Origin of the sequence: Flavobacterium sp. MAHUQ-57, from assembly GCF_051908335.1 — a bacterium.
GTDB lineage: Bacteria > Bacteroidota > Bacteroidia > Flavobacteriales > Flavobacteriaceae > Flavobacterium.
Genome location: NZ_JBPZTE010000007.1, coordinates 1,615,344 through 1,730,686, shown reverse-complemented (window position 1 = coordinate 1,730,686; position 115,343 = coordinate 1,615,344). Strand labels below are relative to the sequence as shown.

Annotated in this window: 88 protein-coding genes, 1 tRNA gene and 2 pseudogenes (2 of these 91 cut by a window edge); 38 read left to right on the top strand and 53 right to left on the bottom strand. The window is 36.0% G+C overall.

Going from position 1 to position 115,343, the window contains the following annotated elements:
- The 12 genes from ACS8MM_RS15700 to ACS8MM_RS15645 all read right to left on the bottom strand — a co-directional run.
- On the bottom strand, positions 1–429 hold the 5' end (the start) of the coding sequence (locus tag ACS8MM_RS15700) for a TSUP family transporter (protein ID WP_379718805.1). Its footprint begins 1,026 nt before the window's first position; only the first 429 of its 1,455 coding nucleotides appear in the window; it begins with the start codon at positions 427–429; the stop codon falls past the left edge of the window.
- Positions 430–496: 67 nt separating this feature from the next.
- Positions 497–3,070 (bottom strand): TonB-dependent receptor, encoded by a 2,574-nt coding sequence (locus ACS8MM_RS15695; protein WP_379718802.1) that lies wholly within the window; start codon positions 3,068–3,070, stop codon positions 497–499.
- A gap of 132 nt (positions 3,071–3,202) precedes the next feature.
- Positions 3,203–4,846 (bottom strand): NADPH-dependent assimilatory sulfite reductase hemoprotein subunit, encoded by a 1,644-nt coding sequence (locus ACS8MM_RS15690; RefSeq protein WP_379718799.1) that lies wholly within the window; start codon positions 4,844–4,846, stop codon positions 3,203–3,205.
- An 18-nt stretch (positions 4,847–4,864) separates the two neighbouring features.
- Positions 4,865–6,559, bottom strand: coding sequence for a diflavin oxidoreductase (locus ACS8MM_RS15685; protein ID WP_379718796.1), 1,695 nt, complete (start codon positions 6,557–6,559; stop codon positions 4,865–4,867).
- Entirely contained in the window at positions 6,549–7,370 is an 822-nt protein-coding gene (gene cobA, locus ACS8MM_RS15680; RefSeq protein WP_379718793.1) for a uroporphyrinogen-III C-methyltransferase, read from the bottom strand. The genes ACS8MM_RS15685 and cobA overlap by 11 nt, the downstream gene beginning before the upstream one ends.
- 111 nt (positions 7,371–7,481) lie before the next feature.
- Complete coding sequence (gene cysK, locus ACS8MM_RS15675) at positions 7,482–8,393, bottom strand: cysteine synthase A (protein WP_379718790.1); 912 nt, start codon at positions 8,391–8,393, stop codon at positions 7,482–7,484.
- An 82-nt stretch (positions 8,394–8,475) separates the two neighbouring features.
- The gene (gene epsC / locus ACS8MM_RS15670) at positions 8,476–9,291 is read right to left on the bottom strand and encodes a serine O-acetyltransferase EpsC (RefSeq protein ID WP_379718787.1); all 816 of its coding nucleotides are present in this window, start codon (positions 9,289–9,291) and stop codon (positions 8,476–8,478) included.
- Between the two features lies 1 nt (position 9,292).
- Positions 9,293–10,525, bottom strand: a complete 1,233-nt coding sequence (locus tag ACS8MM_RS15665) for a sulfate adenylyltransferase subunit 1 (protein WP_379718784.1) — start codon at positions 10,523–10,525, stop codon at positions 9,293–9,295.
- A gap of 87 nt (positions 10,526–10,612) precedes the next feature.
- Entirely contained in the window at positions 10,613–11,518 is a 906-nt protein-coding gene (cysD, locus tag ACS8MM_RS15660; RefSeq protein WP_379718781.1) for a sulfate adenylyltransferase subunit CysD, read from the bottom strand.
- 33 nt (positions 11,519–11,551) lie between these two features.
- Positions 11,552–12,244, bottom strand: a complete 693-nt coding sequence (locus ACS8MM_RS15655; RefSeq protein WP_379718778.1) for a phosphoadenylyl-sulfate reductase — start codon at positions 12,242–12,244, stop codon at positions 11,552–11,554.
- A gap of 496 nt (positions 12,245–12,740) precedes the next feature.
- Positions 12,741–14,228: a PLP-dependent transferase gene (locus ACS8MM_RS15650; RefSeq protein ID WP_379718775.1), complete on the bottom strand. Its 1,488-nt coding sequence runs from the start codon at positions 14,226–14,228 to the stop codon at positions 12,741–12,743.
- Positions 14,228–15,400, bottom strand: a complete 1,173-nt coding sequence (locus ACS8MM_RS15645; protein WP_379718771.1) for a trans-sulfuration enzyme family protein — start codon at positions 15,398–15,400, stop codon at positions 14,228–14,230. Before ACS8MM_RS15645 ends, ACS8MM_RS15650 begins: the two co-directional genes overlap by 1 nt.
- A gap of 508 nt (positions 15,401–15,908) precedes the next feature.
- Between ACS8MM_RS15645 and metK the strand changes: the two genes are divergently transcribed.
- The 3 genes from metK to ACS8MM_RS15630 all read left to right on the top strand — a co-directional run bounded on the left by metK (position 15,909) and on the right by ACS8MM_RS15630 (position 18,669).
- Positions 15,909–17,183, top strand: a complete 1,275-nt coding sequence (metK, locus tag ACS8MM_RS15640) for a methionine adenosyltransferase (RefSeq protein ID WP_379718768.1) — start codon at positions 15,909–15,911, stop codon at positions 17,181–17,183.
- Between the two features lie 80 nt (positions 17,184–17,263).
- Positions 17,264–18,055, top strand: a complete 792-nt coding sequence (locus ACS8MM_RS15635) for a hypothetical protein (RefSeq protein WP_379718765.1) — start codon at positions 17,264–17,266, stop codon at positions 18,053–18,055.
- A complete protein-coding gene (locus tag ACS8MM_RS15630; RefSeq protein WP_379718762.1) occupies positions 18,055–18,669 on the top strand; it encodes a deoxynucleoside kinase in 615 nt (204 codons plus the stop codon). The genes ACS8MM_RS15635 and ACS8MM_RS15630 overlap by 1 nt, the downstream gene beginning before the upstream one ends.
- A 59-nt stretch (positions 18,670–18,728) precedes the next feature.
- Here ACS8MM_RS15630 and ACS8MM_RS15625 read toward each other — a convergent pair whose 3' ends face one another.
- The 5 genes from ACS8MM_RS15625 to ACS8MM_RS15605 all read right to left on the bottom strand — a co-directional run bounded on the left by ACS8MM_RS15625 (position 18,729) and on the right by ACS8MM_RS15605 (position 26,242).
- Entirely contained in the window at positions 18,729–21,299 is a 2,571-nt protein-coding gene (locus ACS8MM_RS15625) for a sodium-translocating pyrophosphatase (RefSeq protein ID WP_379718759.1), read from the bottom strand.
- A 113-nt stretch (positions 21,300–21,412) separates the two neighbouring features.
- On the bottom strand, positions 21,413–21,943 hold the full coding sequence (locus ACS8MM_RS15620) for an inorganic diphosphatase (protein ID WP_379718756.1): 531 nt from the start codon (positions 21,941–21,943) through the stop codon (positions 21,413–21,415).
- A gap of 97 nt (positions 21,944–22,040) precedes the next feature.
- On the bottom strand, positions 22,041–22,706 hold the full coding sequence (locus ACS8MM_RS15615; RefSeq protein WP_379718753.1) for a DNA-3-methyladenine glycosylase family protein: 666 nt from the start codon (positions 22,704–22,706) through the stop codon (positions 22,041–22,043).
- A complete protein-coding gene (locus ACS8MM_RS15610; RefSeq protein WP_379718750.1) occupies positions 22,660–25,128 on the bottom strand; it encodes a DUF5686 family protein in 2,469 nt (822 codons plus the stop codon). The genes ACS8MM_RS15615 and ACS8MM_RS15610 overlap by 47 nt, the downstream gene beginning before the upstream one ends.
- A gap of 136 nt (positions 25,129–25,264) precedes the next feature.
- Positions 25,265–26,242, bottom strand: a complete 978-nt coding sequence (locus ACS8MM_RS15605) for a pyruvate dehydrogenase complex E1 component subunit beta (protein WP_379718747.1) — start codon at positions 26,240–26,242, stop codon at positions 25,265–25,267.
- 1,163 nt (positions 26,243–27,405) lie between these two features.
- Between ACS8MM_RS15605 and ACS8MM_RS15600 the strand changes: the two genes are divergently transcribed.
- The 11 genes from ACS8MM_RS15600 to ACS8MM_RS15550 all read left to right on the top strand — a co-directional run bounded on the left by ACS8MM_RS15600 (position 27,406) and on the right by ACS8MM_RS15550 (position 36,499).
- On the top strand, positions 27,406–28,152 hold the full coding sequence (locus ACS8MM_RS15600; RefSeq protein ID WP_379718744.1) for an electron transfer flavoprotein subunit beta/FixA family protein: 747 nt from the start codon (positions 27,406–27,408) through the stop codon (positions 28,150–28,152).
- 71 nt (positions 28,153–28,223) lie between these two features.
- Entirely contained in the window at positions 28,224–29,192 is a 969-nt protein-coding gene (locus ACS8MM_RS15595) for an electron transfer flavoprotein subunit alpha/FixB family protein (protein ID WP_379718741.1), read from the top strand.
- Positions 29,193–29,296: 104 nt separating this feature from the next.
- Positions 29,297–29,920, top strand: a complete 624-nt coding sequence (locus tag ACS8MM_RS15590) for a bifunctional nuclease family protein (protein ID WP_379718738.1) — start codon at positions 29,297–29,299, stop codon at positions 29,918–29,920.
- 46 nt (positions 29,921–29,966) lie between these two features.
- The gene (locus ACS8MM_RS15585) at positions 29,967–30,791 is read left to right on the top strand and encodes a thymidylate synthase (protein ID WP_379718735.1); all 825 of its coding nucleotides are present in this window, start codon (positions 29,967–29,969) and stop codon (positions 30,789–30,791) included.
- Between the two features lie 27 nt (positions 30,792–30,818).
- Positions 30,819–31,841 (top strand): energy transducer TonB, encoded by a 1,023-nt coding sequence (locus ACS8MM_RS15580; protein ID WP_379718732.1) that lies wholly within the window; start codon positions 30,819–30,821, stop codon positions 31,839–31,841.
- A gap of 7 nt (positions 31,842–31,848) precedes the next feature.
- A complete protein-coding gene (locus ACS8MM_RS15575; RefSeq protein ID WP_379718729.1) occupies positions 31,849–32,874 on the top strand; it encodes an energy transducer TonB in 1,026 nt (341 codons plus the stop codon).
- Between the two features lie 3 nt (positions 32,875–32,877).
- Entirely contained in the window at positions 32,878–33,294 is a 417-nt protein-coding gene (locus ACS8MM_RS15570) for an energy transducer TonB (RefSeq protein WP_379718726.1), read from the top strand.
- 436 nt (positions 33,295–33,730) lie between these two features.
- Positions 33,731–34,060: a 2TM domain-containing protein gene (locus ACS8MM_RS15565; protein WP_379718723.1), complete on the top strand. Its 330-nt coding sequence runs from the start codon at positions 33,731–33,733 to the stop codon at positions 34,058–34,060.
- The gene (locus ACS8MM_RS15560) at positions 34,057–34,542 is read left to right on the top strand and encodes a dihydrofolate reductase (protein ID WP_379718720.1); all 486 of its coding nucleotides are present in this window, start codon (positions 34,057–34,059) and stop codon (positions 34,540–34,542) included. Before ACS8MM_RS15565 ends, ACS8MM_RS15560 begins: the two co-directional genes overlap by 4 nt.
- A gap of 509 nt (positions 34,543–35,051) precedes the next feature.
- Positions 35,052–35,783 (top strand): bifunctional demethylmenaquinone methyltransferase/2-methoxy-6-polyprenyl-1,4-benzoquinol methylase UbiE, encoded by a 732-nt coding sequence (ubiE, locus tag ACS8MM_RS15555; protein ID WP_379718717.1) that lies wholly within the window; start codon positions 35,052–35,054, stop codon positions 35,781–35,783.
- A gap of 5 nt (positions 35,784–35,788) precedes the next feature.
- On the top strand, positions 35,789–36,499 hold the full coding sequence (locus ACS8MM_RS15550) for a porin family protein (RefSeq protein ID WP_379718715.1): 711 nt from the start codon (positions 35,789–35,791) through the stop codon (positions 36,497–36,499).
- A 23-nt stretch (positions 36,500–36,522) separates the two neighbouring features.
- Here ACS8MM_RS15550 and ACS8MM_RS15545 read toward each other — a convergent pair whose 3' ends face one another.
- Positions 36,523–37,257, bottom strand: a complete 735-nt coding sequence (locus ACS8MM_RS15545) for a TrmH family RNA methyltransferase (RefSeq protein WP_379718711.1) — start codon at positions 37,255–37,257, stop codon at positions 36,523–36,525.
- 36 nt (positions 37,258–37,293) lie between these two features.
- Between ACS8MM_RS15545 and tamL the strand changes: the two genes are divergently transcribed.
- The 5 genes from tamL (at position 37,294) to ACS8MM_RS15520 (ending at position 43,277) form a co-directional block, all read left to right on the top strand.
- Positions 37,294–39,837 carry a translocation and assembly module lipoprotein TamL gene (gene tamL, locus ACS8MM_RS15540; protein ID WP_379718708.1) on the top strand — a complete coding sequence of 848 codons (2,544 nt, stop codon included), beginning with the start codon at positions 37,294–37,296 and terminating at the stop codon, positions 39,835–39,837.
- Between the two features lie 43 nt (positions 39,838–39,880).
- Complete coding sequence (gene fbaA / locus ACS8MM_RS15535) at positions 39,881–40,948, top strand: class II fructose-bisphosphate aldolase (RefSeq protein WP_379718704.1); 1,068 nt, start codon at positions 39,881–39,883, stop codon at positions 40,946–40,948.
- Positions 40,949–41,021: 73 nt separating this feature from the next.
- On the top strand, positions 41,022–41,876 hold the full coding sequence (gene accD, locus ACS8MM_RS15530; protein WP_379718701.1) for an acetyl-CoA carboxylase, carboxyltransferase subunit beta: 855 nt from the start codon (positions 41,022–41,024) through the stop codon (positions 41,874–41,876).
- Between the two features lie 53 nt (positions 41,877–41,929).
- Entirely contained in the window at positions 41,930–42,526 is a 597-nt protein-coding gene (locus ACS8MM_RS15525; protein ID WP_379718698.1) for a hypothetical protein, read from the top strand.
- A 10-nt stretch (positions 42,527–42,536) separates the two neighbouring features.
- A complete protein-coding gene (locus ACS8MM_RS15520; protein ID WP_379718695.1) occupies positions 42,537–43,277 on the top strand; it encodes a hypothetical protein in 741 nt (246 codons plus the stop codon).
- Between the two features lie 27 nt (positions 43,278–43,304).
- On the opposite strand, the gene ACS8MM_RS15515 is transcribed toward ACS8MM_RS15520, so the two are convergent.
- Positions 43,305–44,555: an ABC transporter permease gene (locus ACS8MM_RS15515; RefSeq protein ID WP_379718692.1), complete on the bottom strand. Its 1,251-nt coding sequence runs from the start codon at positions 44,553–44,555 to the stop codon at positions 43,305–43,307.
- A gap of 122 nt (positions 44,556–44,677) precedes the next feature.
- On the opposite strand from ACS8MM_RS15515, the gene purH reads away from it, so the two are divergent.
- The 6 genes from purH (at position 44,678) to rodA (ending at position 51,995) form a co-directional block, all read left to right on the top strand.
- Positions 44,678–46,210 carry a bifunctional phosphoribosylaminoimidazolecarboxamide formyltransferase/IMP cyclohydrolase gene (purH, locus tag ACS8MM_RS15510; RefSeq protein WP_379718689.1) on the top strand — a complete coding sequence of 511 codons (1,533 nt, stop codon included), beginning with the start codon at positions 44,678–44,680 and terminating at the stop codon, positions 46,208–46,210.
- Positions 46,211–46,350: 140 nt separating this feature from the next.
- Positions 46,351–47,379, top strand: a complete 1,029-nt coding sequence (locus ACS8MM_RS15505; RefSeq protein WP_073308847.1) for a rod shape-determining protein — start codon at positions 46,351–46,353, stop codon at positions 47,377–47,379.
- 84 nt (positions 47,380–47,463) lie between these two features.
- On the top strand, positions 47,464–48,294 hold the full coding sequence (gene mreC / locus ACS8MM_RS15500; protein WP_379718686.1) for a rod shape-determining protein MreC: 831 nt from the start codon (positions 47,464–47,466) through the stop codon (positions 48,292–48,294).
- Complete coding sequence (locus ACS8MM_RS15495) at positions 48,287–48,793, top strand: rod shape-determining protein MreD (protein ID WP_379718683.1); 507 nt, start codon at positions 48,287–48,289, stop codon at positions 48,791–48,793. Before mreC ends, ACS8MM_RS15495 begins: the two co-directional genes overlap by 8 nt.
- Positions 48,790–50,739 (top strand): penicillin-binding protein 2, encoded by a 1,950-nt coding sequence (gene mrdA, locus ACS8MM_RS15490; protein ID WP_379718680.1) that lies wholly within the window; start codon positions 48,790–48,792, stop codon positions 50,737–50,739. The genes ACS8MM_RS15495 and mrdA overlap by 4 nt, the downstream gene beginning before the upstream one ends.
- Positions 50,739–51,995, top strand: a complete 1,257-nt coding sequence (gene rodA / locus ACS8MM_RS15485) for a rod shape-determining protein RodA (protein WP_379718677.1) — start codon at positions 50,739–50,741, stop codon at positions 51,993–51,995. The genes mrdA and rodA overlap by 1 nt, the downstream gene beginning before the upstream one ends.
- 7 nt (positions 51,996–52,002) lie before the next feature.
- Here rodA and ACS8MM_RS15480 read toward each other — a convergent pair whose 3' ends face one another.
- Positions 52,003–52,803 (bottom strand): DNA/RNA non-specific endonuclease, encoded by an 801-nt coding sequence (locus tag ACS8MM_RS15480; protein WP_379718674.1) that lies wholly within the window; start codon positions 52,801–52,803, stop codon positions 52,003–52,005.
- Positions 52,804–52,875: 72 nt separating this feature from the next.
- On the opposite strand from ACS8MM_RS15480, the gene ACS8MM_RS15475 reads away from it, so the two are divergent.
- The gene (locus ACS8MM_RS15475) at positions 52,876–53,568 is read left to right on the top strand and encodes a hypothetical protein (protein WP_379718671.1); all 693 of its coding nucleotides are present in this window, start codon (positions 52,876–52,878) and stop codon (positions 53,566–53,568) included.
- A gap of 58 nt (positions 53,569–53,626) precedes the next feature.
- On the opposite strand, the gene ACS8MM_RS15470 is transcribed toward ACS8MM_RS15475, so the two are convergent.
- The 4 genes from ACS8MM_RS15470 to ACS8MM_RS15455 all read right to left on the bottom strand — a co-directional run bounded on the left by ACS8MM_RS15470 (position 53,627) and on the right by ACS8MM_RS15455 (position 61,737).
- Positions 53,627–55,708, bottom strand: coding sequence for an OmpA family protein (locus ACS8MM_RS15470; RefSeq protein ID WP_379718668.1), 2,082 nt, complete (start codon positions 55,706–55,708; stop codon positions 53,627–53,629).
- A 10-nt stretch (positions 55,709–55,718) separates the two neighbouring features.
- Positions 55,719–56,654: a PorP/SprF family type IX secretion system membrane protein gene (locus tag ACS8MM_RS15465; protein ID WP_379718665.1), complete on the bottom strand. Its 936-nt coding sequence runs from the start codon at positions 56,652–56,654 to the stop codon at positions 55,719–55,721.
- 27 nt (positions 56,655–56,681) lie between these two features.
- On the bottom strand, positions 56,682–59,342 hold the full coding sequence (locus ACS8MM_RS15460) for a gliding motility-associated C-terminal domain-containing protein (RefSeq protein WP_379718662.1): 2,661 nt from the start codon (positions 59,340–59,342) through the stop codon (positions 56,682–56,684).
- A gap of 223 nt (positions 59,343–59,565) precedes the next feature.
- Complete coding sequence (locus ACS8MM_RS15455) at positions 59,566–61,737, bottom strand: carboxy terminal-processing peptidase (protein WP_379718659.1); 2,172 nt, start codon at positions 61,735–61,737, stop codon at positions 59,566–59,568.
- Positions 61,738–61,877: 140 nt separating this feature from the next.
- Between ACS8MM_RS15455 and surE the strand changes: the two genes are divergently transcribed.
- The 4 genes from surE to ACS8MM_RS15435 all read left to right on the top strand — a co-directional run bounded on the left by surE (position 61,878) and on the right by ACS8MM_RS15435 (position 66,185).
- Positions 61,878–62,645 carry a 5'/3'-nucleotidase SurE gene (gene surE, locus ACS8MM_RS15450; RefSeq protein WP_379718656.1) on the top strand — a complete coding sequence of 256 codons (768 nt, stop codon included), beginning with the start codon at positions 61,878–61,880 and terminating at the stop codon, positions 62,643–62,645.
- Entirely contained in the window at positions 62,642–62,914 is a 273-nt protein-coding gene (locus ACS8MM_RS15445) for a hypothetical protein (protein ID WP_379718653.1), read from the top strand. Before surE ends, ACS8MM_RS15445 begins: the two co-directional genes overlap by 4 nt.
- Positions 62,915–64,042 (top strand): lipid-A-disaccharide synthase, encoded by a 1,128-nt coding sequence (gene lpxB, locus ACS8MM_RS15440; RefSeq protein ID WP_379718650.1) that lies wholly within the window; start codon positions 62,915–62,917, stop codon positions 64,040–64,042. It abuts the gene before it with no gap.
- Positions 64,043–64,148: 106 nt separating this feature from the next.
- Positions 64,149–66,185, top strand: coding sequence for a ComEC/Rec2 family competence protein (locus ACS8MM_RS15435; RefSeq protein ID WP_379718647.1), 2,037 nt, complete (start codon positions 64,149–64,151; stop codon positions 66,183–66,185).
- 8 nt (positions 66,186–66,193) lie between these two features.
- Here the strand turns inward: ACS8MM_RS15435 and ACS8MM_RS15430 are convergent, their stop codons facing one another.
- From ACS8MM_RS15430 to ACS8MM_RS15405, 6 genes are all read right to left on the bottom strand, one after another.
- Positions 66,194–66,721 carry a thioredoxin family protein gene (locus tag ACS8MM_RS15430; RefSeq protein ID WP_379718644.1) on the bottom strand — a complete coding sequence of 176 codons (528 nt, stop codon included), beginning with the start codon at positions 66,719–66,721 and terminating at the stop codon, positions 66,194–66,196.
- A gap of 5 nt (positions 66,722–66,726) precedes the next feature.
- A complete protein-coding gene (locus ACS8MM_RS15425) occupies positions 66,727–67,182 on the bottom strand; it encodes a thioredoxin family protein (protein ID WP_379718641.1) in 456 nt (151 codons plus the stop codon).
- Between the two features lie 49 nt (positions 67,183–67,231).
- Entirely contained in the window at positions 67,232–68,734 is a 1,503-nt protein-coding gene (locus ACS8MM_RS15420; protein WP_379718638.1) for a peptide MFS transporter, read from the bottom strand.
- A gap of 1 nt (position 68,735) precedes the next feature.
- Positions 68,736–70,394 carry a peptide MFS transporter gene (locus ACS8MM_RS15415; RefSeq protein WP_379718636.1) on the bottom strand — a complete coding sequence of 553 codons (1,659 nt, stop codon included), beginning with the start codon at positions 70,392–70,394 and terminating at the stop codon, positions 68,736–68,738.
- A gap of 76 nt (positions 70,395–70,470) precedes the next feature.
- A complete protein-coding gene (locus ACS8MM_RS15410; protein ID WP_379718633.1) occupies positions 70,471–72,174 on the bottom strand; it encodes a peptide MFS transporter in 1,704 nt (567 codons plus the stop codon).
- Positions 72,175–72,209: 35 nt separating this feature from the next.
- The gene (locus tag ACS8MM_RS15405; protein ID WP_379718630.1) at positions 72,210–74,381 is read right to left on the bottom strand and encodes a S9 family peptidase; all 2,172 of its coding nucleotides are present in this window, start codon (positions 74,379–74,381) and stop codon (positions 72,210–72,212) included.
- A gap of 148 nt (positions 74,382–74,529) precedes the next feature.
- Here ACS8MM_RS15405 and ACS8MM_RS15400 point away from each other — a divergent pair.
- Positions 74,530–75,867: pseudogene (locus tag ACS8MM_RS15400) on the top strand (hydroxymethylglutaryl-CoA reductase, degradative); the annotation flags it as partial.
- 24 nt (positions 75,868–75,891) lie between these two features.
- Positions 75,892–76,803 carry a GYDIA family GHMP kinase gene (locus tag ACS8MM_RS15395; protein ID WP_379718627.1) on the top strand — a complete coding sequence of 304 codons (912 nt, stop codon included), beginning with the start codon at positions 75,892–75,894 and terminating at the stop codon, positions 76,801–76,803.
- 49 nt (positions 76,804–76,852) lie between these two features.
- Here the strand turns inward: ACS8MM_RS15395 and ACS8MM_RS15390 are convergent, their stop codons facing one another.
- The 5 genes from ACS8MM_RS15390 to ACS8MM_RS15370 form a co-directional block, all read right to left on the bottom strand.
- Positions 76,853–78,940: a peptidylprolyl isomerase gene (locus ACS8MM_RS15390; protein WP_379718624.1), complete on the bottom strand. Its 2,088-nt coding sequence runs from the start codon at positions 78,938–78,940 to the stop codon at positions 76,853–76,855.
- A 96-nt stretch (positions 78,941–79,036) separates the two neighbouring features.
- On the bottom strand, positions 79,037–79,231 hold the full coding sequence (locus ACS8MM_RS15385; RefSeq protein ID WP_379718621.1) for a hypothetical protein: 195 nt from the start codon (positions 79,229–79,231) through the stop codon (positions 79,037–79,039).
- Between the two features lie 11 nt (positions 79,232–79,242).
- Positions 79,243–79,770, bottom strand: a complete 528-nt coding sequence (gene lptC, locus ACS8MM_RS15380; RefSeq protein ID WP_379718618.1) for an LPS export ABC transporter periplasmic protein LptC — start codon at positions 79,768–79,770, stop codon at positions 79,243–79,245.
- A gap of 30 nt (positions 79,771–79,800) precedes the next feature.
- Entirely contained in the window at positions 79,801–81,033 is a 1,233-nt protein-coding gene (locus ACS8MM_RS15375) for a hypothetical protein (RefSeq protein WP_379718615.1), read from the bottom strand.
- A complete protein-coding gene (locus ACS8MM_RS15370) occupies positions 81,026–81,760 on the bottom strand; it encodes a type III pantothenate kinase (protein WP_379718612.1) in 735 nt (244 codons plus the stop codon). Before ACS8MM_RS15370 ends, ACS8MM_RS15375 begins: the two co-directional genes overlap by 8 nt.
- A gap of 131 nt (positions 81,761–81,891) precedes the next feature.
- On the opposite strand from ACS8MM_RS15370, the gene ACS8MM_RS15365 reads away from it, so the two are divergent.
- A tRNA-Phe gene (locus tag ACS8MM_RS15365) sits at positions 81,892–81,964 on the top strand.
- Positions 81,965–82,020: 56 nt separating this feature from the next.
- On the opposite strand, the gene ACS8MM_RS15360 is transcribed toward ACS8MM_RS15365, so the two are convergent.
- The 7 genes and pseudogenes from ACS8MM_RS15360 to mvaD all read right to left on the bottom strand — a co-directional run bounded on the left by ACS8MM_RS15360 (position 82,021) and on the right by mvaD (position 91,211).
- Positions 82,021–84,786: an AsmA family protein gene (locus ACS8MM_RS15360; protein WP_379718608.1), complete on the bottom strand. Its 2,766-nt coding sequence runs from the start codon at positions 84,784–84,786 to the stop codon at positions 82,021–82,023.
- A 92-nt stretch (positions 84,787–84,878) separates the two neighbouring features.
- Complete coding sequence (locus ACS8MM_RS15355) at positions 84,879–86,642, bottom strand: DUF885 domain-containing protein (RefSeq protein WP_379718605.1); 1,764 nt, start codon at positions 86,640–86,642, stop codon at positions 84,879–84,881.
- 99 nt (positions 86,643–86,741) lie between these two features.
- Positions 86,742–87,626 (bottom strand): pseudouridine synthase, encoded by an 885-nt coding sequence (locus tag ACS8MM_RS15350; protein WP_379718602.1) that lies wholly within the window; start codon positions 87,624–87,626, stop codon positions 86,742–86,744.
- Between the two features lie 196 nt (positions 87,627–87,822).
- Positions 87,823–88,740 (bottom strand): geranylgeranylglycerol-phosphate geranylgeranyltransferase, encoded by a 918-nt coding sequence (locus tag ACS8MM_RS15345; RefSeq protein WP_379718599.1) that lies wholly within the window; start codon positions 88,738–88,740, stop codon positions 87,823–87,825.
- A gap of 44 nt (positions 88,741–88,784) precedes the next feature.
- Positions 88,785–89,723: a mevalonate kinase family protein gene (locus tag ACS8MM_RS15340; protein WP_379718596.1), complete on the bottom strand. Its 939-nt coding sequence runs from the start codon at positions 89,721–89,723 to the stop codon at positions 88,785–88,787.
- A 34-nt stretch (positions 89,724–89,757) separates the two neighbouring features.
- Positions 89,758–90,104 (bottom strand): annotated as a pseudogene (locus ACS8MM_RS15335) (four helix bundle protein).
- A gap of 15 nt (positions 90,105–90,119) precedes the next feature.
- Positions 90,120–91,211, bottom strand: coding sequence for a diphosphomevalonate decarboxylase (mvaD, locus tag ACS8MM_RS15330; RefSeq protein WP_379718593.1), 1,092 nt, complete (start codon positions 91,209–91,211; stop codon positions 90,120–90,122).
- Positions 91,212–91,290: 79 nt separating this feature from the next.
- Between mvaD and ACS8MM_RS15325 the strand changes: the two genes are divergently transcribed.
- Positions 91,291–91,773 (top strand): TspO/MBR family protein, encoded by a 483-nt coding sequence (locus tag ACS8MM_RS15325; RefSeq protein WP_379718590.1) that lies wholly within the window; start codon positions 91,291–91,293, stop codon positions 91,771–91,773.
- A gap of 465 nt (positions 91,774–92,238) precedes the next feature.
- On the opposite strand, the gene ACS8MM_RS15320 is transcribed toward ACS8MM_RS15325, so the two are convergent.
- The 9 genes from ACS8MM_RS15320 to ACS8MM_RS15280 form a co-directional block, all read right to left on the bottom strand.
- Positions 92,239–93,465 (bottom strand): NAD(P)/FAD-dependent oxidoreductase, encoded by a 1,227-nt coding sequence (locus ACS8MM_RS15320; RefSeq protein ID WP_379718586.1) that lies wholly within the window; start codon positions 93,463–93,465, stop codon positions 92,239–92,241.
- Positions 93,462–94,124, bottom strand: coding sequence for a glycerophosphodiester phosphodiesterase (locus ACS8MM_RS15315; protein WP_379718583.1), 663 nt, complete (start codon positions 94,122–94,124; stop codon positions 93,462–93,464). The genes ACS8MM_RS15320 and ACS8MM_RS15315 overlap by 4 nt, the downstream gene beginning before the upstream one ends.
- 44 nt (positions 94,125–94,168) lie before the next feature.
- Positions 94,169–95,548: an alpha-amylase family glycosyl hydrolase gene (locus ACS8MM_RS15310; protein ID WP_379718580.1), complete on the bottom strand. Its 1,380-nt coding sequence runs from the start codon at positions 95,546–95,548 to the stop codon at positions 94,169–94,171.
- Positions 95,548–97,962, bottom strand: a complete 2,415-nt coding sequence (locus tag ACS8MM_RS15305) for a TIM-barrel domain-containing protein (RefSeq protein ID WP_379718577.1) — start codon at positions 97,960–97,962, stop codon at positions 95,548–95,550. The genes ACS8MM_RS15310 and ACS8MM_RS15305 overlap by 1 nt, the downstream gene beginning before the upstream one ends.
- Position 97,963: 1 nt before the next feature.
- On the bottom strand, positions 97,964–99,793 hold the full coding sequence (locus tag ACS8MM_RS15300) for a glycoside hydrolase family 13 protein (protein ID WP_379718574.1): 1,830 nt from the start codon (positions 99,791–99,793) through the stop codon (positions 97,964–97,966).
- Positions 99,794–99,845: 52 nt separating this feature from the next.
- Positions 99,846–102,155 (bottom strand): glycoside hydrolase family 65 protein, encoded by a 2,310-nt coding sequence (locus ACS8MM_RS15295; protein ID WP_379718571.1) that lies wholly within the window; start codon positions 102,153–102,155, stop codon positions 99,846–99,848.
- A 69-nt stretch (positions 102,156–102,224) separates the two neighbouring features.
- Positions 102,225–102,881 (bottom strand): beta-phosphoglucomutase, encoded by a 657-nt coding sequence (gene pgmB, locus ACS8MM_RS15290; protein WP_379718568.1) that lies wholly within the window; start codon positions 102,879–102,881, stop codon positions 102,225–102,227.
- Between the two features lie 4 nt (positions 102,882–102,885).
- On the bottom strand, positions 102,886–104,244 hold the full coding sequence (locus ACS8MM_RS15285; RefSeq protein ID WP_379718565.1) for an MFS transporter: 1,359 nt from the start codon (positions 104,242–104,244) through the stop codon (positions 102,886–102,888).
- 175 nt (positions 104,245–104,419) lie between these two features.
- Complete coding sequence (locus ACS8MM_RS15280; RefSeq protein WP_379718562.1) at positions 104,420–105,436, bottom strand: LacI family DNA-binding transcriptional regulator; 1,017 nt, start codon at positions 105,434–105,436, stop codon at positions 104,420–104,422.
- A gap of 225 nt (positions 105,437–105,661) precedes the next feature.
- On the opposite strand from ACS8MM_RS15280, the gene ACS8MM_RS15275 reads away from it, so the two are divergent.
- Genes ACS8MM_RS15275 through ACS8MM_RS15260 form a run of 4 tightly spaced genes read left to right on the top strand, consistent with a single transcriptional unit; the run spans position 105,662 to position 114,330 of the window.
- Positions 105,662–108,658 carry a SusC/RagA family TonB-linked outer membrane protein gene (locus ACS8MM_RS15275; RefSeq protein WP_379718558.1) on the top strand — a complete coding sequence of 999 codons (2,997 nt, stop codon included), beginning with the start codon at positions 105,662–105,664 and terminating at the stop codon, positions 108,656–108,658.
- A 10-nt stretch (positions 108,659–108,668) separates the two neighbouring features.
- Positions 108,669–110,267 carry a RagB/SusD family nutrient uptake outer membrane protein gene (locus tag ACS8MM_RS15270; RefSeq protein ID WP_379718555.1) on the top strand — a complete coding sequence of 533 codons (1,599 nt, stop codon included), beginning with the start codon at positions 108,669–108,671 and terminating at the stop codon, positions 110,265–110,267.
- 14 nt (positions 110,268–110,281) lie between these two features.
- Positions 110,282–111,406 (top strand): SusE domain-containing protein, encoded by a 1,125-nt coding sequence (locus ACS8MM_RS15265; protein WP_379718552.1) that lies wholly within the window; start codon positions 110,282–110,284, stop codon positions 111,404–111,406.
- Between the two features lie 50 nt (positions 111,407–111,456).
- Positions 111,457–114,330 carry an alpha-amylase family glycosyl hydrolase gene (locus ACS8MM_RS15260; RefSeq protein ID WP_379718549.1) on the top strand — a complete coding sequence of 958 codons (2,874 nt, stop codon included), beginning with the start codon at positions 111,457–111,459 and terminating at the stop codon, positions 114,328–114,330.
- Positions 114,331–114,407: 77 nt separating this feature from the next.
- Here ACS8MM_RS15260 and ACS8MM_RS15255 read toward each other — a convergent pair whose 3' ends face one another.
- A complete protein-coding gene (locus tag ACS8MM_RS15255; protein WP_379718546.1) occupies positions 114,408–115,070 on the bottom strand; it encodes a hypothetical protein in 663 nt (220 codons plus the stop codon).
- A 66-nt stretch (positions 115,071–115,136) separates the two neighbouring features.
- Positions 115,137–115,343: the 3' portion of a hypothetical protein gene (locus ACS8MM_RS15250; protein WP_379718544.1), read on the bottom strand. Its footprint extends 3,201 nt past the window's final position; the window shows 207 of its 3,408 coding nt (coding positions 3,202–3,408); its start codon lies off the right edge, out of view; it ends in the stop codon at positions 115,137–115,139.

The following is a 115,343-nucleotide window of genomic DNA, read 5'->3' as shown; positions in this document are numbered from 1 at the left end:
TCTTTTGGCCAAAACCGGTGATTTGCCATTCGTAGAGATAGCAATTTTTAGCGCACCTTTATTCACGATCGACCCCAAATAAAAATCGCACAAATCCGGTTGATCTGCAGCATTCACTTTAATGCCTTTGCCTTTTGCTAGATCTCGAATCCTAACATTCAACTCAGGCACATCGGTAGCGATGATCACAAAGTCTTTCTCCTCGATATCCGTTTTTTCAAAAGGTCGTTGCAATAGTTCTACATTATCATTTTGGCTTCCAATTTCAAGCACTTCCGGATGAAAATAAGTGGCTACAATTGTGATTCTGACATTAGGATTTTGTCGCAACAAGGTTTCTGTCTTTTCAAGACCTACGTTTCCACCACCCACAATCAAAAAGTGAGCAGTTTCGGTTTTCAAGAATACAGGAAAAAGAGTGTTCGTCATTTTTAAAATCTATTATTGTTTGACAAATAATTGTCGAATTATTATTACTTCTACGCTTATTTAAATCTTATTCCAAAACATACTTCAACGTAATTCCATAAGTTCTAGGATCTCCCAAAACTCCGGCATAATGACCGGCATTACCAGCACCTGGCAACAACTGTTCATAGTAATCCTTGTTCAAAAGGTTTCGTGCCCAAACCGATACAGACAAACCATCTTGTGCTCTGAAACCGAATCTCCCATTGAAGAGTGAATACCCTTCAACATTCAAATACTTCGAAGGTGAAGGACTTGAAGAAAATCCGGATCTGAAATAAGAATCCAACGCTACAAAAAAACGGCCCTCCTTTTTAAGGAATTTCGCTTCTGTAGCATATTCAGAACCCAATGCACCCGACCATTTTGAAATTCCAGGAAGTTTTCCTCCTGAAACATCTTTAAAAGCTTGAGCCGAACCAGTTTCTTCCAAAGGAACTGGAGCATTTGTAAAAGAAACATACTTCCCATCAGTGTAAGATAAACTTCCCGTAAGGTTGATATTCTGCAACACTCTGACATTCCCTTCTAATTCTACACCTCTTACTCTAACCTTTTCCGCATTTGAGAGATACCCTCTATTTACTCCTAATTCTGCAGTCTGCACCTGTGTTTGATAATCCTTAATATTGGTATTATAAATTGTAACATTGAATCTTGAATTAACCGTCGGATTTGTTTTTACACCTATTTCAAAGTGCCCCACTTCTTCTGGCTTGATAATAGCCAAATCGGTCAGCACCTCACCATTAGCTGTTGGCAATCCTCCTAAATTAACACCCACCGGTTTGAAACTCCTAGCGTAAGTAGCGAATGAATTCACATTCTCCTGAAACTTATAAACAACCGTTAATTGACCCGAATAATTACTATCGGAAACATTCGCATTAAATGCCTGATCAGAATACACCAACTTTTTTAAAGCTATCAAGTTAGGATCGCTCGTTTCAAGTCCGCCATACGTTTTCCTATTAAAATCAACTTCCTTTTCATCATAATTATAACGCAATCCTGGTAACACATGCAAATTTGACGTCAAAGCCCAATCCAATTGCCCGAAAATAGCCCCACTAAACGTTTTTAATTTTGATTTTGTTCTGATTCCGTAACCTTCAAACAATCCGGGTGTTTCCCAATCCGAACTTGTGGTACTTTGTGAGAATCGCCATTGCGCATCTCCGGATTCTTCAATATGAAACGGATCTGATTTCAAATCCTGTCCGATGGCATACACTCCAAAAACTGTAGAAATCTTTTCAGACAAATTACCCGCATAGCGCAATTCTTGCGACAACTGTTGATGAACCGATGTTGCCTGAGATTTTCTCAATACGGACAATCCTGTAAAATCTCTATCATTGGAAGGATCCCAGTTCCAGTAACGCCAAGCGGTTGTCGAAGTTAATTTCCCTTCACCAATTTCACGTTCCACATTTAAGGAAACACCGCCTAAATCGTTATTGGATCTCCACGGCGTGTCATGATCAATTTTTCTATCAAAGGCATTTAACGAAGGTAATTCGTACCCTAAATCCGCAATAATCTGATTGAACTGTCTGTAGGCGGCACGTTGTGTAGTTACCACTCCAGCAATAACCTGAGCATACCCATCCGGTCTTTGACGAGAAAAATCGGCTGATAACAAAAATTCTGTTTTTTCATTCGGAGCATACAATAATTGACCTTTAACCCCAAGGTTATTGATATCATTTACATACTTTCCGGTTCTGACATTTTCGATTACACCATCGCGTTGTGTTCCAGAAAAAGACAATCTCCCTGCCAATTTATCAAACAAGGTACCATTAATTGAACTCTTCGCTTGAATGTAACCATAATTACCGTAGCTAACTTCTGCAGTGGTTGAAGCATTGAAATTAGGCTTTTTCGTGGTTATATTAAAAGCACCCGCGGTTGTGTTTTTACCAAAAAGGGTTCCTTGAGGACCGCGCAATACTTCAATTCTCTCAATATCAATAAAGTCTAAGGTAGTTGCTGCCGGGCGCGCAAAATAAACTCCATCCACATAAAAACCTACTCCGGGATCAATACCATCATTCGTCAATCCGAAAGTAGAACCCAATCCACGGATATTCAAAGTCGTATTTCTTGGGTTAGAAGAATACAACTGTACCGATGGCACTAATTCTTTCACTCTGTTAACATTGAACGACCCCGATTCCTCCACTTGTTTGGCACTTACAACAGCAATCGGAATTGGTACTTTCTGCACTACTTCCTTTCTTCTTCTGGAAGTCACCATCACTTCCACCAATTGATTGGCTTCCGATTCCAATTCGATTATTAAATTAGCCTGATACGATGGCACTTCAACTTCTTTTGGTTCATATCCAACATTTGATACGATTAAAATTAGTGGAAACCGCAACTCTGAATTGATTACAAATTTTCCTTCAGCATCTGCAATAACAGAAACATTGGTTCCTTTAACTGCAATAGTTGTATTCGAAATAACGGTTTGCCCTAACTTATCCAAAACAACACCTGAAACTTGGGATAAATTATCCTGCGCATAAGACAACTGACTGAAAACAATCAGAAAAAAAACAATTGATTTTATATACTTTTTACTATTTTTCATTTTAATTATTATAGGTGATTTATATGTTTTAATTGCATCAGCTGAATCAGCAACAGCAACCACATAAAACCATCATCACATAATTTTGATTCAAAAAATAAGTCCTTCGTTTTTCGTTACTATTTGGTATCATTATTTTAAAATTGTACGGTAAGCATAGTCTCCGAAAGTTTCTGATTCCAGTTTTTCTTGAACATATCTTCCCAATAAAACATCTACTTCTTCTAGAATTTGAGCTTCTGTTTGTTTCTCTTTATAAATTTTGTTTAATCGTTCTCCGAATCGGTCGCCGCCCAACATAAAATTATATTGCTCCGGTCCGGTTCCCACGAAACCTAATTCGGCTACATACGGACGACCACAACCGTTAGGACATCCCGTCATACGAATAGTGATTTCATCATTGGTTAAATTGTGTTTTTCCAATAACGGTTCAATTTTGGTAACCAATTCCGGCAGATAACGCTGTGCTTCGGCCAAGGCCAGCGGACATGTAGGTAACGCCACACACGCCATCGAATTTTTACGCAAAGCACTTACTTGTTTTTCGATATCATGCTGCTGCAATAAGGCTTCAATGGTTGCTTTATCACTATTTTCAATCTCGCCTAAAATCAGATTTTGATTGCCTGAAAAGATGAAATTATTGATTTTCAATTGTGCTAAATCATACAAAAACTGTTTCTGATACGGCTTCACCACTCCATGTTCTACAAAAAGTGTATAAAACCATTTTCCTTGATGATTCTGTTCCCAACCAAAACGGTCACTTCTTTCCGTAAACTGATAAGCTCTTTCCGGCTCCAATTCAAATCCGATTCGGCTTTCCAATTCCTTTTTAAAACCTTCCACAGTCAGTTTATCAACGGTATATTTCAAACGGGATAATTTTCTATCGACTCTATTTCCGAAATCACGTTGCACCGTTAAGATTTCATACACTGCCTTTAATGTTTTTTCTTCTGTATCTGTAAATCCGATGATACTTCCCAAGCGTGAATAGGTATTCGGATTACCGTGCGTAGTTGCCAATCCGCCTCCCACAGCGATATTAAATCCTTTCAAAACATCATTTTCGATAATAGCGATCAATCCGATATCGTTGGTAAAGACATCCACATCATTACTTGGCGGGATAGCGATACCGATTTTGAATTTTCTTGGCAAATAGCGATCTTCATATAATGGATCGGCCTCAGAGGAACGCTCATATATCTTCTCACCATCAATAAACACTTCATAATACGATTGTGTTTTAGGCAAAAGCAAAGTCGAAATCTTGTCGGCGTATTCATAAATCTGTTGATGAATGGGCGAAATTTGCGGGTGCGAACTCACAATCACATTTCGATTCACATCACCACACGCAGCAATCGAATCCAGTTTTGCTGTATTAAAAGCTTGGATAGTTGGACGCAACTGATGCTTCAACAAACCATGCAACTGAACTGTTTGTCGCGTTGTGATTTTCAAAGTTCCGGTTCCGTATTGTTCTGAAATTTCATGTGTTGCCAACCATTGATCGGCAGAAATCACTCCTCCAGGAATACGCAAACGAATCATAAAGGAATACAATTTATCCAATTTCTTTGCGGCTCTTTCGGCACGACGATCACGGTCATCCTGTACATACATCCCATGGAATTTTACCAGGGTTTCATCATCCGGACGTACATTACCCGTATGATTATCCAAATCGATACTTTCCTTCAAAGTACCTCGAAGACCGTCACTTTTGGTCTTTATATATTCTACTGCTGATAATTTCTCGCTCATTTTTCTAGTAATGACTTATTAATACACGTCTTTTTGATATTTTCCGTTATTTTCCAATGTTTCCAAAACTTGTTTGGCTTCTTCTGCCGAGATATTACGCTCGTTTGCAATCACTTCCAGAATAGCTTGCTCAACATCCTGACTCATAGGACTTTTTTGGCCGCAGATGTAAATACTCGCACCGTTTTCCAACCAATCATTGAATTCTTTTGATTTCTCACGGATACGATCCTGCACATAAATTTTACGCTCCTGATCTCTTGAAAAAGCGGTATCCAACTTGGTCAACACACCGGTAGTCAGCCATTCCTGAATTTCGGTTTGGTAATAGAAATCCAATACGAAATGCTGCTCTCCGAAAAACAACCAATTTTTACCTTCGGCTCCGGTTACATCACGATGCGCCAGAAAACTTCTGAACGGTGCGATACCTGTTCCCGGACCGATAAGAATAATATCGGTTTCTTCATTCGGTAATCTGAAATTCTGGTTTTTATGGATATAGAATTCCAACTCTTGGTTTAATGGAAAATCGGCCAGAAACTGCGAAGCCAATCCTGTTTTAGTGTCTTCACCCACTTGAAACGTATTCAAATTCACCGTTAAATGCACCTGACCGTCATGTGCTTCGGCTGAAGATGAAATCGAATACAAACGCGGAGCGATAGGCAATAAAATATCGATTAATGTTTCAATTTTCAATGCCTCCGGTTTTGGATTTTGTTTTAAAATATCAATCAAATCTGCTTTTTCCAAAGTGATTGCTACTCCGAACAAATTTCCGATTTGCTCCAATGAACGTTTACTCAATCCTTTGATATTTCGTTCCAACAACCATTTTTCGGCTGTTGCTATTTGTTCTTTTATACTAATTTCTTTTCCTGCTTCGGTTCCGAAATAATCCAAAATGAATTGAACATCTTCAGAAGAATTCTTTGGCACTACTCCCAACGCATCCCCCGGCTCATAAGCTACCTCATCTTCTGATGTGATTTCAATATGATAGGTTTGCTTGTTGGAACCGGTATCGTTCAAAATCACTTTGTGACTAATCACTCCGGTATAATTTTTTTTATGAGAAACTGACGGCTCAGATTTAACTACGACCGGCTCAGCGGTTTGATTTTGAAAAACTTTCTTTAGATCGGATTCCCAATTAATAACAGCATCAGCATAATCTACATCGGCCTTGACTAACGGCAATAAACGTTTTGCTCCTTTTTCGGCTAATACTTCATCCAATAAAAGTCCGGCATTACAGAATAACGGATACGAAGAATCACCCAAACCTAGCACGGCAAATGAAACTTTACTTAAATTAGCTTCCGAAGCTTTTAGTTTTTCATAGAACGCCACAGCATTTTGCGGAAACTCCCCTTCACCTTGTGTACTCATAATAAACAAAACCAAGCTTTCTTTTTCCAGTTTTGTAGTATCGAATTGAAAAACATCCACTGCTTTGGCCTGAATCTTATCCTTTTTAAAAGAAGCTAGTAAAGTAGACGCTACTTTTTTAGAATTTCCGGTTTCGGTTCCATAAATAATTAGCGGTTTCAAAGCCACCGGCACGGTTGTCGGCACAACAGGCAAGCTACCGCCCAAACGGCTGTGATCCAGAAATCCAGCCAGGTAACCCTTGGTCCAGATAATTTCTTCGTTAGATGCATTTTGCACCAACTGTTGCAATAAACTTAATTTAGTATCAGATAGCATTTTGATAAATTATTTTGTGGTTATCGAAATAAGATTCTGTGGTATTTTTCTCTGCAAACCACTGAAATTGATCATGCAGATTGACCACTTTGCCAATAATCAATAAAGTCGGTACATATTCGAATTCAGGTAAAGGCTGTTGTTGGATTTCCTCAAAAGAAAACACTCTGGTCTTCTGGTCAGGAGTAGTGGCTTGTTGTACCACAGCAATTCCTTTTGTTGTATCAATTTTATGAGTTAAAAGCTGTTGAGTCAAAGCATCCAATCGCTGACCGCTCATATAAAACACCAAGGTATCTTCGGTTGTTGCCCAATCATTCCATTGATGAGGAGCGACTGTATTCAAATCATACAAAGTCAGAAAACGAACACCGCGTGAATAATCTCTCGCTGTTAATGGAATTCCGGTATAAGCTGCTGCTCCAAATGCCGCAGAGATTCCTGGTATGATTTCATACTCAATTTCATTGGCTACTAAAACCTTTAGTTCATCTAAAACATTTGAAAACAAAGTAGAATCTCCTCCTTTTAATCGGAGCACCAATTTCCCTTGTTTTGCAAAAAGAACGATTAATTCATTGATATCCTGTTGAGGCGTCCAAACTCCTTTTGAACACTGTTTGCCCACATACACAATTTCGGCATCTTTACGAGCATATTCCTCTATTAATACTGGTGAAACCAATCGATCTGTTAAAACCACATCAGCTTTTTGAAGATATTTCAGCGCTTTGAGACTAATCAAATCCGGATCTCCCGGACCAGCACCAGCCAGTATCACTTTTCCTGTATTTTTAAGTATCTTTTTCATTCGTTTTTATTCTTTTTAATTGGGGCATTTCATTTCGAAACAGCATAGATTCTCCCGCCCCGTTCAAAAAAACAAGGTAAAATCTTACTTAGTAAACAATCTGATTATTCTTTAAAAGAGTCCTTCTATAGAAAGATAACGTTCACCGGTATCATAATTAAAGGTCAATACTTTGGCATCATCCGGAAGCGTAGCCACTTTCTTAGCAACCGCAGCCAAAGAAGCACCTGTAGAAATACCTACTAAAATCCCTTCCTGTTTTGCAATAGCACGTGTATATTCAAAAGCTTCTTCTTTACTAACCTGAATGACCTCATCAATTAAATTTCCTTGGTAAATTTCAGGGATGAATCCAGCACCAATACCTTGAATTGGGTGAGGTGACGGAGCACCGCCACTCAAAACCGGAGACAATTCCGGTTCAACAGCAATCACTTTCACATTAGGGAACTTCTCTTTTACTACAGAGGCAACTCCAGTAATATGACCTCCTGTACCTACACCGGTAATGATGTAATCCAATCCTTCAGGGAAATCGACTAAAATTTCCTGAGCCGTTGTTCTTTGGTGTACTTCTACATTCGCCTGATTGGCAAACTGGGATGGCGACCAAGCATTTGGAGTTTGGCTAACCAATTCGTTGGCACGCTCAATAGCACCTTTCATCCCTTTTTCGCGGGGTGTCAGGTCAAATTCAGCACCATAAATTTCCATCAGTTTTCTTCGTTCTACACTCATCGATTCAGGCATTACCAAAACCACTTTGTATCCTTTTACTGCTGCAACTAAAGCCAATCCAATTCCAGTATTTCCAGAAGTTGGTTCAATAATGACACTTTCAGGTTTTAAAATCCCCTTTGCTTCAGCATCTTCGATCATTGCCAAAGCAATACGATCTTTAATACTGTTTCCAGGATTCGTTCGTTCCAACTTAATCCAAATATTTCTATTGGCACCATACAAACTGTTGATTTTTACAACAGGGGTATTCCCTATAGTTTCTAAAATATTATTTGCTTTCATTTCGTTATGTGTTTATTAATTAGTTGTGCTCTATGCTGTCGCCATTCAGGCTCGAGTCATGTGTTGTATTTTTTAATTTTTATTAGATTACGTAATTCAAAGCTTCCGGGAATTCACTTTTCTGTTTGATTTCGATTTCGCTTTTATGGTAAACAAGTGAACCTTGAGGAACCGAATGCGTTAACCAAACATTACCTCCTATTACTGAATTCTCACCAATTACCGTATTTCCTCCCAAAATGGTAGCATTGGCATAAATGGTTACATTACTTTCAATCGTAGGATGCCTTTTAACGGAAACATTATTTTTTGAAACCGATAAAGCACCCAAGGTTACACCTTGATAAATTTTAACATTCTTGCCAATTCTTGCTGTTTCGCCAATTACGATTCCGGTGCCGTGATCGATAAAGAAATTCTCACCGATTTCAGCACCGGGATGAATATCGATTCCAGTGCGACCGTGAACGTATTCTGAAATTACTCTTGGTATGATTGGGATATTCAATTTCCAAAAAACATTGGCAACTCGATACGCTGTGATTGCAAAAAATCCAGGATAGGCAATCAAAACTTCTTCTTTCGATTTCGCCGCCGGATCAAAATTGACAATCGTTTCCAAATCATTGGACAAAACATAATGCAAAGATTCAATCTGGTCGAAAAAATAATTGGAAAACACTACGATCTGATTGGTATCGTCCGTTACTTTGGCTAAAATATCCTGAAGCTTCAATTGAATCAGCTTTTCCCTATTCTGAAAAAATCGATAGCTGTTGTATTCCTGGTCAATATCAAATAACCAGTTGAAAAGTTCGTCAACCCAGTTTTCAATCTGGATTTTATTGATTGGACTTTTTGTCCGCTCTTGATTTCTAGAATATATAGTGTATGACATCTTATAAAAACATTAAGGCTCCAACTGTTGTATAACTAGTTTCATCGATCAGGATTGCATTTCCTGATTTAGGGTTCGTATCAAAAGCATCGTAAAACAATGGCTGGTTGGTTTTCAGGCTGATTTGTGCGATGTCATTCAATCGTATTTCCGTCTCTTCCGTAAATTCCCAATCGTTGATATTCCATTTTTGGTCAACCGACTGAATTTTTACTCTTACATTTTTAAATCGGTGTTGTAACAAATAGGTTTTCCCTAATTGAAAAGGCTGGGTATCCAACCATGAAACCCATGATTTGATTTCATTCGATTCAGTAGGCAATTTATCCGACAACACAATCGTATCTCCACGACTGATATCCACGTCTTTTTCGAAATGCAATACCACATTATCTCCTGCAGATGCTTCCGAAACTTCCTCAAGATTGCGTTCTATTTTTACAATTTTGGTTTCAATTCTTGCAGGAAGAATGGTAACTATATCGCCTACTTTATAAGTTCCGCTCAAGACCAAACCGGCATAGCCTCTGTAATCATGATTTTTCTCATCCTTCGGGCGGATTACCCATTGCACCTGAAATCGGGAAGCCAAATTTTCGGTCGTTGTTAATTCAACCGATTCTAAAGTTTCCAATAACGCCTTTCCGTTGTACCACGGCGTATTGTCTGATTTCTTCACAATGTTATCGCCTACCAAAGCGCTTACAGGGATATACGTCACTTCATCGTACTTCAATTCTTTTTTAATGGTGTCAAAATCGGATTGAATTTGGTTGAAGGTACTTTCCGAATAGTTCAGTAAATCTATTTTATTGACTGCAATAATGGCTTTTTTGATACCCATCAGCGAACCAATACTAGCGTGACGTTTCGTTTGTTCGGTAATTCCTTTTCGTGCATCTACTAAAATGATAATCAAATCCGAATTAGAGGCTCCCGTAATCATGTTTCGGGTATATTGTTCATGTCCTGGCGCATCAGCAATGATGAATTTTCTTTTCTTCGTTGAAAAGTACTTGTAGGCAACATCAATAGTAATTCCTTGCTCACGCTCGGCTCTTAATCCATCGGTAATCAAAGACAAATCGATGTCTACTCCTTCCTGTTTCGTTTGCTTTTGCAAAACACCTAATTGGTCTGTATGTATACTGTCGGAATCGTAAAGCAATCGTCCAATCAAAGTACTTTTGCCGTCATCTACGTTTCCTGCTGTTATAAATCGTAATGTATTCATTTTGAGTTATGAATTATATGTTATGAATGATGAGTTATGGTTTCTAATTCACACAACTCTTTTCTCCCGCTTCTTTTTTCTTGTTTCTTAAAAATACCCTTGTTTTTTTCGGTCTTCCATGGCTGCTTCCGATAATTGATCATCCAATCGGGTTTGACCTCTTTCACTGATTCGAGTTTGGATGATGTCGTCAATGATATCCTGAATCGTTGCTGCATCAGAAGGAACAGCTGCGGTGCACGTCATATCTCCAACAGTTCGGTAACGTACTTTTTCTACCACCACCGTATCGCCTTCCAATGGTTGGATAAACTGTGACGTTGCTACTAATTTATCCTGATGCACAATACACTCTCTTTCGTGAGCGAAATACAGACTCGGCAATTCGATATTGTATTTTTGAATATAGTTCCATACGTCCAATTCGGTCCAGTTACTAATCGGAAACACTCGAACATTATGGCCTTTATGAACTTTCCCATTTAGAATATCCCATAATTCTGGGCGTTGTAATTTGGGATCCCACTGTCCGAAATCATCACGAACCGAAAAGATACGCTCCTTGGCTCTTGCTTTTTCCTCATCTCGACGTGCGCCACCGATGCAGGCATCAAATTCATTTTCCTGAATAGTATCCAGTAAAGAATACGTCTGTAAAGCATTGCGAGATGGGAATCGACCTGCAGTTTCTTTTAAATTGTATTTTTTTATACTGTCTTCCACATTACCTACAATCAGTTTTTCACCTATTTCGTTAACCAATTTGTCTCGGAACGCAATGGCTTCAGGGAAGTTATGTCCGGTATCGATGTGTACCAACGGAAAAGGAAATTTCCCTGGACGAAATGCTTTCAATGCCAAATGCACTAAAACAATCGAATCTTTTCCGCCCGAAAACAATAAAGCGGGTTTCTCAAACTGTGCTGCCGTTTCACGAAGTATATAAATCGCTTCGTTTTCTAATTGTTCTAAATAATCGTTAGTATGACTCATGTGCTATTTCTTATTGCCAAAGGCGTTCTATCTTTATTTGTGTAATCCGCATTCTTTTTTTGATTGATCTTCCCACCACCAGCGTCCTGCTCTGAAATCTTCTCCAGGTTGTACTGCTCGGGTACACGGAGCACAACCAATACTGATAAAATTCTGATCGTGTAATGTATTGTAGGGCACCCCTTTTTGCTGTAAATAATGAACAACATCTTCAGTACTCCAGTGCAACAACGGATGGTATTTGTACAATTGATTTTGCTCGTCCCATTCTATCATTTCCAAACTATTGCGGTTGTCCGATTGTTGTGCACGCAAACCTGTAATCCAAATTTTAGCGTCTTTCAATGCTTTTTTTAATGGCACCACTTTTCGAATGCTACAGCACTCCTTGCGAAGTGCAACAGAATTATAAAAACCATTAATTCCGTTTTTGTTCACATAGGTTTCCAACTCATCAGTATCGGGATAATAAACACGGATAGGCTGATTATACTGTAAGAGGGTTTTGTCCCAAACGGCATACGTCTCTGGAAATAATCGTCCGGTATCCAATGTAAATGCTTCCACATTTTTCAAATTCTGTCCGAATATAGCATGACTAATCACCTGATCCTCGATACCGAAACTGGTCGAAAACACAATTCTTCCCTCAAAATTTTCGGAAAGAAACCGCAATCCCTCTTCCAGATTTTCTTTTTGCGCTAATTGTTCTAAAAAAATATTCATTTGTTTTTGTTTGTTGTTGTAAAAAAAAAGTCCTTTTGGAACTATTACCAAAAGGACTTTGCAGTTGAACTATAACTAAATTAAGTCTTTTCTATAGGGTAATAGCGAATCTGAGCGCTTTTACAGCACTTCTTGCAACAGCAAGCACACATTCTATAAGTTACACCATTTCCCATTTCCTTTATTTTTATAATCGTATTGAAACAAAAAAACCTCTGCTGTCGGCAGAGGTTTTAAATATGTATTGTTTGACAAGTTTATGCAATACAGTCCTCTGCGGAAGTCTTCCACATATAACAACATGTAATGCAAATTGTTTGTCTCATCTTTACTTGAATTATCTCTGCAAATGTAGATTATTTTTCTTTAATCACAAATTTAAAAGAATATTTTTCTGTATTTTATTTGAAATTAAGCATTGTTTAGATTTAAATTCTAAACACTTTTACTATTGCCGAATGATTTTTTACAAAAACAACACTATACAATGCTTTTATCAATCCGGAAACACTTCATTAAAAACCTTAACAATTGACGCAATAGATTCATTCCCTACAGAAATCCTCAAAATATCAGGACTCATTCCTTTTTCTTGAAGTAACGCTACTCCTTCTTCCGACTGAGTCAAATCATAATGCGCCAAATACACATAAGGCATCACCAAGGTAAATTCTGTACCCAAACTAGGACCTTTCGCCACTTGTAGCATATTATAGTAACCCGCTATACTCTCTTCCAACTCAATAGTAACTAAACCCGGGATCATTTCCGAAGTAGCAATACGAGTGTAATACTCCAATGAATTTTCTTCCAGAACACTCCATACTTTTTTTATTGCTTTCTTTTGCTGCAACAAAGCAATCAGTTGTTTGGTATTTTCTGAAGACTGCTTTACTCTTTTTTTATAGCCCGTAATTTCAAATCCCAAACGTTCTATTTCTCCTTGAAACGGCTTAATTAAAAATTTCTCGAAAAAGTCAATACCTATTCCAGATTGTTCCGAAACCACAATCGCACCCATTAAAACATCTGCATGACCACAAGCGAACTTTGACAAACTTTCCACAGCCACATCACAATACTTTAAAATCGAGGCATTGAAAGGCGTAATCAATGTCGCATCCAAAACTAGTTTGACCTGGTATTTTTGGCAAAGAGCATACAACCCAACAATATCAACACATTGAATTTTTGGATTGGAAACCACTTCCGTAATCACTACCGAAACGCTACCATGATTTTCTTTAAGCCAACCTTCCAACTGGTTCAAATCATGTACATTTACCTGCAAATAAGTTGATCCACTTCGCTTTTCAATTACTTCCATCGTGTCTACATACAACCAACCCAATTGAACAATAGTATCTTTCCCTAAAGTTCTTCCAGCAACACTCAAAGCCTCACATACGGCAAAAAAAGCATTGGCTCCGGAATTGGTTAGCACTACATTCTCAGTTTTGCATGCATAAGCATCAGATAAAACCGAATGGATAGTAGTATATGCAGTATCAAAATTCAAAGTTTCCTCAAAAAAAGACTGTTGTAAAACACCCAATGTTACTAAAGTAGATTCTGCCTGACGCGAGCTGATAATCAATCCGGCATTTCGGATATAATCTTTAATTGATTGAATTCGACTATCCCCTTGATGCAACAACACGAAGACATTCCCTTCTAGTTCAATATAATCCAAGCTATCTTCTATAAGATACGACAGTATGGAATAGGCTTTCATAGAAGTAATCGGAAGCACAACCAAATCGCTAGACACTTCGTAACGTTGCACTACATAATCCAACAGCAGCTGTACTTGTTGATTCCTGAAAAAACGTGGATATCCAGACTTCATTTTAGATACTACGCGTAACTCGCCTTCTTCATAGCCAATCACATCATCAAGTGCTGGCAAACTCACAGAAACTGCATGCGGATTATCAAAAGGCACCGACTCTCCACAAGGAATATGACATAAATACTCGCTCATTATTCCACACATTTTAAAACCACTGACGCGATAGCTTGTTGCAAATCCTGAATTAAATCTTCAGTATCTTCCAAACCAACAGATATTCGCACAGTTGCTTTCGTTAATCCAATTTTTTTCAAATCTTCTTCCGAATAAGTAGCATGACTCATTCTTGCCGGAATCTCCAATCGAGAATCGGCTGTACCGAAAGACACTTTTTCACCAAACAACTTGGTGTTTTTAATCACAGCTTCCGCTAACTCTTCGCTTTCCAATTGTACTGTCAAAACGGAAGGCACAATTTTCATCTGCTTTTTTACCAACGCATACTGTGGATGCGAGGGTAATCCGGGAAATTTCACATCAATTACTTCTGGAATTTTCAATAAGTAGTCGGCCAAACGCAAAGCACTTTGTTCCTGTGTTTTCATTCTGTACACCAATGTTGGCAGACCCAACGATACCAGGAAAACATCAAACGGACTTTGTGCTCTTCCCTGTGCATTGGAGAAATACTGTAATTTTTCAGCCCAATGAGGAGATTTAGCAATGATAGCTCCCGCCACAACACTGCCGTGACCGGATATAAACTTGGTTGCCGAAAACAAAGAAAAATCTGCCCCCAAATCCAACGGACGTTGTGAAGCAAAGGTTGCCATACTATTATCAACAGCAAACAAGGATTCATATTTTTTTGCCAATGCAGCAATACACTGTAGATCAACAATCTTCAATCCAGGATTGGTTGGCGATTCACACAACACCAATCGTATTGCATATTGAGCTAAGATTTCCTCTACTTCATTTTCATCCGTGAAATCGGCATAAAACGTTTTGATATTATTCTTTTCAAAAAGCACATTTAATAAACGATACGTCCCACCATAGCAATCTTTCTCCACTAAAACCGAATCACCTGATTTCAAAACTGTCTCAAACAATAAAGAAATAGCCGCAATACCGGTATTCGTACACACCCCACCTGCACCATTCTCGGCTTGGGTAAATATCTCTTCCAGCGCATTTCTAGTAGGATTATCAGTTCTTGAATAATCGTACATTTTGTCACCACCCAATTGACGCTTCAAATCAAAAGTAGCCGTATTGTAAATTGGGAGATGTGTTGCTCCATAAGCGTCTATGGTACCACAGTGTTGTGTAATGTTAGCCAATAATGTTTCCAGTTGCATTGTTGTGTTGTTTAGATTTAGTAAAAAAAAACCTCTGCTTATGCAGAGGTGAGTATAGTTTGTAATCGAATTTATACCATAGCATCCTCTGCGGAATTCCTCCACATCATCATGAATGCCATCATCGTTCTAAATTCTTTCATTGGTGTTTTATTTCAACAAGGCAAAATTAGAAATATTTTCTTTTTAAAAAACATTTGTAGATTATTTTTCTGTTTTTTGTTATTTAAATTCATTTAAATAGATTTTCATTCCAAACAATTCTGTTTAAACAAAATTAAAATCCTAAGAAACAGTAATTCACGCGGTTAAATTTCAGTGAGTTATAAAAAATTACGTTAATATTAATTTACAATTCAAAATCCTTTCTTACATTTGCACTCGAAAATCGAGAGGAAAAATTTGAACTGATTGCGACCTCATTAAAAAAATGCTAAAGCAGTAACTACTACTCTTTAGGCAATCCCTGCAATTATTTCCTCACTTAATAAATTTAAAATTAAATTTTATGGCTTATTTATTTACGTCAGAATCAGTGAGCGAAGGGCATCCAGACAAAGTGGCTGACCAAATTAGCGACGCTCTAATCGATAACTTCCTAGCTTTTGACCCAGAGTCAAAAGTGGCTTGCGAAACTTTAGTAACTACAGGACAAGTGATTCTTGCCGGAGAGGTAAAATCAAAAACGTATTTGGACGTACAAAGCATTGCACGTGAAGTAATCAAAAAAATTGGTTATACCAAAAGCGAATATATGTTCGAAGCCAATTCTTGTGGCGTATTGTCTGCCATTCATGAGCAATCAGACGATATCAACCGTGGTGTTGACCGTATCACTGCTGTAACTGATTTTGAAACCAAAGCAAACGCTCAAGGTGCTGGTGACCAAGGTATCATGTTCGGATACGCTACAAATGAAACACAAGACTATATGCCATTGGCTTTAGACTTGTCTCACAAACTATTACAAGAGTTAGCCGACTTAAGAAGAGAAAATTCTGCTATCACGTATTTACGCCCAGACGCTAAATCTCAAGTAACTTTAGAATACGACGACAACAACAAACCGGTTAGAATTGACGCAATCGTAATCTCTACTCAACACGATGATTTCGCTGAAGAAACTGAAATGTTGGCTAAAATCAAAAAAGACATCATCGATATTTTAATTCCAAGAATCATTGCCAAATACCCTCAGTACGCGCATTTATTCAATGATAAAATCGAATACCACATCAATCCAACTGGTAAATTCGTAATCGGAGGACCTCACGGAGATACTGGCTTAACTGGAAGAAAAATCATCGTAGATACGTATGGCGGAAAAGGTGCTCACGGTGGTGGTGCTTTTTCTGGAAAAGACCCTTCTAAAGTTGACCGTTCTGCCGCATACGCTACACGTCACATCGCTAAAAACTTAGTTGCCGCAGGTGTAGCTGACGAAGTATTAGTACAAGTATCTTATGCAATTGGAGTAGCTAAACCTTGTAACGTTTATGTAAACACTTACGGAACAGCGAAAAACGGCTTAACCGATGTTCAAATCTCTGAAAAAGTAAATGAATTATTCGATTTAAGACCTTACGCTATCGAACAACGTTTGAAATTAAGAACACCTATCTATAGCGAAACTGCCGCTTACGGACACATGGGTCGTAAAAATGAAGTCGTAACTAAAAACTTTGTTTCTCCTTCTGGTGAGAAAAAAGAAGTACAAGTAGAATTGTTTACTTGGGAAAAATTAGACTTTGTTGACAAAATTAAAGCAGCTTTCGGAATCTAATTCTGAATCCAAATACCTATAAAAATCCCGATTCGTCGGGATTTTTTATTTTAGATAAATTAAATCGTAAATTAGCAGATATGAAAAAGATGCTGCTTTTACTATTTACATTGTACACTGTATTTGGTTTTTCTCAATACACTAATCCTGTCGCTTCTAAAATGGGAACGCAATTCATTCAAGCTGACAACTATTGGGGTGAAGACTCTTATGGCGCGCAATACTTCACAAAAGACAATGTGCTTTTTAAAAAAAACAAGGACAGCTTCTTACAATACAAAAATGTATCTCTTGGAAAAATCACACGGGTAGATTTTCAAAATCCATTGCGCATAGTGCTTTTCTACCAAGATTTCAATACTATAGTTGCACTAGACAATCAGCTAAATGAAGTCCAAAAAAACAATCTGTCCGAACTTCCTTCAGGACTAACAGCTACCGCCGCCGGAATAGCTTCTCAAAACAATTATTGGGTTTTTGACATGAACACCCTTCAACTCAACTTATACAACTATATCAAAAACACAACTCAGCTAATTGGCAACAACTTCTCCAAAAACATCCTGAGCTATTCCACAGATTTTAATTATTTCTATTGGATTGATGAAGAAAAAAAATTCTTTAGATCCGACATCTTCGGAAAGAAAGAATTCATAAGTAACCTACCTCAATACGACCAAGTCTTCATTTGCAACGACACCTTGATTCTCTATAAATTGCAGGAAAAATTGTACTTTTTCGACGTAAAGCAAAGCAAATCAATTCCTGTGAAAGAAGTTGAAAATTCCTTTAAAAGTTTCTACTATAAAAACCAAAATTTAGCTATTTTTACCTCCGAAGGAATCACCAATTATAAAATCAATTTACCATAATGCATATAGCAGTTGCAGGAAATATCGGCGCAGGAAAAACTACGTTAACACGACTTTTAGCGAAACATTTTAAATGGGAACCACATTTCGAAGATGTAGTAGACAATCCATACCTTGACGATTTTTACCACTCCATGGAACGTTGGAGTTTCAATCTTCAAATCTATTTCCTCAACAGTCGATTCCGTCAGATTTTACAAATCCGTCAAAGCGGAAAAAAAATCATCCAAGACAGAACCATCTATGAAGATTCTCACATCTTTGCTCCGAATCTTCACGCTATGGGATTGATGACCAACAGAGATTTTGAAAACTACAAATCATTGTTCGAACTAATGGAAACTATGGTAGAAGCTCCTGATTTATTAATTTACTTGAGAAGTTCTATACCGAATTTGGTAAAACAAATCCATATGCGTGGCCGCGATTACGAGAACACCATCTCTATTGACTATTTAAGCCGCTTAAACGAACGTTATGAAGCATGGATACAAAGTTACACCAAAGGAAAGCTTTTAATCATTGACGTAGACAATATTGACTTTGTAAACAACCCCGAAGATTTAGGAATGATCATCAACAAAATTGACGCCGAAATCAACGGATTGTTCTAAATACAAACAAAAAAAGCCCGCCTAACTAATAGACGGGCTTTTTTATTTTCCTTATTTCTTTACTCCTTCTGAGAATCAATCTTTGCTTTTACTTCTGCTTCAGTACCGGTTACTTTCGTAACTTCTTCTTTACCATTCATTGTGGTGGTAATAGTAGCAGTAACTGTCCCGTCGTCATTTTTTTCCATAATGACTTTTTTAGACACTTCTTTTTTCATCATACCATCTGCACAACAAGCCATTGCACATCCTTCCACCGCTTTGAATTTGCCGTCTGCTCCAAAATGCGCCATACAAACTGCTTTTTCTTCAGCACTACAACCCATTTCATCACACATCTTAGCACATTCCTCCTTAGTCATCATGGCCAATTTAGAAGGGTCACATTTCATTGTTTTTGCCTCACATTTTTCTGTTGCTGCACAACAAGACCCTTTCGCCGTAGATTCATGAGCACCATTTCCTAAAATTGGCGCAATCACCAAGCCGATCAAACACGTCAATTTGATTAAAATATTCATTGATGGACCAGAAGTATCTTTAAATGGATCTCCAACAGTATCTCCAGTCACCGCCGCCTTATGCGCATCAGAACCTTTATACGTCATTTCGCCATTAATCATCACACCAGCCTCAAACGATTTCTTCGCGTTATCCCAAGCACCTCCTGCATTATTTTGGAATACAGCCCAAAGTACACCCGAAACGGTAACACCAGCCATATAACCGCCAAGCATTTCCGCAATCAACTGATGGTTATCGCTATACACCAACAAGCCCAACAAAACAATAGCAATCGGAAATCCAATCGTTAAAATTCCAGGCAACATCATTTCACGCAATGCCGCTTTAGTGGAAATTTCCACACATTTACCATACTCAGGCTTGCCCGTTCCTTCCATAATACCAGGAATCTCTTTAAACTGACGACGTACCTCATACACCATATCCATAGCTGCTTTACCCACCGAATTCATAGCCAAAGCTGAGAAAACCACAGGAATCATTCCTCCCACAAACAACATCGCCAATACCGGCGCTTTGAAGATGTTAATTCCATCAATTCCGGTAAAGGTAACATAAGCCGCAAACAACGCCAACGATGTCAATGCCGCCGAAGCAATCGCAAATCCTTTTCCTGTAGCCGCTGTCGTATTTCCAACAGAATCCAAAATATCAGTACGAGTACGTACTTCTTTTGGCAATTCACTCATTTCAGCAATTCCTCCAGCGTTATCAGAAATAGGCCCGAAAGCATCAATCGCTAATTGCATCGCTGTAGTAGCCATCATTGCCGAAGCCGCTAAAGCTACCCCATAGAATCCTGCCAAAGCATACGATATCCAAATCGCAGCTGCAAACAATAAAACAGTAGGGAATGTAGAAATCATACCAGTTGCCAAACCAGCAATCACGTTGGTCCCTGCACCTGTACTCGACTTTTGAACAATCGCCATAACCGGTTTTGTTCCCAATCCTGTATAATATTCAGTTACGGAAGAAATCACACCTCCAACAATCAATCCAACAATAGTAGCGTAAAACACACGCATTGATGAAATTTGTTGTGAGCCTTCACCGAAGAACTCCATAGTCATTACTTCCGGAAGCATATAACGCACCAAAAAGAAACAAGACACTGCTGTCAAACCAATGGAAACCCAGTTGCCAATATTCAACGCTCCCTGCACTTGCTTTTCTTTCGCATCATTACTGTTGATTTTCACCAACATCGTTCCGATGATAGAAAACAAAATACCGAAACCTGCAATCGCCATTGGTAATAAAATAGGTCCGATACCATTGAACGCATCATCAATTTTACCACCCATATCGGTAATAACGTAATTCCCCAATACCATAGCTGCAAGTACTGTCGCCACATACGAACCGAACAGGTCGGCACCCATACCGGCAACATCTCCCACATTATCCCCTACGTTATCCGCAATAGTTGCCGGATTACGAGGATCATCCTCTGGGATTCCCGCTTCTACCTTACCAACCAAGTCAGCACCCACATCGGCAGCTTTAGTATAAATACCTCCACCCACACGAGCAAATAAAGCAATGGATTCTGCACCAAGAGAAAAACCGGCCAATGTTTCCAAAACCACAGTCATGTCTTCCGATGAAGTCCAAACACCACCCATAAAGAAATGAAAGAAAAAGATAAAAAACGAAGTCAGCCCCAAAACAGCCAAACCAGCTACACCCAATCCCATTACCGTTCCACCACCAAAAGAAACCTTCAATGCTTGTGGCAAACTAGTACGAGCCGCTTGTGTTGTTCTTACATTCGTCTTGGTAGCAATCTTCATCCCCATATTTCCCGCCAGGGCAGAAAAAATGGCACCAAAAATAAATGCCACTACTATTAATAAATGTGTTTTCACACCCGGTACAAAAGTTATTCCTGCTAAAACCAAACTCGCCCCAATAACGAAGAAAGTCAATAATCGGTATTCTGCTTTCAGAAATGCCAGGGCGCCTTCGTAAATATAATCTGAAATCTCTTTCATCTTACCGTCGCCGGCATCCTGTTTGAGCACCCAAGCCCTTTTGGCAGCCATAAAAGCTAGCCCAATTAATGCCATAATTATTGGCACATAAATCATCATTGAATTCATAAAATTGTTTTTGGTTAGTTATTTATATTCGTAAATATATGGAAATCAATACAAATAAAAAAGGCAACATTCCATAAAAAAATGTTGCCTTTTCACTAACCAAAAACAAAAAACTATCTTATACTGAATAAACCTTCTGGTTTATTTTCGATGGCATTAAAACGATCAATACACTCTTTTAAGATTTGTTGCGCTTCTTTCACATCACCCCATCCTTGTACATCAACTTGTTTGTTCTCCAAATCTTTGTAAACTTCAAAGAAGTGCTCAATCTCTTTCAATAAGTGTGGATTCATGTCTGACAAATCATTCAATTTGTTCCAAATAGGATCAGAAACCGGTACACAGATTACTTTTTCATCCGGTCCTTTATCATCTGCCATGTGGAACACTCCAATTGGCTTCACCTCAATTACACAACCTGGAAAAGTTGGCTTAGTTACCAATACCAAAACATCCAATGGATCACCATCCAATGCTAAAGTTTCTGGAATAAAACCATAATCAGCCGGATACATCATTGAAGAAAACAACATACGGTCGAAACGCATTCTTTTCATTTCGAAATCGTACTCATACTTGTTACGGCTTCCACGTGGAATTTCAACTAAAACGTCGAAAGTTTGTATTTTATCTGCAGTCATTTTACTCTCCTTTTTTATTTTGAGGGTGCAAAAGTACGCAAAAAGTTAGAAGTAAAAAGACTGTAAAGGAAAGTTTTTTTTAAAAAATAATCATTTCTTAATACTGATAGGTAATTTTCCTACCTCTTTTCTGTAAATAGTGATGCCAAAGCAAAAAAGAAGCATACGTTTTATAAGGCGACCAACGTTGTGCGTAATCATCCATTGCTGTTTTATCATGAATATCCAACAGCTCTTTCATAGTATTTACCAAAGCAACATCACCTAACGGCAATATATCTTCTTTCTTAAGACAGAACATCAGGTACACATCAATGGTCCAGTTCCCTATTCCTTTTAATTGAATCAATTCAGCACGCACCTCATCAGAGGTTTTAGAAGATAACGTACTCAAATCAATGGTTTTCTCCAAAACCGCTTCCGATAAACATTTGATGTATTTTGCTTTCTGACGACTTACGCCAAAAGATCGAAATTCCTCTTCTGTTAAATCCACCAATACCAACGGCTCTATAGTCAAAACTTTTTCCCGCATTCGCAAAAAGGTCGCTTTGGCCGAATCGATAGAAACTTGTTGTTCCAATATAAGGAGCACCAACGTTTCAAATCCTTCCGGTCTAGACGGAATAATTTCCGGCAAACCATAGGTAGCGATGATTTGCCGAAATATAGTGTCTTTTTTTGCTAAATACCGAAATGCTTCCTCCATGAATGAATTAGAAATAGAATCCGAAGCCTCCTTTAACTGTGAATTTTTTAGCATCAGGCAATTCCAAATAATTTCCTCTCCACGCAAAGTCAATTCGGAATACTTTGAAAATATTCGCCACACCGGCATGGTATTCCCAATACCCTTTTGTTGGTGCTAAATACGTAATTCCTGAAGCATTGATTGCTTTGTTTTCATCCGACACACTTCCGTATACCGCTTTAACTCCAACAATTTCTCTCCAATTCAATTTCTTCATGAAAGGGATTCTAGAAAAGATTCTTCCGTTAAAATGATGCTCCAAATGCAATGAAGTATATTGATCGGTGATAAACTCATAATAGTTCATCAAATTATAAGTGTTGTCAATCACAAAATACGATTGGTTACCCGGAACAACTGCCATTAAGCCCAATGGTACCTTGCCAAATATCTTTCCGGTTTCAAAAGTAGTAAACAAACGCCCCATACCTCCCATATAAATTGGCTGACGGTAGTACAATTGCAGTTTACTATAATTAAAATCACTATTAAAAAGCCCTTTAACTCCTTGACTGTAATTCACAAAAATTCGAGAATAATTATTATCTACTTCCAATCGCTCCACACCAAATCCCACCGTCTTGCGTTTCGGAGTATAATCAAACCCAAAAGTCAATTCCGACTGTTTGATTTCAGAAAAAACATTTCCATCTTTTATATAATTCAGACTAAAGGTAGACGAAGCGGTTTCCAATGTACGATACGAAAATCCTGTTTTGAAAATCAAACTTTTTACCGGTTCGATTTCAGCAGTGACCGATGTCAAATTCACATTGGTCAATTTACTATTATCCCCACTGGCAAATACAGAAGAAGACGCAAAGCTTCTGCCTAACACATCATTCGAAGTCGTCAGACTCACTCCAATCTGCTCCACATCTCTTCGGTTACCTACAGCAAGTATCAAACGATTCTTTTTATTCACCATCCACTTACCGGAAATTCCGTATTTGAACTTATCGTCTTTAAAACCATACGCCGTATAGCCTTCTATTCTCCACAAATCGTTGGCACCAAAGTAAGTTCGCGCCCCAAAACGGAGACGTTGCCCTTCCACATCATTATTTCCAAAAATGGAATAAATAGGCCCTAAATCAAAGTTTCCTTTTTGAATATAACCACTGGCCAAAATCGTCGTCAGGTTATACATCTGCTTGAATTTCTTGACCGTTTTGAGGGTATCCAACATTTTATACACACCCAACTCATCCTTACTCAGGTTTTCCATTCGGTTCTCTTCCCAGAAAGCTTCGTCCCGCTTGAATGCCTTAGGATCGAAATCATTGACACTTTCTTTATAAAACTTATCTGGTTTTTCTTCGTTGAATTTATGATCGCTGTAAATAGTCGTTCGCTTTCCATACACCCCTTTCGAAGTTTCTTTCTTACTCAAAGAAAAATCAGACATCATGTAATCTCTCTTCAATAGAAAAACAGAATCATTCAATACATCAAATTCCTGCTCAATATAAATATCTTTCACCCAGTTGATGTTCGCACTTTTTGAGGCCGCTAAATTGATTTTCTTAATCGCAAAAGTGGTATCGTTCACCCAAAAGTCTCCCTTGAATGTCAATTCATTTTTACGACGCGGATAGAACACAATGTTGTAACACCATTTGTTATCAATCATCGTACTATCGGTTAGCACATAATTGTAGGTATTGATTCCGGTTTTAGACAACGGACTCACAAAGTTCTTATCGAAAAAGTTCAGGTAGTTATTGTAAATATCATAATCCGAATACAAATCCTTGATAAAAGTTTCTACACCAGCTCCTTCACCAAGTCCAGAGTTTTTATTCCCTACCAATACCTCTTTTCTCTTCCCTTTAGGATTATCACCATACACATCGTACAATGATTCATTGATAAAAATGGGCAAATAGGTTTTCCCGGTAATCTTTGAAGTATCCACCTGTTTGAAGATAAACTCCAATCCTTTAAACACTCTATTTTTCATAAAAGCCGAATCAATAGAATTCATATCAAATTCTACTTTTTCGTACTTCTTCATGGCGTATTGATTGAACTTATACAAACCATTGGAACGCTTCTTCTCCCATATTTTTCGGAGAATATCCAAGGCCGGATTGTTCTTTTTAGATGTTTTTCCGGCATAAACCTTCACTTCTTCCAATTGGTTCGATCCTTTAAAAACGACTTTAAGTCCGTAACTAACCGGTTTATCCAATTTTATTTCGGTAGTTTGAAATCCAACATAGGAAACCACCAAAACGCTATGGTTGTTTTCCGACTGAATATAAAAACGTCCGTTTTCATCCGAAGTAACACATTCACGCGTTCCTTTAAAACACACATTCGCATAAGGTACGGTTAAATTAGTGTCATCATAAATAACACCACTCACCTTGGTCTGAGCCAATAATGAAACCGAAAATAGTAGGTATAAGAGGGCAAAAATTTTCTTCATAATAAAAAAACTCTGTCCAAACGACAGAGTTCCAAATATAGTTATTTTTTAGAGTATTGGATTTTCCGACGCTTCGATTTTTAGATTTCTATTCCCAAGGAATCCAATCATCCAACTGTCCAACAATCTTATAATCTTATTTATACATTACTTTTTTAACAGCTTTTACAACATCTTCCGCATTTGGCAACCATTCTTTCAACAATGTTGGTGAATAAGGTGCCGGAGCATCTGCTGTTGTAATACGCTGAACCGGAGCATCCAAATAATCGAACGCTCTTTCCTGAACCATATAGGTAATTTCAGAAGCTACTGAAGCAAATGGCCACGCCTCTTCCAATACTACCAAACGATTGGTTTTCTTTACTGAGTTGATGATACAATCATAATCCATCGGACGCACTGTACGCAAGTCAATAATCTCACAAGAAATACCTTCTTTTTCCAATTCATCTGCAGCAACAAAAGCTTCTTTGATGATTTTACCGAAAGAAACGATAGTTACATCCTTTCCTTCTCTCTTGATATCAGCTACTCCAAGAGGAATGATATATTCTCCATCAGGCACTTCTCCTTTATCGCCATACATTTGCTCTGATTCCATGAAGATAACCGGGTCATTATCACGGATAGCTGCTTTCAATAAACCTTTGGCATCATAAGGTGTAGAAGGAACAACTACTTTCAATCCCGGTGTATTGGCAAACCAGTTCTCAAAAGCTTGTGAGTGTGTAGCTCCTAATTGTCCCGCAGAAGCTGTAGGACCACGGAATACCATCGGCATTGGAAATTGTCCAGCCGACATCTGACGCATTTTTGCCGCGTTATTGATAATCTGATCGATTCCAACCAATGAGAAGTTGAAAGTCATGAATTCAACGATTGGACGACAACCGTTCATTGCTGAACCCACTGCAATACCAGCGAAACCTAATTCTGCAATCGGCGTATCGATAACTCTTTTTGGTCCAAATTCATCCAGCATTCCTTTAGAAGCCTTATATGCTCCATTGTACTCCGCTACTTCTTCACCCATTAAATATACCGATTCGTCACGACGCATCTCTTCGCTCATCGCTTCGCAAACTGCTTCTCTAAATTGTATAGTTCTCATATAATATATGTATCTCTGTAAAATTGAACCGCAAAAATAAAAAATTAAAATGAGTTAGAAGGTGAGATTATTAGATTTTTAGACCGTTAGACTCTCAAACCGCTCAGACTGTTCTATTTTTCACATTATCACCACTCCCAATTACAGGAGATACTTCAATTTTACAGTAAAGCGCATACCAATGAAAATATCAATTTCCCTTATCTGTTTTCCATTCCTGGCATTCATAGTATTTATAATAATTTAAGCAATACAATCGCACAACAAAAACAAGGATTTTGAAAAACATACACAAAATCAGAAATACAAAGAGCTAAAGAACAAAAGTCAAGAAAACAAAAAAATGACTATTGGCAAATACATTTCACAAACCGCAGATAAAAAGTAGAATTACATTATCTATCACCGAAACAATAAAGAATTTAAAGCAAACATTGGAATCTTACCTCCAGAAATCACAACAAAAGATAGGGGAAATTTTACCGAATTACCTATTCAGACAACTATGAAGGCATCATAAAAATAGAACCTAATCAGGAAGTTACAGACACCACCGAAATACTACTTGCTGGCTTCACAAAATATGACATAGGAAGAGCTACCGACGCATTTTTCAGCACTAACTGAAAACGACTAAACTGTTCGGCTTCCAAATCTTATGATTACAAATCACAAACAGGCGAAGCGATTATTGAAAAAGTCGAAACCCGAAATTTCACAACTAAACTCAAAATTCTCAAGCATTCAACTTTAAACCTTAAACCCTTAAAAGACACAACCCATATATAGCGTATATATGGCGTATATATGCCGTATATATGCCGTATATATGTCGTATATATGTCGTGTATATCGCGTATATACGTTCCGTTTCATTTTACTATTAAAGGAAACAAAAAGAAAACAACCTAAACAAAACCATTACCAGACCACTACCTTACTAAATACAAATCCTTCTTTACTACTGACTATTAACTACATAAGACTAAAAAAACCTCAATCAAACAAAAACCAATCATCAAAAACAACCAGAAAACAATACACAATCAAAAAAAGAAACGAAAACGAAATAGTTTTTAAAAAAATATTATGCACGCATAGTATTATTCCGTTTTTTTGCTTAAATTTGTGCTTCAATTTTGTAAAAACCAATTTATTAAACGATGAAAATATTAGTTTGCATCAGCCACGTGCCTGATACTACTTCAAAAATTAACTTTACCAATGGTGATTCAGAATTTGACACTAACGGTGTACAATATGTAATTAATCCAAATGATGAATTTGGTTTGACAAGAGCTATCTGGTTCCAAGAACAACAAGGCGCTAACGTGACCGTTGTGAACGTTGGAGGACCGGACACTGAACCAACATTAAGAAAAGCATTGGCTATCGGTGCAAACGAAGCTATCCGTGTTAACGCGAATCCAACTGACGGTTTATTCGTAGCGAAGCAATTAGCAGAAGTAATTAAAGCCGGTGGTTACGATTTAGTAATCGCAGGTAGAGAATCTTTAGATTACAACGGAGGAATGGTTCCTGGTATGATTGCTGGAATTTTAGGTTCAAACTTCGTTAACTCATGTATCGATTTAAAAGTGGAAGGCAACAATGCTACTGCAGTTAGAGAAATCGACGGAGGAAAAGAAACCGTTACAACAACTTTACCATTGATCGTAGGTGGTCAAAAAGGTTTAGTGGAAGAGAAAGACTTACGCATCCCGAACATGCGCGGTATCATGACCGCTAGAACTAAAGCATTACAAGTGCTTGAACCAGTTGGTGCTGATGTAGCTACAAAAGCAGTGAAATTTGAAAAACCAGCTCCTAAATCGGCAGTGAAATTAGTAAGCCCTGATAATTTAGACGAATTAATCAACTTATTACACAACGAAGCTAAAGTGATCTAGTTTGAAGCAACTGTTCCCTCAAAAAGGAACTTTACACTTTAAACTTTTTAACATTAAAAATTTAAGAAATCATGTCTATATTAATATACGCAGAATCAGCAGAAGGAAAATTCAAGAAAGTAGCTTTTGAATTAGCTTCATACGCAAAGAAAATCGCCGAATCAACTGGCACAACCGTAACCGCATTAACCATTAATGCTGGTGATGTTTCCGAATTAGGAAAATACGGTGTAGATAAAGTATTAAAAGTAACCAACGATAAATTAGCCAACTTTACAGCTAAAGCTTACGCTGACGCTATCAAACAAGCAGCAGAAAAAGAAAGCGCTAAAATCGTTATCTTATCTTCTACTACAGATAGTTTATACGTTGCTCCACTTGTAGCTGTTAGCTTGAACGCTGGATATGCTTCAAACGTAGTGGCTTTACCTATAAGCATTTCTCCTTTCCAAGTGAAAAGAAATGCATTCTCTAACAAAGCATTCAATATTACTGAAATTGCTACCGATGTTAAAGTTTTAGCTATCGGTAAAAACAGCTTTGGCTTAGTAGAAGCTTCTGGAGCTGCTGCAGCTGAAGATTTTGCCCCATCTATTTCTGATGCCGATTTTGGTGTACAAGTTCAATCCGTTGAAAAAGGTTCTGGTAAAGTAACTATCGCTGATGCTGACGTAGTGGTATCAGGTGGTCGTGGATTAAAAGGTCCTGAAAACTGGGGTATGATTGAAGAATTAGCTTCAGTATTGGGTGCAGCAACTGCTTGCTCTAAACCAGTATCTGATTTAGGCTGGAGACCTCACAGTGAGCACGTAGGACAAACTGGAAAACCGGTAGCAACGAATTTATATATTGCTGTAGGTATTTCAGGTGCAATCCAACACATTGCAGGTATCAACTCTTCAAAAGTAAAAGTAGCCATCAACTCTGACCCGGAAGCGCCTTTCTTCAAAGTAGCGGACTATGGTGTTGTAGGTGACGCATTTGATGTTTTACCTAAATTAATTGAAAAATTAAAAGCCTTCAAGGCACAAAATTCATAATGCTTTTCTGAAGCAGTTCAAAAGAGTCACAATTTGTGGCTCTTTTTTGTTTCTACAACCCAAAGTTTTTTGTTACTTTGCAATGATATATTCACAGCCATAAAATGAGTTTAGTAAAGCTATCTATAAAAGGAATATCCTACAGTCAAACCCAGAACGGGGCCTATGCATTAATTTTAAATGAAGTTGATGGGGATCGAAAATTACCAATTGTAATTGGGGCTTTTGAAGCACAATCTATCGCAATTGCTCTAGAGAAGGAAATCAAACCGCCACGCCCATTAACCCACGATTTATTCAAGAACTTTGCAGAACGTTTTGACATTGTCATCAAACAAGTTATTATCCACAAATTGGTAGATGGTGTTTTCTATTCAAGTATGATTTGTGAACGAGATAAAATAGAAGAAATCATTGACGCAAGAACCTCCGATGCCATCGCATTGGCCTTACGCTTTAACGCACCTATTTTTACCTATAAAAACATACTGGATAAAGCAGGTATCTATCTAAAAGTAAATCCCGAAACAGAAAACCCGGAAGAAAACTTAGACGATATTCTTTCTACCCCTGAAACCTTCGGCTTGGAAGAAAGTAGCAATACCAAAAGCACCTATTCCAAATTTAGCCTTTCCGAATTACACGATATGTTAGAACAGGCCGTTCAGGAAGAAGATTATGAAAAAGCAGCCAGTATCCGAGACGAAATTTCGAAAAGAGAATCATAAAAAGAATGATGCGTCAAGCATAGACTCATAGAGTAAAGGAAGTAAAATGAAACAGTATTTAGATTTAGTAAAGCACGTTTTAGAAAGCGGAAATCAAAAAGGAGACAGAACAGGCACCGGCACTAAAAGTGTATTCGGTTACCAAATGCGTTTTGACTTAAGCGAAGGTTTCCCAATGGTTACCACTAAAAAACTACATCTAAAATCCATCATTCATGAATTACTTTGGTTCTTAAAAGGAGAAACCAACATTGCTTATTTAAAAGAAAACGGGGTGCGCATTTGGGACGAATGGGCCGATGATAACGGAGATTTAGGCCCGGTTTACGGACACCAATGGCGCAACTGGAACAGTGAAGAAATAGATCAAATCAAGGAACTTATCGAAACACTGAAAACTAACCCGAACAGCCGCAGAATGCTAGTTTCCGCATGGAATCCTTCAGTACTCCCTGATACTTCCAAATCGTTCGCAGAAAATGTAGCCAACGGAAAAGCCGCATTACCTCCTTGTCATGCCTTTTTTCAGTTTTATGTAGCCGACGGTAAGCTTTCGTGTCAATTGTACCAGAGAAGCGCCGATATCTTCTTAGGAGTACCATTTAACATTGCTTCTTACGCTCTATTCACACTAATGGTAGCTCAAGTATGCGATTTACAACCCGGAGAATTCATCCATACTTTTGGAGATGCACATATTTACAACAACCACATCGAGCAATTGGAACTCCAACTTTCCCGTGATCCAAGACCACTTCCGAAGATGATTCTAAACCCTGAAGTTAAAAACATCTTTGACTTCACATTTGACGATTTCACTTTAGTAGATTACGATCCACACCCGCATATCAAAGGCCAAGTGGCTATTTAATTCATCTGATAGATTAACCAAACAACAATGAAAAACGTTCTTTTGGTAGCTTTTTTTGTGGCTACTAATTTATTATGGGCTCAAAATAATACGGATAAAACAATTTATTTAGATTCTATCGAGAAGAACACAACTGAAGGAAACCATTTTTACACCCGAATCATCAAAGAGTATTCGTCAGAAAAAGACAATTACAAAGTTTTTGAATATTACAAATCGGGTCAACTCCGCAAAGAATACACCTTAAAAGACAAAACCAATCTGAATTCAAAAACAGGCATTCTAACTACCTATTCCGAAAACGGCATCAAGAAACAAGAACAGCAAATTTCAGATAGCGAAACCGGCATCGACTATACTACCAATTGGTACGAAGGAGGTCAGCTCTATCAAGAAATTGAATCTAATAAAAAAACGAAGATTACCACAGAAACCAATTATTACACCAACGGCAACAAGCTATCTATTGAAAAGAACAATTTCAGCATACCCAATGCAGGCCTAAACAATAAAATTATCCAAGCTTGGGACAAGAACAACAATCATACAGTAAAAGACGGCAACGGTAATTATCAAATCGAAACCGATTTCTTCAAAATAAACGGCGCAGTAAAAGACAGTTTAAAAGACGGCGAATGGATTGAACAAAATAAAGCAACCGGTGAGAAAATAATAGAAAAATTCAAAAACGGTAAATTCATCAAAGGCAAAAGAATCGAACTTGACGGAACGGTCATAACGTATGAAGAACAAGAAATAGCAGCAATGCCAGCAAGAGGCTATTCTGACTTTAGTCAATTCATCGCAATGTTTTTCGTTTACAGCAAAGAAGCGCTAAAAAACAACATTAGCGGCAAGGTAATTTTGGAGTTCATCATAGAAACCGACGGAAGCATCAACAACATAGTCGTAATCAAAAGCCTAGGATATGGATTGGATGAAGAATCCATACGAATTGTAAAAGAATATAAATCTTGGAGTCCAGGAAAAATCCGAGGAAAAAACATTCGAACACGATATCATCTTCCCTTACGTCTTACCGCACAATAATTTAAAAATGAGAAAAACACTTTACATCCTCTTGTTACTTAACAATATTCTGTTGGCACAAGGTAAAAAAGATAAAAAAATATACCTAGATTCACTTAAACGAGAAACCAAAGAAACCGGCCATCATTTTTACCGAATCATCAAAGATTATCGATTGGACCAAAAAGAATACCAGGTATTAACCTGCTATAAATCAGGCAAATTAGAAGAAGAAAAAACAATCGCTTATAAAGAAGATCATCAAGGAAGTTCTGGAACAATCACACAATTTTACGAAAACGGCAATCAAAAGCATCTGTTCATTCCTTATAACACAAACGATTCTATTCAAAGCAGAACAATTGATTATTTTGAGGACGGTATAAAATCATCTGAACTTGTCGCAACACATAAAGGCAAGAAAGCCACTCTTTATGAATATTACCCTAACGGAAAACAGAAAATGATCAAAGCTTTGGATTATGAATACCCAAACACTCTTCTCTTTTCTAAAACTCTTGAATTTTGGGACAAAGACGGCAACAAAACCATTACCAATGGCAACGGAAAGTACATATATGATGACCAGGACAAATCAATTACAGGCGAAATAAAAGACGGTAAGAAAGTCAACATATGGATAGAGTTCGATAAAAAAACAGAGAGAACCAACACAGTCCATTACAATGAACAGGGATACTTTCTTAAAGGAGAAACGGTATTTAAAAGTGGAGAAAAAAGATCTTTCAGCGAATATGAAGCCAAACCTATACCCAAAAAAGGATACCAGCATTTTGGTGAGTATATGAGTAAAAACTTCAATCCAACTCTTGAAGCTTTTAAAAACAAAGTCAGTGGGAAAATCATCCTCGAGTTTGTAGTGGAAAAGGATGGTTCCATAACCGAAATAAAACTGATTAAAGGCTTAGGTTTTGGATTAGATGAAGAAGCCATCCGTCTTCTGGATTCATATGAAGACTGGCATCCCGGTCTAATACAAGGAGAAGCTGTACGGGCAAGATTTACTTTTCCATTAACAATCAACTTAAAGTAAAACATGAAAAAAATATTTTCCATAACACTATTATTGTTTACGGCCGTTATTTTCGGACAGGAAACAAAGCCTACTGAAGATGAAAAAGAAGACAACAACATCTATTATTTAGCAGCTGTTCAAAAAATGCCCCAACCAAAAGATGGCCATTCGAGCTTAGGCCTATACCTAGCCAAAAATTTTAATTTTACACCTGAAGCAATCAAACAGAATATTAAGGGAAGAATTTTCCTTGAGTTTATTGTTGAAAAAGATGGTCGTTTGACGGATTTTAAAATACTCAAAGGATTAGGCTACGGATTGGACGAAGAAGCCATACGTGTCCTTTCCAATCACGAAAACTGGATTCCAGGTGAACATGAGGGCAAAAAAGTACGTGTTCGTTTCAACATTCCCATAGCCTTAAACTCAGCCAATTAAACCAACAAATGACAAAACATTTCACCAATTCTCTCTTATTGACAGGACTAGCGGTACTTGTTTATGCTTCAGGCTATATTCCGAACATTTGCGATACTTTTTTTGATCTCAACAATTGTAACGGTACAAACTACACAAGCCTCTTCGCAGGGTTATTTCTGTTTTGGGGTGTATTTTATCTCTTGTATATCTGGAAAGTGAATCTCAACTTTTCTATCGCAGCAAAAAGGCATTTTTTTATCTCCATTTTCCTATTGTCTTTAAATCAATGCATCATCGCTATATTAAATCCAGATAGAGCATCTATAGAATTCATCACAATACTCTCTTTACTATTATACATCATTTCAAGCGTATTTTTAATAATTCATAGTTTTCTAACTATTAAGAAAAAAAAGTAAAGTTTTTATTATCTTTAAATCCATAAAATTGACCTATGGACACCAACCAACACGAATTGTATGAATATGCCCGTTTGCGTTTGAAGCAAAAAAAACATTTGTACTTCCACTTTGTTCTTTTTGTATTGGGTAGTATTTTTTTTCTAATTGCCAATAAATTCCTGAATGTCATGCCAGAAACCCATTGGGCACTTTGGGCTATAACAATTTGGGCATTCATTTTTGTTCTACACTTTATCAGGGTATTCATCACTGATAGTTTTATGAATAAAAAATGGGAACGTGAGCAAATCGACAAATTGATTGCCAAACAAGAACGCAAAATAGAGCAACTGCAAAAAGATTTAGACAAAAACAACCAATGATTACATTAATTGCCGCAGCAGGTGAAAACAACGAATTAGGAAAAGACAATGATTTGTTATGGCATTTGCCGGATGACTTCAAAAGGTTCAAAGCGTTAACTACAGGGCATTTTATCATTATGGGCCGAAAAACCTTCGAAAGTTTTCCCAAACCGCTACCCAACCGTACCCATGTGATTATTACTCGAAGTAAGGATTATAATGTTCCGGAGGGCTGTATCGTAGTAAATTCATTAGAAAAAGCAATTACTACTTGTCCAAAAAAAGAAACAATATTCATCATTGGAGGAGGTGAAATTTACAAACAATCTATCGATCATGCCGATTGCATCGAACTAACCCGAGTTCACGGAACTTTTGACGCTGATACTTTTTTCCCTGAAATTGATTTTCAGAAATGGCGACTGATCGAATCTGAATTTCACGAAAAAGATGAAAAACACCAATTGCCTTTCACCTTTGAAACCTATCATAAAATCTAATTTGATTCCAAAAAAAAACATCTCCGAAGAGATGTTTTTTCTAATAATATCGTTTTCGGCATTTTCAATCAATGAATAAAGTTTTTAATGTTCCACCAAAATTATATTGGCCAAAAAAAACCGAGATTAGAATCTCTAAGTTATATCACCAAATACCACTAAAGTAATATAACAAAAAACTAAAATTTCCAAAAACAAATTTAACCCAAAGAACGTTTGTGACACTTTTTATGCAATTGGGTAACAACTGCAAAAGCTCGATTGAAAATTATTACAATTAACCGTGTCTGTTAATTCTTTTTTTTCTGCCACTAATGTTTAGAACATTTTAACGAGATTATCAGATTATAAATTTAAAACATTTTTTTAATAACCACAATACCAAATAGTTAGTATTTTGAAAAATACCTAATTTTGGTGATATAAACGACAAAAAACATCAATTATTCGTCGAAATACACTCTTTTAGCTATTAAAAATTTAATTCTATATTTGTTGAAAATTTTTTTATGTCAATCAGCACAAAACCTTATAAAAATTCCGACTCAACCAAGAAGGAACAAGTCGCTCAAATGTTCGATACCATCTCTTCAGAATATGACAATCTGAATCGAGTGATTTCGTTTGGTGTCGATGTTTCTTGGAGAAAGAAAATGGTAAAAATGATTGCTTCAAAGCAACCGAAAACCATTTTAGATGTAGCTACGGGTACAGGTGACTTAGCGATATTGCTTTCCCAAATCGAAGGCGCAAAAATCACAGGTTTAGACATTTCTTCAGGAATGTTGGAAGTTGGTAGACAGAAGATTGCACATAAAAATCTCAATAATCGTATTGAAATGGTTTTGGGCGATGGAGAAAAGATTCCTTTTGAAGACAATACATTCGATGCCATCACAGTAGCTTTTGGCATCCGAAACTTTGAAGATCTTGACGCCGGACTGCACGAAATACTTCGCGTTTTAAAACCCGGAGGACAGTTTGTTATTTTGGAAACTTCCGTACCGGAAAAATTCCCTTTCAAACAAGGATATAATTTTTACACTAAAAACATCATGCCGCTTATTGGACGCCTTTTCTCCAAAGACAAAGTTGCCTATAAATATTTATCCGATTCGGCATCAATTTTTCCTCATGGTGAACGTTTGAACAATATTTTACGTAATATTGGGTTTATAGATGTACGAAACCTTCCTCAAACGTTTGGGGTAGCCACTATTTACAGCGCATCAAAAAAATAACAGGAATGACTAAGAAACTTTTCATCATTTTATTGATTATCGTATCAGTTACAGCAAATGCGCAGATTTTCAGAAAAAGCATGTTTGCTAAAAAACCTATTGTCAATTTGGAAAACTTTGACAAACAAAGGATTCATTTTGGTTTTTATTTAGGCATTAACAACTACGATTTCAAATTTGACAAAAAATTGGATGGACAAGATATTATGGTTGACAGTCAAACTGGATTTAACGTGGGTTTGATTTCCAATTTACGCATTAATGATTATGTGGACTTGCGATTTGAACCCGGATTGTTTTATGGACAACGCAATTTAACTTTCCCGAACTTCACTGATCCAGTCGATCGACTAAGAGAAGTGAAATCAACTTATATCCATTTTCCTTTATTGGCCAAGTTTTCATCAAAACGACTAGGAAATGTAAAACCTTATGTAATCGGAGGACTTTCCAGCTCATTGAATTTATCTAGTAATGCAAAATCACCAGATGACAACTCTGCAAATCGATTCAGAATGATAAAAACAAGCAATAACTACGAATTAGGATTAGGTATTGACATGTATTTTGAATACTTCAAATTTTCTCCCTCCATTCGTGGTGTTTTTGGTTTGAAAAATGAAATCATTCCGGATAATGACCCTAACAGTCCATGGACAGGTAATATAGCCAGCATGTCGACTCGCGGAATTTTCATCAACTTCGCTTTTCACTAAAAATTCAACTTATTTCAGGTCTTTTATTTGTAGTGGATTCGTTTGAATTCACTTAATACAATTGCTGTGGCTGTGGCTACATTCAAACTTTCCGTTTGCTGTAAATCACCAAAACGAGGTATGCTTATTTTTTGAGTTATTGTATCTTCAACTGCTTTAGAAATACCATTGGCTTCATTCCCCAAAACAATAATACCTTCTTTAGGCAAATCGCATTGGTAAACAGTGTCACCTTCCATAAAAGTTCCAAAAATTTCTTTTGAAACAGATGTAAGATAATTTTCTAAATTCACATAAACGACATTGACACGCGAAATGGAACCCATGGTTGCCTGAACTACCTTCGGATTGTATAAATCTACCGTTTGTTCAGAACACACAATTTGCTGGACACCAAACCAATCACACAAACGAATTATAGTTCCTAAATTTCCTGGATCACGAATATCATCAAGCGCAACTACTAATCCTGTGTCATTAATCGCAACATCAGATGGAATCTTAAACAAAGCCAAACAATCATTTGCTGTAGTCAATGCTGATAGCTTTTTTAAATCAGCCTCTGAAACAATTGTCTTTTTTACTTTGGAAACATTCAAAAACAAATCATGAGTCACAAATAAATGTTCTAACTCAAAATCGGATCGAAGTAGCTCGTCAATCACTTTTACACCTTCTGCAATGAATAATTGATGTTGTTTTCGGTATTTTTTTTGCTGTAGGCTCGTTATAAGTTTTATTTGGTTTTTACTAACCATAAAAAAGTGTATTTTTGAATTAAATTTCTGATTCTTTTGAATAATTCCTCTACAAAAATAGTATTAATTCTTCTAACTGCAGTGCTTATCTCCGCATGTAATGCAGTAAAAAAGGTTCCGACCAATAGATCCCTCTTAATTAAAAACAAAGTAGAGGTAGACGGAAAACTAATCAAAGACGAAGCAGTAACTTCACAAATAGTACAACAACCCAATTCTGCAATTTTAGGATTTAAATTGCGAATGCACATGTACAATTTGGCTAAAAACAATACAGATTCAATATTCAGAGCAAAATACACTAAAAACCCTGAAAAATATTACAGAAAAGCCAAGTGGTTATCTAAAAAACAAGTCAATCGATTAGGAAAATCTTTCTGGTATTCTGGATGGCATAAGTTCCTGACAAAAACTGGAGAAGCTCCGGTAATTATCGATACTATAAAAGCCACCCGTTCCACTAAACGCCTAAGAGCTCATTATTTTGATGAAGGATATTTCGACGCCGTAGCCAAATACAAAATCAACTATTTAGACAACAAAAGAGGCACAATTGATTATACTGTAACCAAAGGCAAACCGACTTTTTTGGATACTATTTCGAGAAAAATACAATCCAAAGCAATCGACTCGCTTTATTTGACTGTAAAAAATCAGTCCAAAATTAAATTCGGGCAACAATACAAAACCGAAAATTTTGATGCGGAACGCAGCCGACTAACCACACTTTTCAGAAACAAAGGAATCTATAATTTCCAACAACAAAACATCCTTTTTGAAATTGATACTACAACAAAAAAAGCGCCCGTAATTGTCACAATCAATAATCGTGAATACAAAGCTGGCGATAGCATTAAAAGTCGCCCATTCCATATTTACAAGATAGGCGAAGTCGATATTCTTACCTACGACCTATCTACAAAAAACAAAAAGCAATTTATAGACAGCGCACAGTACAAAAACTTCAACATTTACAGTACAAAGAAACTACGTTATCGATCGAAAGCATTGACTGATGCTGTTTTCATCCAAAAAGACAGTCTGTACAGTGATGACAATAGAACTTTAACACTACGTTCATTGAGTAATTTGCGAGTTTTCAATTATCCCAACATCGAATACATTGAAGACACTATAACTAAAAAGTTGAACGTAAAAATACATCTTACTGCTAAGGACAAGTATAGTTTCAGAGCCAATGCTGATTTCACCCATTCCAATATCATGGATTTTGGTATTGCAGGAAGTACTTCATTTTCCATCCGTAATATTTTCAGAGGTGCCGAAATCCTTGAACTTGCTTTACGTGGTAATATAGGTGCATCTAAAGATTTAGCCAATCCAGACAATCGTTTTTTCAATCTTTCGGAAGTTGGTGCAGATTTACGCCTGACTTTCCCAAGAATATTCGCTCCATTTAATACGGATAAAATCATTCCGAAAAGAATGTTCCCGAATTCATTAATCAGTTTGGGTTTTTCAAAACAAACCAATATTGGTTTGGACAAAGAAAATTTGACCTCGACAGTTAGTTACAACTGGATTCCAAAAAAAAATACCGATATCAAATTTGATTTGGTTAACCTGCAATATGTCAAGAATGTCAACATTGACAACTACTTCAATGTATACAATTCTTCCTATAATCGTCTGAATGATTTGGCACAAGCCTACAACACAGAACCTGAATATATGGAAAACGGAAATCTAAGAATTCCAGACGGAGCCAACGATTTCATCATAGACGCATTAACTTCACCATACTTTCCAGGTTTGGAGCCCACAACAAGCGAATTCCGCAACATACAAAGTATCAAGGAGCGCAAAGACCGTTTAACTGAAAACAACTTAATTTTCGCATCCAATTTCAGCTTCAGCAAAAACAACAAATCGGATTTTGCCGACAAACAATTTTACAGTTTCAGAGGAAAAATTGAGACCGCCGGAAACTTTTTAACGCTTGTTTCAAGATTAGCCAATCAACCTGAAAACGAAAACGGAACTCGAAATATTTTCGGACTCACCTACTCTCAATACATCAAAACAGATTTCGAATTTATAAGACATTGGGATTTAAAACATGACAAATCATTTGCTTTTCGAAGCTTTTTTGGTATTGCAATTCCGTATGGAAATTCCAAATCAATTCCTTTTTCACGAAGTTATTTTGCAGGAGGAACGAATGATAACCGAGCATGGCAATCCTACAGCCTTGGCCCAGGTAGTTCTGGCGGTCTTAACGATTTCAACGAAGCCAACATGAAGATTGCTTTAAATGCGGAATTCCGATTCAAATTTTTTGGTGATTTAAACGGCGCTCTATTTGCCGATTGCGGTAACATATGGAATATTTCGGACAGCGAAACCGATCCAACCAAAGTCTTTTCAGGCTTCAAATCGTTAAAAAATCTAGCTTTAGGTACTGGAACCGGATTCCGTTATGATTTCAAATTCTTCATCGTTCGATTCGACTACGGTTTCAAAACCTACAATCCTGCCTTGATGTCGGGTGAAAAATGGTTTAAAGAAATGCGTTTCGATAAAGGTGTTTTAAATATTGGTATTAACTATCCATTCTAAAACTAAATTTGTAATTTTGTCAATCTTATAAAAAATTAAATACATGGCACACAGTATACAACCGGGAGTTGCAACCGGAGATCAAGTACAGGAAATTTTTAAATATGCCAAAGAAAAAGGCTTTGCCTTACCTGCGGTAAACGTTGTAGGATCAAGCACTATCAACGGTGTGCTTGAAACAGCAGCAAAGTTAAAAGCACCTGTAATTATTCAGTTTTCAAATGGAGGAGCACAGTTCAACGCTGGTAAAGGTTTATCAAATGCTAATGAAAAAGCTGCAATTGCTGGAGCAGTAGCTGGAGCAAAACACATTCACACTTTGGCAGAAGCCTATGGAGCAACTGTGATTTTACATACTGACCATTGTGCTAAAAACTTATTGCCTTGGATTGATGGATTATTGGATGCTTCTGAAAAACATTTTACAGAAACCGGTAAACCATTATTCTCTTCACATATGATCGACTTATCTGAAGAACCTATCGAAGAAAACATTCACATTTGCAAAGAGTATTTAGCTCGAATGAGTAAAATGGGCATGACCCTTGAAATAGAGCTAGGAATTACTGGAGGTGAAGAAGATGGTGTAGATAACAGCGATGTTGACAGCTCAAAATTATATACGCAACCGGAAGAAGTAGCTTATGCGTACGAAGAATTGATGAAAATTTCACCTCGATTTACCATTGCAGCTGCATTCGGTAACGTACATGGTGTTTACAAACCTGGAAACGTAAAACTTACTCCTAAAATCTTAAAAAATTCACAAGAATACGTTCAGAACAAATACAATACCGAAGCCAATCCGATTGATTTTGTTTTCCACGGTGGTTCTGGTTCAACTTTAGAAGAAATCAGAGAAGCTATTTCATATGGTGTAATCAAGATGAATATCGATACTGACTTACAGTTCGCATTTACCGAAGGTATTCGTGACTATATGACTTCGAAAATTGAATACTTAAAAACGCAAATCGGAAGCCCTGATGGTGCCGATTCACCAAACAAAAAACATTACGATCCAAGAAAATGGGTTCGTGAGGGTGAAATTACTTTCAACAAAAGATTAGAACAGGCTTTTGCCGATTTAAATAACGTAAATACACTTTAATTACCTGTTACGAGTATGAAATAAGTTTGACTTAAATCATAACTCCTAACTTTAAACTCATAACTGAATTATTATGGCTTGGTTTAAAAGAAAAGAAAAAGGAATTACAACACCTACTGAAGATAAAAGAGATGTACCGAAAGGTTTATGGTATAAATCTCCAACAGGAAAAATTGTAGATGCTGATGAATTAGCCAGAAATCTATGGGTTAGCCCGGAAGATGATTTCCATGTACGCATTGGAAGTAAAGAATATTTTGAAATTTTATTTGACAACAACGAGTTTACCGAATTAGACGCTAATATCACTTCAAAAGACCCGCTTGGGTTTGTGGATACCAAAAAATACTCTGATCGTTTAGTTGATGCTATCGGAAAAACAAAATTGAAAGACGCTGTACGTACAGGTGTTGGTAAATCGAAAGGAAACGATTTAGTAGTTTGCTGTATGGATTTCGCCTTCATTGGTGGATCTATGGGTGCTGTAGTGGGAGAAAAAATCGCACGTGGTATCGATTATTCCATCAAAAACAACATCCCGTTTGTAATGATTTCAAAATCAGGTGGTGCTCGTATGATGGAAGCCGCTTACTCATTAATGCAGTTAGCAAAAACTTCTGCGAAATTAGCACAATTGGCAGAAGCTAAAATCCCTTACATTTCATTATGTACAGATCCTACTACGGGTGGTACAACTGCTTCTTATGCAATGCTAGGCGATATTAACATTGCCGAACCAGGAGCATTGATTGGATTTGCTGGACCACGTGTTGTAAAAGACACTACAGGTAAAGATTTACCGGAAGGATTCCAAACTTCTGAGTTCGTATTAGAGCATGGTTTCCTTGATTTCATCGCTCACAGAAAAGAGTTAAAAAACAAAATCAACCTTTACATCGATTTAATCCTGAATCAGGAAATCAGATAAAAAAGAAAATCCCGGAATTAACCGGGATTTTTTATTTTTACAAAAAAATAAAAATGCGCAAATCATTTGTCATTCTGATACTTTTCCCAACCCTATTCGCATGCCACAATCCGAATGAAAAAAACCAATCACAACTCCAGACCATAATCATTTCGAAAGAGTATGAAGCAAATAAAAACAAAGTCGGTTATAAGGAATTTGCTACTGATTATGGCACTCATCACTTCATTATAGACAAGGACACCAATTTTTTTTTCTATCAACGAAAAGATAGAGATATCTTTTGTTCGGTAGGCTTAACTTTTGACACACTTCCCGAATTAATAAACCTGACCCCGACAGATTTGGTTAAAGTTCCCCAAGAAGCAATTCGAAGTATTTTACAGGCAAATTTACAGAAAGAAAAAGGCAATACTATTTATGTAAGCTCACAGATTGACACCTTGAAGGGCATAAAAATCAATATCCTCTTAAAAGCCATCAACGATTTCAGAAACAAAGACCTTTACCTTATAAGAAAAAGTACTCAAGAGGAAGACACTGTGTTACATTATAAAAAAACAGCCAAAACATTTTATCCAAATGAAATTAAGTGGGATTACTCTAAGATTTCAGAATCCAAAATCCAATTTGTAAAACCAAAAAAGTAATCACTCTGTCATGATGTCATTGAATACAAAAACCATTGCAATTGCTATTCTATCCCTTTTCTTCTGTCAAAACATGGCTGCAGACGCTACACCATTCAAAAGAAAACTTATTATAAATCTTGATCTGAACAATTCAAAAAAAGATTCAATTAGAAAGGTATGCATACTCTATGGACCAAGTTTCAAAATAACCGATACGGTTTGTGGTTGTGATGGATCTGATTACCTTTATCTGGAGAACAAAACGATTCATATTGAAAGATCAGTTCCTGAAAATTTCAAATTGCTTTTTACTTTTGGCAACAAAACACTAATAAGTCCAACATTAAATGAAAACGATTCAGATTCTTTGATTGAATTAAAAATTGCTGATACAGAAATAACCGAAACTACTCCATTCTTCAGAGTTCCTATTAGCAACTATATTTTAGCACTTTTCTTGACAATTATAATGGAACTACTTTTTGGTTTTGCCTTTTTTTTGAAACACAAAATCAATTCAAAAAACATTCTTTACATCTTACTAGTCAACCTAATTTCACATCCGGCATTATGGCTTACTTGTTCCTACTTTATTGGATGGGGAATCAACCTACTTTTCGCAGAAATTATCGTAACACTATTTGAAGCCATACTCCTAACCTTCCTTATAAAGCCTAAACTAAATTTCCAAGCTTCACTTCGATTGAGTTGCATTATTAATAGTGCCAGTTTTATTTTTGGCGGAATACTATATTTAATTCTGAGTTAATGTTTATACCTGCAAAGCATGAAAATATTACATACCACTTCTGATTGCCTCAACAGGATCCAATCGGGAAGCAACAAACGCGGGTATAATTCCAGAGATTAGTCCAATCAAAGCGGCTAAGAAAGTTCCGAAAATGATATTGGAAAGACTTAATATGAATTCAAATTCTAAAGCATTGGTCAAAACAATAGAAATAAGATAAACAAAAAATATTCCTACCAAACCACCAATCACACAAAGTATTATAGCTTCAAATAAAAATTGCAATAAAATGAACCTATTTTTCGCTCCCAATGACTTTTGAATACCAATCAGATTGGTTCTTTCTTTCACCGATACAAACATAATATTGGCGATACCAAACCCACCTACTAATAATGAGAAAAAGGCGATTACCCATCCAATAAAATTCATTTGTTTGATGATACCATCCAATAAATCAGTAAATCCAGACAAAACATTCATGAAGAAATTATCAATATCACCTTCTTTCAATCCTCTGTAATGACGCAATTTCTGACGCAACTCTTCTTTAAAAGCATCAATATCAACCCCATCAACAGGCTTAATCATAATAGCCGGCGTGATCATTTCATTATCATCACCGTACATTTGGCGTAGAAAATTAACCGGAATATACACCGTAGTATCTTCATTTTCATCGAAAATACCAGCGCCTTTCTTAGTCATCACACCAATTACAGTAAATCGTTGACCATACAAACGCACTTTCTTGCCTAGAGGATCAATTCCGTCGAATAAATTTTTAGCAATTTGATGTCCCAAAACAATTACAGGCGCGCCCGAATTAGACTCGGCTTCATTAAAGAAACGACCTTGGTCAAATTCTAGCTTCTGAACATCTTCTTGTTCGAAGGTTGTTGGCCCAACATTGACTGAGCTAACAGTCTTCCCTTCATATTTAATATTTTCTTTTCTGGTGAACAACTGAAAACACATAGCTTCCAAATCATTCAACGACTTCTTCAAATACTCATACTCGTCGTAAGTCACATCCGGGAATTGCTCTCTTTTCCAATCTGGAACATCCGTTGGTCCAAAAGAAAAACGAATCAAGTAAATCGAATTCTTGTCCAAAGTACTCAAATCCTTTTTTATTTTTCTATCCAATGAATCCACAGCAGTAAGCACCGCTATGATGGAAAAAATACCAATGGTAACACCAAGCAGCGATAACAATGTTCTTAATTTATTATTACGCAGCGCATTGACAGCGAAACCAAAACTTTCCTTCAACAATCGGATATATATCATCATAATTTGAAAATCGTATTGAACATTAGTGTGAAAACTCCATCAATTGTTACATTTTTTTTCAGGAATCTGAATCGAAATCAGAATGAAAAAACTACTTTTGCAATACAAATTACAACAACACAATGAATACTACAAAAACAATTAAATCGGCACTGATTTCAGTGTTTGATAAGACCGGATTAGAACCAATTGTTACCAAACTTCACGAACAAGGCGTTACATTTTACTCTACCGGTGGCACCGAAGAATTTATCCTAAATCTTGGAATCCCCGTTGTTCCTGTTGAAGACGTTACATCTTATCCATCAATTCTTGGTGGAAGAGTAAAAACATTGCACCCCAAAATTTTTGGTGGAATTTTAAATCGCCAAGATAATGAAACTGACGTTGTACAAATGAAAGAATTCGAAATCCCACAAATTGATGTGGTGATTGTCGATTTATATCCATTTGAAAAAACGGTTGCATCGGGAGCAAGTGATGCCGATATTATCGAAAAAATTGATATTGGCGGAATTTCATTGATCCGTGCAGCAGCAAAAAACTTCAGAGACACTGTAATTGTTCCTTCAGTTAACGAATATTCATTGTTCTTAGAAATCATTTCTTCTCAAAACGGAGCAACAACATTAGAACAACGAAAAACATTTGCCGCAAAAGCCTTTAATGTTTCTTCACACTATGATTCGGCTATTTTCAATTATTTCAACAAAAATCACGAAGAAGCCGTTTTAAAAATTAGTGAAACCCAAGGAAACGTGTTGCGTTATGGAGAGAATCCACATCAAAAAGGATTTTTCTTCGGCGACTTCGAAAAAATGTTCACCAAGTTACACGGAAAAGAATTGTCCTACAACAATTTACTAGATGTTGATGCTGCTGTTAATCTTATTGGGGAATTCAAAAACGACGACCCTACGTTTGCCATCTTAAAACACAATAATGCTTGCGGAATTGCCACTCGCAAAACAATGAAAGAAGCATATTTGGATGCCTTAGCAGGAGATCCTACCTCTGCATTTGGAGGTGTTCTTATCGCAAATGGCAATATTGATTTAGCTACTGCCGAAGAAATCAACAAATTATTCTGCGAAGTAATCATTGCACCAAGCTACGATTCGGCTGCCATTGATCTTCTGGAAGAAAAGAAAAATAGAATTATCTTAATTCAAAAAGAAGTCACTCTATCCAAAACATCAGTAAGAACATGTCTTAACGGCGTTTTAGTACAAGACAAAGATTTAGTTACTGATTCGAGAGCACATTTAAAAACCGTAACTCTTACAACTCCAAGCGAAACCGAAATTGAAGATTTACTATTTGCATCAAAAATTTGCAAACACACGAAGTCAAATACTATTGTACTGACCAAAGACAAACAGTTATGCGCTTCAGGAACTGGACAAACTTCTAGAGTTGACGCTTTGAAACATGCCATAGAAAAAGCACAATCATTCGAATTTGATTTGACAGGTGCTGTCATGGCAAGTGACGCCTTTTTCCCATTCCCAGATTGTGTAGAAATTGCAAACAGAGCAGGGATAACTGCTGTAATTCAACCAGGCGGATCTATAAAAGACGAATTAAGCATTAACTATTGTAATGATAATAAAGTATCTATGGTATTTACTGGGATTCGTCATTTCAAACACTAATAAAACCTCAATATTTTCACATATTTACAAATGCATCAATAAAATTGTATTGATGCATTTTTATTTTGAATTAAACCAAATAATTTTTATACTTTTGCGTTTGGATTATACTTTTAAATACATTAACCCTCAATACAAATATGGGATTTTTTGATTTCATGACCGAGGACATCGCGATTGACCTTGGCACCGCAAACACACTAATCATTCACAACGACAAAGTTGTCATCGATAGCCCTTCCATTGTTGCCCGTGACCGCATTAGCGGAAAAATTATTGCCGTAGGCAAAGAGGCCAACATGATGCAGGGTAAAACACACGAAAACATCAAAACCATCCGTCCTTTGAAAGACGGAGTTATTGCAGACTTTGATGCTTCTGAGCAAATGATTAAAATGCTTATCCGAAGTATTCCTGCGCTTCAGAAACGTTTATTCACACCAGCACTTCGCATGGTGATCTGCATTCCTTCAGGCATTACCGAAGTAGAGATGCGTGCCGTTAAGGAATCTGCGGAACGTGTAAACGGAAAAGAAGTTTATCTAATTCACGAACCTATGGCAGCTTCTATTGGTATTGGAATTGATATCATGCAGCCTAAAGGAAACATGATTGTAGATATCGGTGGAGGAACAACAGAAATTGCGGTGATTGCTTTAGGAGGTATTGTATGTGATAAATCCGTAAAAATTGCCGGAGACGTTTTCACCAACGACATCATTTACTATATGAGAACACAACACAATTTATTTGTGGGTGAAACTACTGCTGAAAAAATCAAAATCGAAATTGGTGCTGCCATTGAAGACTTAGACTCTCCACCTGATGATATGTCTGTTCAAGGACGTGACTTGTTAACTGGAAAACCAAAACAAGTAGAAGTATCTTCAAGAGAAATTGCCAAAGCTTTAGACAAATCCATCCAACGTATCGAAGATGCTATCATGGAGACTTTATCGCAAACTCCTCCAGAATTAGCGGCTGACATTTACAACACCGGTATCTATCTTGCTGGCGGTGGTTCGATGTTAAGAGGCTTGGACAAACGTATTTCACAAAAAACCGATTTACCTGTCTTTATTGCTGAAGATCCATTGAGAGCTGTAGTAAGAGGAACCGGTATGGCTCTTAAAAATTTAAACAAATACAGAAGTATATTAATTAAATAACAATTTCAAAAGAAGAACCAACAGTTTAGCTTCTTTTGTCATTCCAATTTAGAATTAGCATTTATAATTTATTAATCATAACTGATGCAGCAAATATTTAACTTTATATTTAAAAACAGTAATCGCTTACTGTTTTTGCTGCTTTTGATAACTTCTTTAGTTTTGGCAATCCAATCGCATTCTTACCATAGAAGTCAAATGGTAAATTCTGCCAATGCTTTATCGGGAAGTGTATACGAAGAAATCAACGAGGTTAAAACGTATTTCAGCCTAAGAGATCAAAACGACAAACTAGCACAAGAGAATGCTTTGTTACGTCGCCTACTTTTTAACAAAAAAGATAGTGCTACCAAACTAATAAAGGACTCAGTAAAAGGGTATGACAAATTGAATGTAATTCAATCTAAAGTCATCAACAATTCTTACAATACTCCAGAAAATTATTTAACCATCAATACTGGTACCCTTAAAGGAATCAAACCAGACATGGGAGTAGTGAGTAGCCAAGGAATTGTTGGAGTAATTGAAAAAGTTTCTCCAAATTATGCTACAGTTATCAGCGTTTTAAACATCAAGTCTAAAATTAATGCTAAAGTTAAACGCACCAATCACTTTGGTTCTTTAATATGGAAAGCGAAAAATGCTGGTTATGTTCAATTGGTTGAAATTCCTAGATTAGCTTCAGTTAAGAAAGGAGATACAATTGTAACGGGAGGTATTTCAAAAATATTCCCTGAAAACATCCCTGTAGGTATCATCGACAAAATTTACATGGACACAGAAACCAACTACTACACTGTAGACGTTCGTTTGTTCAATGACATGACGAATTTAAACCATGTTTATGTGATCGAAAATAAAGACATTGGTGAAATTAACAAATTAGAAGCCGAAACCAAACCAAAAAATGAATAGCACTATATTATTCAATACGATTCGTTTTGTTTTGCTGATTGCAGCACAGGTGATTATTTTTAACAATATCAACCTGTTTGGCTATATCAATCCACTACCTTACGTTTTATTCATTTTACTGTATCCTGTTAACACAAATAAATCTGGATTACTAATTGCCAGTTTTCTTTTAGGATTAACATTGGATATGTTCGCCAATAAAGCTGGATTTCATGCAACAGCTTGTTTAATTCTAGCCTACATCAGACCTGCTTTTTTCCGATTTGCTTTCGGTTTAAGTTACGAATACCAAACCATTAAAATCAATGATCGTTTGTCTCCAGAACGGTTCACTTTTATCACTATTTCGATAATAACACACCATTTGATTTTGTTTCTTTTGGAATTTTTCAAATTCACTTTTATACTAGATGCACTTTGGAGAACAATTAGTACTGCCCTTTTTACGTTAATTGTTAGTATCATCATTATCTATTTATTCAAGCCAAGTAAAAAATGAGAAAGCTTTTATTACCAGGTATGATAATAGTTTCTGCTATTTTAATCATAGCAAGGCTTTTTTATTTACAGATTATAGACGAAGAGTTGAAACTTAAGTCGGAAAATATTTCCATTAAAATTAAGTACGAATACCCAGAACGCGGCTATATTTATGACCGTAACGGCGAACTTTTGGTTGCCAACCAACCTTCGTATGATATCATGGTCGTACCTAGGGAAATCAAAGAACTAGACACATTAGAATTCTGTAAACTACTAAACATTTCGAAAGAAGAATTTCACAAACGTTTAGACAAAGCAGTCGTATACAGTCCATTATTACCTTCGGTATTTTTGGGTCAATTGAACAAAGTTGAATATGCTGCTTTTCAGGAAAAAGAAAGAAAGTTTGAAGGTTTTTACATTCAAAAGCGTTCTCTTCGCGACTATCAGGTTCATGAAGGCGGTAATGTATTTGGTTTCATAACCCAAGTTAACGAAGCCATCATTAACAAAAACCCGTACTATAAAAGTGGAGATTTAATTGGAAAACAAGGTGTCGAAGAAATGTATGAGGACATCTTACGTGGTCAAAAAGGAGTAAAACACATTCAACGTGACCGCTTCAATCGTGAAATGGGACCTTACAAAGAAGGAAAATACGACACTATCGCCATTCAAGGAAAAGACATAACTCTTACAATTGATGCTGAACTGCAAAAATATGGTGAAGCCTTAATGAAAAACAAAAGGGGCGGTATTATTGCCATAGAACCGAAAACCGGCGAAATATTATGTTTGGTTTCTGCACCATCATATGATCCAGGCATTTTAGTAGGTAGACAACGTTCCCGTAATTACACTCGATTGTATAACGATTCATTAGCAAAACCACTATACGACCGAAGTTTATTAGCAGAATATCCTCCAGGATCCCCATTCAAAATACTAACCGCTTTAGTCGGATTACAAGAAAGTGTAATCGATACTTCATCGGCTTTTACTTGTCGTGGAGGTTTCAGTTATGGACGCGGTAGATTCATGCGTTGCCACTGTGGTGGTGGAGTTCGTAAATTACACATGGGAATTGCCAAATCGTGCAATGCCTATTTTGGTAATACCTACATGAACACCATCAATCATTTCAATACACCATCAATTGGAGTAGATGTTTGGAGTAACCATTTGAAATCATTTGGTTTAGGGCAATTTATGGGATATGACTTACCAACAGGAAGAAGAGGAAACATTCCAACTTCCAAAACCTACGAAAAATTATATCCAAATGGTGGCTGGAGAGCATCAGCGATTGTTTCCAACTCTATTGGACAAGGAGAAGTTTTAATGACCCCAATACAATTAGCCAACATGATGGCTACAATTGCCAATAGAGGTTACTATTACACCCCTCATATCATCAAAAAAATCAAAGGGCAACCCATTGATGAAAAATTCCGAACAAAACACGTTACCACTATTGATCCGAAGCATTACAAACCAGTTATAGAAGGACTGTCAGAAGTATTCAAAACGGGTACAGCTTATTTCTTAGGAGTTGATGGTATTGAAATATGCGGAAAAACCGGTACAGCTGAAAATTTCGCCAAAATAAACGGAAGAAAAGTCCAATTGGAAGATCACTCCATTTTTGTTGCTTTTGCACCCAAAAACGATCCGAAAATTGCAATTGCTGTGTTTGTAGAAAACGGTGGTTATGGAGCGACAATTGCTGGACCAATAACTTCTTTAATGGTTGAGAAATACATTAAGAAAAAAGTAACCAATAAATACAGAGAAGAAAATATGATGAACCGTAGTTTACAACACGAGTACAACAAATTTTCAAAAAAATATATCGATTCCATGTACAGAATTAAGTTAAAAAAAGATTCGGTAACAAGGGTAAAAAATCAAAAGAAACTAGATTCAATAAAAAAAGCACAAGCGGCACAAATTAAGCCATAATGAAAAATCAAAGTGTTAAAAATAACATCGACTGGATTACTGTAATTATCTATACAGCACTTGTTACATTGGGCTGGATGAATATATATTCTGCGGATATTACTCCTGATTCGAATTATATTTTTGACATAACCCAAAACTATGGAAAACAACTAATATTTATTGGATGTAATTTGGTTTTGGTTTTAGTAATACTTTCCATAGATGCCAAAATTTATGAACGTTTTGCGAGTGTATTTTTTGGCGCTTCTTTAGTACTTCTTGCTGGGCTATTTGTAGCCGGAAAGACAGTCGCTGGACAACGATGCTGGTACGCCATTGGAAGTTTTACTATACAACCTTCAGAATTTGCCAAAGCCGCAACTGCATTAGCTTTAGCCAAATACCTAAGCGATTCGCAAGTCAATTTAAAAAACTTCAATCACCAACTCATCGGACTACTCATTATTGGGTTACCAATATTATTGATTTTACCACAACCCGATCCAGGTAGTGCCCTTATATTTACAATGTTTATACTTGTATTGAATCGGGAAGGATTACCTTCTTGGTATTTATGGAGTGGCTTCTTTGCCATCGTTTTATTCTTAATGGCGTTATTGATAAAACCTCAATATGTTGTTTTGATTACCTTCATCGGAGTTGCTGCACATTACATAAAATCAAGACCAATTAATCGAAACATAATTGCCAGCGGCGTGGTCTTCCTTTTAATGATCGGTTTTTCTTTGTCTGTAGACTATGTTTTTGAAAACGTATTCAAGCAGCACCACAGAGATCGTTTTAATGTGCTTTTTGGAAGAGAAGTGGACATGGCTGGAGTTGGTTACAACACTAATCAATCTAAAATTGCTATAGGTTCTGGAGGCTGGATTGGTAAAGGTTATCTTGAAGGAACACAAACCAAAGGAAATTTCGTCCCAGAGCAACACACTGATTACATTTTTACTACTGTTGGCGAAGAATGGGGATTTGTTGGGTCAACTGTGATGATTCTGTTGTATGTTGGCCTCTTATTACGTATTCTCTATTTGGCCGAAAATCAGAAAACCAAATTCAGTAGAATTTACGGTTATGGAGTCGCCTCAGTACTTTTCACCCATTTTGCCGTCAATATTTCGATGGTTGTTGGTATCTTCCCAACTATTGGAGTACCGCTACCCTTTTTATCGTATGGTGGATCAAGTTTATGGGCTTTTACTATCTTATTATTCATCTTTGTAAAAATGGATGCCAATAAGGTAAATGAATGGTAAACCCATTCTAAAAACTCCATTCTTTATAATCAGACGATTTTTCAATTTTATTTTCAATTCCATCAGGTAGTTTAGAAAAGAAATCAATACCTGTGATTTTTTCGATTTTATCAATAGGCACAACGAAAGTATATAAGGCATTTTCAGATTCTTCATGTGGCACCAAAAATCCAATGGTTTTATAACCACCGTTCGATCTATCGATTAAAATTTTATAAAAATATTCAGGAACGGCAACATGTTCTTTACCTATCGACTTCAAATCATCCTTTAAAACACCACCAGTTACGACATACAAACCATCGTACTTCTTTGCCCAGTATCTAGTTTTCTGTTCCAAACGATTCCAAATTCCTGCATTGAAATCATTGCGTTGTGGAGTAATATTAGAAGTATAGAAAGTTTCATTGAATGCTTCTTTCGAAAATCTTCGATCGCCCGCTGGACATAAATGTCCGCGATCATAACCTGAACGAATATAATTTTTCCAACTTGCAGAACCCGAGTGTACTTCTGGATCTTCAATAAAATAAGGACGTTTATGATTCGAATAAATAATTTCGCTTTTCTTTAATTCATACGCTACCCATTCTGCTTGCTCATGCTCTTCAGAATACGACAAAGTGTAGTATTTATGTCTCACAATATCTCCTGTCGTGGTAGTAGGCAGAAAAAAATCATTGTCAGGTGTGGGTGCAACTTCAGAAATCTCCATAATTGATTCCTTGGGTGTTGGTTTTGTATTGTTACAAGCTAACGAAATAGCCCCCAATACACTTAGCGTTAAAATTTTTTCTCTAAACTTCATATAACAAGCGAATTATTGTAAATTTATGATGTAAATATAGACAAGAACATGTACAATCCTAAAATTAAAACTATGAAAACTAAATTACTGTTGGCTGGAGTTACCATACTATTTGGATTTTCAGCTATTGCACAAGAAACTGTTGTGTCTGATGCCGACAAATTAATTGCTCAAAAACGTCAGGATTCAATCGCAAAAATAAAAGCAACTGAATTGAAAGCACAAAAAGAAGCCGAAAAAAAAGCTCATCTAGCAGAAGTAGAAGCCAATAAAGCGGCGAAAGAAGCTGAAAAACAGGCCGATAAAGCGGCAAAAGAAGTAGATAAAGCTACAAAAAAAGCGGAAAAAGAAGCTGATATGGCGGTTAAAGAAAAAGAACGCGCTGCCAAAATGGAAGAAAAAAGAGTTGAAGCAGAAGAGAAAAGAGCCAAAGCGGAAGAGAAAAGACTAAAAGAAATGGAGAAAGAAAGAGACCGAATGGAGAAAGAAAGAGATAAAGCAGAGAAAGCTCGAAAAAAAGCAGAAAAAGAAAAAGAGAAAGCAGCAGATGCACGTGAAAAAGTAAGAGACGCTAAGGAAAAACAAGAAGATATCAATAAAGACATCGAAAAAGAAATAAAAAAACTTGAAAAGCAGGAGAAAAAAGGAAATCTATCTCCAAATGATATCGAGAAAAGAAGAGAAAAAATTGATAAGATGAGAGAAAAAGCGGATAAGCAAAAAGACAAAATCCGAAAAGCAGAAAAAGCAGCTGATAAATATTAATCAAAAAAAAAGGCTCCCAAAAATTAAGGGAGCCTTTTTTATAGACATGAATTGTTCTCTACAAATCTTTAATCACAAATTCACTTCGTCGATTAAGCTCATGTTGTTCCTCTGTGCATGATTCTTCATTTACACATTTCACTACAGGTTGCGATTCGCCATACCCTTTTGCAAAAATTCGTTTCGGGTTGATTCCTTTATCAATAAAATAATCTCTAGTCGATTGTGCTCTATTTTCAGAAAGCACTCTATTGTAGGTCTTGCCACCACGAATATCCGTATGTGAGCCGATTTCAACTACCATTTCAGGATATTTGTTCATCAAATCGATTACTTTGTCTAAAATAGGCTTAGAATCACGTCTAATATACCATAAATCATAATCAAAATAAATTGGTTCCGTTTTGATAACTAATTTATCTTTCTCTTTGACCACATCTTTTTCTTCAGCTATAATTTTATCGACCTTTTCTTTCTTCTTCTGTTCAGCGATAGCTTTTTCCTTAATTTTCGTCTCTTCCAAGGCTTTTTTCTCTGCCTCTTCTTGCTCTTTCACTGCCAAAGCTTCTTCCTCTTGCATTTTTCCCAAAGATTTTAACTCCATGGAAGCATCATTTTCTTTGTTTCTATCCTTTAGCAATTCTAAAGTACGTTGGTCTTCATTATAAGCCACTTTAGAAGCTTTTACCAAATAACCTTTTTCACAGGCGACTGTGAATTTGAAACTTCCATCGGCACCCACAGTAATCATTTCCAACTCTTTTTTATTGATAAAATCATACAAAGCAACTTGAGCACCTTCTAAAGGTAATTTAGTATCTACGTCTGAAATGATTCCTGCAATAAATTGCTTACAATCTTCAACAACAAGTGGCTTGGTTTCCAGAATAGAATAAATATCATCGCTCCCTTTCCCACCTTTACGATTGGAAGCAAAGAAACCTTCTTTAGTATCCGAATCAATAGTAAATGCAAAATCGTCAACACCTGAATTTACAGGCAAACCAACATTAATAGGCTTACTAAAATCATCTCCGTTACTATCCGAAACGAAAACATCTAAAGACCCAAAACCTTCATGACCATTTGAAGAAAAATACAACTTGCCATCTTTGGACATAAATGGAAACTGTTCTTTTCTATTGGTATTTATGCTTTTTCCTAAATTTCTAGGTGTTCCAAAACTTCCATTATTGATAGCTACCTCATAAATATCAAACGAGCCATGTCCGCCAGGCATATCAGAGGCAAAATACAATGTTTTCTCATCCGGACTCAATGCGGGATGTTCTGTTGAATAATCTGGATTATTAAAAGGTAACGAAACAATTTTTGACCACTTTCCGTCAATCAATTCGGCTTTATAAATTTGAAGGTTAGAAATCTTCTCTTTATTTTTCGCACGAGATCTATTTTTGGTGTTATTCCGTGTGAAATACATCGTTTTACCATCTGCAGAAAAAACGGCATTCGCCTCATGCATCTTTGTATTCACATCTTTCGAAAAATAATTAACAATAGAATCTTTAGCATTAATATTTTTCATTGGAATAGTAACCAAGTTCAAATAGCTCTCACTATTCCATTTGTATACCTTATCGAATAATCCAATTTCTTTTTTCACTGCCGAGAACACCAGATTATCGCCTTGATTCACTGCTCCAAACTCAGAATTTGCAGTATTGATTCCTAAGTTTTTCATAGTGTAACGTTCTCCTATTGCAGTCACATTTTCCAGCGTTTTCAAATCTTTTTCTAATAATGTAGCTCCTTCGGCATTTCCAGATTTGGCATACATATCCCGTATGGCTTGGTTCGCTTCATTATAGTTATTGGTTGCTTTCAATGTTTGGGAATAACGGAAGTAATACTCTTCCGAAATATCCTTTGCAAAATTCTTGATAAGATATCTATAATACTTCTGCGCATTTTTCAGATCGTTTGTAAAATAATAACTATCCGCTAAATTCCGAACAACTTCTAACGAGCGATTTTTCTCTACAGCCGCTTCATATAACGGAATAGCCTCACTGTAATACGTTCTGTCAAAATAGCGTTTTGCTCTGTCTAAATCCTGATCTTGAGCAAAAATATACTGCATTGAAAACACAGCGAGTAGGGTAAGTAAAATTCTTTTCATAGCAACTCTTTTAGAAGAAACGTGGCGATTTATCATAACCTTTTCCTAACAAATCCAAGTTAAACAGTAAAAACACCTCATGTGTTCCCGAATTAAACTGTCCGAGATTGGACAAAGTATGATCGTGTGCATAACCTATTTTCAATGTTTTAGTAGCATTGACAGCCATCAAACCACTTACAGAATCATCGAAACGATAGGAAGCACCTAACTCAAACTTATTATTGTACAGTACATTTGTAGACACATCGAATGTGATTGGGGAACCTGTAACAAACTTGGACATAAAAGCTGGTTTGACTTTCCACAAATCACTGACTTCAAAAACATAACCTCCTGTTAAAAACACGTGAATATCCTCTGAACCCAAAGCATTGATTCCTTGTCGTTCCTCGATATGTTTGGTTGGCAATAAATTGGGTGCTGAGAGTCCGACATAATATTGATCTGTAAAATAGTAAACTCCTGCCCCAATATTTGGTTTAAAAGCATTGACATTTTTATTGAAAGCCTCATCGGTAGAAGGGTCACCCGATTCCAACATAAAACCATTAAAATTGGTCGAGAGGTTCGTAAATCCCGCTTTCATTCCAAATGAAACACGATGACTGTTATTCAACTGAAGAATATAAGCAAAGTCCGCATAGAAATTAGTTTCCTTTTTAGCACCATCACCAATATCATCTGTTATTATTGAAACTCCCATTTCGATTTTTTTATTCAAAGGCAGGTGACCGAAAGCAGTTAACGTTTTTGGAGCTCCTACGGAACCTACCCATTGTGAGCGGTATAAAGTTCCTAAATCCAACATCGCCTGTTTTGCTGTCGCATAGGCTGGATTAATCACACTCATGTTATACATATAGTGAGTATATTGAGGATCCTGTTGAGCAGAAACCGAATAGGTGGTGAGGAAAAAACTCAATATTGAAAGTATTTTTTTCATCTAAATTTGATTTAAGTAAGCAAAGAATTATCGATTCAGGTAAAGACGGCCTTGTAATGGAGCCTTATTATTCTTATTGAAATAAACGACGTAGAAATACACACCGTTGGGAGCAACATCACCTATAAGTTTAGATTCAGTGTTTTTACCATCCCATTTAGGTTTATTTCTATTCCCTTCAAACATCAAATTGCCATAGCGATTATAGATTTCCAGTTTATAATCTGGATAAACGAATTCAATATTAGGAATCGTGAACGAATCGTTGACTCCATCTCCGTTAGGTGAAAAGCCATCAGGAATGAAAAAATCAACCGGTTCAGTTTCACAATCCGTTAGCGTTACTGTTACCGCAAGTACTTCTTTAGATTGACAACCTGTAATCGTCGAAGTATTTACACCGTAATACGTTGTTCCTTCCGTTAATACAGTTGTTAAGGGCAATACATTCCCCCCTATTGGCGCATCATACCACACTAAATTTCCTGAAACAGATACATTATCCGATAAATTCTGAAGTGTTGGATTATCTGCTCCACAAAACTGTTCCCCATCGGCAGTCAATACAGGTACAGGTACAATATCGACTGTTACAGTAACCGTTGTTCGGTTCGATTCACATCCTGTAAGCGGATTGGTTTGAGAAACATAATAATTCCCAGTAGTTAAAACTGAGGTTGAAGCCAAGGCAGTTCCTCCAGAAGAAACGCTATACCATTGGTACTGACTACCATTCGGAACTAAATCGGCAACAGTAGCATTATCCGTTTCACAAAAAGTCTGATCTGAAGCAGCTGGTGGATTTGGTAAAGCACTAATTATAAACGAATCCGAAACATTACTAATTACTACTCCACAAGCGTTGCCCGTGTTGGTAAGATTAGTAACCAAAACCATCGTAGAGCCAGTATTAGTCAATAGAACAGAAGGAATTGTAAATGATGTACTTCCTGAGGTAACAGCTAAAGTTTGTGAATTAGCCGATGAAACATTTGCTCCAGACAAATCATAATTGATTGTCACATTTGTTAAACTTCCTAATCCCGAAAGAATAGCATTTACAGGTTGGCCTAAGCAGACATCCCCAATTGACAAAGTTAATGCAGGAACCGAAGGTAAAGGTAACACTTCAAATGAATCAGAAACATTAACAGTTGCGGTACAAGTTGTAGTAGTATTTGTAACACTCGTAATTGTTATCGTAGTTGTTCCGGCATTCGCCAATAAACTTCCAGGTACGGTAAAATTAGCTACACCACCCGAAACTGTGACAAACTGGTTCTGAGGTGCAGAACTATTCACTCCAGAGAGTGTATAGACAATAGAATAACTACCATCAGGCAAGTTACCTATACCTGATAAAACAGCATTAGCGCTATTATTTTGACAAACATCATTAACCGACAAAATTGCGTTGGGTATATTTGGCGATGGATAAATAGTCAAAATATCCTGAATCAGTGGAATTGGATTCACACAAATCCCGAGACTTGTCGTCGATACTAAATTCGTAATTGTAATGATGTAAGAACCTACTGCTTGAAAATTGCTATTCGGAATAGGAAATGAAAGTACCCCTCCAACAAAAGTAGCGGTTACCGTTATGGGTGTGACTTGTCCAGAAACTGTATAAGTTACGTTATATGTACCGTCTGGAACAGTTGCAGGAGATTGTGTCAATACTGCAATATAATTCGCTGATGTTATTTGCGTTTCACAAATATCTGAATTCACTTGTAGCGCAATGTTATTATAATTTATTGGATCCTCAATTGTAATGGTTACTGTTTCAGACTCTCTATTACAAATTGGATTCGAAGGAAAAACTTCATAGGTAAAACTGTAAACACCTGCGCCAAAATTTGCATAAATGTTAGGCAAATTGATAACTGAGTCCGTTGGTGAAGTTAATTCACCAGTTCCGCTATTGTCAATCCATCTTCCTCCACCATCTTCTCCTGTAAGTAGACTATATAAATTCAAATTGGAGTAAGAAGAAAGATCCTGTGTGCTACAAAATTGCAAATTCGTTGGAGTTCCTGGTTCTGCAGGTGGATAAACCGTCAAAAATGCAGAAACCGAATTGGCAGCACAACTGCCAATCGCTGGCAAAGTATAGCTGAATTGATAAGTAGTTGCCGAAGTCACATTAAAAGATGACGGGTTAATAGAACTACCGGAAATTGGCGTACCAGTGGTCACATTAAACCAATCCCCATTGAATTGAGGACCAAGATTCCCACCAGTTCCACTAAACAACTGAAATAAATTGTAATTCGATTCATCACCACAAACAGCACCATTCGGTCCTGGCACACCTGCGTAACCGCCTACAGTAACGGTTATGGTTCCTGTTGTATCAGTACATCCCGAAACTCCGGTCACAGTATACGTATAGGTATAGACACCACTGTTTCTAATTTGATGTATGTTCAAGATTCCGGTTAAGGCATTCAATCCACCGGAATTCAGATCATCAGTCCATGTACCTCCTGGTGTAGGAGTTCCTCCGAGTAGAGCAAAAAGATTAATAGCTTGGTTTGTGGGGTTGGGAATATCACAGATTGTAACAGAATTGTCACTACCAGCACATTGCGCATTACTTTTCTGTATGCTGAACAAAAAAAGAAAAAAAAGCGCGAGTTGTAATGCCCCCAAATTTCTTAAAAAGGGTAATTTTTTTCGCATAGATTAGGGATAAAGTTGGGATAAATGTAGGAATAACTATGGATTTGAGTAAAAAAAACACGAAAACTCTTAACAATAACCGAAAAAAATCGATGAAAAAATACAATTTACCGTTAAAAAGCATTATTTCAATCCTCAATAACCTCTTTAAAATCAATCAATTGAAGTGATATCAACAAAAAAAGGCTGCAAATTGCAGCCTTTTTTTGTTGATATTTAAAAATTATGATTTTGTCAATAATTTGGGTTTTGTACTTTTTATTGCAATATTTTTATTTACAAAATTGCTTTTTATATCACCTAAAACATTCAAAGCTTCATCGATATAAGCGTCTTTTGTCATAATATCGTGCCAATCTTTTCTTTTCTGTGCCAAAACATTGTCGCGTTTCATTAGTTCAACCTCATCAGGCAATGAAAGAAAATTCAAATTATTTTTATAACTAGTAATCGCTTTATATTTCTTGGTAACCTCTTCAATTTGAGCTACTTCTTTTTTATACTTTTCTAAACTAAGATTTACTAGGTTATCTTCTTTTCTATCATTAATCCATTTTGCATTTTCATCAATCAATTTAAATTGAGCATTTTCAGCAATACGCTTTTGACTGTTAATTACAACCGTTTCAAAATTTAATATTGATTTGGTAGGTTGATAAACCGCTTGATCGATTTTATCCCATGGCATTGCGTTTTCAACATCTCTTTCTCCGATTTTAATATAAGAATAACGGTCAGGCATTGGAATATCACTGGTTACTCCTTCTAATTGCGTAGAGCCACCATTAATACGATAAAATTTCTGTGTAGTTGTTTTTAATGCTCCGAAATCTCCGAAAGTACTATTTTTAATAAATTGATTCAAATCAATTACATTTTGAACTGTTCCTTTACCATACGATTGTTTACTTCCTAAAATAATGCCACGTTTGTAATCTTGAATAGCTGCTGCAAAAATTTCTGAGGCCGAAGCAGAGAAATTATTCTGCAATACTACTAGCGGTCCATCCCATTGTACTTTTGAATCGTGATCATTCAACACTTCCTTCTTACCATTTGAAGATTTAATTTGAACAACCGGACCTTTATCAATAAACAAACCTGTAATATCTACAACTGTTTTTAGAGATCCTCCTCCGTTATCACGTAAATCCATTACAATTCCTTGAACACCCGCTTTTTTTAATTTTTCAACTTCAGCAGCTACATCTTTAGCAGCATCTCTGTTGTCATCATTTTCAAAATCTATGTAGAATTTCGGCAAATAAATCACTCCATATTTTTTTCCGTTTTTCTCAACAATACTTGATTTTGCGTAGGTTTCTTCAATTTCAACAACATCTCTTTTCAAGATAATAACTTGAATTGAACCATCAACTTTTTTCACTGTCAGACGTACCTCAGTTCCTTTCGGACCTTTGATTTTCTTCACCACATCGTCCAAACGCATCCCAACCACTTCTACGGGTTCGGCTGCACCTTGACCAACTTTTAGAATAATATCTCCAGCTTCCAATTGTTTACTTCTCCATGCCGGTCCACCAGAAATCAACTCGGAAATTTCAGTGTGATCGTTTTTCTTTTGCAAACGTGCTCCTATACCTTCCAATTTTCCACTCATGCTGATATCAAATTTCTCTTTTTCCTCAGGAGCAAAATAGAATGTATGCGGATCAAACTGCGTTACAATTGAATTAACATAAATTTCAAACCAGTTACTTTTTTCCAATTCAGCAATAAAATCGAAATATTCATTCAAAGATTTCAATGTTGATTCGCGAGCTTCTTTTTCAAGTTGCTCATATGTTTTTGGTGTAAACTTCTCATCTTTTGCTTTTTTCTCTTCTTCAATTTTTTGTTTGTCAACTAAAGAAGCCAAGACAGAAAGTTTCATTTGCAAACGCCATCTGTTTTTTAAATCAGAGTAATTTTTAGCAAAAGCAATCTTATCAGAATCAATATTAATTGTTTCATCTACTTTAAAATCGTATGGTCTGTCGCTTAAAGCTCTGTAAATCACTTTAGCTTCCGACATACGTTTTTGCAATTTATCATATACTAAATTGAAGAATGTCAAATCTCTATTTTTGATCATATCATCAATTTCATATTCATAAGGTTTAAATTCTTTAATATCTGACTCGATAAAAAAGCGTTTAGAAGGATCTACAGCATCTAAGAAATCATCGTAAACTCCTTTTGAAAACTTATCATCCATCACCGTAGGATTGTAATGACCTTTTTCAATAACGAAGGAAATTAGATCCAAAAGCATTTTATCTTTTTCCGGATCATGCTGTCTTTTAGGCATAAAACTCCATAGAAATGCCGACAAAGCAACGACTGCAAGTATTACTTTAAAATTCTTTCTCATAAACATCCAAATTGCATTCATAATGATTACTAAAGTACATAAAAAACCATGCCATCATATCGATACTTACATAATTTTTTGTTAAAGATGTAAAATTAAAGAGTTACACATAAAATTGCGTATTTTAGCCCTACTTTTTTATGTTAATTTTTTAGAGCGAAATGAAAAAACCATTGATACTGGTTACTAACGACGATAGTATCACAGCACCAGGAATTAGAACACTTATCGAAATTGTAAGAAATTTAGGTGACGTTATTGTGGTGGCACCTGACAGCCCTCAAAGCGGTATGGGGCATGCCATCACAGTCAACAATACACTTCAAATCAATAAAGTTTCTGATGAAAATGCTGAGATTACCGAATATACTTGTTCTGGAACTCCTGCGGATTGTGTCAAAATAGCCAAAAATGAAATCTTAAAAATCAAACCGGACTTGTGTGTTTCCGGAATCAATCATGGCTCAAACTCTTCCATCAATGTAATCTACTCAGGAACAATGAGTGCCGCCATTGAAGCTGGAATTGAAGGCATTCCATCCATTGGATTTTCATTAGCCGATTTTAGTTGGAAAGCCGACTTCGAACCCATAAAACCTTTTGTAAAAAAAATAATTGAACAAGTTTTAACCCATAAACTTCCAGATGGTGTGGTATTGAATGTCAATTTTCCCAAACTAAAAAGAGAAGAGATAAAAGGTATTAAAATTTGTCGACAAGCACGCGCCAAATACGAAGAAAAATTCGACAAACGTGTTTCTCCTTTTGGGAAAGAATACTATTGGCTTTCTGGTGAATTTGTAAATGAAGACAAAGGAGAAGACACAGACGAATGGGCTTTGAAAAACGGATACATTTCTGTTGTTCCAGTACAGTTTGATTTAACCGCACACTATGCCATCCAACAACTAAACACTTGGGATTTATGAGAAAAATTGATCTATTAATTGGTGTACTAATTGGTTTTGCTACTACTTTAATCGGAATATCACTGTTTTTTATATTGTTCACACCTTTCGGAATATTAGAAGGCATCCAGAATTACAAACACTTTGGTTTTTTAGGAAAAATTATCACAATAGGAGCTATACTGAACTTGATTGCTTTTTTCACGCTCTTGAAATTTGACAAAGAACTTATGGCAAGAGGGGTTGTTTTAGCCACTATTTTACTAACGGTCATTACACTATTTTTTTAAATGAAATATTACATTATTGCCGGAGAAGCATCAGGAGATTTACACGGTTCCAATTTGATGAAGCATATTTTTCAGGAAGACAATACCGCAGAAATTCGTTTTTGGGGAGGTGATTTAATGCAAAGCACCGGCGGAACATTAGTAAAACATTACCGGGATTTGGCTTTTATGGGATTCGCCGAAGTCATCATGAATTTGAAAACCATATTGAACAACATTGACGTTTGTAAAAAGGATATTTTAGCATTCCAACCGGATGTTTTGATTTTTATAGACTATCCGGGATTTAACATGCGTATTGCCAAATGGGCAAAAACTTTAGATTTCAAAACGCACTACTATATTTCTCCTCAAATTTGGGCTTGGAAAGAAAACCGTATCAAAGCCATCAAGCGCGATATCGACAAGATGTACGTTATTTTACCTTTCGAGAAAAAATTCTACGAAAAAAAACATGGCTTCCCAGTTGAATTTGTAGGCCATCCCTTAATTGATGCCATTCAGAATCGAACCAAAACCGATCCTGAAACCTTCAAAAAGGAAAATAATTTATCTGACAAACCTATTATTGCTTTATTACCAGGAAGTCGAAAACAGGAAATTGCCAAAATGTTGACAGAAATGTTATCGGTTGTTAATGATTTTCCAGAATACCAATTTGTAATCGCAGGAGCACCTAGTCAAGACTACTCTTTTTACCAACAATTCCTGAAACAGGATCAGGTAAAATTCATTTCAAATAAGACGTATGATTTACTTAGCATTGCACATGCCGCATTAGTAACTTCGGGCACGGCTACTTTAGAAACTGCATTATTCAAAGTTCCAGAAGTGGTTTTGTACAAAGGAAATTGGATTTCGTATCAGATTGCCAAACGAATCATTACACTGAAATACATCTCTTTAGTCAATTTGATTATGGACAAAGAAGTAGTAACCGAATTAATTCAGGACGATTGCAATTCCAAAAGAATAAAAGAAGAACTAACAAAACTATTGAATACTGACTGCCGAAATACCCTACTTGGTCAATATGAAATATTGGAAAAAAAATTAGGTGGTTTTGGAGCTAGCAAAAAAACGGCTCAGTTAATTGTTTCAGATGTATTAAAAACCACAAAAAAATAACACCTCGTTAATTAATTCATTGTGATTTAGCGCCAACAAAACAGGGTTAGAAATAGTTCCTGTTAAAAACATGTAAGTTTTTTCTTTCTTTTTGTATTTTCGTACTATGAGAATATTCGAATTTCCATTGGTACGGGTGTGCATCTGTTTTCTCTTAGGAATCATAACCGCACATTACACAGCTATTAGCCTTAACTTCTGCATGGCTATGTTTGGCATAGCTATTCTTTTTTTTCTTTTCAGTTATTTCCAATCGGCCAAACTATTTACGCAGCCAATATTTTTCGCACCCTCTCTCTATTTTCTATTCTTTTCAATTGGCATCACTGCATTACAGTTGCAAAACCCCAGTAATAAAAGGAGTCACTATACACAACTGCAAGATCATTTTGACAAACCTCATTACATTGAAATCTGTATCCAAGAAAAACTTAAAAGTTCAGCTAAAAACGACAGATACACAGCTATTGTATCCAAAATTAACAACAAGAGATACCAAGGGAAAATCATTTTAAATATAGCTAAGACAAACAAAGAAACAAATTTCTCCACAGGCACAACATTGCGAATCCTTGAACAGCTAGTCAAAAACTTTAAGCCAAACAACCCCAATCAATTCGATTACGGAAGTTATTTAGAAACCAAAGGAATTTTTGCTCAAATCTATACTGAAATATCCCATTTAAAAAAGAGTACAATTGTTAAGAGAGACATTTGGTATTATGCGGATCACTATAGATATACAATAGAACGAAATCTTGCTCAATCAGGCTTTCACAATGAAGAATTAGCGGTTATCATGGCGCTAATTTTGGGACAACAGCAAGACATCTCACCGGAAGTTTTAAGAGATTATCAATTTGCAGGTGCAGTACATATTTTATCAGTTTCGGGATTGCATGTAGGTTTCCTATTACTTTTTATTGGATTTCTACTCCAACCAATACCGAATACTAAAATTGGGAACAGTATTAAAATTATTATTACACTACTATCGCTTTGGTCTTTCGCTTTAATTGCAGGTTTTTCGCCATCAGTAGTACGATCAGCAACCATGTTTAGTTTTATCGCTATAGGTAAATTCATCAATAGAGAAACGAACTCTTTTCACACTACAATTGTTTCTTTATTCATAATTCTACTTATCGAGCCCAATTTTTTATTTGACATCGGATTTCAACTAAGCTATTTAGCAGTTTTTTCCATTCTTTGGCTACAACCTATCCTACAACGTATTTGGCAGCCAAAAAACTCCATAATTAATTATTTTTGGGATATCCTTGTTATCTCATTTGCTGCTCAAATTGGCACATTACCCTTGAGCCTATATTATTTTAATCAATTCCCCGGTTTATTTTTCATCACCAACTTGGTACTCATTCCTTTACTTGGTTTTGTAATAATGCCATTAGGAACACTTTTAATTGTTTTCGCTTTTTTAAATTGTATTCCCATTATATTAACCGAAGTGGTTGAACGTTCCATTGCAATCATGAATTGTTTTATAAGTTGGATTGCATCCATGGAAAACTTTATTTGCAAAGAAATTCCAATGAATCAAAGTTTACTTGTAGCAAGTTACTTAACAATTGTACTCTGGATTTTGTGGATTCAAAAACCGAGCTTTCGAAAATTAGCTTTCGCATTAGGCAGTGTAATTGTTTTACAAAGTCTTTACTTTTTTATTCGTTGGAATGAACAATTCAATAACGAATTCATAGTTTTTAACACTAAGAACAAATCTATTTTTGCAGAAAAAAAAGGTCAGGAAATACAACTTTTAACGAATGACACATTAGCGACAACAAGCTTTGAGCACAAAATGCTTCAAAACTATGCTATAGCCAATTTCAGCAGCTTAAAAAAAGCACAAAACACTTCAAACCACCGCTATTTCAATCATAAAAAGATCCTAATAATTGATCATTCAGCAGTATATTCAAAAGCAGACAAAGCTGATGTACTTATCCTTTCTCACTCCCCAAAAATAAATTTAGAGCGATTATTCACGCATTTCAAACCCAATATTGTAATTGCCGATGCCTCCAATTATAAAAGTTATGTCAACCTTTGGAAAGCCAGTTGTGTAAAAAACAAAATCCCTTTTCATAGTACGTATGAAAAGGGATTCTACAAATTATAATTGCACCTTTATTTTACTTTTTTTGGAGCTTTTCTTTCTTCTTTTGTGTAAGGAACAAATTTTGAAATAATTTGATCTGCTCCACTTAACCAGGCAGAAGGACCACCAGCAACATAACCTGTACTTCCCAATTGTTCAAAATTGATACTTCCAGCATTATCATTTGCTTTTACAAACCAAACTGTAGGATATCCTCTTACACCAAACACTTGTTGTAATTGTGCATTTTGCATTTTAACATCATCTGCTTGAGCTGTACGTCTTGGAAAATCCAATTCGACCAAAACCACTTTATCTTTTGCCCATTTTTCAAATTCAGGAGTCTTGAAAACTTCTTTTTGCAAACGTATACACCATCCACACCAATCACTACCCGTAAAGAACATAAAAATAGGTTTATTTTCTTTTTTGGCAACTGCTACGGCTTCTTTAACATTGGTATGCCATTTTAAAGTATCTTCCGTTTCACTTTTCCCGATAAAACTAAAAATCAAGAATACGGGAACTAATAGCAATAAGTATTTTATTTTTCTCATAGTCATTACTTTAAAAAACGTAATAATTCTTCTGGTGTTTTAAATCCAGTTGTCTTTTCCTGAACTTCACCGTTTCGATTCAAAATATAGATAGACGGATACCCTTCCACTTTAAGAAAAGCAGTCAATTCATGCGCACTGTTTCTACCTTTACGAGTAGGATCAAAATTCGGATTATTAAAGCTATTCCCTTTAAAATTCACCACAGAATTACCCTCGGCGTTAAACTTAACCGCATAATAATTTCGATTGATTAAATCGGCTACTTCAGAATTTTGAAGTGTATTGGTATCAAACATCTTGCATTGCGCATACCAATCCGTATAAACCTCTAAGAAAATAGGTTTCGGATTTTTCTTTTGCTTTGCTAAGGCTTCTTCCAAAGACATCCAGCGTATTTCTTGTGCTTGCATAGCAAAAGTACCAAACACTAGGAAGAAAGCTAAAAGTAACTTTTTCATCATTCAATTTTTATTACTGTATCTCAAAAACAATGCCGAAGTTAGTAAATTATTTGACTTCCTGCATCAATTTTCTAACCAATGGTGAAATAACTAACAATACCACACCGGCAACTAAGGCATACAAAGCCAATTGCTGATAACCATCTGCATAGGTGAACAATTTATCTTTATTCGATGCTTTTTCAGATGCTTCTGCGATACCTGCACCTAACAATCCGGCGAAATATTGTCCGTATGCACTTGCTAAGAACCACATTCCCATAATTACCGCCTGAGTTTTTTGTGGAGATAACTTTGTCATAGCACTCATTCCTATTGGTGACAAACACAATTCACCGAAGGTAATGATAAACCATCCGAAGGTAAATAAATCCAAAGAAGTTTTACCCGATGCATCAGCAAAAAACTTGGTATAATAAAAAACCCAGAAACCTCCAGCTAGGAATAAAAATCCTAATCCGAATTTCACAACTGTATTGGGCTCAATTTTTCTTTTCGCCATCCATAACCAAACCATACCTACAAGTGCGGCAAAAGCAATAACAAATAAAGAATTTACCGAATTATTGACACCATTAGGATCTAATTCAATACCCAAAACTGTGTTGTTCAAATTATTTGCTGCAAATGCACTTAATGAACCTCCACTTTGTTCGAAGAAAGCCCAAAAAACTACTGAGAAAAGCATAAAAATAACAGCAGCAACCAATTTTTTATTTTCAGATAAAGAGAAATTTCGCATTTCATAAGCTAAATACAAAATCGAAGCAGGACCAATTAAATACATGAACCAATCGGTATAAACCGTATTAGAAACCATTATCATGATAATAGGTATTATCAAAATCGAACCTATATAAGTTGCTAGTTCAAATACTTTACGCTTTGTTGGATTAATTCCCAAAAGTGGTGAAAGCCCAATTTCGCCTAAACTTTTCTGAGTTTGAGTAAAAGTCAGCAAACTAATAATCATCACTACAGAAGCAAAACCGAAAGCCGCATTCCAACGTAAGTTTTCCGGTATTAATGAGGCCCACAATTCTCCTTTGGCCACAGCGATACAGATGTAACCTCCAATTAAGGCACCCAGATTAACTCCTGCATAAAACAAGGAGAAACCCGCATCGGTTCTTGGATCACCTTCTCTGTATAATTTTCCAACCATCGAGGAGATATTTGGTTTGAAAAAACCGGTTCCAACAATGGTAAAGCTCACTCCCACAAAAAAGAAATTTTTCGGATCAACCGAGAGAATAACACTTCCGATTATCATTAGCAAACCACCCCAGAAAAGTGATTTTCTGAAACCGAAAATTTTATCGGCAAATAAACCTCCAATAAATGTGAAGGCATATACCCAAGCCTGGGTAGCTCCGTATTGCAAATTGGCCACAGTATCTTTCATGAGCAATTCATTCACCATGAAATAATACAGCATCCCACGCATTCCATAGAAACTAAAACGTTCCCACATTTCGCTAAAAAACAAATACCAAAGCTGTTTTGGATACTTCCCTTTAAAATTTTGAATTTCTTCTGTTGTTGTCATACTAATTGATTCCTTTTTCTCTCATTACTTTATTCAACTGTTTCAACAAGGCAAACATCAATAAGGTTGCAAACATTAGCAATCCGAAGTTGACCCAAAAGAAATTCGCTTTATCATCGTATTTATCCCACATAGAAGCTAATACACCCGACAACTTGTTACCGATTGATGTTGCCAAAAACCAGCCACCCATCATTAAAGAAGTAATATTAACTGGGCTTAATTTTGACACTACGGAAAGTCCCATTGGTGACAGCAACAACTCTCCTATTGTAATTACTCCATAATTAGCAAACAACCATAGAACACTTACTTTTTCAGAACCATTCTGCCCTGCTTTCACCGCCAATACCATAACTAAAACAGACAATGCAGAAATCAACAATCCAAATGCAATTTTAGTTGGTGTTGAAGGTTCTTTTTTTCGACCTCTTAAATAAGTAAAAAAGGCAACTATTAGTGGTGTCAAAGCTATCACCCAAAAAGGATTTATGGATTGACTAAGATTAGAAGCCCAAACCGAAACTTTATCGCCTTCATTTGGCAATTTATCTTGCGCAACATTTCTAAAATATAAAGGATAATTTATTTCTCTGATTACTATACCATTTTCCTTCTGAATTCTGAAAGCCTTATCATAAAGTGCTACTGAGTCTTTTTTGTATTCCAGTTCTTTCGTTAGATAAATTTTATCGGTAACTGTTTTTGCAACACCTGTAACTTCCCTATCTGTATATTTATCCCCCCAGTTATTTAATGCAGAACCATTCAGCTTAAAAACAGCCCAAAACAAAATAACAACTGCAAAAATGGCTAATAAAGCACCTATTGGTCTTTTGTCATCCTCCTTGGCTTTAAAGTATAGGCTAGAATAGAATAAAACTACTGGGATACAGGCAAATATAAAAGCATCAGTACTATCAGAACCAAAAATTGCGCTATCAAGATTGACTTCTGATGCCACACCTTTTATCAACCACCCAATAACACCGAAAACCACAGAAGGTACCAAAATAAACATTACAATTTTCCAAAATGGCATATCTCCTTCTTGTGTACCTTTTTTGGCTGTTTTATCTCCATAATGTTTCGTCCCTAAAACAAATACGATAACACCGATAAACATACCAACACCGGCTACAGAGAAAGCAGCCGCCCAACCAAATAAATTTTCGAATACCGCTCCGAAGAAATTACAAATAAATGCGCCAACATTTATCCCCATATAGAAAATATTGTAGCCTTCATCTTTCTTAGCCTTGTATTGATCATCATTATAAAAATTTCCTAATAAAGTAGAAATATTAGGTTTAAAAAATCCGTTACCAACAATTACCAAAGTCATTGCCACATATAACATAGGTAAATTATGAATTCCCATCATTAAATAACCTGCACCCATCATTATTCCTCCTGCAACGATAGACGATTTATAACCAAGGTATCTATCAGCAACAAGTCCGCCTATGAATGGAGTCAAGAAAACCAATGCAATAAAAGTACCGTATAAATCCGAAGCTTCACTCTCGGTCATTGCAAAACCAGTTTCTACATCTTTTAAGTAGAGAGTAAAAATTCCAATCATTAAATAATAACCGAAACGTTCCCACATTTCAGATAAAAACAAATAAGGCAGTGCCTTAGGATGAGATTTCCACATAATTTTTTTGGTATTAAAATAAAAGCCTGTAACTATGTTACAGGCTTGAAAGATATAAAATTATTTTTTAATGCAATTATCGTACTCCGTGCATCATTTTCTTTAATAATGGCGTCAATAGAGCTAACAATACAGAAGCAATACCACACAATACAACAAATACCATAAAGAATTCAAATAAATTATGAATTGTGAATCCAACAAAAGTTGGGTATTCTGCTGCAATTTGGTTTTCTGCAAATAGTTTCACTTGCTCTGCATTCAATACTACTTTCTTATCTAAAACATCTTGCAAGTTGACACCTAATGACTTTGCTTTTTCAAATTTATCTCCTGTAGCAGGAATTAAAGCTCCTAAAGTTCCTGCCAAAGCATAACCTGCAGCATTAGAAATAAAGAATACACCATACAACAACGAAGCAAATCGTTTTGGAGATAATTTACCTACCAATGACAAACCAATTGGTGATAAACATAACTCTCCAAGAGTTTGGATAAAGTATAATAAGATTAACCATTTAATAGCCAATAAACCAGAATTCCCTAAATCTTTTACATTATAAGCGATTATGAAATAACTTAATGCGATTAAAGCCAATCCCATAGCTTGTTTCATAGGCGAAATAGGTTCTTTTCCTGAAGCTCTTAATTTATCCCAAAGTAAACTGAATGGTAAAGCTAGAATTACAACGAAAAGACCATTAAAGATTTGTACCATTGAAGCAGGCATTTCCCAAAATATGAATTTTCTATCAGTCTGATTTGAAGCGATGAATGTCAAAGATGAACCTGCTTGCTCAAAAGCTGCCCAGAAAAATATGATAAAAAAGGAAATAATATAAATTACTAAAATTCTTTGAATTTCAATTTTAGTTAAGGTTGAATCTAATAAAATCAAAATAGCCAAAGAAATTCCAGATCCATAAATGATTGGATAAATAATCCCTTTTACTAAAGTTCCGATTTCAAAATTTGTAAATCCAAACTCACCTACGTGAAGATATCTAAAAATAAAAAACAGAACTACGAACAAACATCCAACCAAACCAATTGATTTCGATGAAAACTTCGCTTGTTCTTCTACATGTCCTAAACTTACATCTTGATTTGGTTTTGCTCCAATTGGCAAACCTTCTGGAGTAATAACATATTTATTTTTCAGGAAAAAGAAAACTAAAGTTCCTAAAACCATAGCAATACATGCCATCAAATAACCCCATTTAAAAACTGTTGGATCTTGAACATTGTTCACTTTAACATCTGCAAATAATGGCACAAAATACTGACTCAATAAAGCTCCAATATTAATACCCATATAGAAAATAGTAAAGGCTGAATCTAGTTTTGTTTTCTCCTGTGGTGGATACAAACTTCCTACCATCGAAGAAATGTTGGGTTTGAAGAAACCATTACCAAAAATAATCACTAAAAGCCCTAACCAAAAAACACCTTTAGATGTATTTAAATCAGTATCATAGCTAGTAGCACTATAGAAAAGTAAAAATTGACCTATAGCCATTAAAGTTCCCCCAAGGAGTATACAATTTCTGTTACCTAAATACTTATCGGAAACAAAGCCTCCTAATAGCGGTGTTAAATAGCATAAAGCTAAAAATCCTCCATAAATAATTGAAGCATTAGATTCTCCTAACATTAATGCATGAACCATGAATAATGTAAGAATCGCTCTCATTCCGTAGAAGTTGAAACGTTCCCACATTTCAGTTCCGAAAAGTACCCAAAGTCCTTTAGGGTGTCCTTGTTTTGCTGTTTCGCTCATTTTATAATCTATTTGTTTTTGGTTAGTATAGTAAATTAAAGTTTCTCTTTAATAAAATTCGTCATCTTCGTATACAACTGTAATCTCGTTTTTCCACCATATATACCGTGGTTTTTATCCGGATAAATTGCCATATCAAACTGTTTGTTTGCTTGAACCAAAGCTTCAACCATCTTCATAGTATTTTGCACATGAACATTATCATCACCACTTCCATGAATTAAAAGGAAATTCCCTTTTAATTTACTCACATGATTAATCGGTGAATTGTTATCGTATCCACTTGCATTTTCTTGTGGCGTTTGCATATAGCGTTCAGTATAAATACTATCGTAGTATCTCCAAGAAGTAACCGGCGCTACAGCAATAGCAGCTTTGAATACATCAGCTCCTTGAAAAATACAGTTAGAAGCCATAAATCCTCCGTAAGACCAGCCAAATATACCAATTCTAGATTTATCAACATAAGAATAAGTTCCAAATACTTTGGCAGCATCGATTTGGTCCTCCACTTCAAACTTACCCAATTCTTTTTGAGTACATTTTTTGAATTCGGCACCTTTGAAACCAGTACCACGTCCATCTACACAAGCAACGATATAGCCTTGTTGTGCTAGCATCATGAACCAATAATCATCTGTTGCATTCCAAGCGTTATCTACTTGTTGCGAACCTGGCCCTGAGTATTGAAACATAAAAACCGGGTATTTTTTATTGGGATCAAAATCTTTTGGCTTAATCATCCAAGTATTCAATTTATGTCCTTTCTCTGTAGTAATTTCAAAAAATTCTTTAGATGGCAAATTGTACGCAGCCAATTTACTTTCCAATACCTCATTCGAAACAATTGTCTTGATTAATTTTCCTGTTTTTGTTTCATGCAAAGTATACTTCGGTGCATTTTTACTACTTGAGAAAGCATTAATGAAATATTGAAAGTTTGGACTAAAAGTAGCTGCATTGGTTCCTGTTGAAGTAGACAAGCGTTTTTTACCACTTCCATCTAATTTTATTGCATATACATCACGATTAATAGAACCATTTTCTACCGATTGATAGTAAATCATTCCTGATTTTTCATCAAATCCATAGTAATTTGTTACTTCCCAAGCACCTTTCGTGATTTGTTTTTTTAATTTACCTGTTTTATCATAATGGTAAATATGATTGAAACCATCTTTCTCAGAAGTCCAGATAAAACTGTTGTCTTTTAGAAATGTCAAATTATCAGTCACATCCACGTAAGCTTTATCCTTTTCGTTCAAAACCACCTTCGCTGTAGCTGAATTACCATCGACAAACAATAAATCAAGATTGTTTTGGTGACGATTCAACACCTGTGCGCTTACTATATTAGCATCATTAGTCCATTCGATTCGTGCTATATAGAAATCATTGTAATTGTCCAGATTTACTTTTTTAGTAGCTCCCGACTTCACATCGTAAATATGCAAAGAAACCAAAGCATTCTTTTCACCTGCTTTTGGATATTTAAATACGTTTTGTGTAGGGTATAATCCTTCGTTGTAAAAATCCATCGAGAATTCAGGAACATCTGTTTCATCAAAACGAATAAAAGCAATTTTATCAGAAGCCGCATTCCAGTCGTACGCTTTAACAAAAGAAAACTCTTCTTCGTAAACCCAGTCGGTCACACCATTAATTATGGAATTCTTTTTACCATCAGTAGTGATTTGCTTGTGGGACTTTGTAGCCACATCATACACATACATATTGTTTTGGTAGACATATCCAATTTTGGTTCCGTCAGGTGAAAAAGTTGGCTCCTGTACTTTATATTCTGCTAATTTAGCTAATGATTTAGTTGCTGTATCATAAATAAAATAATCGGCAACAAAAGAGTGGCGGAAAATCTGATCCGAATTATTAGCAATCAAAATTTTCTTTTCGTCTTTACTAAAAGTATAGCTATCTATACCTTCCAATTGTTTAAAATCTTTTGTATCGATTAACGTAGACACTTTGTTCAAAGTAGCAAAATCGTAAAGATCAATTTGAGACGTTTTGGAGGCTCTGTCAAAATTCAACACGGTATACTGATTCGTGTTTTTCATAGCTTCTAAAGCTGTCATTCCTTGAGTTCTGAAGGCTCCGCCCCAAATTTCCTCTAATGTAAGTTTTTGTTGTCCAATGGCTGAAAATGAAGCCAATACTAGACATAACGCAATAAATCGTATCTGTTTCATGAATTGATGATGTAAAAAAACGCCCAATTTTAGTAAAAAAAACCCACATAAACACATATTATTTTGTTAAAAGCTTAAGTTTGAAACAATATGTAAAATTTAAAAACGCTTTTATTCTCGATATTTTGAACACTACGATTATCTTTGCAGCTTAATAAATTACATAAAAATGTCCAAAAGTATTTCCGGATTTTCAAAACTATCCAAAGAAGAAAAAATAAATTGGATTGCTTCCACACATTTCTCCAATTCGGAAGAAGCCATCCAAATCATAAAAAAATATTGGAATGCAGATACTGCTTTACAGAAACTGCATGATGAATTCATCGAAAACACCATTACCAATTTTTATCTTCCACTTGGAGTAGCTCCTAACTTTACCATTAACGGAAAAAATTACACCATACCTTTTGCTGTCGAAGAAAGCTCTGTGGTGGCAGCTGCAAGTAAATCGGCAAAATTTTGGGGAAGTCGAGGCGGATTCAAAGCTACTGTTATCAATACTGAAAAAATCGGACAAGTGCATTTTATGTACGAAGGTGACAAAGAAAAGTTGAAATCCTTCTTCAATACCATCAAACCAAAATTCTCTACCGAAACCGAAAGCATGACCAAAAACATGCAGAAGCGAGGCGGAGGAATTCTTGATATCATTTTAAAAGACAAAACTTCCGAGTTAGACAATTATTACCAGCTACATGCCACTTTCGAGACAAAAGACTCGATGGGAGCCAACTTTATAAACTCATGTTTAGAGCAATTTGCCAAAACATTAAAAGAGGAAGCCCTAACATTTAATTCGTTTACTGAAGAAGAAAAAAACATCACTGTCGTGATGAGTATTTTATCCAACTATGTTCCCAATTGCCTAGTACGTGCAGAAGTATCGTGTAAAGTTGAGGAACTAGCAGAAAAACACATTGAAAACCCCCAAGAATTTGCCGAAAAATTTGTCCAAGCAGTTCGTATTGCCGAAATTGAACCTTACAGAGCCGTAACACACAATAAAGGTATCATGAATGGTATTGATGCAGTTGTATTGGCTACCGGAAATGACTTCCGTGCAGTGGAAGCCGGCGTTCATGCTTATGCTTCAAAAGATGGAAAATACTCAAGCCTATCGCATGCTAAAATAGAAAATGGCATTTTTACTTTTTGGATGGAAATCCCTTTAGCATTAGGTACAGTGGGCGGATTAACTAGTTTACATCCAATGGTAAAAATTGCGTTAGAAATGTTAGACAAACCATCTGCTCATGAGTTGATGCAAATTGTGGCGGTAGCAGGTTTGGCACAAAACTTTGCAGCTTTACGAAGTTTAACTACAACCGGGATTCAACAAGGTCATATGAAAATGCATCTGATGAACATCTTAAACCAGTTTAATGCTTCCGAAGAAGAACGCAAGCAAGTGGTGAAACATTTTGAAAAAAACACGGTTACACACAGTGCCGTAGTTGACTATTTAACAGAAATTAGAAAATAACTTCCGCCTTTTCCATAGCAAACAATGAAACAAACCTTTTATAGTAATGGCAAACTTTTAATCACTGGCGAGTATGTAGTCCTTGATGGCGCTCAGGCTTTTGCTTTACCGACAAAGTTTGGCCAATATCTTGTTATAGAAGAAGGCCTACCAGCTACTTTTCATTGGACAAGTTTTGATAGCGACGGAAGCATTTGGTTTGAAAGTGAATTTCGATTTGAAGACATTGTACAAAAAACCAAATTCGAAGACAATAAAATCAAATCAACACTGATTGCAATTTTGCATCACGCTTACTTACTCAATCCAAAAGTATTGCACCCAAATGTTGGTTATAAAATAAAAACAGAGCTGACATTCCCCAAATTATGGGGATTAGGCACATCGTCGACTTTAATCAACAACATAGCCCAATGGCTACAAATTGACGCCTTTGCTTTGCTTAAAAACAGTTTTGGTGGCAGCGGTTATGACATTGCCTGTGCTCAACACAACAGCCCACTCCTTTATCAATTAAACAATGGCTCACCAACTGTGACGCCAGTTACTTTTGATCCTGATTTTACAGATAAAATTTATTTTGTTTATTTAAATCAAAAACAAAACAGTCGGGAAGCAATTGCATCCTATTACAACAGGCAAGGAGATATTGACAAAATAATCCCTACTATAAACGAGATCACTCAAGAGGTAATTCAAAGCAAAGAACTTACAAATTTTGCTAATGCGATTAGGAAACATGAAGTTGAAATGAGTCAAATTCTTGAAATGCAAACGGTTCAGGAGGCTTTATTCCCAGATTTCAATGGAGTGGTAAAAAGTCTTGGCGCATGGGGTGGCGACTTTGTTTTAGTCATTTCTAAAGAAGACCCATCCCCTTATTTCATTTCAAAAGGGTATGAAGTAATAATACAATATCAAAATATGATATTATAAAAAAAGCCGAGCATTGCTCGGCTTTTATATCTTTATACTATTTCAATAATTAATTGAAATTAGCTCTGTTATCTTCGATATCAGCATCTTCTCTTAAGTTATTAAAAACTCTACCTGCCAACGATCCTTTTGACTGACTCGCTACTCTTTTCACGATATCATTATAATCTTTTGCAGCTGGCGCTTTAGCAGTAGATTTCACTTTAATTTTGAATACACCTGAATTTCCTGCAATTGTCTGAGAAACAGTTCCTGGCTTTAAAGAGAAAGCTGTACCTACAACTTTAGGCTCTTGCCCGATAGTTTCGATATAAGAGTTAGCTGCGACTACATCTTTCGCTTCTTTTACTGGAGATCCAGTAGCTTTAGAAACAGCTTCTAAAGTAGTTCCAGTCATTTTAGCCTCGATTAATTTTGCTTTTTTCTCATTTAACAATTTATATCCAAACATATTCTTAGCATCTGCGATTGGCATTAATCCTTTAGGATTCACTTTCTTCAAACGCGCTACAACATGACCAGCAGAAGTTTCAAAACGTTTTACATCACCTTCACTTGCACCAAATGCCCAACGTACGATTTCTCTCTGAGGACCAACTCCTTGAATATTTTCATCCAATGCTAATACTTTAGCAACTGGCGCAACAGTCAATTTACTTTCTTTAGCTGCTTGAGCAAAATCTTTGTCATTTGCTAAAATTTCAAACTGAGAAGCTTTTGTAAAATTTTCATTGCTTGTAGCTTCAGAAGGAACAATTTTTCTTGCGATTGTCGCCAAACGAATACCGTCTTGTTTATCTGTTACATTGATAATGTGGTAACCAAATTCTGTTTCAACCAATCCAATTTTACCCACTGGGTTACCGAAAACAAAATCTTTATATTTTTGAGCAAAACCAGCATCTTTAGTGATATAACCTACATCTCCACCTTGTTGTTTTGAACCAGTATCATCAGAACTTGTAAAAGCTAACATCGCGAATGAACCTGGATTAGCTTGTGCTTGCGCTAAAATTCCATCCGCTTTTGCTTTTGCTTCCTCTTTAGTAATATTCGATTGCGAACGCATTGCACCTTTGTAAGCAACCAACACATGGCTTGACTTAACATTGATACCTGCTTTTTTAGCAATTACTTTTGATATACAGTAATAATCTCCAAAAACATATGGTCCGTAAATAGAACCCGGAGCACTATTGTATAAAGCCTGAGCATGATCTATAGGCAATTCGTTTTTAGCAATATACGTTGAATCGTATTTGATATCAGAATTTGCATTTACAAACTCAGCTATTTTTGTTGTATTTCTGAAACCAGCAACAGTATCATTTTTACCAGTAGCTTCATTGTACATTACAGAAGCGCTTAACAAACCGTTGATTTTATCTTTAATTGCTTTTTCGTCAGCAGCTGATGCTTTGTCTTCCACTAAAACATATTCCAATTCACGAGATTCTTCCGCTTTGAATTTTTTCTCGTTTTTCTTCATGTAAGCGATAACTTCATCATCAGTCAATTCCACTTTCTTATCGTCAATAGTTGTATAAGGAACAGCAACTACATCAAAAGTAACTTTGTTATTCTCTAGTTCATAGTTGAATTTACCTTCTGCTTTCGTAGTGTAAACTCCAGACTTTAAGATTGAATTATACATCTGCTCAGTTGCAAACTGCGCCAGTGATTTTTCATAATTCAACCATTGTTGCCATCTTTCCGGAGATTGTTTGAAAGAAGATACCATTTCGTTAAATCTTCCTTTATCGAATTTTCCGTTTGGTCCTTTGAATTGAGCAAACTGAGGATCATCCTGAATCACAGAAATCAATTGATCATCTCCTAAACGCAATCCTAATTTTTCAAACTGATTTTCCAACAATACTCTTCTCACTTCTTGTTCCCAAACTCCATTTGTAGCCTGCATCATCGACATGCCTGGCTGACTTTTTTGAGCGTTGTCAACTTTAATTCTAAAGTCTTCATAAGAAATATCAGATCCATTAATAGTACCAGCGTTTCTAGACCCAGTCCCGAAACCGCCATTTTCGATTAAAGCTCCGATAATGAACGCAAACAATGATAATCCAACAATAGAAATTACCAGCAATGAACGTTGTCTAATTTTAGATAAAACTGCCATTATATTATTTTATTTTTTTATTCAGTGGGCGAAAATACAATTATCTATGAAATAATAAAAGATGTTCGCTTTTATTTTAATAGAAAGTTTAATTTTTTATTGATTCTTATTTCTGTCCTCGAATTTTTTAGCAAATTTTCTACGAAAGAAGAACAAACCAATCGCCAAAACTCCCATCGCTAAAATCAAATACGCATTAGCGTCGGCAGTATTCAATTTAATAACACCATCTACCAACAACACAATTCCCGCTATTAAATACGCATATTGCGTATACTTCATATAATTCATATTATTTGTTTTTAAAGACTGTAATTCCCTATAATTTGTTGTGAATCCAAATACTTGAAGTCTTTACTAAAGTCGATACCAACTCCTTTAATCACACTTCCTTTATCTGTAAACACATAGTTTTTTTGCGTGAAAAACCATTCGTTTTTCTGATCATAATACAATTGCTCGGTTTCCAGCTTTTTCCCATCATGCGTTGTAATACTCACATTCCCTTGCAATTCGATTATACTTGACACAGCATATGAAATGGCATAATTGGCCTTAACAAAGTTTTTATTTCCAGCATCATCGTAAATTGTAACATCGATTCCTTTAGGAAACTCTGTAAACGGAAATTCAAGATGAGAAAAATCAAGCATTTGTGGAGAAACCAAAACCGCTTTAATCTTACCTGAATCGGTATATTTCAAGTTAAATTGCTGAGCTTCACCGACTGGATTTAATTCGGTGATATTAATTTTTTGTACTTCTTTAAAATTACTTTCACAAGAAACTAAAAAAAGTGCTGTTGCAATTAACAACATCACTTTTTTCATCCATTGTATTTGAAATAACAAAGTCACTTATTAATCAAATTTACGTTTTACAAACCATTTGTCGTTGAAAGACAAACCAACCGAAAAGTTCATGTAGTTTTCACGAACCAATCCCGCGTCAACAGTTCCTCGTTTACCGTATTCAATCCCAATATTGATATTTGAAAGAGTTCCTGCGATTGGCACTCCAAAACCTAAAGTCAACGCTTTATCTTTTATAGATTGATTGTTCACGATTAACCCAGTATTTTCATATCTAAGTCCGGCTCTATAAGTAATTCGATCAAAATAACTCGAAAACGAATTGTATTTTGGTATATAATAACCTCCTAAAGCAATTTTGGTCGCACTTTCGTAAGAAGCATTAGGATACGTTACAGCATAATCTCCTTTACTCGAAAAAGTAGATTCCATTCCAATAAACCATTTTTTGTCCAACCCAAAACCAGCACCCAAGGCCAACTTAGAAGGCAAACGAATTTCCGAATTAGGAATCTCCACATCTTCAGAATCCCATACTATTTCGTCTCCTGACTGGCTATAGGTAATCTTTGCGATGTTTCTTGCGTTATCTGAATTAAGCACCGAAGTTGGAACAAATGTCAATCCAGAAACAAAGTCATATTTTTTAATTTTCGTTTTAAAACTTAATCCCGTTTTAAATGTAAGTCCATTTAACTCGGCAACATTAATCTCTCTTGTACCAAATTGGATATCAGAAGATATAAAAACTGCACTTTTTTCAATACGTCCAAAATTATATGACAAATCAGCACCAACACTTAGTTCTTTGGTGATTTGATATCCTGCACCAGCAAAAAAACGATTCACATTACCTATGCCCGTAAATTTCGTTCCTTCTGTATCTGTAACGTTCACGATTTTATACCCAACAGATGAATAAGGCATCAACCCTAAGCTAATCCCTAATTTTTTACTAACAGGGAATGACATTGCCAAATAATCAAAACTTGTTCTTCTTGCTTTTTGCTCCTCTTCTGTTGTTTCTAATTTTGTTGGAGAATAAGTACCACCTACTGTAAAAGTGGTTAATTTCAAAGATGAAAATGAAGCTGGATTTAACAAATTAATGTGAATACTGTCATTCACAATTCCTAAACTACCCATCGATCTGTTTTCGACTGTTCCTTTGAACCTAACTTCTCCAATCCCATAAGATGAATATGGCGAAGCAGTTCCTTCTTGAGCAAAAGTATGTAATGAAAAAAGGAATACACTTCCTAAAATTATTTTCTTAATCATTGTTGATTTGATATTGGTATAAATAATGCAAACTTTCCAGTAGAAAATTTGAATTGGCAAATATGGTATTTTTTAATCGTTTAGCCAAAAAATTAGCATCACCACCCGTTAAAATTATGATAAAGTTTTCATTTTGAGACTTCAGAGCATCAATATAGCCGTCAATTTCAAAAGCAAGTCCATTAACCACTCCAGAGTGCATGGATTGTTGGGTAGAATTACCAACAACACTTGAGGGTTCTTCCAACATCAACAACGGTAACTTCGCAGTATAATTATGCATTGCCTCATATCGCAATCGCATTCCTGGAGAAATTGCACCACCATGATATACGTTTTCAGCATCTATAAAATCATAAGTCACACAAGTTCCTGCATCAATAACTAACCTATTTTGATTAGGATAGTGCAGAACAGCTCCCGAAGCTAAAACCATCCTATCAATCCCTAGAGTATATGGCGTCGCATAATTATTTACAAACGGAAACGCTTTGTCGCGATCAACAACATAGATTTTTACCTTATCTGAAAAGACATCTAAGGCCTCTTTTTCAATTTTTCCAACCGATGCAATGACCAAAACTGAAATTTTTTGAAATTTTTTTAAAATTTTTTCGACTGAAATTTGAAACTCAGAAAGCAAAAAAACAGAGTTCTCAATTAACGTATTTTGCTCAAAAACAGCACTTTTAATTCGGGTATTACCTACATCTATGGTTAAAATCATAAATTCAAATATTGATTCGGCTAAGGTACAAATAGATTTTTTTAAAAAATTGTTTTGGATAAATGAAAAATGGTTCTATATTTGCACCCGCAATCAACAAGCAATACACGCTTAACGAAAGCAAACATAATGGTGCCTTAGCTCAGTTGGTAGAGCAATGGACTGAAAATCCATGTGTCCCTGGTTCGATTCCTGGAGGCACCACTTACAACCCGAATAGCAATATTCGGGTTTTTTGTTTTCATAAAAAAAACCAATCCTTACGGATTGGCTTTTTTTATAGTATCACCAGTAGATTCATTGTATTCTGTCTCTTCCAAATCGTCTGATTTTTTCCCTATCTTAACAATAGGCTTATCCTGAGTACCGGTTATCTTCAATGGAATTCCTATAATACCCAAAGGCGGCAAACCTAAACGCATTTTAAGATTCAATTTTCCATCCAAAGAAGCTTGCCCGGCAATTCTCGGTCGAAATCCCGCCACTTTGAACTTAAACTGCTCTACGGTCATTATATTGTTTTTCACCACCGTCTTGATATCTATTTCTGAAAGATCAGGATTTTTAATCCCTTCGTGTTCTGTTGTTTTACTAACTGCGTTAAACAACTTAAAACCTTTCATCTTTACTTTCTTCACCGACAATACCCCACCACCTTTCAAAGAAGGATAGATTGGGTTCATATTTTTATCCAAATAACCGGCCACATTATAATCTAACGAAACAATACCTTCGGCTGTTTTTGCAGCTGGCGCCATATCACGAAACATTTTCACCTCGTTATACGCTTTTTTTACGTCAAATTCATTCGCTGTAATTTTATAATCAAAAACTGCTTTTTGTGTACCGATATTCTTGTAAGACGCATTCATTTTAGTAGAACAACCAATCAAATTAAATCCCATATTTTTCAGTTGGATTTCACCCTTACCCATTCTCAGATAACTTGTCAGATTATTGATACTCAGCCCATCAAAATTCACCTTGCGAAAATTGGTCAACAGACTAAAATCAAAATTTGGCGGCACAACCACCACACCAGAAGATGAAGAAGAACTATTTTTAGACGAGTCAGATTCCGAGCCTATTGAAGATCCTGACATGAATTCATCAACATTGATATAATTGGATTCCACTTTAAATTCTCCTTTTAAAATTGCTTTATCAGACATTACAAAGTTGATAGTATTCTGCATTTGCCCGTTCATTTTAAAATCGGACTGCCCGTAAGAAGCCAAAAAGTTCTTAAAAGACATCGAATTCTGATTGAATGTAAACAACCCTTCCTTAATCACAAAGGGCTTTGGAAGATATGCAGAAGTTGTACTGATATTCTGTAAAAACAACGTACCACTATTTCGCAAACGATTATAATTCCCTCTTGTTGCATCACTTTGTCTACCTTTCAATGATAAATCTGCTCTTACAAAACCTTCAATATTCAAATCTTCTTGAGAAAAAACCTTATAAACCCTTCCCAAATCAATCTCTCCTTTTGCTTTCACATCATAAATAACATCATCAAAATTTTCAAATGAAGCATTTACATACATTTTCTTACCTTCAAAATCGAAAGAAGCTGGGGTAATTTTAACATTCAAATCTTTATACTGACCAGATGTATTACTCACATTTGCTGTCAAATCAATATTCGAAATTGGATTTGGATACCATTGCGTTTTAAGGCTTGCCTTTTGAAGGATAAAACTACCCTTTGTCACCGGAAACAATCTTTTTTCTTTGTTATAGATTCCATTAGCTTTCACATCAGCAATTAGCTTACCTGAAAAATCCATGTTTTGGATTCCTAAAGCCGAATGCAATTTCTTCAAATCTAAATCAGATTTAATTGTCGCTTTGATGGAAGGAGATGTCAAACCTACGGTTTCAACAACACCATTAAAGTAATCCTTACCCATACTAAACGAAAGCGGTGTAATTTTGACCAAAAGTTGATTCACATCCAATGAGGGCAATTTTGTATCCAATTGCAACATCAAATTCGACGCAGGGTTTTGCGATTGATTATAATTTACTAAACCATTTCTAATATTCATGGCAAATGCCAAATCCGGTTTTTTATTTTCTTCTACGTTATAAATTCCTTTCAAGGTCAACAACAAATCCGTTTTTCCTCCGATTTCAGTTTTCTCAAGCCACTTAACATATTGAGGTGGCAATGCGGTAAAGAAATCATGTAGTTCACTGTCATTCGATTCCACTTTAAAATCCAAATCATATCCACTTTTCAGGAAATTTAATTTCCCTATAAAGTCAATTGGCAATTGATTAATTATCAAGTTATTTTGTTGAAAAACAAAAGCCAAGGAATTGGTATTGATTTGCGTAATCAACTCCGCATTTACTTTTTTATTTTTCAAATATTCTTCACCGCCGAAAGCAAAATCAAAAGAATCAATCTGGGCTTCCGTTTCCAAATCAAAGATTGCCTTATCAAAATCACCTTTTCCTAAATAATTAAATCCTAACGCATTAATTAAGATGTTAGCCGATTTATCATTGTATATTAAATGTGTATTTTCGATTTGAATGCGATCCAAACGAAGAGAGGTTTCACCCGATTTCTCTTTTTTGGTAGGTTTTTCCGAAACATATACATTATAATTTGCCTGACCTTTTTCATCCACCAAAACATTCATTTCTGCATCAGAAACATAAATTTCATCGATCTTTACCGCGCTTTCAAAAAGAAGGCTTTTGATATTCACACCAAACGCAACATCTTGTGCTTTAACTAAATTTTGATTTTGAAAAGGCACCGAACCTTTTAGTGAAAAATTGGTCAAGGTTAGTGTTAAAGATGGAAAATGGCTAAAAAAAGACAAATTTGCTTCTTTAAAATTGAGTTCGCCATTTAGCTTTTTATTTGCAAATGACTTTACTTCCTCGGCAATTTTACCGGGAAAAAGCAGGGGTAAAAGAAACATTAGAAGCAAAACAGAACCAATTGTTATTCCGCTAATTTTTAACCCTTTGTACAGTATTTTTTTGATATTCAAATTCATATTACAAAAGTACAATCCTCAATTATAATTTATACTGAATTTACCTACTTTATTTGTAAATAGCTATTTTTAAGCACAAAAAAAACGGGAAATTAAGTTCCCGTTGTAATCCAATTATTGATTTTACTTTCCAGAAGTGCCAAAGGCATAACTCCGGACTCCAATACTTTCTGATGAAAGACTTTGATATCAAATTTATCATTCATCGCAACAGATGCTTTTTTGCGGAGCTCCATAATTTTCAACTGCCCAATTTTATAAGACAATGCTTGTCCAGGAATTGCCATATAACGTTCCACTTCTGAAATGATACTAGCTTCGCTTTCGGCTTCATTTTCCAATGAATATTGAATCGCCTGCTCACGAGTCCATCCTTTCGAATGCAAGCCCGTATCGACCACCAAACGAATGGCGCGATGCATTTCGTTACCTAACATTCCGAAATATTGGTACGGATCCTCATACAAGCCCAATTCCTTCCCTAAACTTTCAGTATATAATGCCCATCCTTCTCCATAAGCACCAAACCAATTGAAACGTCTAAAGTCAGGTAAATCTTCATTTTCTTGTTGCAATGAAATTTGAAAATGATGTCCAGGAATTGCTTCATGCAAAAACAAATCTTCGTCCCCATAATAATTGTATTTCGTTACATCTGGAATAGGCACATAAAAAATACCAGGACGTGTTCCATCTGCACTACCTTGAATATATTCAGCACTCGCCGTTTTTTCTCTAAATGCTTCAACTCTTCTTACTTCAAAAGGAGTTTTTGGTTGTAAGGCAAACAATTTATCTACATTAGGTTTGATTCTTTTATGATAGGCATTGAAATTAGCAACAACATCCTCCGGTTTTTTGAATGGCATCAATTCCCTTTTATTTCGCACATGATTGAAAAATTCAACAATTGTACCTTTGAATCCTACTTCATTTTTAACCTTTTCCATTTCCGCTTTTAATCGCGCTACTTCCTTCAAACCCAATTCGTGTATTTCAGGAATAGACATAGTAGTGGTTGTCCATTGTTTGGCATAACCAGCGTACAAAGCATCACCACCAGCTAAACTTCCGAGACCACTTGTTGCTCTTGAAGCAGGCAAGTATTCATTTTTTAAGAAATCAGTCATTTTCTGATACTGAGGCATCAATTTATCAGTAATCATTGTACTGTACTCCGACGCTAATTGCTCTTTGGTAGTTACCGAAAACTCTTTTGGCATAGTTTTAATCGTCGAGTAAAACAAATTATCCTCGACTTTAGCAGTAATTTGATCTTCAAACTGCGGAATCAATTTCTCTGTTAATGCTTTCGGTAAAACCAACTTCTTAGCCATCCCTTTTTTCATATAAACAACAGCCGAATCAATCCAAACACTGTAGGCATCCATTCGTTTCAAGAAATTACGATAATCCTTTTCTGTTTGAAATGGCTGTGCTGCAGTACCACTTGCAAACTGTGTCATGGTTAAATGTGTTCCGGAAAATTGATGAACCGGCATTAAATTGGCTTCAGTTTTTAACAAATCCTGACCAACTTCTGTCTCCCATTTTATAATTTCATAACTAATTTTTTCCTCTTCGGAGAGATTTGTCAAATCGTAAGCGGACAACTCTTTTTGGTATTTATCAAAGAACACCGCTTGCTTCTGACGATAGGTATCCGTCATTTCAAAAACAAACTGATCATTGAAATCATTTTGTCCGTTAAGCGTTGCATTCAAAGGATCCAATTCGTTTTTCTCCTTGAAATAATTCTGAGATAGTGTTTTAAAATCTTGACTTGTTTTTTTGGAACAACTGGTGAATTGAAGTAAACCCAACATCGCAATTCCGAAAATAGTTATTCTTTTCATGGTTCTTTATTTTTGGCAGCATAAAACTAGCCGAAACCTATCTAAATAAAAAATTCCCGTTAAATATTTAACAGGAATTTTAAAATTATGCTTTTCAAATTAACTATTTTTCAAGTTGATAATCTCTTGTTCGGTTAGAAAACGCCAATAACCTCTTCCGATATTTTTCTTTGTTAAACCAGCAAATACAACACGATCTACCTTTAACACGTTATAATCTAAATGTTCGAAAATATTACGAACCACTTTCACATTACTGGTTTTCATTTTGATTCCAATTTCAGATTTCGGAGCATTTTCAACATATGAAATCTCTTCAACCCAAATTTTATGATTATCAATGGTAACTCCAGAAGCGATTTTTTCCAAATCCTCATATTTCAAGTTTCTGTCTAAAGAAACCTGATACACTTTTGAAGAACGTTGATTTGGCTCTGTAAACTTACGAACCATATCGGTATCATTTGTAAACAACAACAAACCTGTAGTTGTTTTATCCATACGTCCAACAGGCTGTAGTTTTGCCTTGGTCGCACTACGTACTAAATCCAATACATTATTTGCGCTTGCATCCTCGTCTTTTGAAGTTGTAAACCCTTTTGGTTTATTCAACAAAATGTATTCCTTTTTTTCAGGAATAACAATACTTCCATCAAAATTAACCACATCTCCCGGTTTTACTTGGTAACCCATCTCGGTGATTACCTCCCCGTTTACTTTTACGTTTCCGGACTGGATGTAGATATCTGCATCACGACGAGAGCACACGCCCGAGTTAGCAATGTATTTATTCAAACGAATATCATCAGTTTTCTCTTTTTTAACCGCTTTGGGTTTTTTATCAAAAAATGGTTTTGATTTTGGAGCATCCGATTTAGTGACTCCTTTTTTAAATCCTGATTTAGCAGCCGCGCTTGGTCTTTTACCTCCCGCACTTGATTTACCTGTTGTATTGCGTTTACTATTCCCTCTTCCGTTATTCATTTTTCAAAATCTTTTTGCAAAGATAGCAAATTAAAAAGTTCGAATGACTTACTTCTTATTTGATAAAGAAACGTTTACTAAATTACCCTATGTTTAATGCCATTAATTTGCCCATTAATAAACTTCACAACTGTTCTTTGACTTCGTCTAGCAACTAAATTTTAGACTTTCTTCGATTTAGAAGAAAATTAAAAAATTACAGACGCAAAAGAGCTCTTCCGTGAATTAAGACCTCCGGATTGATTAAAACAATACAGAAAACTCCAGCAACAATTAATATTTTAAGAGCATTGTGAAGATGCACATAATCCGAATGCAGATTAGATTTCCATAGTTTAAACAAGAAACCAATCAATACAATAAAAGTGATGTAAAAATAGATGTCCATATAGCCAACATCAAATTTTTCGATCAGAATGTATACCGGAATAACTGTAGCAATAGTCAAAGTGGTAATCACTTGCTTGGAAACTTTCTCTCCAAAACGTACAGGAATGGTTTGATAGTTATTCGCCACATCTCCCTTAATATTTTCCAAATCTTTGATCATTTCACGAATCAATATCAGCAACAATAAAAAAGAAGCATGAGCAAAAATAACGTAATAGAAATTTTTGAAATACATCAAAATTCCAAAGAAAGGCAACACCGCCAATAAAGAAGCGGTTAGATTTCCTATGATGGGATATTTCTTTAGCTTGTGTGAATAAAACCAAATCAGAAAAATATAAACTGCAAAAAAAAGTGAAGCTCTGAATGAAATAATAAAAGCTAATGCAGTAGCCAGGAAATTAAGTGCAAAATACACCTGAAGTTTTGTTTTTTGACTCACCAAACGATCCAACATGGATTTATTCGGGCGATTGATTAAATCTTTTTCTGAATCGTAAAAATTGTTGATAATGTATCCTGAAGCAATTGTCAAAGTAGAAACAAAAACCAATATAAACAATCTCCAATCCAAAATCACATCCAATGCTCTCTTTTCGGGCGCTAGAATAAAAATAGAAGACAAATATTGTGCTAAAACAATTATAGGAATATTATATCCACGTACCACAGAAAACAAACTGAGAATTTTCATCAGTAATAATTTTGTCCTTCTGGTAAGCATGTTTTAGTTGAAAGTTTAAAGTTATAAAAGTTTAAAGTTATTTTTTAAAACTGATATACCACTTCCAACTTATAATTTTTTAACGATTCTTTAGCTTTTGCCAAATCTTGTGTAAAGCCTAAGATATAGCCTCCACCACCTGAACCACATAATTTTAAATAGTAGTCATTCGTATCAATTCCATTTTGCCAAACTTGGTGAAACTGTTCCGGAATCATTGGTTTAAAGTTGTTCAATACAACTTTAGATAATTTTTTAGTATTCGAAAACAACGATTTCATGTCTCCGTGCAGGAAATTTTCTACACAAGCATCAGTATATTTGATGAATTGTGATTTCAACATTTTACGGAAACCTTCTTCTTTAAGATTTTCCATAAAAATATTCACCATAGGCGCTGTTTCGCCTACAATTCCCGAATCCAACAAGAAAACCGCACCTTTACCGTTAGTACTTTGGGTAGGAATTCCTGTAGCTTCAATATTATCTTTAGAATTGATTAAAATCGGAATGCTCAAATAGCTATTCAACGGATCCAAACCTGAACTTTTCCCGTGAAAGAAAGATTCCATTTGAGAAAAAATAGCTTTCAACTGTAACAATTTTTCACGTGTTAAATTTTCCAACACCGTGATTTTATTATTTGCATATTTATCGTAAATCGCCGCAACCAAAGCGCCACTACTTCCTACACCATATCCTTGTGGAATGCTTGAATCGAAATACATTCCGTTCATCACATCTGATTGTAAAGCATCCGAATTAAAAGTCACCAATTGCGGTTGTTCCGATTGTAATTCTTCCAAATAGGAAGCAAAACGTTTTAAGCTTTCGTTGGATTTTATGGCTTCAGAAGAAGGGTTTTCTTCAATTTTCAATGCACCATTATAAAAGTTATAAGGAATAGCTAACCCTTTAGAATCTTTGATGATTCCGTACTCTCCGAAAAGTAGGATTTTCGAGTAAAATAGAGGTCCTTTCATATTTAATTGACAATTAATAATGAATAATTGATAATTATCTGTTTTTTGAAGTATTGATAATACTCGTAAGCAGTCTCAATATCTCGATTATCTTTGTTTTACAATTTTGAAATTGCACTTCAGTCAGAAATTCAGTTTCATACAGCAAATCCAACCAATATTCGGTTTCATTTGCTTCCTTTAAAGCGATTGAAAGTTTATGTATAAAATCAGCTTTACTCTGTGCATGCTCACTCTCACATTTGCTCCTATCGATGTGCCTGATCGTAATAATTGTCTTGACAAAACAAACTCCTTATTTTCAGACAACACCTTATAAAGATAAACTATTTCTTTCGCGAATGCAAAAGATTTTTCTTTTACAATATTTCCGGACTTCATTTCAACCATCAATTGTTAACTATTAATTATCAATTGACTACCATGTCCAATTTCGTCACAAATATATTGACCATTTTGACAATAGCCAACTAATTCGTTCTTAATAAACTCTAAAACTTTTTCTTTAGTATGATATGGGTATAAAACATGGACATTCGCACCGGCGTCCAAGGTAAAACAAACCGGGATATTGGTCTCGTTTCTGAATTTCCAAATGGCATTAATGATTTGCAACGTATTGGGTTTCATTAAAATAAAATACGGCATTGAAGTCATCATCATCGCATGTAACGTTAATGCTTCACTCTCCACTATTTTAATGAATTCTTCTACATTTCCAGTTTCCAAAACATTTTTAATCGCCGACAAATTTTCATGCGCCTGTTCAAAACGCCTTTCAGCAAAAGGATGATTGTGCATCAAATCGTGACCCACTGTACTCGAAACTTGTTTCTCACCTTTATCCACCAACAAAATGGTATCTTGGTACTTTTTAAAATTATCGTGAATTACTGATGGAAATTCAACCCCGAACAAATCAGAGCTACCCTCAATTTCAGCATGATTTCCCCAAACCACCACTTCACCTTTCACGCTTCGGCAGGCACTACCTGAACCCAAACGCGCCAATAAAGATGCCTTTTGATAGAAAAAGTCTTCGGAAATAGACGGATTCAAGGCTTTCTCCAAGCTCATTACATTCATTGCTAAAGCAGCCATTCCTGAAGCCGATGAAGCAATTCCTGAGCTATGCGGAAACGTATTCTCGGTATCAATCGTAAAATGAAAATCTTTCAAATACGGACAATATTCAAAAATACGCTCAAAAAACTTCTGGATTTTCGGTTTGAAATCCTCTTTCGGTTTTCCTTCAAATAACAAATCAAATGAAAAGCTACCATCATTTACTTTTTTAGCGAAAGCCATTTTGGTAATTGTCTTACAGTTATTCAACGTAAAACTGATAGATGGATTGGCAGGAATCTGTTTGTCTTTTTTTCCCCAATATTTAACCAAAGCAATATTGCTTGGCGCACTCCATTGGAAATTTCCTTTTTCAATAGACACTGTATAATCTGAAGTTATAAAATCGTTTTCCGAAATCATGAAAATAAAATTTTGGCAAAGATACTTTTTTTGTTCAGGAATGTTTTAATTTTACCTGTAAACGAAATAAAATTAAATTTTGAAAAAAATTAACTGGGGTAAAACCACCGTAACTATATTAATTTGTTTAACCGTAGGTTTTTTGTCAAGTATTCCAACAAGAGCAAGCATTGCGAATTGGTACCCTACACTTGAAAAGCCTATTTTCAATCCTCCCAATTGGCTATTCGGACCCGTTTGGACCATTTTATATATTTTGATGGGTATTGCTTGCGGAATCATTTGGACGAGACATCAGAAAAACAATACCGAGACGAAAAATGCCCTTCTCGTTTTTGCTTTTCAATTGATTTTGAATGCACTTTGGTCACTATTATTTTTCGGATTAAAAAACCCTTTATTGGCCTTTATTGAGATAATCCTACTTTGGTTAGTACTTTATGAAACCATCAAATCTTTCAACAAAATAGATCGTTTCGCAGGAAATTTACTGTATCCCTATTTAATTTGGGTAAGTTTCGCAACTATACTGAATGGAAGTATTTGGTATTTAAACATTTAAAAAACAGTTTTCTTAGAATCACGATTAGTTTACATTCTGGTTTATACCGTATTGCTTTGGGTCAGCGCCTTACTTATCCTGATCTGAGGCTTACTTTTCTTGTTCCAAGGCTTACTTTTCTTGTTCAAGCCTTACTTTTCTTGTTCCGAGCCTTACTTTTCTTGTTCAAGCCTTACTTTTCTTGTTCCAAGCCTTACTTTTCTTGTTCCAAGCCTTACTTTTCTTGTTCAAGCCTTACTTTTCTTGTTCCGAGCCTTACTTTTCTTTTCCCGAGGCTTACTTTTCTTTTCCCAAGACTTACTTTTCTTTTCCCGAGGCTTACTTTTCTTTTCCCAAGACTTACTTTTCTTTTCCCGAGGCTTACTTTTCTTTTCCCAAGACTTACTTTTCTTTTCCCGAGGCTTACTTTTCTTTTCCCAAGCCTTACTTTTCTTTTCCCGAGGCTTACTTTTCTTTTCCCAAGACTTACTCCAGTATCTTTTCTGTTATCGCATTCGCCAAAATAAAACCTCCGGTCCAGGCATTTTGGAAGTTGAATCCTCCGGTGATTGCATCAATATTTAAAATTTCGCCGGCGAAGAATAAATTCGGGTGCAATTTACTTTCCATGGTTTTGAAGTTGACTTCTTTCAAATCGATACCCCCTGCCGTTACGAATTCTTCTTTAAAAGTGCTTTTACCGTTGACTTGAAACTGACCATTGGTTAATTGATTCACCAGTTCGGTCATTTGCTTTTTAGATACATCGGCCCATTTGGTATCCGGATTAATCTGAGCGGCTTTTAGCAAACTTTCCCACAAACGCTTCGGAAATTCAAACGGACAAAATTTAGAAACTATTTTCTTCGAATTCTCCTCCTTAATTTCTTTCAAGTCCTCTAAGACAGTATCAAAATCCAAATCATTCAACCAATTCACTTGAAGAATAAAGTGGTAATTTTTGGCCGCCAATTCTCTTGCTCCCCAAGCCGACAATCGTAAAATTCCAGGGCCGCTCATACCCCAATGGGTAATTAATAACGGGCCGGAAGCTTTTAATTTACTGTCTTTCACTTTAACCGAAGCGATTGCCGAAACTCCCATCAAATCTTTAATTCTATCGTCTTTGATATTGAATGTAAACAAGGAAGGAACCGGCTCGACAATAGAATGCCCTAAAGACACCATCATATCCCAGATTTTAGGGTTACTTCCTGTTGTCATAACCAATTTATCACACTTAAAAGATTGCTGATTGGTTTCAATTTTCCAATACGCTTCGCCTTTAAAAACAGACTGAACACTTTGTCCTGTGAGAACATCAATTCCTAATTTTTTACTAGTGTTTAAAAAGCAATCAATAATCGTTTGTGATGAATCGGTTATTGGAAACATGCGTCCGTCTTCTTCGATTTTAAGTTCGACTCCGTGTTTGTCAAACCATTCGATGGTATCTCCGGAACAAAACTGATGAAACGGTCCTTTCAACTCTTTTTCTCCTCTTGGATAAAATTTCACCAAATCATTCGGAATAAAACAGGCATGCGTCACATTGCAACGACCACCACCGGAAACACGCACCTTAGAAAGTACTTCCTTTCCACGCTCCAAAATGGCTACCTTGAGTTTTGGATTATTCTCTACTACATTAATCGCCGTGAAAAAACCAGCGGCTCCTCCTCCAACAATCACTACGTCATAATTTGCAATCATAATCTATCCGGGAAATCAGAAATAATGGCATCAACACCTAATTCAGAGACAAAGGTAATATCTTCGGGGGAATTAACCGTCCAAGTATGCATTTGAAATCCGTTATCATGTATTTTTTGGACAGTTTCTTTGGAGACGAGTTCAAAAAAAGGATGAATACTAAAAGCACTGATTTGTTTTGCAAAATCCAAAGCATCCTCTAAATTATGTTCGGTCAAAACCCCTATCTGTATATTAGCATTAAGATTCTTGACTTGTTTTAACACATCCCAATCAAAACTGGAAACTATTATAAATTGCTGTTGTATTTCACCAAGTCGAATGAATTTCTCAATCTCATATACAACTACCTCAACTGCAGTTGGATCTTTAATTTCAATATTAAGAAATTTGCCTTCAGGTAACATATGAAAAATCTCAACCAGAGTAGGCACGCCTAACCTTTCAAATTCTGCTACTGTAAAATCTTTAACAAATCCAGCTGCATTTTTGATGGTTCTATCCACTGTTTCATCGTGTATGACTACAGCCTCACCATCGGCAGACAAATGCACATCCAATTCTATTCCGTCAGCACCCAATTCAAATGCCTTCAAGAATGATTCGATGGTGTTTTCAGCCACATACCCTTTCGCTCCGCGATGACCAATTTTTAGCATACTCAAAATTAAAAAAAAACGCCTTACTAAAAGGCGTTTTACAATTACTTAACAATCAATATTTTATACTCCCAAGGTGTAAAAGAAATTTTTTGTCCTTTTGTTAGAGTAATTTCTTTACCCGACATATAATCCAAGAATTTCCCCTCTAACTCTACAGTAAATTCCTGAGCATTTTTACTCAAATTACCTAAATACACTACTTTACTTCCATCTCTTCCAAAGGCTAAAATAGCATCATCTGCTGAAGTGGCAATACGTTGGTAAGAAGCTGCATTTTTACCGCCTTTCAATGCGGGATTATTCACTTTAAGTTTTCCTAATTTATGGTATACTGCCATCATTTTACCAGGTGTATGAGAAAACTGATCCTTTTCAAAAAACTTCAGTCTTCTATTCAAATCGTATTCCTGACCATTATAAATCAACGGCATACCTGGCATTGCAAAAGTCAGCGCTGCAAATGTTTCTACAGCATCATTCAAACGCTCGTATTCGGTACCATTCCAAGAATTTTCATCATGGTTTGATGTAAAGTTCATGTAAATATCGTCCGATTCGTTTGACGTCAAAACTTTTTGCATATAGGCATCAAAATCTTTAACTGTTTGTTCGCCTTTATAAATCTTGTTAAAAATATGGTGTACTGTCCATCCGTATTGCATATCAAACGCATCTTGCATCAAGTCCGGTTGTTCAGCTTCCATCAACATAAAAACAGGTTTCACTTTATTCAACTCGGCCGAAGTAGTATCCCAAAAATCTCTCGGCACTTCCATAGCCACATCACAACGGAAACCATCAATATTATGGTTCGTAATCCAATACTTCATATCCTCAAACATGGCTTTTCGCATTTCCGGATTCTCATAATTCAAATCGGCCACATCTGTCCAATCGAAAGGAGAAACAAACTTACCGTCTTTATCTTTTGTATAATATTCCGGATGTTCAGTCATCCATGCATGATCCCATGCTGTGTGATTGGCAACCCAGTCCAGAATAATATACATTCCATTTTTGTGTGCGGTTTGAACCAATTTATCGAAATCTTTTTTAGTTCCGTAATTGGGCGTAACACTGCGATAATCCTTAACGGCATAATGGCTTCCAAAATATTTTGCTTTTTCATTATCCGGGATTTGTTCTATTGAAACATTACCATACGCTTTACGGTTTTTCATCCCTACTTCGTGAATCGGCATCAGCCAAATAATCTTCACACCCAACTTTTTTAGTTTTGGGATATCTTTTGTGAATGCATTAAATGTACCTTCAGGAGAATACTGACGAATATTTGCTTCGTAAATCACCGCATTATCCAATGCAGAATGATTGTAATTTTTGGTAATTACGGTTTTATTTTGAGCAGTCATTTGTAAACCAATGACAAACCAACTCAACAAACAGATTAATTTCTTCATTATAGTTTGATTTTAATTTTGGATTCTTGATTAGGTTGTATCTTACATTTTATTTCGAGTACTTTTGATGTATATGCCATTGAATCTTTAATTTCTCCTTTGGAGACAGTCACCGACTTTGGTTTTGCATCGATATTATGAATAAGCAGAAAAATGGTTCTGTCTTTTCCTTTGTAGTTATCTGCTACTTCACTTTCAATTTCCAATTCCAGCGTCTTACCGTCAAATTTGGATTCCAACTCAATCATCTCAAAGTTCTTCTTTTCGTAGGCATCAGGGGTTGTACCATCATCAAAATAGATTTCCCTTTCACTTTCTTTGACCGAAGCATCATGATAGTAATGAACCGTTAAACTATTTTGATCATAAGTACTAGTATTACCGTAGACATAGGCCATTGGAATAAAGCTCCCACCACGAACAAAATATGGAATTCTATCTTCCGATACCTGCACAGACTTTGTACTCCCCGCTTCGTATTTCCAGGATGTGTAAGGGTCATACCAGTTTGCTGTTTTTGGAAAATACACTTCAACAGCTTGTTTCCCTTTTTCTTTTATTGGGTAGACTAAGATATCCTCACCCCATAAATACGAATCGGAATGATTCAGCAAGTCAACATTTTCATCTTCTTCAAAAAACAATGGACGCATTAAAGGTGTTCCTTTTTTATGATTTTGAAAAGCCAAGTTGTAATTATACGGTAGAAGCATATAGCGCAATTCAATCGCTTTTTTAGCAAGATTTTTGGCTTTCTCGCTTCTAAAAACAGGCTCAGACGGTACTTCTTCTTGTGCATGTGGTCTAAAAATAGGATTGAATACACCATACTGCAACCAACGAACGTACAATTCGTCATCCAAATTGGCTCCGGCAAATCCTCCCAAATCCGAATGCATGTAACCCAAACCTTGCATACCCATTTGCAATGCAATTTCGGTTTGTCCAGAAAAACCACCCCAAGTTCGGTTTACATCGCCACTCCAAGGAATCATCCCATAACGCTGTGAACCAGCAGATCCAGCACGCATTAAGATAAACGGACGTTGATTCGGGAAATCTTTCTGATACCCTTCAAAAATCATTTTTGCCCAATGATTACCATACAAATTATGCACCTCATCGGCTGAACCGGCTATTGTATTAGCAAATGAAGGAAACACTTCGGGTTCACCCAAATCACCCCAAACACCTGCCACACCTTTATTGGCCAAATCTTTATAAATAGACCAAAACCAATTTTTCCCTTCCGGTTTGAATACATCTACCAAACCTGTATTTCCAAAATAGAAATCCCAAGTAGCAGGAGTGCCGTCAGATTTAGTGGTCAATACTTTTTTATCGACAGCTTCATTCCATTTGGAAGAAGTAGTTAGAACAAAAGGCTCGGTGATAGGGATAGTTTTGACACCCATTGCATTGAAATCAGCCACCATTTTTTCAAAATTCGGAAAACTATCTCTGAATACTTCCAGATTACCCATTGTTCCCTGAATGTCTTTTCCAAACCAGTAGAGATCCAAAATAATAGCATCGACTGGTATTTTTTCTTCTTTGAATTTTGCAATTGTATTTCGGGCTTCCGCTTCAGAATGGTATCCAAAACGAGAAGCAAAATTACCCAAAGCCCAGCGAGGCGGCATAGGTTGTCTTCCTGTTAATTTTGTATAATTAGCCATTAAATCCTCCCAAGAATCGGCCACTATGATCTGGTAGGTTTTTCTACCTGAAATTGTTTCATACTCTAAAGTATTATTCTTCTGACTATCCAAATCCAAATAACCCACGGGGGCATTATCAAAATGGATCATATACTTTTGAGAAGAAATCACAATCGGCAACGTAAAATTCATTAACTCCGATTTTGTTTCGTAGCCATAATGAGCGCGATTGTACAAGGGCAATTTATTCCCTCGGCGGTTCATACCTAAAACCCTGGCGCCACCACCATACAATACTTCATCCGGGTTTAGATTGAATTGAAGCACTTCGGTTGAATCCGCTTTAATGTTGTCTTTGGTCAAATCCATCGGCACATGTTTCTTTTTGAAATAACCTGCCTTTTCCGATGTTATCAATTTTCCATTAGAATAATACGATATTTGAAATGGGCTAAAATCAATCTTGACCGAAATATTTTTACTATTGATATGGAGATTATCCTTATGAATAACTTGTTTGAATCCTATTTTACTATTCAAAACCACTGAATGGGAATCTGTTTTTAGCTTTTCACCTTTGGGAACAAAGGAAGTTTCACAAATCAAATCGTTTAAAAAGTGAATAAAATAAGTTCCATCTGAAACAGCAACCTCCAACCTATTTCCGTAATAAGTGTGGGAAAGGTATTTTCGCTCCGGGTTTTGAGCAAATCCCGCTACTGAAATAAAAAATACAAATAAAAACTTCTTCATCTTATTTCAATTCTAGAATTAATGCCGATTTTCCTTCCACTGCAATTTCTTTAGTAATATCAAAAGTTGTACCTGAAATTACTTCTGTTCCAGTTGCATTATGCTGAATACTTTCCTTGAATCGATCCAATTTAATTGTTTGTTTGTCTTTATTATTATTGATAACAACCATCACTGTTTCTGCATCATTATAACGAAAATAGACATACACATTATTCTCTGGGATATAATGCATTAGTTTGCCCGAATGAATTACCGATTTCCCTTTTCTCCAATTGAAAAGTTTTGCCGTAAAATCAAAATACTGTTTTTGCAATTCCGTGCGTCCTGAAGATAAAAAAGCGTTGTTGGTATCTTCTTTCCATCCACCGGGAAAATCCTGACGAATATCTGCATCGCCTTTACCCTTATCCCCAGCCATTCCAATTTCGGAGCCGGCATACAATTGAGGAATACCTCTCATGGTTGCCAAAACCGTCATCGCCAATTGGTACTTTTTAAAATCATTTTTATAGATTTGATTCAATCGGTTGGTATCATGATTTTCGGCAAAAATCAATAGGTTATTCGGATTGGCGTATAAAAAATCATTTACAAAGTTGTCATAAAACTTAATTGTTCCATCATTCCAATTCGCATTGTCTTCATTGAACACATTGCCAAAAACATCGTGTAGTGTAAAATCCATTACACTTGGTAAAAACGAATTGTAACTTTGAATTTTTGATATTGGGCTATCCTTTTGCCAAAACGAAATTTGTGCCTGATCGTGCATCCAAACCTCACCTACAATATTGAAATATGGGTATTCATCGGTAATAGCTTTCGTCCATTTTGCAATTCCTTCCTTATCGTTATAGGAATAGGTATCGACACGGAAGCCATCCAAGTCGGCATACTCAATCCACCAAATCGCATTTTGCGTCAAATAATTCAGCACTAATGGATTTGATTGATTCAAATCGGGCATTGAAGGTACAAACCATCCATCCATACAATATTTTGCATCCCGTTTTGAACCATTAACATCATATTGAGTGGTCATTCGATAATTACTTTGTGCATAACCCGGAAACTGATGAAACCAATCGTAAGTAGGCATATCCTTAAACATCCAGTGTTCGGCACCCCAATGATTGGTAACATAATCCATAACCAGCTTCATATTGCGTTTTTTCATTTCAGCAGAGAGACGCACATAATCCTCGTTAGTACCGTATCGGGAATCGATTTTATACACATCCGATTGTCCATATGTATGGTACGAATAGGCTTTATCATTATCTTCACATAGTGGTGTACTCCAAAGAGCTGTAGCTCCCAAACTTTTGATATAATCAAGGTTTTGAATAATTCCTTCGATATCACCTCCATGACGTCCACCAGGGTTTTTCCGATCGGCTTTCTCCTGAGTATCGGCAGTTGAATCGTTCGTATAATTCCCATTAGCAAAACGATCAGGCATAAGTAAGTACATCATATCCGAAGCGTCGAAACTTTTTCTTTCCCTAGAATTTCCTTTTCTTTTTTTAAGCTGATACTTTTGGTTGAATGACTTTTTTCCATTCTTGAAAGTAAAAACCAAATCCTGTGCAGCAACATTTTTAGTATCGACAGTTACAAAAAGATAATTTGGATTTTCGGTTTTATGAATACTTTTGATTACAATTCCGTTTGAAACTGAAACCTGATTTTGAGCAATATTTTTTCCGTAGAATACAATCTGCAAATCCGAATATTGCATTCCTTCGTACCAAAAAGGCGGTTCAACCCTTTCGATTTGTGCAAAAACGGAGCAACTCAAAAAGAAAAAGAAAAGTATTTTTTTCATTTTTATACTGATAAAAACCCTAACAAAGCAAAACTCGGTTAGGGTTATAAAATTAAACGGTTACTAAACTGTTGGGCTGAACATTGATTTCTTTCCCGAAAACATGCACATTGATTGAAGAATTCCCTTCCAATGCAAATTGTGTTTCGTTTTGTGTCACAGTGACTTTTACAATTTGATTTCTAAAATTGATTTTGAACGAGTAACCTTTCCATTGTGAAGGAATTCTTGGCTCAAAATGCAATTCTCCATTTTTAACACGCATACCGCCGAAGCCTTCCACAATACTCATCCATGTTCCTGCCATAGAGGTAATGTGTAATCCTTCATGAACTTCCTTATTGTAATCGTCCAAATCCAAACGTGAAGTTCGCAAATAAAAAGTATACGCTTGTTCCATTCTACCTAGAACAGCAGCCTGAATAGAATGTACGCAAGGGGATAGTGAGCTTTCATGTACTGTAAATGGCTCATAAAAATCAAAATGGCGTTCTAATTCCTCTTTGGAAAAATGATCCTCGAAGAAATAAAATCCTTGAAGTGTATCGGCTTGCTTGATATATGGCGAACGAAGGATTCGATCCCAAGACCATTTTTGATTGATTGGTCTTTCCGATTGATTCAGTTCCGACACTTTCACTAATTCCTTATCTAAAAATCCATCTTGTTGGAGGTATACATTGTGTTTTTTTGAATACGGGAAATACATGTTCTCTGCCACTTCTTGCATCGCTTCCATTTCGGTAGTAGACAATTTCACCTTTTCCATGATTCTTGAATAATCATTTGGAAAATCCTTTGCAACACGATGAATTTGCTCCACTGTATATTGAATACACCACTTTGCAATATAGTTGGTATACCAGTTATTGTTTACGTTGTTTTCGTATTCATTCGGACCGGTTACACCTAAAATAACATATTGACCTCTTTTAGTAGAGAAATTGGCTCTCTGGTGCCAGAAACGAGCAATTCCGATTAATACTTCCAATCCTTTTTCAGGAATGTAACTGTAATCTCCTGTGAAACGGTAATAGTTATAAATCGCAAACGCAATAGCACCGTTACGATGGATTTCTTCAAAAGTAATTTCCCATTCGTTGTGGCATTCTTCACCGTTCATAGTTACCATCGGGTATAAAGCCGCTCCGTTTTTGAAACCTAACTTCCCTGCATTTTCGATTGCCCTATCCAACTGATTGTATCGGTAAGCCAATAAATTACGTGCGACCTGCTGGTTTTTAGTCGCCATATAAAACGGAATACAATATGCTTCCGTATCCCAATAAGTAGAGCCACCATATTTCTCACCTGTAAACCCTTTGGGACCGATATTCAAACGAGAGTCTTTCCCTAGGTAAGTTTGATTCAGCTGAAAAATATTGAAACGAATTCCTTGTTGTGCTTTAACATCACCATCGATAGTGATATCACTCATTTCCCAGATCTTCGACCAAGCCTGTTTCTGATTTTCCAACAAAGCAGAAAACCCTAATGCATTAGCTTTAGCCAAAACATCATCGGCCGCCTGAACCAAATTTTCTTCATTATGATTCATTGAAACAGTGTATCCACCGAACTTTTGGATGGCAATTGCTTGTCCTTTAATTGCGGCAACTTTATAATTAAAAACTACTTTATCTATTGATTCTTCGATACTTGAAGGAATAGCATTTTGATTTTCATTGTCTTTAAAAATTGCATTATGCATAAAAGTCGTAGCCGTAAAATGCGTTTTAAAGGTACGTGCCGTAACAAAAGCTTTATTATCGTAATGTTTTGTGTTTTGAGGTTCCCAGAATTTTTCTTCCCAGTTTGCATCTTCATTATGAACACCTGCATCAATATACGGTTTAAAAACTAGTTCTGCATCTGCATTTACTAATGTGATTTCATAATGTATTGCTCCCATTTCATCCAAATCCAGAGAAAGAAAACGCGTTACTTTTACGGCTACCTCAATACTATTTTGCAATTTAGCTTCAAATGAACGGTAATAAACACCCTCCTGCATATTTAATTCACGGCGGAAGTTTTTCACGGAACTACATTTGGCCAAATCCAGACTTTCACCATTAATTTCAATAGTGATTCCAATCCAGTTAGGCGCATTCAATACTTTGGCAAAATACTCCGGATAGCCATTTTTCCACCATCCCACTTTCGTTTTGTCTGGATAATAGATTCCGGCGATATAACTTCCTTGGAAAGTTTTCCCAGAATAGGCCTCTTCAAAATTGGCACGTTGCCCCATAGCACCATTACCAATACTGAATAAACTTTCGGAAGATTTCACTCTGTCCGCTTCAAATCCTTCTTCTATGATGGACCAATTATTTGGTACAATATAATCCTGATTCATTTTCGATTTCAAATTTCAGAATTCGATGTTCTGTTATAATTTCAACATCAAATTCAGTATGTTTTTTTTTTAATTCTTAATTAAAGTTTCTAAGAAACTGTTGTCCATATGCAGAAAGTTAGGAAAACAATATTTCGCTTCTTTCAATACATTTTTATCTCCTATCCCAATACTTAACATTGCTGCAATATTGGCGGCTTCAATTCCAGCTACCGAATCTTCGAAAACAATAGCTTCCTTAGTATCAACTCCTAAAAGCTTTGCTGCTCGAACAAATACCTCCGGGTCGGGTTTCGCATTGGAAACATCATTCCCGTCCACTATTACATCAAAATAATGCAACAATCCTACTTTTTCTAGAATAGGACGGGCATTTTTACTTGCAGAACCCAAAGCTATTCCTTGTTCTTTTTCTTTTAAATAGTCAAGTGTTTCCTTAACATTAGGTAAAATTTCAGATTCGTCCATGTTTTCAATATAGGACAGATAATCTTCGTTTTTTTGGATCAGCCATTTCTGTTTGTCTTCATCCGACGCCTCAACGCGACCCAATTCCAATATAATTTCAAGAGAACGCACACGGCTTACTCCCTTTAGTTCTTCATTATGCTCGGGGGTAAAAAGAATATCCAGACTTGCTGCTAATTTTTGCCAAGCCATAAAGTGGTATTTCGCCGTATCGACAATTACACCATCCAAATCAAATATGAATGCTTTTTTACTCATTACTTTATCCTTTTATTGCTTTTTCTTCAGTAATTAAAAAATTACACAATCCTCCTAAAACCAGTGATGTACCTGCCAAAAGCATTGGCGCAATTGCAGAATTACCAAATAGTTTTGACAATGTATTGACTCCTCCTAAAGAGGCAATGATTTGAGGAATTACAATAAACATATTAAACAACCCCATCATCATTCCCATTTTATTTTCGTTTACAGAACTCGAAAGCATAGCATAAGGCATAGACAAAATACTTCCCCATGAAAGTCCGATAAGAAGAAACGACACATTAAGTAAACTTTGATCCTTAATAAAGCCCATGGAAATAAATCCTAAACCTCCTGCTATTAATGAAAACATGTGAATATACTTTCTATTCACACTTCTTTTGGCTGCATAGAATGTCAAAAGCAACGCAAAAGCCATTGAAGACAATCCATATAATCCCATTGCAGAACCAACTTTGTCCGACGCAGTCTGAAATAGCTTGTTCGCTGAATCAAAAAGTTCCTGTTGCCCTGGTTTTGTAAAATCAAAAAGTTCTTTGTTGGGTGCCGGCGAATTAAATACGTGTTCTGTTAAGGCGGGTGTTGCCATACTCCACATTGTGAAAAAAGCGAACCAACTAAAAAACTGAATCACACCCAGTTTCTTCATTGTTGAAGGCATTTCCTTTAAGGAAGCGATCAAATCTCCAAAGAAGTGTTTCTCTTTTTTTTCAGCCTTGAAAGCTTCGATATCTTTAGGCGGATATTCTCTGGTAGTTAAAACAGTATACAAAATACTGATTAGAAAAACCAAAGCACCAATTCCAAAAGCAATTTTTACATATTCTGGAATTACGCCGGGTGCCGAAGTGTCCTCAAATCCCATTTTATTTACAAGCCAAGGCAAATTCGATGCAATCCATGTTCCGATTCCGATAATGAGGGTTTGCAAAACAAAACCATAAGATCGTTGTGAATCAGGAAGTTTATCTGCAACCAAAGCTCTGAATGGCTCCATACTAACATTGATGGAAGCATCGAGAATCCATAAGAAACCGGCTGCCACCCACAAAGCTGATGAGTACGGAACAAAAAAGAGCGCAAAAGAACTCAGAATCGCTCCAATTAAAAAATAGGGTTTTCTTCTTCCAAAACGGGGAGACCAAGTATTGTCGCTCAGATAACCAATAATTGGCTGAACGATCAATCCGGTAAGAGGAGCTGCAATCCACAATCCAGGAATTTCATGCGGCTCTGCTCCCAATGTCTGGAAGATCCTTGACATGAATCCGCCTTGTAGTGCAAATCCAAATTGTATTCCCAAGAAACCGAAACTCATGTTCCAAATTTCCCAGAAACCTAATTTACGCTTTTCCATTATCGTAATTTAAAGTTTATACTACGATAAGCGTTATGTGCTTATCAATACATATTTTTAGTTTCGAAGTAAAAGTATATGCTTGATAATCGAGGTAAATATAATGATTGCATTCAATCACGCTCTATGTTGAAAACGAATTTCTTCACTACAACGTTAGAGTCTTAATAACTTTTTATCGGGTCGACTCTCTTTCCACCAAATACGTCTCCACAATTTCGACAGTGTAGAACTCATCCTCTTCATCGTTCTCCAATCGGTCGATTAATAATTTAGCCGCTCTCTTACCCATTTCCACACCATCCTGACTAACTGTTGTTATTGATGGAGTAGAGAATTTAGATATAATACCATCTGTGAAACCGATAACCGACAAATCCTCAGGCACTTTTTTACCTAATTTATTAGCTGCTTTAATTGCCGTTACAGCGAACAATTCATTCACCGCAAAAATACCGTCCAAATCCTGTTCGGCGACAAACTTTTCAATAGCTATAGCACAATTCTCGATATCTTCTATCTTTAAAATCAGTTCGTCTTTTACAATTAGATTATTTTGTCTAAATGCCTGTAAATAACCATCGGTTCTTAATTTACCAACACTTACATAATCTACAGTAGTGATGATTCCAATTTTCTTCATTCCTTTAAAAACCAGAAAATTAACAGCGTCTTGAGCGGCCGTTTTATCATCGATAATCACTTTATCACAAAAAATATCATTAGTAACTCGATCAAACATTACAACGGGCATCCCTTGATTGATGGCTTCTGATATGTGATGAAAATCTCCTTTATTTTGGGTTTCTTTTGACAACGACATGATAAAACCATCGATACTACCACCAGCCAGCATTTCCATATTGATAACTTCCTTATCAAATGACTCGTCAGAAAGACACACAATAACATTATAACCATAGTCATTGGCATAATGTTCAATACCACTAATTACAGTCGCAAAAAAGTGATGTACAATTTCCGGAATGATTATTCCAATCGTTTTCGTTTTTCTGTTTTTTAGACTCAAAGCTATATTGTTTGGCTTGTAATTATACAGTTTGGCAAAAGCCTGAACTTTTTCTCTTGTTTCTTCTCCAATTTCGGGGCTATTTCGTAGTGATTTTGACACCGTAGAAATGGAAACATCTAATTCTTTGGCAATCTGTTTTAGGGTAATTTTTTTCCTCATTGTGAAATGATAAATTGTCAATTTGAAAATAAAGGTAATTTATATTTTTCGGAATGAAAATTTTTTACCTAAAAATATGATTTTTCTTAAAAGTTTTCAACACGAAAACGTTTTCGGTTGTGTTTTAACATGTGTTCGTGAAAATTATTACAAAATTTACTTAAATTTAATGTATCGAAGTAAAATGTATGCCTAAAAAAACTATTTCTAACTTAAACAAAATGTATGAAAACATCGTATAAAAAGTTGCTACTTTTACTACTCATGTTACCACTTAATTTACTGGCTCAAAGTAAATTACAAGGAGTTGTTACCGACAACACGAGCGGTCAGCCTCTACCTGGCGTTAACGTGACGGTAAAAGGAACAAATAATGGAGTTTCCACCAATTTTGACGGACAATTTTCATTATCAAATTTAAAAAATGGAGATACCATTTTATTTACTTTTTTAGGATTTAAAGAAAAAGCAATTACTTTCAACGGACAAAACAATGTTAATGTAGTCTTAGAGGAAGAATCATCCAAACTAGATGAAGTAGTTGTTGTTGGTTACGGTAGTGTAAAGAAAAAAGATGCTACAGGATCTGCCTCTGTTCTATCAGCAAAAGAATTCAACAAAGGAGCAATCGTAACTGCTGAAAACTTATTAAATGGACGTATTGCAGGTGTAACAGTAAACACGAGTGGTGCTCCTGGATCAGGATCAGAAATCCGAATTAGAGGAGGTTCTTCTTTATTTGCCAACAATGACCCTTTAATTGTTATCGATGGTCTTCCAATAGAAAACAAGACAGCAACCGGAAGTACTTCGTTCTTAGCCTCGCTAAACCCTAGTACTATTGAATCCATAACTGTTTTAAAGGACGCCTCAGCAACAGCTATTTATGGATCAAGAGCATCTAATGGTGTAATCATTATTACTACTAAAAAAGGGAGCAAAAATTTATCTGTTGATTACAATGTACAGTATACACTTGGTAAATTACACAAAACTGTAGACGTTTTGAATAGTGCACAATTCGTAAACGCAATTGAAACCTATTTCCCTGAAGAAACCAATCTTTTAGGTATTGACGACCCTTCAACTTCGGCTACGGATAACATAGCAACTCCAGGTGTTATCGAAGGTAGAATTATCTACAATACCAATTGGCAAAAAGAAATTTACAGAAAAAGCACTGAGATGATCAATCAGGACTTGAATATTAGAGGTCATTTATTCAAAACTATCCCTACCCGACTAAGCATAGGCAATACTAATCAACAAGGTTTACGACTTACAAACGAATTTACCCGTAACACTATAGGATTAGCTTTAAATCCTACTTTATTCAAAGAACACCTTAAATTAGCTGTAAACGCAAATTATTCCAACGAAAGAAACCGTTTTACCAATGGTGTGGAAGGAGGCGCTTTACGCTTCGACCCTACCAAACCTGTTCATGACTCCAACTCCATTTGGGGAGGCTATTTTGAAAACACCACAAGCCCAACCGAATTATCCAATACTGCTCGTAATCCAGTTTCAGAACTTTTACTAAGAAAAGACAGAGGTCGTGTTAATAGAATTTTCGGAAACGCTCAATTGGATTACAAATTCCATTTTTTACCAGAATTAAGAGGAGTAATTAATGTAGGTTTAGACAGAACCGAAGGAGAGAGAACACTTTTTATACCAAAATATGCAGGTACTGCCGACGGGAATGGAACAAGTTTTGCGGGTAAATATGGAAACGATCAACTTGAAAGCTCTGAGTCTACTAACCAATTATTTGATGGTTATTTCGTATACAACAAACAAATCGGAAAATTAAATGTTGAAGCAACAGCCGGTTATTCTTATCAAAAATTTGAATCTGAAAACTTTACTACAAGAAATAGACTAAACCCTACTTCTGCTGGCCCTGAAACTACAATTGATACAGACTTAGTATTAATTGGTATTTTCGGTAGAACGAATCTTAGTTTAAATGATAAATATTTATTGACATTAACCTACAGAAGAGATGGCTCATCTCGATTCCCTACGAATGAAAAATGGGGTAATTTCCCGGCGGCTTCATTTGCTTGGAAAATGAAAGAGGACATCCTTAAAGAAGATAGCTTCATTTCCGATTTAAAACTACGATTAGGATGGGGTATTACTGGACAACAAGATTTACCAACTGATGCTAGAAATTACTACCTCCCAATTTATGCAACAGGGAATCCAAATTCTCAATATTATTTTGGACCTGAAACCTATATAGTTGGACTACCATCTCCCACAAATCCTTATTTAAAATGGGAAGAAACAACAACCTACAATGCAGGTTTGGACTATGGAATTCTTAAAAACAGAATCAACGGAAGCATTGATGTATTCTACAAACAATCGGATGATTTACTAGCCAATGTAGCTTTTGCAGATGGTGGAAATTTCTCTAATGCCGGTTGGCAGAATATTGGAAGCTTTACTACAAAAGGAATTGAGTTGAACATTAATTCAGAAGTAGTAAAATCAGAAAACTTCAACTGGAACTTAAACCTTAATGCCACTAAATACGAAAGACGCATCAAAGAATTGGCTTTTGGATCAAACATTCTCGTAGGAGGTATCGGAGGAGGTACAGGAGGAACAATTCAAGTTCACAGTGAAGGATATACGCCAAATTCTTATTTTGTATTCAAACAATTATACGATGAAAACAACAATCCTATTGAAGGTGCTTATGCCGACTTAAACAGTGACGGAATAATCAACAATGATGATAGATACATCTACAACAACCCTGATCCTGATTTCTTGTTAGGTTTTCAATCCAACATGACGTATAAAAACTTTGATTTTTCTTTTAATTTACGAGCGAGTGTAGGAAATAGAATTTACAACAACGTAAATTCTTCCAGAGCACAATTGAACTTGTTGAAAGACAATGCTTTCCTTGGAAACATTCCAACCTCAGCATTGGAAAGCGGTTTCACAACTACATCTGATGTAATTTTATCAGATTACTATATTGAGAACGCTTCATTCTTACGTATGGACAATGCAACTATTGGCTATACTATTCCGAAATGGATAGATGGAAAAGCGACCTTACGACTTAATGTGGGTGTGCAAAATCCATTTGTTATCACAAAATACAGCGGACTTGACCCAGAAATCACTAGTGGAATTGACAATACTATCTATCCGAGACAAAGACAGATTTTATTTGGTGCAAACGTGAAATTTTAAAAATTAAACCATGAAAAAATTAAAATACAGCCTAATTTACATGCTTGGATTTGTAACATTTTTCACATCATGTACTGATGATTTGAATGTTACACCGGAGGACGACGATATTTTTCTGTCCGAAAATTTCTTTTCTTCCAATGAATCCTACAAACAAGGCTTAGCAGGAATCTACGGCAATTTATCTCTTACAGGACTTAATGGTGCCGAATCGTCGAACATCCAAGGTATTGATGCCGGAACAAGTCAATATGGTCGCTGTTTGTGGTATATGCAGGACCTAGCAGCGGATCAAGCCATCTGGAGTTATGAAAACGACCCAGGAGTTGGTGAAATCCAAAGAAACACATGGAATGCAAACAATTCCATTTTAAGAGGAATGTTCGGAAGAGCTATGTTTCAAGTAGCTCTGGTGAATGAATATTTACGTCAAACTACCCCTGAAAAATTAAGCTCAAGAGGTGTAACAGACGCTCAACTTTTAAGTGATATTGCTTTATATCGAAATGAAGTGAGAGTTTTGAGAGCTTTGGCTTATTATCACCTTATGGATTTGTTTGGCAAAGCGGCTTTCGTAACTGAAAACGACCCAATCAACACTGCAGGTCCAGAATACGATAGAGCCGAATTATTCAGTTACATCGAAAGCGAATTAACCGAAGTTATTCCTGCTTTAAAAGATCCAAGAACAAACGAATACGGACGCTTAGACAAAGGAATGGCTTGGATGATTTTAGCAAAAATGTACCTTAATGCTGAAGTATATATCAACCAACCTAAATATTCCGAATGTGTAACCATGTGTAACAACATCATGTCAGGTGGCTATGCATTAGAATCAGACTATCTTGATAACTTCAAAGCAGACAATCATACTTCTACCGAAATGATTTTCAGCATTCAATCGGATGGTATTGCAACTCAAAACTACGGCCCAACAACCGTAATGATTAATGGCCAAGTAGGTTCAATTGAGCAAAACGGTACTTCCTTGGGAGTTGGAGCAAGTGGCTGGGGAGGAGCGATTCGTTTGAGAAAACAATTCGTTCAAAAATTCGATGGATTCCAATTCAACAATGACGAAAGAAAAACAATTTTATCAGCAGGAAGACCAATTGAGATTACATCTATCTCTACTCAAAAACAAGGTTATGTTTTGGCCAAGTATTCGAACATCAGTTCTACAGGAATTCCAGGTTCAAATCAAACTTTTGTGGATACCGATTTCCCTTTATTCCGATTGGCTGATGTGTATTTAATGTATACAGAATGTGCGCTAAGAGGCGCAAGTAATGCCACAACTACTCAAGGATTAATTTATGTGAATCAATTGAGAGAAAGAGCTAACAACGGCACTTCAGGAAATATCCTAGCAACAGATTTAACATTAGATTTCATACTAGACGAAAGAGCTAGAGAATTACACTGGGAATCACATAGAAGACAGGATTTAATTCGTTTCAACAAATTCACAGGTGGTTCTTACAATTGGACTTGGAAAGGAAACAGTCAAAGTGGTATTGCTTTACCAACTCATTTTAATGTGTATCCTATTCCCGCTGCAAGTTTAGCATCTAATCCTAATTTAACTCAAAATCCTAATTACTAATAAACTCATAGATTATGAAAAATATATATAAATATTTATCGATCAGCATACTAGCATTTGCTTTGAATTCATGTGAAGATGAAAATAATTTTAAAATCTTAGAACCTGAAGAAGCATCTTTCGAAATAGTAACTCCTTCAAGTGGCACTTCGATTATTTTAACTGAAGCTACTCCCAATAATCCTGCAGTTACTCTTACTTGGCAACCTGCAGTTTATACAGTACCAACTGCAGTAACTTATACTGTTCAATTTGCAAAAAACGGAACTGAATTTGCTGTTCCTGTTGACATTACAGAATCGCCAACAACAAATGCTACAATCAATGTTGCTGAGCTTAACTTAAACTCATTGCTATTAGGAGTTGCACCTTTTACCGAAGGTACCATTGATGTAAGAATTAAAGCAACAGTAGGCACAACTGGAGCTGAGCCTCAATATTCAAACATCATTAACTTATCGGTTACGCCTTTCGGATGTCTTAATCAATATGGTGTAGGTGCTGGATTAGTAGACGCAGGATGGAATTGGAACAGCCCGGTAGTGATGTTTTGTAATGACAATGTATTGACTTCAACAGTAAATCTTGCAAACGATACGTTCCGATTCTTTACTACTGAAGGCGATTGGGGATCAGGAAGAAATTACCCTTACTACACTGGAGCTGGATATGTAATCAATTCTACATTAGTAAATGCCAATGATGGTGATAGCAATTTCCGATTTATAGGAACAGCGGGTGCACATCGCTTAAAAATCGATGAAAACAACAAAACCATTACTGCTTTCCAAGGAACTTCTTCAAGTAATTCATTTTGGTTGGTAGGTGCAGCAACCCCAGGCGGTTGGAGCTGGGCCGGAAACAATGAAACAGAATTAGGCAAAATCGACAATGGCGTATACGAAGTGCCTGTTGAATTAAAAAACAACGAAACATTTAGAGTTTGGTTTGCTAATGATGGTGGCGATAGCTGGGGTTCACCTAATAAAAACTTCCCAGGTTATATTGCTGATGGTTATACTATTTCATCTGATTTTGTAAATGCTAATGATGGTGACAGTAACTTCAGATATGTAGGAACAACTGCTGTAAAACTTTTCAAAATAGATACAGTTAACAAGACAATAACCTTTAATTAAAAAATCACCAAAAGGCTGGTTATTCCAGCCTTTTTTATTTCAATAGCAACATGAAAAAATTTACACAAATCGTATTATTTTTCATATCGATAGCTGCATGGTCACAACAACAAACCGTTAGTTATAGTATCACACCTAGCACTTTCGAAGAAAATCAATCCATTACAGTAACTTTTCAAGGTTCATCTATCAATGAAGGAACTTGGGGCGTTGTGGGTAATGCACTTTATCTTTGGGCATGGTCGTATGACCTTAATGACGCCAACAGTTTGGACTGTCCAACAAACGGCACTTGGACTTCCTCCAATGAAGCAAATCGTTTAACGTATAATTCAGGAAACGATACCTATACAATCACCCTTACTCCGAATACATTTTACAGCAGAACGGGTATTGGTCGCATAGGCTTTCTAATTAAAGCTAAAAACGGAACGGGTGATAAAAAATCACAAGATATCTATGCTGAAGTAGGCTCTTTCCAAGCCAATCTGATTACACCGGCACAAAATTCAAACACAATTGTCACTTCAGGGGGCAATTTGACTATCACAGCAAATAATACAAATGGCTCAGCAAACTATGTACTTTTAGCCAACGGAGTTCAGATTAACACCTTCACCGGTAGTTCATACAACTTCAACGACACGAATATTACCACGAATAAAGCCTATGAGTTGCTTATCACTCAAGCTAGTGTTACCTTCTCCAAAAAATTCAATGTAATTATCAATCCAGGAACTATTTCTCAAGCTATTCCATTAGGTCTAGTAGATGGAATCAATTACAATACAGGCGATGCTACTAGAGCTACTTTGGTACTTAGTGCTCCAGGTAAAGATTTTGTATATGTAGCAGGAACTTTTAACAACTACCAACCCTCTGGCGCATATGCCATGAAAAAAGATCCTTCCTCAGGAAAATTCTGGCTGGAATTAACAGGATTGACTTCTGGACAAATTGAAAATTACCAATACTGGGTAGTTGACACTACTCCTATTGCCAATTCGCCTTCTGTCGTAAAAACGGCTGATCCGTTCTCAACATTAGTTTTATCGCCTTACGATGACCCTTGGACACCCGCTTCAACCTATCCAAATTTACCAGCATATCCTGTTGGACAAGAAAGAGAAGTAACCGTACTGCAAACAGGACAAACTGTTTATCCATGGATCAATACTTCATTCACTAAACCAAAAAAAGAGGATTTGATTGTTTATGAGGCTTTAGTTCGAGATTTCGATTCCGATAGAAACTATCAGGATTTAATCGATAAAATGGATTATTTCAAGAACTTAAAAATCAACGCAATAGAATTAATGCCGGTTATGGAATTTGAAGGCAACGAAAGCTGGGGATACAACACGGCGTTCCACATGGCTTTAGACAAACATTATGGACCTTCAACCAAGCTAAAAGAATTGATTGACTTATGCCACAGCAACGGCATTGCAGTAATTTTAGATGTGGCGCTTAACCATGCATTCGGAAGAAATCCAATGAACAGAATGTGGATGAAAGATCCAGATGGTGATGGATGGGGCGACCCAAGCTCCGAAAGCCCTTATTTCAACGAATTTCCAAGACACAGTTACAATGTTGGCTCCGATTTTAATCATACTTTACCTTTAACTAAAGCGTATACAAAAAGAGTCATCAAACATTGGATTGAAGAATATAAAATTGATGGCTTCCGTTGGGATTTGACCAAAGGATTTACTCAAAATTGTATTGGTAGCGAATCATGTACCAATGCTTATCAACAAGACCGCGTAGATGTGTTGAAAGAATATGCCGATTACAGTTGGTCACTGGATCCAACGCATTATGTAATTTTCGAACATTTGGGTACTGATAGTGAGGAACAACAATGGGCCAACTACAGAGTTACCGGTGAAGTAGATGGCATTTCGAAAGGGGTAATGATGTGGGGGAAAATGTCAGATGAATTTGCTACGCTAACGAAAGGGTATAGTACGAGTGTAAATCGCGTAGGCCATCTGAGTAGAGGTTTCACAGCCAAACGATTAATTGGTTATGCAGAAAGCCATGACGAAGAAAGAACAATGTATAAAAATCTAACTGAAGGAAATACTGCAGGACACAACGCTAGAAACCTAAACATTGCTCTAATGAGAATGCAAACCATGGGAGCGTTGCATTTATTAGTGCCTGGTCCAAAAATGATTTGGCATTTCGGAGAAATGGGGCATAGCGACTCGATTTTTACTTGTACTGATGGTTCGGTTAACTCACAAGTTGATGCGACCCCCGGTGACTGTAAACTGGCTACTAAACCGCAACCTCAATGGACAAACAACTGGTTAGCTGATGCCAACAGAGGTCCTATTTATACACTTTGGAGTAAATTAAATACATTAAAAATCAATGAACCTGTGTTTGAAGGCAATTACAGCATTTCACCTGATGTTAGTAATTTAAAACAAAGACTTTATGTTTGGGATGATGCATTTGCTCCAACTTCATTAAAAAATGTAGTTGTATTGGCAAATTTTGATGTAGTAGATCAAAATTTTACGCCTAATTTTCCTTACACCGGAACTTGGTACAATTTAATTGATAACACTTCATTAAATGTTACCAATACGACTACACCAATTTTAATACCGGCAGGAACTTTCAGAATTTACGGAAATCAACCAGCGCAAAGTTTAGGAACCGACGATTTCAACATTGCTGATTCCATTGGTTTGTATCCCAATCCATCCAAGGAGTATTTCAACTTGACCGAAGCAATTAAAACAGTCGATATTTACAATGTAACTGGACAGCTTGTAAAAAGTTTCAAAGGTGGCTTTACCAGTGATTATAACTTCTCTACAACCGATTTAAGAAAGGGAATTTATTTTGTAAAATTAACCGATGATGCAAACCGTCAAGGAACCATCAAATTAATCAAAGAATAGTTCGTTTACTATAGTTACGTTTGTATTAATAAAAAACCCGGGTTTTCAGCCCGGGTTTTTTTAATATTCGACAGAAATTATTCTACCTGATTGTCATCTATGTAAGTTTTGTTACCGTTTTTATTGATGTAATACTTACCACCTCTTGGCCCTTCAAATACTTTTTTATCATTGTACTTTCCAATCACTTTGTCTTTAGTGTTCGGATTCGCTTTTTCGGTCGTTTCTCTCTCTTTCTTAGCAACTACCTTTTTAGTTTCTGTTTTTGCTTTAACCACCTTATCGCTCGCTTCAGCCTTAGTTGTTGTAGCTTTTGTCTTCGCTTTATTCGACTCGTCTTTCACTTTGGCATCCGCCTTATTTGCAGTTGCTTTGGCTTTTCCAGCTGTCGACTTCGCTTTTCCAGTTTCTGAAGCACTGTTCTCTTTCACTTTAACAGCAGCTTTGTCTGCTTTAGCTTTAGTTTCTGTCTTTTTAACCGTTGCTTTTTCCTTAGTCTCCTTCGCATCAGCTTTTTTCGCTGCTGCCTTTTCTTTAGCTTCTTTTGCCTTCTCTTTTTTGGCATCTGCTAATTCTTTTTTGGCTTTCTCAGCTTTCGCTTTTTCTCGCTTTTCTTTTGCAGCTTTTGCTTTTTCAGCCTTTTCAATTTCTGCTTTTGTTTTCTTTTCAGTTGTAGTTTCCTGAGCATAGAAGCTATTTGAGAATACAAACATGAAACACAATACAAGTAACTTTTTCATTTTCAATTCGTTTAGATGTTATAACATTAAAAATACTAATTTTTTAAAGCAAAATACATACCAAAATTAAAAATAGGCCCTCAACTGAATATTCCCGGTATGAATAGCATTGATGGATTCACTTTTGCGTCCTTGATAATTGATATTGATATCCAAAAACTGAGTCAAACTTTTCTGCAACAGTAAACGCCAAGTACTATTTTTACCTGCCTGCAACCCTTCTAACATTTGAAAACCTACAGGAGAAAATTGATTCCCTGTAAATTGATTACT

Excerpts from the sequence above, each read along its gene's own strand:
- ACS8MM_RS15695 (WP_379718802.1), bottom strand. The coding sequence starts at position 3,070 with ATGAAAAATAGTAAAAAGTATATAAAATCAATTGTTTTTTTTCTGATT.
- ACS8MM_RS15690 (WP_379718799.1), bottom strand. The coding sequence starts at position 4,846 with ATGAGCGAGAAATTATCAGCAGTAGAATATATAAAGACCAAAAGTGAC.
- ACS8MM_RS15685 (WP_379718796.1), bottom strand. The coding sequence starts at position 6,559 with ATGCTATCTGATACTAAATTAAGTTTATTGCAACAGTTGGTGCAAAAT.
- cobA (WP_379718793.1), bottom strand. The coding sequence starts at position 7,370 with ATGAAAAAGATACTTAAAAATACAGGAAAAGTGATACTGGCTGGTGCT.
- cysK (WP_379718790.1), bottom strand. The coding sequence starts at position 8,393 with ATGAAAGCAAATAATATTTTAGAAACTATAGGGAATACCCCTGTTGTA.
- epsC (WP_379718787.1), bottom strand. The coding sequence starts at position 9,291 with ATGTCATACACTATATATTCTAGAAATCAAGAGCGGACAAAAAGTCCA.
- ACS8MM_RS15665 (WP_379718784.1), bottom strand. The coding sequence starts at position 10,525 with ATGAATACATTACGATTTATAACAGCAGGAAACGTAGATGACGGCAAA.
- cysD (WP_379718781.1), bottom strand. The coding sequence starts at position 11,518 with ATGAGTCATACTAACGATTATTTAGAACAATTAGAAAACGAAGCGATT.
- ACS8MM_RS15655 (WP_379718778.1), bottom strand. The coding sequence starts at position 12,244 with ATGAATATTTTTTTAGAACAATTAGCGCAAAAAGAAAATCTGGAAGAG.
- ACS8MM_RS15650 (WP_379718775.1), bottom strand. The coding sequence starts at position 14,228 with ATGAGCGAGTATTTATGTCATATTCCTTGTGGAGAGTCGGTGCCTTTT.
- ACS8MM_RS15645 (WP_379718771.1), bottom strand. The coding sequence starts at position 15,400 with ATGCAACTGGAAACATTATTGGCTAACATTACACAACACTGTGGTACC.
- metK (WP_379718768.1), top strand. The coding sequence starts at position 15,909 with ATGGCTTATTTATTTACGTCAGAATCAGTGAGCGAAGGGCATCCAGAC.
- ACS8MM_RS15635 (WP_379718765.1), top strand. The coding sequence starts at position 17,264 with ATGAAAAAGATGCTGCTTTTACTATTTACATTGTACACTGTATTTGGT.
- ACS8MM_RS15630 (WP_379718762.1), top strand. The coding sequence starts at position 18,055 with ATGCATATAGCAGTTGCAGGAAATATCGGCGCAGGAAAAACTACGTTA.
- ACS8MM_RS15625 (WP_379718759.1), bottom strand. The coding sequence starts at position 21,299 with ATGAATTCAATGATGATTTATGTGCCAATAATTATGGCATTAATTGGG.
- ACS8MM_RS15620 (WP_379718756.1), bottom strand. The coding sequence starts at position 21,943 with ATGACTGCAGATAAAATACAAACTTTCGACGTTTTAGTTGAAATTCCA.
- ACS8MM_RS15615 (WP_379718753.1), bottom strand. The coding sequence starts at position 22,706 with ATGCTAAAAAATTCACAGTTAAAGGAGGCTTCGGATTCTATTTCTAAT.
- ACS8MM_RS15610 (WP_379718750.1), bottom strand. The coding sequence starts at position 25,128 with ATGAAGAAAATTTTTGCCCTCTTATACCTACTATTTTCGGTTTCATTA.
- ACS8MM_RS15605 (WP_379718747.1), bottom strand. The coding sequence starts at position 26,242 with ATGAGAACTATACAATTTAGAGAAGCAGTTTGCGAAGCGATGAGCGAA.
- ACS8MM_RS15600 (WP_379718744.1), top strand. The coding sequence starts at position 27,406 with ATGAAAATATTAGTTTGCATCAGCCACGTGCCTGATACTACTTCAAAA.
- ACS8MM_RS15595 (WP_379718741.1), top strand. The coding sequence starts at position 28,224 with ATGTCTATATTAATATACGCAGAATCAGCAGAAGGAAAATTCAAGAAA.
- ACS8MM_RS15590 (WP_379718738.1), top strand. The coding sequence starts at position 29,297 with ATGAGTTTAGTAAAGCTATCTATAAAAGGAATATCCTACAGTCAAACC.
- ACS8MM_RS15585 (WP_379718735.1), top strand. The coding sequence starts at position 29,967 with ATGAAACAGTATTTAGATTTAGTAAAGCACGTTTTAGAAAGCGGAAAT.
- ACS8MM_RS15580 (WP_379718732.1), top strand. The coding sequence starts at position 30,819 with ATGAAAAACGTTCTTTTGGTAGCTTTTTTTGTGGCTACTAATTTATTA.
- ACS8MM_RS15575 (WP_379718729.1), top strand. The coding sequence starts at position 31,849 with ATGAGAAAAACACTTTACATCCTCTTGTTACTTAACAATATTCTGTTG.
- ACS8MM_RS15570 (WP_379718726.1), top strand. The coding sequence starts at position 32,878 with ATGAAAAAAATATTTTCCATAACACTATTATTGTTTACGGCCGTTATT.
- ACS8MM_RS15565 (WP_379718723.1), top strand. The coding sequence starts at position 33,731 with ATGGACACCAACCAACACGAATTGTATGAATATGCCCGTTTGCGTTTG.
- ACS8MM_RS15560 (WP_379718720.1), top strand. The coding sequence starts at position 34,057 with ATGATTACATTAATTGCCGCAGCAGGTGAAAACAACGAATTAGGAAAA.
- ubiE (WP_379718717.1), top strand. The coding sequence starts at position 35,052 with ATGTCAATCAGCACAAAACCTTATAAAAATTCCGACTCAACCAAGAAG.
- ACS8MM_RS15550 (WP_379718715.1), top strand. The coding sequence starts at position 35,789 with ATGACTAAGAAACTTTTCATCATTTTATTGATTATCGTATCAGTTACA.
- ACS8MM_RS15545 (WP_379718711.1), bottom strand. The coding sequence starts at position 37,257 with ATGGTTAGTAAAAACCAAATAAAACTTATAACGAGCCTACAGCAAAAA.
- fbaA (WP_379718704.1), top strand. The coding sequence starts at position 39,881 with ATGGCACACAGTATACAACCGGGAGTTGCAACCGGAGATCAAGTACAG.
- accD (WP_379718701.1), top strand. The coding sequence starts at position 41,022 with ATGGCTTGGTTTAAAAGAAAAGAAAAAGGAATTACAACACCTACTGAA.
- ACS8MM_RS15525 (WP_379718698.1), top strand. The coding sequence starts at position 41,930 with ATGCGCAAATCATTTGTCATTCTGATACTTTTCCCAACCCTATTCGCA.
- ACS8MM_RS15520 (WP_379718695.1), top strand. The coding sequence starts at position 42,537 with ATGATGTCATTGAATACAAAAACCATTGCAATTGCTATTCTATCCCTT.
- ACS8MM_RS15515 (WP_379718692.1), bottom strand. The coding sequence starts at position 44,555 with ATGATGATATATATCCGATTGTTGAAGGAAAGTTTTGGTTTCGCTGTC.
- purH (WP_379718689.1), top strand. The coding sequence starts at position 44,678 with ATGAATACTACAAAAACAATTAAATCGGCACTGATTTCAGTGTTTGAT.
- ACS8MM_RS15505 (WP_073308847.1), top strand. The coding sequence starts at position 46,351 with ATGGGATTTTTTGATTTCATGACCGAGGACATCGCGATTGACCTTGGC.
- mreC (WP_379718686.1), top strand. The coding sequence starts at position 47,464 with ATGCAGCAAATATTTAACTTTATATTTAAAAACAGTAATCGCTTACTG.
- ACS8MM_RS15495 (WP_379718683.1), top strand. The coding sequence starts at position 48,287 with ATGAATAGCACTATATTATTCAATACGATTCGTTTTGTTTTGCTGATT.
- mrdA (WP_379718680.1), top strand. The coding sequence starts at position 48,790 with ATGAGAAAGCTTTTATTACCAGGTATGATAATAGTTTCTGCTATTTTA.
- rodA (WP_379718677.1), top strand. The coding sequence starts at position 50,739 with ATGAAAAATCAAAGTGTTAAAAATAACATCGACTGGATTACTGTAATT.
- ACS8MM_RS15480 (WP_379718674.1), bottom strand. The coding sequence starts at position 52,803 with ATGAAGTTTAGAGAAAAAATTTTAACGCTAAGTGTATTGGGGGCTATT.
- ACS8MM_RS15475 (WP_379718671.1), top strand. The coding sequence starts at position 52,876 with ATGAAAACTAAATTACTGTTGGCTGGAGTTACCATACTATTTGGATTT.
- ACS8MM_RS15470 (WP_379718668.1), bottom strand. The coding sequence starts at position 55,708 with ATGAAAAGAATTTTACTTACCCTACTCGCTGTGTTTTCAATGCAGTAT.
- ACS8MM_RS15465 (WP_379718665.1), bottom strand. The coding sequence starts at position 56,654 with ATGAAAAAAATACTTTCAATATTGAGTTTTTTCCTCACCACCTATTCG.
- ACS8MM_RS15460 (WP_379718662.1), bottom strand. The coding sequence starts at position 59,342 with ATGCGAAAAAAATTACCCTTTTTAAGAAATTTGGGGGCATTACAACTC.
- ACS8MM_RS15455 (WP_379718659.1), bottom strand. The coding sequence starts at position 61,737 with ATGAATGCAATTTGGATGTTTATGAGAAAGAATTTTAAAGTAATACTT.
- surE (WP_379718656.1), top strand. The coding sequence starts at position 61,878 with ATGAAAAAACCATTGATACTGGTTACTAACGACGATAGTATCACAGCA.
- ACS8MM_RS15445 (WP_379718653.1), top strand. The coding sequence starts at position 62,642 with ATGAGAAAAATTGATCTATTAATTGGTGTACTAATTGGTTTTGCTACT.
- lpxB (WP_379718650.1), top strand. The coding sequence starts at position 62,915 with ATGAAATATTACATTATTGCCGGAGAAGCATCAGGAGATTTACACGGT.
- ACS8MM_RS15435 (WP_379718647.1), top strand. The coding sequence starts at position 64,149 with ATGAGAATATTCGAATTTCCATTGGTACGGGTGTGCATCTGTTTTCTC.
- ACS8MM_RS15430 (WP_379718644.1), bottom strand. The coding sequence starts at position 66,721 with ATGAGAAAAATAAAATACTTATTGCTATTAGTTCCCGTATTCTTGATT.
- ACS8MM_RS15425 (WP_379718641.1), bottom strand. The coding sequence starts at position 67,182 with ATGAAAAAGTTACTTTTAGCTTTCTTCCTAGTGTTTGGTACTTTTGCT.
- ACS8MM_RS15420 (WP_379718638.1), bottom strand. The coding sequence starts at position 68,734 with ATGACAACAACAGAAGAAATTCAAAATTTTAAAGGGAAGTATCCAAAA.
- ACS8MM_RS15415 (WP_379718636.1), bottom strand. The coding sequence starts at position 70,394 with ATGTGGAAATCTCATCCTAAGGCACTGCCTTATTTGTTTTTATCTGAA.
- ACS8MM_RS15410 (WP_379718633.1), bottom strand. The coding sequence starts at position 72,174 with ATGAGCGAAACAGCAAAACAAGGACACCCTAAAGGACTTTGGGTACTT.
- ACS8MM_RS15405 (WP_379718630.1), bottom strand. The coding sequence starts at position 74,381 with ATGAAACAGATACGATTTATTGCGTTATGTCTAGTATTGGCTTCATTT.
- ACS8MM_RS15395 (WP_379718627.1), top strand. The coding sequence starts at position 75,892 with ATGAAACAAACCTTTTATAGTAATGGCAAACTTTTAATCACTGGCGAG.
- ACS8MM_RS15390 (WP_379718624.1), bottom strand. The coding sequence starts at position 78,940 with ATGGCAGTTTTATCTAAAATTAGACAACGTTCATTGCTGGTAATTTCT.
- ACS8MM_RS15385 (WP_379718621.1), bottom strand. The coding sequence starts at position 79,231 with ATGAATTATATGAAGTATACGCAATATGCGTATTTAATAGCGGGAATT.
- lptC (WP_379718618.1), bottom strand. The coding sequence starts at position 79,770 with ATGAAAAAAGTGATGTTGTTAATTGCAACAGCACTTTTTTTAGTTTCT.
- ACS8MM_RS15375 (WP_379718615.1), bottom strand. The coding sequence starts at position 81,033 with ATGATTAAGAAAATAATTTTAGGAAGTGTATTCCTTTTTTCATTACAT.
- ACS8MM_RS15370 (WP_379718612.1), bottom strand. The coding sequence starts at position 81,760 with ATGATTTTAACCATAGATGTAGGTAATACCCGAATTAAAAGTGCTGTT.
- ACS8MM_RS15360 (WP_379718608.1), bottom strand. The coding sequence starts at position 84,786 with ATGAATTTGAATATCAAAAAAATACTGTACAAAGGGTTAAAAATTAGC.
- ACS8MM_RS15355 (WP_379718605.1), bottom strand. The coding sequence starts at position 86,642 with ATGAAAAGAATAACTATTTTCGGAATTGCGATGTTGGGTTTACTTCAA.
- ACS8MM_RS15350 (WP_379718602.1), bottom strand. The coding sequence starts at position 87,626 with ATGAATAACGGAAGAGGGAATAGTAAACGCAATACAACAGGTAAATCA.
- ACS8MM_RS15345 (WP_379718599.1), bottom strand. The coding sequence starts at position 88,740 with ATGCTTACCAGAAGGACAAAATTATTACTGATGAAAATTCTCAGTTTG.
- ACS8MM_RS15340 (WP_379718596.1), bottom strand. The coding sequence starts at position 89,723 with ATGAAAGGACCTCTATTTTACTCGAAAATCCTACTTTTCGGAGAGTAC.
- mvaD (WP_379718593.1), bottom strand. The coding sequence starts at position 91,211 with ATGATTTCGGAAAACGATTTTATAACTTCAGATTATACAGTGTCTATT.
- ACS8MM_RS15320 (WP_379718586.1), bottom strand. The coding sequence starts at position 93,465 with ATGATTGCAAATTATGACGTAGTGATTGTTGGAGGAGGAGCCGCTGGT.
- ACS8MM_RS15315 (WP_379718583.1), bottom strand. The coding sequence starts at position 94,124 with ATGCTAAAAATTGGTCATCGCGGAGCGAAAGGGTATGTGGCTGAAAAC.
- ACS8MM_RS15310 (WP_379718580.1), bottom strand. The coding sequence starts at position 95,548 with ATGAAGAAATTAATCTGTTTGTTGAGTTGGTTTGTCATTGGTTTACAA.
- ACS8MM_RS15305 (WP_379718577.1), bottom strand. The coding sequence starts at position 97,962 with ATGAAGAAGTTTTTATTTGTATTTTTTATTTCAGTAGCGGGATTTGCT.
- ACS8MM_RS15300 (WP_379718574.1), bottom strand. The coding sequence starts at position 99,793 with ATGAAAAAAATACTTTTCTTTTTCTTTTTGAGTTGCTCCGTTTTTGCA.
- ACS8MM_RS15295 (WP_379718571.1), bottom strand. The coding sequence starts at position 102,155 with ATGAATCAGGATTATATTGTACCAAATAATTGGTCCATCATAGAAGAA.
- pgmB (WP_379718568.1), bottom strand. The coding sequence starts at position 102,881 with ATGAGTAAAAAAGCATTCATATTTGATTTGGATGGTGTAATTGTCGAT.
- ACS8MM_RS15285 (WP_379718565.1), bottom strand. The coding sequence starts at position 104,244 with ATGGAAAAGCGTAAATTAGGTTTCTGGGAAATTTGGAACATGAGTTTC.
- ACS8MM_RS15280 (WP_379718562.1), bottom strand. The coding sequence starts at position 105,436 with ATGAGGAAAAAAATTACCCTAAAACAGATTGCCAAAGAATTAGATGTT.
- ACS8MM_RS15275 (WP_379718558.1), top strand. The coding sequence starts at position 105,662 with ATGAAAACATCGTATAAAAAGTTGCTACTTTTACTACTCATGTTACCA.
- ACS8MM_RS15270 (WP_379718555.1), top strand. The coding sequence starts at position 108,669 with ATGAAAAAATTAAAATACAGCCTAATTTACATGCTTGGATTTGTAACA.
- ACS8MM_RS15265 (WP_379718552.1), top strand. The coding sequence starts at position 110,282 with ATGAAAAATATATATAAATATTTATCGATCAGCATACTAGCATTTGCT.
- ACS8MM_RS15260 (WP_379718549.1), top strand. The coding sequence starts at position 111,457 with ATGAAAAAATTTACACAAATCGTATTATTTTTCATATCGATAGCTGCA.
- ACS8MM_RS15255 (WP_379718546.1), bottom strand. The coding sequence starts at position 115,070 with ATGAAAAAGTTACTTGTATTGTGTTTCATGTTTGTATTCTCAAATAGC.